Origin of the sequence: uncultured Microbacterium sp., from assembly GCF_964244775.1 — a bacterium.
Classification (GTDB): domain Bacteria; phylum Actinomycetota; class Actinomycetes; order Actinomycetales; family Microbacteriaceae; genus Microbacterium.
In genome coordinates this window covers 1-93,717 of sequence record NZ_CAXTJR010000012.1, presented here as the reverse complement: position 1 = coordinate 93,717, position 93,717 = coordinate 1, and the positions used below count along the sequence as shown (strand labels likewise).

81 protein-coding genes, 3 tRNA genes and 1 pseudogene are annotated in these 93,717 nt (G+C 67.2%); 49 read left to right on the top strand and 36 right to left on the bottom strand.

Features of this window, described 5'->3' with window-relative positions:
- The first annotated feature begins 211 nt into the window (after positions 1–211).
- The 4 genes from ACFE6Z_RS15190 (at position 212) to ACFE6Z_RS15175 (ending at position 6,664) form a co-directional block, all read left to right on the top strand.
- Positions 212–2,149 (top strand): N-6 DNA methylase, encoded by a 1,938-nt coding sequence (locus ACFE6Z_RS15190; RefSeq protein WP_375386541.1) that lies wholly within the window; start codon positions 212–214, stop codon positions 2,147–2,149.
- Between the two features lie 80 nt (positions 2,150–2,229).
- Positions 2,230–3,327, top strand: coding sequence for a hypothetical protein (locus ACFE6Z_RS15185; RefSeq protein WP_375386540.1), 1,098 nt, complete (start codon positions 2,230–2,232; stop codon positions 3,325–3,327).
- Positions 3,324–6,458 (top strand): type I restriction endonuclease subunit R, encoded by a 3,135-nt coding sequence (locus ACFE6Z_RS15180; RefSeq protein ID WP_375386539.1) that lies wholly within the window; start codon positions 3,324–3,326, stop codon positions 6,456–6,458. Before ACFE6Z_RS15185 ends, ACFE6Z_RS15180 begins: the two co-directional genes overlap by 4 nt.
- Positions 6,455–6,664: a helix-turn-helix domain-containing protein gene (locus ACFE6Z_RS15175; RefSeq protein WP_375386538.1), complete on the top strand. Its 210-nt coding sequence runs from the start codon at positions 6,455–6,457 to the stop codon at positions 6,662–6,664. Before ACFE6Z_RS15180 ends, ACFE6Z_RS15175 begins: the two co-directional genes overlap by 4 nt.
- 61 nt (positions 6,665–6,725) lie before the next feature.
- On the opposite strand, the gene ACFE6Z_RS15170 is transcribed toward ACFE6Z_RS15175, so the two are convergent.
- Genes ACFE6Z_RS15170 through ACFE6Z_RS15160 form a run of 3 tightly spaced genes read right to left on the bottom strand, consistent with a single transcriptional unit; the run spans position 6,726 to position 9,014 of the window.
- Complete coding sequence (locus ACFE6Z_RS15170; protein WP_375386537.1) at positions 6,726–8,189, bottom strand: ThiF family adenylyltransferase; 1,464 nt, start codon at positions 8,187–8,189, stop codon at positions 6,726–6,728.
- Between the two features lie 19 nt (positions 8,190–8,208).
- Positions 8,209–8,589: a hypothetical protein gene (locus ACFE6Z_RS15165; RefSeq protein ID WP_375386536.1), complete on the bottom strand. Its 381-nt coding sequence runs from the start codon at positions 8,587–8,589 to the stop codon at positions 8,209–8,211.
- Entirely contained in the window at positions 8,586–9,014 is a 429-nt protein-coding gene (locus ACFE6Z_RS15160) for a hypothetical protein (RefSeq protein WP_375386535.1), read from the bottom strand. The genes ACFE6Z_RS15165 and ACFE6Z_RS15160 overlap by 4 nt, the downstream gene beginning before the upstream one ends.
- A 487-nt stretch (positions 9,015–9,501) precedes the next feature.
- Here ACFE6Z_RS15160 and ACFE6Z_RS15155 point away from each other — a divergent pair, with 487 nt between their 5' ends.
- From ACFE6Z_RS15155 to ACFE6Z_RS15140, 4 genes are all read left to right on the top strand, one after another.
- Positions 9,502–10,605, top strand: a complete 1,104-nt coding sequence (locus ACFE6Z_RS15155; protein WP_375386534.1) for a HigA family addiction module antitoxin — start codon at positions 9,502–9,504, stop codon at positions 10,603–10,605.
- A 48-nt stretch (positions 10,606–10,653) separates the two neighbouring features.
- Positions 10,654–11,565, top strand: a complete 912-nt coding sequence (locus ACFE6Z_RS15150; RefSeq protein WP_375386533.1) for a hypothetical protein — start codon at positions 10,654–10,656, stop codon at positions 11,563–11,565.
- Positions 11,546–12,271, top strand: a complete 726-nt coding sequence (locus tag ACFE6Z_RS15145; RefSeq protein WP_375386532.1) for an HIRAN domain-containing protein — start codon at positions 11,546–11,548, stop codon at positions 12,269–12,271. The genes ACFE6Z_RS15150 and ACFE6Z_RS15145 overlap by 20 nt, the downstream gene beginning before the upstream one ends.
- A gap of 256 nt (positions 12,272–12,527) precedes the next feature.
- Positions 12,528–12,722, top strand: coding sequence for a PLDc N-terminal domain-containing protein (locus ACFE6Z_RS15140; protein WP_375386531.1), 195 nt, complete (start codon positions 12,528–12,530; stop codon positions 12,720–12,722).
- A 148-nt stretch (positions 12,723–12,870) separates the two neighbouring features.
- Here ACFE6Z_RS15140 and ACFE6Z_RS15135 read toward each other — a convergent pair whose 3' ends face one another.
- Positions 12,871–14,319, bottom strand: coding sequence for a GH1 family beta-glucosidase (locus ACFE6Z_RS15135; protein WP_375386530.1), 1,449 nt, complete (start codon positions 14,317–14,319; stop codon positions 12,871–12,873).
- Between the two features lie 29 nt (positions 14,320–14,348).
- A complete protein-coding gene (locus ACFE6Z_RS15130) occupies positions 14,349–15,374 on the bottom strand; it encodes a LacI family DNA-binding transcriptional regulator (RefSeq protein WP_375386529.1) in 1,026 nt (341 codons plus the stop codon).
- Between the two features lie 209 nt (positions 15,375–15,583).
- Here ACFE6Z_RS15130 and ACFE6Z_RS15125 point away from each other — a divergent pair, with 209 nt between their 5' ends.
- The 7 genes from ACFE6Z_RS15125 (at position 15,584) to ACFE6Z_RS15095 (ending at position 23,519) form a co-directional block, all read left to right on the top strand.
- The gene (locus ACFE6Z_RS15125) at positions 15,584–16,891 is read left to right on the top strand and encodes an ABC transporter substrate-binding protein (RefSeq protein ID WP_375386528.1); all 1,308 of its coding nucleotides are present in this window, start codon (positions 15,584–15,586) and stop codon (positions 16,889–16,891) included.
- A 69-nt stretch (positions 16,892–16,960) separates the two neighbouring features.
- Positions 16,961–18,094 carry a carbohydrate ABC transporter permease gene (locus tag ACFE6Z_RS15120; RefSeq protein WP_375386527.1) on the top strand — a complete coding sequence of 378 codons (1,134 nt, stop codon included), beginning with the start codon at positions 16,961–16,963 and terminating at the stop codon, positions 18,092–18,094.
- Entirely contained in the window at positions 18,091–19,065 is a 975-nt protein-coding gene (locus ACFE6Z_RS15115) for a carbohydrate ABC transporter permease (protein WP_375386526.1), read from the top strand. Before ACFE6Z_RS15120 ends, ACFE6Z_RS15115 begins: the two co-directional genes overlap by 4 nt.
- Positions 19,066–19,144: 79 nt before the next feature.
- Positions 19,145–21,475 carry a phosphoribosylformylglycinamidine synthase subunit PurL gene (gene purL / locus ACFE6Z_RS15110; protein WP_375386525.1) on the top strand — a complete coding sequence of 777 codons (2,331 nt, stop codon included), beginning with the start codon at positions 19,145–19,147 and terminating at the stop codon, positions 21,473–21,475.
- A gap of 9 nt (positions 21,476–21,484) precedes the next feature.
- A complete protein-coding gene (locus tag ACFE6Z_RS15105; protein ID WP_375386524.1) occupies positions 21,485–21,619 on the top strand; it encodes a hypothetical protein in 135 nt (44 codons plus the stop codon).
- Positions 21,620–21,679: 60 nt separating this feature from the next.
- The gene (locus tag ACFE6Z_RS15100; protein WP_375386523.1) at positions 21,680–22,486 is read left to right on the top strand and encodes a hypothetical protein; all 807 of its coding nucleotides are present in this window, start codon (positions 21,680–21,682) and stop codon (positions 22,484–22,486) included.
- Positions 22,487–22,547: 61 nt separating this feature from the next.
- A complete protein-coding gene (locus tag ACFE6Z_RS15095; RefSeq protein ID WP_375386522.1) occupies positions 22,548–23,519 on the top strand; it encodes a hypothetical protein in 972 nt (323 codons plus the stop codon).
- A gap of 10 nt (positions 23,520–23,529) precedes the next feature.
- Here the strand turns inward: ACFE6Z_RS15095 and ACFE6Z_RS15090 are convergent, their stop codons facing one another.
- A complete protein-coding gene (locus ACFE6Z_RS15090) occupies positions 23,530–24,567 on the bottom strand; it encodes an LLM class F420-dependent oxidoreductase (RefSeq protein ID WP_375386521.1) in 1,038 nt (345 codons plus the stop codon).
- Positions 24,568–24,681: 114 nt separating this feature from the next.
- Positions 24,682–26,160: a YdiU family protein gene (locus ACFE6Z_RS15085; protein WP_375386520.1), complete on the bottom strand. Its 1,479-nt coding sequence runs from the start codon at positions 26,158–26,160 to the stop codon at positions 24,682–24,684.
- Between the two features lie 125 nt (positions 26,161–26,285).
- Here ACFE6Z_RS15085 and ACFE6Z_RS15080 point away from each other — a divergent pair, with 125 nt between their 5' ends.
- From ACFE6Z_RS15080 to ACFE6Z_RS15070, 3 genes are read left to right on the top strand one after another with little or no spacing between them, the layout of a single operon-like run.
- On the top strand, positions 26,286–26,678 hold the full coding sequence (locus ACFE6Z_RS15080; RefSeq protein ID WP_375386519.1) for a GntR family transcriptional regulator: 393 nt from the start codon (positions 26,286–26,288) through the stop codon (positions 26,676–26,678).
- Positions 26,675–27,625: an ABC transporter ATP-binding protein gene (locus ACFE6Z_RS15075; protein WP_375386518.1), complete on the top strand. Its 951-nt coding sequence runs from the start codon at positions 26,675–26,677 to the stop codon at positions 27,623–27,625. Before ACFE6Z_RS15080 ends, ACFE6Z_RS15075 begins: the two co-directional genes overlap by 4 nt.
- Positions 27,622–28,308, top strand: coding sequence for a hypothetical protein (locus ACFE6Z_RS15070; RefSeq protein ID WP_375386517.1), 687 nt, complete (start codon positions 27,622–27,624; stop codon positions 28,306–28,308). The genes ACFE6Z_RS15075 and ACFE6Z_RS15070 overlap by 4 nt, the downstream gene beginning before the upstream one ends.
- Positions 28,309–28,420: 112 nt before the next feature.
- Here the strand turns inward: ACFE6Z_RS15070 and ACFE6Z_RS15065 are convergent, their stop codons facing one another.
- Positions 28,421–29,539 (bottom strand): ATP-binding protein, encoded by a 1,119-nt coding sequence (locus ACFE6Z_RS15065; RefSeq protein WP_375386516.1) that lies wholly within the window; start codon positions 29,537–29,539, stop codon positions 28,421–28,423.
- Positions 29,540–29,543: 4 nt separating this feature from the next.
- Positions 29,544–29,864, bottom strand: a complete 321-nt coding sequence (locus ACFE6Z_RS15060; RefSeq protein ID WP_375386515.1) for a chorismate mutase — start codon at positions 29,862–29,864, stop codon at positions 29,544–29,546.
- Between the two features lie 152 nt (positions 29,865–30,016).
- On the opposite strand from ACFE6Z_RS15060, the gene ACFE6Z_RS15055 reads away from it, so the two are divergent.
- Positions 30,017–31,216 (top strand): AI-2E family transporter, encoded by a 1,200-nt coding sequence (locus tag ACFE6Z_RS15055; protein WP_375386514.1) that lies wholly within the window; start codon positions 30,017–30,019, stop codon positions 31,214–31,216.
- Between the two features lie 102 nt (positions 31,217–31,318).
- Here ACFE6Z_RS15055 and ACFE6Z_RS15050 read toward each other — a convergent pair whose 3' ends face one another.
- Positions 31,319–32,575, bottom strand: a complete 1,257-nt coding sequence (locus ACFE6Z_RS15050) for a lactonase family protein (RefSeq protein WP_375386513.1) — start codon at positions 32,573–32,575, stop codon at positions 31,319–31,321.
- Positions 32,575–33,861 carry an adenylosuccinate synthase gene (locus ACFE6Z_RS15045; RefSeq protein WP_375386512.1) on the bottom strand — a complete coding sequence of 429 codons (1,287 nt, stop codon included), beginning with the start codon at positions 33,859–33,861 and terminating at the stop codon, positions 32,575–32,577. The genes ACFE6Z_RS15050 and ACFE6Z_RS15045 overlap by 1 nt, the downstream gene beginning before the upstream one ends.
- A gap of 107 nt (positions 33,862–33,968) precedes the next feature.
- Here ACFE6Z_RS15045 and ACFE6Z_RS15040 point away from each other — a divergent pair, with 107 nt between their 5' ends.
- On the top strand, positions 33,969–34,682 hold the full coding sequence (locus ACFE6Z_RS15040; protein ID WP_375386511.1) for a Pr6Pr family membrane protein: 714 nt from the start codon (positions 33,969–33,971) through the stop codon (positions 34,680–34,682).
- A gap of 138 nt (positions 34,683–34,820) precedes the next feature.
- Here ACFE6Z_RS15040 and ACFE6Z_RS15035 read toward each other — a convergent pair whose 3' ends face one another.
- Positions 34,821–41,849: a DUF5979 domain-containing protein gene (locus ACFE6Z_RS15035; protein WP_375386510.1), complete on the bottom strand. Its 7,029-nt coding sequence runs from the start codon at positions 41,847–41,849 to the stop codon at positions 34,821–34,823.
- A gap of 234 nt (positions 41,850–42,083) precedes the next feature.
- On the opposite strand from ACFE6Z_RS15035, the gene argG reads away from it, so the two are divergent.
- The 5 genes from argG (at position 42,084) to ACFE6Z_RS15010 (ending at position 48,438) form a co-directional block, all read left to right on the top strand.
- Positions 42,084–43,526 (top strand): argininosuccinate synthase, encoded by a 1,443-nt coding sequence (gene argG, locus ACFE6Z_RS15030; protein ID WP_375386509.1) that lies wholly within the window; start codon positions 42,084–42,086, stop codon positions 43,524–43,526.
- A 401-nt stretch (positions 43,527–43,927) separates the two neighbouring features.
- The gene (locus ACFE6Z_RS15025; RefSeq protein WP_375386508.1) at positions 43,928–44,557 is read left to right on the top strand and encodes a TetR/AcrR family transcriptional regulator; all 630 of its coding nucleotides are present in this window, start codon (positions 43,928–43,930) and stop codon (positions 44,555–44,557) included.
- On the top strand, positions 44,554–45,477 hold the full coding sequence (locus ACFE6Z_RS15020) for a hypothetical protein (protein ID WP_375386507.1): 924 nt from the start codon (positions 44,554–44,556) through the stop codon (positions 45,475–45,477). Before ACFE6Z_RS15025 ends, ACFE6Z_RS15020 begins: the two co-directional genes overlap by 4 nt.
- On the top strand, positions 45,474–47,369 hold the full coding sequence (locus ACFE6Z_RS15015) for a YhgE/Pip family protein (RefSeq protein WP_375386506.1): 1,896 nt from the start codon (positions 45,474–45,476) through the stop codon (positions 47,367–47,369). The genes ACFE6Z_RS15020 and ACFE6Z_RS15015 overlap by 4 nt, the downstream gene beginning before the upstream one ends.
- Positions 47,370–47,655: 286 nt before the next feature.
- Positions 47,656–48,438: a phospholipase gene (locus ACFE6Z_RS15010; protein ID WP_375386505.1), complete on the top strand. Its 783-nt coding sequence runs from the start codon at positions 47,656–47,658 to the stop codon at positions 48,436–48,438.
- Between the two features lie 78 nt (positions 48,439–48,516).
- On the opposite strand, the gene mnhG is transcribed toward ACFE6Z_RS15010, so the two are convergent.
- The 7 genes from mnhG to ACFE6Z_RS14975 all read right to left on the bottom strand — a co-directional run bounded on the left by mnhG (position 48,517) and on the right by ACFE6Z_RS14975 (position 55,970).
- Positions 48,517–48,873, bottom strand: a complete 357-nt coding sequence (gene mnhG, locus ACFE6Z_RS15005; protein ID WP_375386504.1) for a monovalent cation/H(+) antiporter subunit G — start codon at positions 48,871–48,873, stop codon at positions 48,517–48,519.
- Entirely contained in the window at positions 48,870–49,139 is a 270-nt protein-coding gene (locus ACFE6Z_RS15000; RefSeq protein ID WP_375386503.1) for a monovalent cation/H+ antiporter complex subunit F, read from the bottom strand. The genes mnhG and ACFE6Z_RS15000 overlap by 4 nt, the downstream gene beginning before the upstream one ends.
- The gene (locus ACFE6Z_RS14995; protein ID WP_375386502.1) at positions 49,136–49,717 is read right to left on the bottom strand and encodes a Na+/H+ antiporter subunit E; all 582 of its coding nucleotides are present in this window, start codon (positions 49,715–49,717) and stop codon (positions 49,136–49,138) included. The genes ACFE6Z_RS15000 and ACFE6Z_RS14995 overlap by 4 nt, the downstream gene beginning before the upstream one ends.
- Complete coding sequence (locus ACFE6Z_RS14990; protein WP_375386501.1) at positions 49,714–51,273, bottom strand: Na+/H+ antiporter subunit D; 1,560 nt, start codon at positions 51,271–51,273, stop codon at positions 49,714–49,716. Before ACFE6Z_RS14990 ends, ACFE6Z_RS14995 begins: the two co-directional genes overlap by 4 nt.
- Positions 51,270–51,836, bottom strand: a complete 567-nt coding sequence (locus ACFE6Z_RS14985; protein WP_375386500.1) for a Na(+)/H(+) antiporter subunit C — start codon at positions 51,834–51,836, stop codon at positions 51,270–51,272. Before ACFE6Z_RS14985 ends, ACFE6Z_RS14990 begins: the two co-directional genes overlap by 4 nt.
- Positions 51,836–54,781 (bottom strand): Na+/H+ antiporter subunit A, encoded by a 2,946-nt coding sequence (locus ACFE6Z_RS14980; protein ID WP_375386499.1) that lies wholly within the window; start codon positions 54,779–54,781, stop codon positions 51,836–51,838. Before ACFE6Z_RS14980 ends, ACFE6Z_RS14985 begins: the two co-directional genes overlap by 1 nt.
- Positions 54,782–54,890: 109 nt before the next feature.
- Positions 54,891–55,970, bottom strand: a complete 1,080-nt coding sequence (locus ACFE6Z_RS14975; protein ID WP_375386498.1) for a LacI family DNA-binding transcriptional regulator — start codon at positions 55,968–55,970, stop codon at positions 54,891–54,893.
- Positions 55,971–56,030: 60 nt separating this feature from the next.
- Here ACFE6Z_RS14975 and ACFE6Z_RS14970 point away from each other — a divergent pair, with 60 nt between their 5' ends.
- The 5 genes from ACFE6Z_RS14970 to ACFE6Z_RS14950 all read left to right on the top strand — a co-directional run bounded on the left by ACFE6Z_RS14970 (position 56,031) and on the right by ACFE6Z_RS14950 (position 62,285).
- A complete protein-coding gene (locus ACFE6Z_RS14970; protein ID WP_375386497.1) occupies positions 56,031–57,272 on the top strand; it encodes an MFS transporter in 1,242 nt (413 codons plus the stop codon).
- Between the two features lie 112 nt (positions 57,273–57,384).
- On the top strand, positions 57,385–58,080 hold the full coding sequence (nucS, locus tag ACFE6Z_RS14965) for an endonuclease NucS (RefSeq protein ID WP_375386496.1): 696 nt from the start codon (positions 57,385–57,387) through the stop codon (positions 58,078–58,080).
- A gap of 71 nt (positions 58,081–58,151) precedes the next feature.
- The gene (locus tag ACFE6Z_RS14960) at positions 58,152–58,835 is read left to right on the top strand and encodes an HAD hydrolase-like protein (protein WP_375386495.1); all 684 of its coding nucleotides are present in this window, start codon (positions 58,152–58,154) and stop codon (positions 58,833–58,835) included.
- Between the two features lie 5 nt (positions 58,836–58,840).
- A complete protein-coding gene (locus ACFE6Z_RS14955; RefSeq protein WP_375386494.1) occupies positions 58,841–60,106 on the top strand; it encodes a hypothetical protein in 1,266 nt (421 codons plus the stop codon).
- A 64-nt stretch (positions 60,107–60,170) separates the two neighbouring features.
- Complete coding sequence (locus ACFE6Z_RS14950) at positions 60,171–62,285, top strand: bifunctional lysylphosphatidylglycerol flippase/synthetase MprF (protein ID WP_375386493.1); 2,115 nt, start codon at positions 60,171–60,173, stop codon at positions 62,283–62,285.
- A gap of 99 nt (positions 62,286–62,384) precedes the next feature.
- On the opposite strand, the gene ACFE6Z_RS14945 is transcribed toward ACFE6Z_RS14950, so the two are convergent.
- Positions 62,385–62,591: a cold-shock protein gene (locus ACFE6Z_RS14945; RefSeq protein WP_375386492.1), complete on the bottom strand. Its 207-nt coding sequence runs from the start codon at positions 62,589–62,591 to the stop codon at positions 62,385–62,387.
- A gap of 329 nt (positions 62,592–62,920) precedes the next feature.
- Between ACFE6Z_RS14945 and ACFE6Z_RS14940 the strand changes: the two genes are divergently transcribed.
- Together ACFE6Z_RS14940 and ACFE6Z_RS14935 are read left to right on the top strand one after the other, a co-directional pair.
- On the top strand, positions 62,921–63,565 hold the full coding sequence (locus tag ACFE6Z_RS14940) for a GntR family transcriptional regulator (RefSeq protein WP_375386491.1): 645 nt from the start codon (positions 62,921–62,923) through the stop codon (positions 63,563–63,565).
- A gap of 119 nt (positions 63,566–63,684) precedes the next feature.
- Positions 63,685–64,170, top strand: a complete 486-nt coding sequence (locus ACFE6Z_RS14935) for a GNAT family N-acetyltransferase (RefSeq protein WP_375386490.1) — start codon at positions 63,685–63,687, stop codon at positions 64,168–64,170.
- 201 nt (positions 64,171–64,371) lie between these two features.
- Here the strand turns inward: ACFE6Z_RS14935 and ACFE6Z_RS14930 are convergent.
- A tRNA-Leu gene (locus ACFE6Z_RS14930) sits at positions 64,372–64,455 on the bottom strand.
- Positions 64,456–64,656: 201 nt separating this feature from the next.
- Here ACFE6Z_RS14930 and ACFE6Z_RS14925 point away from each other — a divergent pair.
- From ACFE6Z_RS14925 to pknB, 7 genes are all read left to right on the top strand, one after another.
- Complete coding sequence (locus ACFE6Z_RS14925) at positions 64,657–65,397, top strand: FhaA domain-containing protein (protein WP_375386489.1); 741 nt, start codon at positions 64,657–64,659, stop codon at positions 65,395–65,397.
- Positions 65,394–65,957, top strand: coding sequence for an FHA domain-containing protein (locus tag ACFE6Z_RS14920; RefSeq protein WP_375386488.1), 564 nt, complete (start codon positions 65,394–65,396; stop codon positions 65,955–65,957). The genes ACFE6Z_RS14925 and ACFE6Z_RS14920 overlap by 4 nt, the downstream gene beginning before the upstream one ends.
- A 16-nt stretch (positions 65,958–65,973) precedes the next feature.
- Positions 65,974–67,212, top strand: coding sequence for a PP2C family protein-serine/threonine phosphatase (locus ACFE6Z_RS14915; RefSeq protein ID WP_375386487.1), 1,239 nt, complete (start codon positions 65,974–65,976; stop codon positions 67,210–67,212).
- Positions 67,209–68,597: an FtsW/RodA/SpoVE family cell cycle protein gene (locus ACFE6Z_RS14910; RefSeq protein WP_375386486.1), complete on the top strand. Its 1,389-nt coding sequence runs from the start codon at positions 67,209–67,211 to the stop codon at positions 68,595–68,597. Before ACFE6Z_RS14915 ends, ACFE6Z_RS14910 begins: the two co-directional genes overlap by 4 nt.
- A gap of 1 nt (position 68,598) precedes the next feature.
- Positions 68,599–70,056: a peptidoglycan D,D-transpeptidase FtsI family protein gene (locus ACFE6Z_RS14905; protein ID WP_375386485.1), complete on the top strand. Its 1,458-nt coding sequence runs from the start codon at positions 68,599–68,601 to the stop codon at positions 70,054–70,056.
- Entirely contained in the window at positions 70,053–71,756 is a 1,704-nt protein-coding gene (locus ACFE6Z_RS14900) for a serine/threonine-protein kinase (RefSeq protein ID WP_375386484.1), read from the top strand. The genes ACFE6Z_RS14905 and ACFE6Z_RS14900 overlap by 4 nt, the downstream gene beginning before the upstream one ends.
- Before the next feature lie 69 nt (positions 71,757–71,825).
- Positions 71,826–73,526: a Stk1 family PASTA domain-containing Ser/Thr kinase gene (gene pknB / locus ACFE6Z_RS14895; protein ID WP_375386483.1), complete on the top strand. Its 1,701-nt coding sequence runs from the start codon at positions 71,826–71,828 to the stop codon at positions 73,524–73,526.
- 10 nt (positions 73,527–73,536) lie between these two features.
- On the opposite strand, the gene ACFE6Z_RS14890 is transcribed toward pknB, so the two are convergent.
- The 3 genes from ACFE6Z_RS14890 to ACFE6Z_RS14880 are packed head-to-tail and all read right to left on the bottom strand — an operon-like array spanning position 73,537 to position 75,103.
- Positions 73,537–74,169 (bottom strand): anthranilate synthase component II, encoded by a 633-nt coding sequence (locus tag ACFE6Z_RS14890; RefSeq protein ID WP_375386482.1) that lies wholly within the window; start codon positions 74,167–74,169, stop codon positions 73,537–73,539.
- Positions 74,166–74,321, bottom strand: a complete 156-nt coding sequence (locus ACFE6Z_RS14885) for a hypothetical protein (RefSeq protein WP_375386481.1) — start codon at positions 74,319–74,321, stop codon at positions 74,166–74,168. Before ACFE6Z_RS14885 ends, ACFE6Z_RS14890 begins: the two co-directional genes overlap by 4 nt.
- On the bottom strand, positions 74,321–75,103 hold the full coding sequence (locus ACFE6Z_RS14880) for a class E sortase (protein WP_375386480.1): 783 nt from the start codon (positions 75,101–75,103) through the stop codon (positions 74,321–74,323). The genes ACFE6Z_RS14885 and ACFE6Z_RS14880 overlap by 1 nt, the downstream gene beginning before the upstream one ends.
- A gap of 101 nt (positions 75,104–75,204) precedes the next feature.
- On the opposite strand from ACFE6Z_RS14880, the gene ACFE6Z_RS14875 reads away from it, so the two are divergent.
- A complete protein-coding gene (locus ACFE6Z_RS14875; protein WP_375386479.1) occupies positions 75,205–75,444 on the top strand; it encodes a cell division protein CrgA in 240 nt (79 codons plus the stop codon).
- Positions 75,445–75,569: 125 nt separating this feature from the next.
- Here ACFE6Z_RS14875 and ACFE6Z_RS14870 read toward each other — a convergent pair whose 3' ends face one another.
- Positions 75,570–76,466 (bottom strand): rhomboid family intramembrane serine protease, encoded by an 897-nt coding sequence (locus ACFE6Z_RS14870; RefSeq protein WP_375386478.1) that lies wholly within the window; start codon positions 76,464–76,466, stop codon positions 75,570–75,572.
- 18 nt (positions 76,467–76,484) lie between these two features.
- Positions 76,485–77,042 (bottom strand): peptidylprolyl isomerase, encoded by a 558-nt coding sequence (locus ACFE6Z_RS14865; protein ID WP_375386477.1) that lies wholly within the window; start codon positions 77,040–77,042, stop codon positions 76,485–76,487.
- 98 nt (positions 77,043–77,140) lie between these two features.
- Between ACFE6Z_RS14865 and ACFE6Z_RS14860 the strand changes: the two genes are divergently transcribed.
- Positions 77,141–77,719, top strand: a complete 579-nt coding sequence (locus ACFE6Z_RS14860) for a DNA helicase (RefSeq protein WP_375386476.1) — start codon at positions 77,141–77,143, stop codon at positions 77,717–77,719.
- 131 nt (positions 77,720–77,850) lie between these two features.
- Positions 77,851–78,324, top strand: coding sequence for an aminoacyl-tRNA deacylase (locus ACFE6Z_RS14855; RefSeq protein ID WP_375386475.1), 474 nt, complete (start codon positions 77,851–77,853; stop codon positions 78,322–78,324).
- A 9-nt stretch (positions 78,325–78,333) separates the two neighbouring features.
- Here the strand turns inward: ACFE6Z_RS14855 and ACFE6Z_RS14850 are convergent, their stop codons facing one another.
- From ACFE6Z_RS14850 to dnaA, 10 genes are all read right to left on the bottom strand, one after another.
- On the bottom strand, positions 78,334–78,759 hold the full coding sequence (locus tag ACFE6Z_RS14850; RefSeq protein WP_375386474.1) for an NUDIX hydrolase: 426 nt from the start codon (positions 78,757–78,759) through the stop codon (positions 78,334–78,336).
- A 347-nt stretch (positions 78,760–79,106) separates the two neighbouring features.
- Positions 79,107–79,179, bottom strand: a tRNA-Ala gene (locus tag ACFE6Z_RS14845).
- 10 nt (positions 79,180–79,189) lie between these two features.
- Positions 79,190–79,263, bottom strand: a tRNA-Ile gene (locus ACFE6Z_RS14840).
- Positions 79,264–79,360: 97 nt separating this feature from the next.
- Complete coding sequence (locus tag ACFE6Z_RS14835; RefSeq protein WP_375386473.1) at positions 79,361–79,765, bottom strand: DUF3566 domain-containing protein; 405 nt, start codon at positions 79,763–79,765, stop codon at positions 79,361–79,363.
- Positions 79,762–82,353 (bottom strand): DNA gyrase subunit A, encoded by a 2,592-nt coding sequence (gene gyrA / locus ACFE6Z_RS14830; protein ID WP_375386472.1) that lies wholly within the window; start codon positions 82,351–82,353, stop codon positions 79,762–79,764. Before gyrA ends, ACFE6Z_RS14835 begins: the two co-directional genes overlap by 4 nt.
- A 33-nt stretch (positions 82,354–82,386) precedes the next feature.
- Positions 82,387–84,429, bottom strand: coding sequence for a DNA topoisomerase (ATP-hydrolyzing) subunit B (gene gyrB, locus ACFE6Z_RS14825; RefSeq protein WP_375386471.1), 2,043 nt, complete (start codon positions 84,427–84,429; stop codon positions 82,387–82,389).
- Between the two features lie 123 nt (positions 84,430–84,552).
- On the bottom strand, positions 84,553–85,071 hold the full coding sequence (locus tag ACFE6Z_RS14820; RefSeq protein WP_375386470.1) for a DUF721 domain-containing protein: 519 nt from the start codon (positions 85,069–85,071) through the stop codon (positions 84,553–84,555).
- Positions 85,064–86,221, bottom strand: a complete 1,158-nt coding sequence (gene recF, locus ACFE6Z_RS14815) for a DNA replication/repair protein RecF (RefSeq protein WP_375386469.1) — start codon at positions 86,219–86,221, stop codon at positions 85,064–85,066. Before recF ends, ACFE6Z_RS14820 begins: the two co-directional genes overlap by 8 nt.
- 143 nt (positions 86,222–86,364) lie before the next feature.
- Positions 86,365–87,516, bottom strand: coding sequence for a DNA polymerase III subunit beta (dnaN, locus tag ACFE6Z_RS14810; RefSeq protein ID WP_375386468.1), 1,152 nt, complete (start codon positions 87,514–87,516; stop codon positions 86,365–86,367).
- 475 nt (positions 87,517–87,991) lie between these two features.
- Positions 87,992–89,284 carry a chromosomal replication initiator protein DnaA gene (gene dnaA / locus ACFE6Z_RS14805; RefSeq protein WP_375386542.1) on the bottom strand — a complete coding sequence of 431 codons (1,293 nt, stop codon included), beginning with the start codon at positions 89,282–89,284 and terminating at the stop codon, positions 87,992–87,994.
- A gap of 441 nt (positions 89,285–89,725) precedes the next feature.
- Here dnaA and rpmH point away from each other — a divergent pair, with 441 nt between their 5' ends.
- The 7 genes and pseudogenes from rpmH to ACFE6Z_RS14770 all read left to right on the top strand — a co-directional run bounded on the left by rpmH (position 89,726) and on the right by ACFE6Z_RS14770 (position 93,639).
- Positions 89,726–89,863: a 50S ribosomal protein L34 gene (gene rpmH, locus ACFE6Z_RS14800; protein WP_375386467.1), complete on the top strand. Its 138-nt coding sequence runs from the start codon at positions 89,726–89,728 to the stop codon at positions 89,861–89,863.
- A gap of 9 nt (positions 89,864–89,872) precedes the next feature.
- Entirely contained in the window at positions 89,873–90,208 is a 336-nt protein-coding gene (rnpA, locus tag ACFE6Z_RS14795; RefSeq protein WP_375386466.1) for a ribonuclease P protein component, read from the top strand.
- The gene (yidD, locus tag ACFE6Z_RS14790) at positions 90,205–90,561 is read left to right on the top strand and encodes a membrane protein insertion efficiency factor YidD (protein ID WP_375386465.1); all 357 of its coding nucleotides are present in this window, start codon (positions 90,205–90,207) and stop codon (positions 90,559–90,561) included. Before rnpA ends, yidD begins: the two co-directional genes overlap by 4 nt.
- A gap of 3 nt (positions 90,562–90,564) precedes the next feature.
- Positions 90,565–91,584, top strand: a pseudogene (gene yidC, locus ACFE6Z_RS14785) (membrane protein insertase YidC); the annotation flags it as partial.
- A 265-nt stretch (positions 91,585–91,849) separates the two neighbouring features.
- On the top strand, positions 91,850–92,368 hold the full coding sequence (locus tag ACFE6Z_RS14780; RefSeq protein ID WP_375386464.1) for a protein jag: 519 nt from the start codon (positions 91,850–91,852) through the stop codon (positions 92,366–92,368).
- A 19-nt stretch (positions 92,369–92,387) separates the two neighbouring features.
- The gene (gene rsmG / locus ACFE6Z_RS14775; protein WP_375386463.1) at positions 92,388–93,011 is read left to right on the top strand and encodes a 16S rRNA (guanine(527)-N(7))-methyltransferase RsmG; all 624 of its coding nucleotides are present in this window, start codon (positions 92,388–92,390) and stop codon (positions 93,009–93,011) included.
- A gap of 319 nt (positions 93,012–93,330) precedes the next feature.
- Positions 93,331–93,639 (top strand): GIY-YIG nuclease family protein, encoded by a 309-nt coding sequence (locus ACFE6Z_RS14770; protein ID WP_375386462.1) that lies wholly within the window; start codon positions 93,331–93,333, stop codon positions 93,637–93,639.
- The last annotated feature ends 78 nt before the right edge of the window (positions 93,640–93,717 follow it).

Below are 93,717 nucleotides of genomic sequence, written 5' to 3'. Positions count from 1 at the left end.
CCGCAATCGGAGCCGAACCCGTCAGCAGACTCAACAACCTGCCTGGACATCACAGTTAGCCGGCTCTGGGCGCAGCCGATGGCGGTCGCTTTTGGACACGGTTCCTGACTGCCTGTGTGGCCCGCGCCGCGCGCCCCGATCGATGTCACGTTTGTGATACATCAAGGCATGTAAAGTCCTTGATACACGACACAACTCGAGACGGGTGGGCATGGCAGAGACATCCAGGAGCACAACGGCACGCATCGTCTGGGAGACAGCGGACAAGTACCTGCGCAACATCGTCGACGAGGAGGACTACGGCGACTACATCCTGCCGTTCACGGTGCTCCGCCGTCTTGAGTGCATGCTGGCCGAAAGCAAGGACGACGTCATCAAGTACGTCGAGACTCTCACCGGCATGCCCCAGCACCTCATCGACATCGCCGTCAAGGCCCGCTTTGGCCTGGGCTTCTATAACGTCTCTTCGCTCAACCTCGCGACCATCGCCTCGGTCGACGACAACGTGGATAAGTCCCTGAAGAGCTACATCGACGGATTCTCGAACAACATCGCCGACATCTGGGTCTCGTTCGACTTCAACCGACGCGCGAAGGTCCTCTCCGACGCCAACCGCCTTCACGCCGTCGTCAAGCACTTCGCGACCCTGCCGCTCGGCCCGGAGGAGCTCAGCGACACTGGCATGGGCGACGTTTTCGAGGACGTCATGTACCGGGCCTTCAACAAGAAGGGAAAGGCGGCGGGCAACTTCTACACCCCGCGAGACGCGATCCGACTCATGGTCGACGTGCTGATCAGCAACGACGACGACACCATCGCGTCCGACCACGCCGCGCGCTCGGTGTACGATCCGACTGCTGGCTCCGGCGGCATGCTGCTCGTGGCGCAGGAAGCCCTGAAGCGGACCAACGAGAAAGTCGACGTCACGCTCTACGGCCAGGAGCTCATGCCATCGGCGTTCGCGCTCGGCAAGGCGGATCTGCTGATCCAGGGCGGTCGACCCGACGCGATCAAACAGGGCAACACGCTCGTCGAGGATCTCTACGACGGCCAGACCTTCGACTATGTGCTCTCAAATCCTCCGTTCGGCATCGACTGGGAGGTCGAGGAAGCGTCGGTGCGCGAGCAGGCCAAGTCCGATGGCTCACGCTTCAGCCATGGCCTGCCAGGCACGTCTGACGGCCAGATGCTTTTCTTGGCTCACTGCGCCTCAAAGCTAAGTCCTGCCGGCAAGAATGGCCAGGGCGGCCGCGCCGCGGTGGTCTCGAACCAGTCGCCGCTGTTCAACAGCGACAATGGGCCGAACTCAATCCGCCAGTGGCTCCTCGAAGATGACCTCATCGACGCGATTATCGCTCTGCCGACGAGCATGTTCTACGGCACCGGCATCGCGACGTATATATGGATCCTGGACGCGAACAAGGACTCGGAGCGCAAGGGCAAGATCCAGCTCATCGACGGGTCCGGACAGTGGGACTCGCTGCGCAAGCCCATGGGCGACAAGCGCCGCGAGGTGAGCAAGGACTACCGCGCGAAGCTGTTGGAGGCCTACAAGGCGTTCGAGTATGCGGACCCGACGATCTCGCGCGTGATGACGCGCGAGGACTTCATGTTCCGCGACGTGCCGGTATTCAAGCAGGCACGGTACGCGACGCGCTTCAGCGAGGAATCGGTGGAGGCGGTCCGCGGTCGCCGCGACTTCGCCGAAGGGCACGAAGAGGTCATGCGCGCTCTCGACGGCTCTGCGTGGAACGACCTGCCGAGGTCGTTTCCGCTCGCCGCGAAAGCCGCTGGGCTGAAGGCTCCGTTGGGGCTGGTCGATGCGGTCATGAAGGCGATGGCCTCACCTGATGACACCGCGCCGCTTGCCGTCGACCGGAAGGGCAAGCCCGTGATCGTGTCGGGCTGGAAGCTCACGGAGCGCGTTCCTTTGAGCGAGAACCTGGCCGAACATATGGAACGCGAGGTGCTGCCGTATGCGCCCGATGCGCAGTGGGACGAGAGCAAGGCCAAGCACGGCATCGACATCCCGTTCACCCGGATCTTCTACGTTCCCGAAGAGCCGCGCCCGCTGACTGAGATCGACTCCGAGGTCCAGCAATTGATGGGCGAGCTCGCAGACATGTTCAGGGCGGTGACGACAGATTGACAACGGCACCGTTCTGGTCGAACGCATCACTCGTCTCTGCCACTGAGGAGCCGGGTAGGTTCCAGGTTTCCTTGGAGGACATGGTCTCCGAGACAGGTCAGCTCGTTGAGGGCGACCTTTCGGCATACGGCGCAAAGGGCACCCCGTTCGAGCCGGGCGACATTCTCTTCGGCAAGCTGCGCCCATACCTCGCCAAGTACTGGCTTGCAGATCGGGCTGGCACCGCCGGTGGAGATATCCACGTCTACAGGCCTGATGATGGAACCGACCCGAAGTACCTGAAGTACGTCGTGGGGAGCCGTAACTTCGTTCGTTTTGCCGAGGCGGCGTCCAAGGGCACGAAGATGCCTCGCGCAGAATGGATGAGCCTGCGCGAGTATCCGGTGGTTCAATTCACGCAATCCACACAGCGGAAAATCGCGCGCTACCTTGACCTCGCGACCAGCGAAATCGACGCAGTGCTCGCCAGGATGGAGCGGCTGGGCGGGGCGCTGCGAGCTCGCGTCGGGAGCGTCCAGACCAGGGCCGTCTTCGGTCTCGCAGCAGGACAGCGCTACATCGCTGCCGATGCACACTCGCCGCTGTCCGGCATCCCCGAGCACTGGGATCGCACTAAGTTCGGGTACGACTTCACGGAGAGCACCGAGCGGAACGGGGATGACCCACCCGGTCCGCTGCTCTCGATCTCCGAGTACCGGGGCGTGGAGCTGAACACCCGCACGGAGGGCCAGCAGGCGTCCCTCGATGTCTCGAAGTACCGGGTGGTGCGGCCAGGCCAGCTCGCGGCGAACATGATGTGGCTCAACCACGGCGGCCTGGGCGTCTCGTCCCTCACCGGGTACATCAGCCCGGACTACAAGGCGTTTTGGATCTCGGACCACTTCGAGCCCCGCTACGTCCACCATCTCTTCCGGAGCTCGCGGTACATCGACTACTTCGCCGCGATCGCGACCGGGGTGCGCCCAAACGCCCAGCGCGTGACGAAGACGGTGCTGGACGCGACTTCGGTCCCGCTGCCGCCCCTCGACGAGCAGATCAGGATCGCCGACGAGCTCGACGGGGCGACCATGCGCGTCGATGCGATGCTGGCGAAGGTCGCCGATCTCAAGTCGCTGCTGCTCGAGCGCCGCGCCGCGCTCATCACCGACGTCGTCACGGGCAAGAAGGAAGTCGCATGAGCCACGCGCAGCTGATGGAGCTCGAGTTCGAGAACAACCTCTGCTCCGAGTTGGCGGAGCGGGGCTGGCTGTACGACGACGGCGGGAAGCCGACGGCGTGGGACATCGGCCTGGCGATGGTGCCGGACGACGCACTGCACTGGCTGGCGACGCAGTACCCGGACGAATACGAGAAGGCCGTCCCCAGCGACCTCGTCGGCGAGCAACGTACCGACGCGGAACGCAAGCTGCTCGACCACGTCACCAAGGAGCTGGCCAAGACGACGCGGATGGACCCGACAACCGGGCATCCAGTCGGGGGACTCCTGGGCGTGCTGCGCAAGGGCTTTTCCTACGCGCAGATTGGCCGTCCCACGGCGAAGTTCGGGCCGATGATGGCGTTTCCTCCGGCCAATCCGGAACTGACCGAGGTCGTCGAGGCGGCCGCGGCTGTGCGGCTACGGGTACTGCGCCAGGTCCGCTTCGACACGAAGACGAACGAGAGCATCGACGTCGTGCTCCTGGCCAACGGCCTGCCGATCATTACGCTCGAGCTAAAGACCGACAATACGCAGACGGTCAACCACGCGATCCGCCAGTATAAGGAGGACCGTAAGCCCGGGAAGAGCCGACCGTTGCTTGCCCCTGGGCGCGCGCTAGTGCACTTCGCCGTCTCGAACGATCTTGTCTACATGACGACCAAGCTGCAGGGAGCAGAGACGATATTCCTGCCCTTCAATCAGGGTGACAACGGACACGAGGGCAATCCGCCGTCGAGCACGGGATCGTCAACCAACTACCTGTGGCGCGAGATCCTCGCTCGACCGACGTTCATGCGCATAGTAAAAGACTTCGCGCTGTTCGAGCCGAGCAAAGCCGGGAGCAAGGATGGCCGACTCGTCTTTCCTCGGTTCCACCAGCTCCGCGCGGTGGAGCGGGTGGTATCTGACATCGAAGCGAACGGCACCGGCAAGCGCTACCTCATCTGGCACTCCGCCGGTTCGGGCAAGACGAAGACAATCGCGTGGCTGAGCCACCGCCTCATCCGGCACATGAACGCCGAATTGCAATCGACGTTCGACTCGGTCATCGTCGTGACTGACCGGACGGTGCTCGACGAGAACATCCGCGAGGACATGAACCTCGTCCAGTCGAGCAAGGGGCTCGTCGTCACGGTCGGCGAGAAGTCCGGCGCGAAGTCGCCGCAGCTCAAGAAGGCGCTTCTCGAGGGTGACCACATCATCACCTGCACCCTTCAGACCTTCCCAGAGGTGATGAAGCTCATCGAGGACACGAAGGAGCTGCGCGGAAGGCGCTGGGCAGTTGTGGCTGACGAGGCCCACTCATCCCAGTCGGGCTCCGCGGCCCGTCGGCTCAAGGAACTCCTCGCTGACGTCGGGCCCGAGTTTGACGAGGACGACATCGACACGGAGCTGAGCGCCGACGACCTGCTGCGGGCGAAGGACTCCGCAATCGCTTCGTCGAGCAACATCACCTTCATCGCGCTCACGGCAACACCGAAGGCAAAGACGCTGCGCCTATTCGGCACCGACCGCGAGGGTCGCTGGGAAGCCTTCGACACCTACACGATGGCGCAGGCGATCGAGGAAGGATTCATCCTCGACGTCCTTCAGAACTACTCCACGTACGACATGTTTCTTCGCGTAAAGAACACGCTCGATTCTCAGCATCCAGAGAGCGAGTATCGCGTGAATACGAGCGAAGCAGTGTCCAACATCGTCCGGTACGCGCGGTTGCATCCGACGGCCATCGCACAGAAGGTGCGCGTCGTGGTGGAGCATTTCCGACGCAACGTGATGCACATGCTCAGCGGCGAGGCGAAGGCCATGGTCGTCACAGGCAGCAGGATGGAAGCTTACGGCTGGTCCAAGAAGATGGACGAGTACATTGCCGCTCAGGGCTACGACGACTTGCACACTCTGGTGGCGTTCTCGGGCTCACTCTCGGACGGCGCCGGTGACACCGTCACCGAGGTCTCGCTCAACAACCGCAGCGATGTGGCGAGGGCCTTCCGCGAAGAGGGTATCTATAAGGTTCTCATCGTTGCGAACAAGTTCCAGACTGGATTCGACGAGCCCAGGTTGATGGCGATGTACGTCGACAAATCCCTCTCAAGCATCGCAACGGTGCAAACTCTCTCGCGACTGAACCGCATCTACCCCGGCAAGACGTCGCCGATGGTGGTCGACTTCCGCAACTCTCCCGCGAGCATCGAGGCGGACTTCAAGCTGTACTACTCAGACGCTCACGTAGACGGTGACATAGATCCCAACTCGATCTACACAATCGGCGAACGGCTCGACACTGCTGGCCTTTACGACTACGACGAACTTGACGCCGTCGCGGACGCATACCTGACCGAAGCTGGTGGAGAAGCGATCGCGAAGGTTCTCTCTCCAATCAAGAACCAGTGGAACGGACAGTGGCTGCAAGCGAAGCTCGCGAAGGACAAGGCGAAGCTAGATCAACTCGATAGATTCCGGTCTGACGTCCTCAGCTACCGCAACGCCTGGCAGTTCCTCAGCCAGATCGTCGACTACCAGGATCCGCTCCTACACCGGCGGGCAATACTCGCAACGTTGCTCGGCCGCAATCTCCACACAGATGGAGGCGACTGCGACGACAGCTACCTAGAGGGCGTGCAGCTCTCGGGTGTAAAGCTCGTTCCGTCTGCCATCAACCAGGACTACTCACTGAGTGAGGGGGCTACCGGCGCGATCCCGATGCCTGTCTTCGAAGGAGAGCCACGGGGTGGTCCAGCGGCCCCAGTCCGTGGGCCACTGGATGAGGCAATCGATCGCGTCAACGAATTGTTTCAGGCCAAGGGGGTGGAGGTCAGTCCTGAGAGCGTGTCCGGGTTCATCACGACCTTCTGGGGTTTCCTAGACGCGAACGAGGAAGCCGTAGCGATGGCGAAGCACAACACGATCGCACAGCTCAAAGCGTCCGAGGGCTTCAGTGGCGCCGTGGGCCTCGCCGTCCTCAAGACGGTCAGCGAGTCGCAAGAGATCCAGTCCTACATGACCGACCCCGCGTTCCTGGGGCAGATCACCGAGATCGCCGCGGACGCTCTGCACGCTGAGCACCGGCCAAGTCAAGGCGACGAGCCAGCGACGGCGGCAGAAGCATGAACGATGCGGACCGCGCCGGCTTCGGTGAGGTCATCCGCGATGCGCGCAAGAGGCGTGGCTGGTCCCAGTCGGAACTCGGCGAGAAAGCAGGCGTGTCCCGCCCAACAGTCGCGCGAGTCGAGGCGAATAACGACGTCACGACCGCGACAATCGCCAAGCTTTCGCGAGCCCTGGGATTGACGCTAGAACTTAAAGATCGCGGCTGACCCCGCCCTGCCGCCGTCGCTCGGCAAGGCCGACTCTCAGCGCACGATCTGCCGGCATCCCCTACCCGACCAAGCGATCGATAGCGTGCTGTGCCAGATTCTCGACCCAAGCGGCGGCGCGGAGACGCAGCGAGTGCTTCGTCGCGGCACGAGCGGCGACGGTGGTCCGCCAGTCATCGCGACGCTCCGCGATGGGCGTACGCCGATCACCCACCGTCATGGCGTTCTCGTAGGGACAGTATGGGCCGGAAGCTGCGGTGCTGTGTTCGAGGGTGTGGCTGGACAAGATGTAGCGAAGCGGCGCGGGAACGCCTCGGCGACCCGGGTGGGCGATCAGGCTGACGAACTGCGCCAGGAGTGCACTACTGACGCTCGCCGATAGCGCCGCAACATTCTGACGCGACGGAACCTCACGGTTCGCGCCCTGGATGTACGCGGGGTCATCGAGGTGTCCGAGTTTGTCAAGGGCCACGTCACCGGCAACGAGTTGCCCGATGCACCCCATACAGGGTCGGCCGGGGACGAGGGTATGGGCCCGCCAGATCCCGTTGCGCATGCGACCGTCCCTGAACGTGTCGAGCGCGATCCCTCCATCGATGACGGGGATGAGGTCAGCGTAGGCGATACCGTTCAGTACAGCCCGCGGCCACGGACGATCGACGCACGAGAAGATCACGTCGTAGTCCAGGGCGATCCTCACCCCCTCAGGGTCGGTGATGCTGACCTCGTGGCGACGGATATCGATCGCGCGAGCCGTCGCGGCAGCCTTCATCAGCCGTGATGCGACATCAACCTTGGACCGCCCGAGAGCCGCGTCGAGCCGGGTAGCGCCGATCATGCGATCGAGGTTGCGCGGCTCGACCCCGTCGTAGTCCATTACACCGATCGTGACCAGACCGGTCGCCGCCAGACGTTGAACGACGTCCAGACCCACGCTGCCGCTTCCGACGACGAGGACGCGGAGCCGCGCCATCGAGCCTTGGGCGCGTTCGCCCCAGGAGGAGACGGTGCGCTCCTGGGACGACGTGACGCGCGGTACAGCACGGAGGTCATCGTTCCAAGTGACGTGGAGAGTGGAAGCGACTGAACGGACCGACTCGGCCCAGGTCGGTGCTTCGCGGCTGAACCAGAAGCGTGCCGACCAAGCGGTGTCGTGGCCGCCAAGGGTCATGCCGAGCAGGGGCTTCTTGGTCGCTGTCCGGGCGACGCGCTCGTACTCGGACTCGGTCTCCCAGTCCATCCTGGAGAGCTGCTGCCAGCCTTTGGCGCCTGGGTGGGAGTGCAGGAGCACGAGTCCGTGGCCGGCCGCGCGTGCTTCACTCGCCGCGCGGAGCACGTAGCCGCTCGTGAACGAGGCGTTGCCGTGCACATGACGCTCCCCTTCTAGGGGAACGATGACGGACCGGATGAGGGCGGTGGTCCGCTCTAGACCTGTGGAGAGAACGTACGTGGCGATGAGCACGTCCTCCTGCCCGTCATCACGAATGAGGTGATCCCGCATCGCTGCTTCGGCCTCACCTGTCATGGCGACCGAGTACCGCATATCAGGCGTCCCCAGCGACGGCGATGGAGACGAAGCCGCGGACGTGGCTCAGCCACGCGCGAGCGGGCGAGATCGAGGCGTCCGTGTAGCTGTAGTCGCGGGAGTGACGCACGAACCCGGCTGCGCAGTCGGTGCTGTCGATATTGGTCTGCTCGAAGTGCACGTTCTCGGGCAGGTGGATCCAGTGCGGCGGCACCGCCGGCCAGCTCTGTACCTCGATGAGACTGACGCCGGTGGCAACAGTCTTGCCAGCAAAGACGCCGTTCACAGGCGTGACGTCGTAGAGGATCCTGGGACCGTCAACCCTGGCTGGGGCGCCCGCGGCAGCCATGTCATCGATGAACCGCCGGGCCGCCTCGGGCAAGTCCTGCGTATCGTTCACGCGACACCGCCGACGTGCTTGGCGGTGACGAACTCGTCACCGTCGATGATGATCACGATCTCGTCGTCCGGGAACGATGCCGGAGCGCCGACGCGGGCGAGGTCGTAGCCGGCCGGGTCGACACCTGCGAGGCGCAGCAAGTCGGCCGCAGTCTGGTCCTCGTCGTACGTGCGCAACGGCTCGCCGTCGATGGTGAAGCGGACGTGCTGGCGCGAGCGGAACCGCTCTCCATCCTTGAGATTGATGATCTGGCCGTCCTTGACCTTCTCTTCGACGCCGTTCTTCTTGACGAAGAACAGATCGAAGAGCTTTGGGTCGCGGCTCGCCAAGCGCAACAGCGCCGCAGCGGTCTGGTCCTCGTCGAAGGTGTCGTAAGCCTTGTCGTCGATTGCGATCGTGAGCTTGACGGGGGCATTGGGGGTCATGATGACCCTCCTTCCTCTGGTGAGCGAATAGTGTGTTGCTCCCGGTCTCCGGTTGAGAGCGGATAGCATGTACCTGTCGGGTAAATCCCACACTACATGATATCCATTTACCAAAGAGGTAAAGCTTGCTGCTCGCATGGTCTGATCCTCAGCTGGAGAGCTGCTGCACATCCACCGCGCGCCTACGCGTCGCAACGCGCGGCCAGGTCGAGGCAGCCGAGGACCTCCTCAGCCTCGTAGCGCAAGCACCACGTCTCGGCGATCTCGCCCAATTCCGGAGTGTCCAAATGGAGATCCGAGCAGGAAAGCTAGCTCTCTCGATTCAGGAGGTAGACATGCACGCGCGGCCACTGAACCAAGCCGGAGTTCCACGCATCATCGCTGGTGGAGCGTCGGCGCTCGACTACTCCGCGGCAGAAGCGCTCCTCGTTCAGAACTTGCATGTTCGCGGACGATCAGTTCTGCGACGCGCGAGTTGACCGGGATTATGACTACCTATAAGGCAAGCGACGCCCGGTTCGACTTTGCGCCGCGACCCGGTCGCATACTGCAGCGCGAGCTCGACGAGCACGCGATCAGCCAGGCGCAACTCGCCGCGCGCACGGGGTTGAGCACCAAACACATCAACCTCGTCATCAAGGGGACCGCCCCCCTGTCTCCGGATGTTGCAGTAACTCTGGAGCAGGTACTTGGAACCCCCGCCGAGACGTGGCTGCGCCTAGAGACCGCATACCAAACCCATCGGGCGCGAGCCGAGAGACGAGACGCGCTTGCTGGCTTCGTGAAATGGGCCTCCGCCTTCCCGCGGCAGATTCTGATCGAGCGGAACCTGGTCGATGCCGCAGACGAGGGCGCGCAGGTCGCGGGAAAGCTGCTCCAATTCTTCGGCGTCGCGTCCCCAGATGCATACGACAAGACTTGGCTAGAGCCGCAAGCCTCTTACAAGCGCAGCCAACTTCACACGATCGATGCGAACCTCACTGCCCTGTGGATCCGTCTGTCCGAACTGCACTCATCCGCGATGGTCGACAACGCACCTGCTTTCGATAGCGAGAAGCTCCGCTCCGCTGCGCGGGTCATCCCGAAGCTCACAGTGAAGGAAATCGGCACGGCCTTCCGAGAAGCTCAGGCGCTGTTGCTCAACGCAGGGGTAGTCCTGGTGTTCGTCCCGGAGATACCGAACACCCGGATCAGTGGTGTTTCTCGGTGGATAAACGGAACCCCGATGATCGCCGTCACGAGTCGGTACAAGTCGCTGGACGGTCTCTGGTTTACGATCCTTCATGAGATCGCCCACGTCCTGCTCCATCCCAAGAGAAGCACGTTCGTGGATGACGGATTCAAGGCCGACGACAACGCCGATGCGCAAGAGGCCGCTGCCAACAGGTTTGCCGAGGCGCACCTAATACCGCCCCCGTATAGGGACCTACTGCAGGCTGCGACGACCCCCGCGCAGATCTTGTCACTGGCCGAGGCGCTTGGCGTTGCGCCGAGTGTCGTTGCTGGCCAATGGGCGTTCCTCACAGGTACGTGGGGCGGACCGATCGCGAAACTACGTGACAAGGTCGACCTCGCAGAGTCGTTGAGTTAAGCGCGATTCGGCGCTGCGGCCGTCGGGCGTCGCCGATAGGGTCATCCCGTGCCGACCGCCTGGGAGTCCCTTCACTTCGTCCGCGGTGCGGCCGAAGCCGACGAACCAATGGGGTCGAAGGAGAAGTGGTGGGTCGAGTTGCCGATGTTCGGCGACCGGCAGTGGCTGCTCAAACTGGCGCGGCTCGACGAGCTCGATGGGACGGTCAGCGGAGAGGATTGGGCCGAGTGGACCGTCCACCAGTTGGCGGATCAGCTCGGCGTTCCCAGCGCGACTATCCGCCCAGCGCTGTTGGAAGGTCGGCGGGCGATCGTGTCCAGGTCGGTGCTTCGGGACAGTCTCGAGTATCTCGATCATGGCAACAGCGTGCTGTCAGCACGGTTCGCCGACTACGACCAGTCAGTCCAGGGCGAGAACCAGGGCTACACGGTCGCGGCGGTCCAGCATGCGCTCGAGGAGGTTGGGCCACCGGCCGACATCGAGTGGCCAGGTAGCTTCACAGCCTTCGACGTGTGGGCTGGCTATCTCCTTATGGATGCCTGGGTCGCCGGACGCGACCGTCATCACGAAAACTGGGCGGTCATCCTCCGTGGGGATGAGCGCCGGCTGGCGCCTTCATTCGACCATAGAAATGCGCTCGGCTTCCAGGAGCGGGACGAGCGACGTGTTCGGATGCTGGACGACGAGCCCCACCTGATGCGCTGGGTGGAACGCGGGACCAGCCACCACTTCGCTGGAAAGCCCAAGCTCACGGAACTCGCATGGAGCGCGCTTGGCCTCGCCTCGCCGACTGCTCGCCGCTTCTGGATCGAGCGACTCGACGCGATCTCCGGAGATGCAGTTGGTTCCGTCGTCTCACAGGTCCCTCGCGCGATAATGTCTGAGGTCACCCATACATTCGTAGTTCGGCTGTTGGCGACGAATCGAAGGAGGTTGCTCGATGGCTACTCAGGCACTTGACCGAGACCAACTCGACCTCACGGCGAGCCGCAAGACCCTCATCCTCGTCTGGCAGAACCCGGTGTCCAGGCTCTTCGTCAAGGTGGGTCAACTCGACGCACTCCCCGCTGGACGATTCGCTTTCCAGTACCTCCCGGGCGCGTGGGACGACCCTGCGTTCGTCCCACTGCTCGAGTACCCCGATCGCGACACTGCCTACGTCTCGGACGAGGTTCCGGCGTTCTTCGCGAATCGCATTCTCTCCGTCGACCGACCACACTACGATCGCTACCTGAGTTGGCTCGGCATTGAGGATCTCAGTTCGGACGACGTCCCGTTCGAAGTCTTGGCTCGCACTGGCGGCGGCAGGGCAACTGACACCTTCCACGTCGTCGAGCACCCTCTCACCAAAGCTGATCGGCTCACGAGCCGGTTCTTCGTTTCAGGCGTTCGACACTTCTTTGAATCGGATGCCGCCATCGCGACCCTCCAGAACGGTGCGACGCTCCGCCTCGAGCTCGAGGAATGCAATGAGGTGAACCCGAAGGCGGTTCTCGTCAATACCTTCGACGGCCAGAGGTTCGGCTACGTTCCAGACTGGCTTTGCGCAGACGTTCACGCTCGGATCAAGGATGGTTGGTCGATGACTGCGGTCGCCGAGCGAGTCAACCCGGACGCACCCGCACACGTTCGTGTACTTTGCCGACTGGACGCCTACCGCGGATAGCCACCTCCGTGGACCGGTGCCCGTCGGCGCAGTCTAAGTGAGTGAGACCAGACGGTCTGACCGCACTCAAACGCGGGGCGCTCGGATCGGAAAGTGTCACGACAAAGTCGCCACTGCCGTGCCCTGGAGCCCGCGTCAACGTGACATCTAGTGTCATCCGACCGCGTTCCCGACACCAGTAGACATAGGCTGACGAAGGCGCGAAGGAGAACCCATCGACCCCCTAACTCCGTCCGTCCTGGATGTTCTTCTCGCTGTGCTGAGCGTGGCCGCTTTCGGCTACGGCATCGTCGCCGCCGGATCTGTGCTCCGCTCCTGGCCACGCGACGATCCAGGCCCTCGGAATCATGGTCTTTGGTTTCTGGTCGTCATCTTCGTCCCGATCATTGGGCCCACACTTTGGTTCACGCGTTCTGGCGCGCGTGTCGATCGACCTGAGACGTCGGACTAGACGCCGGCGAACGGCTTCGCGCACCTGCCCGTCGCAGATCTTCACGACCAGCGCGTCGATGAACACTCCCCCAACATGGGCAATCCGTTCAGTGGAGGCGCACTCAACTCCAGCACCGCGAGTCACCCCACTCACTGAAGCTGGCGGGCTACGCCGGTCGGCGGATGGTCTTGGACGAGGCGAGGTCTGCGAACCACCGGGCGCTTGCTTTCGGAGTGCGCTCGAGAGTGTCGTAGTCCACGTGCACGATGCCGAACCGCTTCGAGTACCCGTATGACCACTCGAAGTTGTCGAGCAGAGACCAGACGAAATAGCCCCGGATGTCGACGCCCTGCTGCAGCGCGCGGTGAATCGCCACGACGTGACGGTGGATGTAGTCGATGCGCGCATCATCGTGGATCTGTCCGTCGACCACGGTGTCTTCGAAAGCAGCACCGTTTTCAGTGACCATCACGGTCTGACCGGGAAACTCATCCCGAAGCGAAAGGAGCAGTTCCTCCAGTCCGGCGGGTTCGATGTTCCAGCCCATCTCGGTGTAGGGGCCGGCCTGCGGCAGAAATTCGATGCGGGATGCTCCGGGCCAGGTGGAGCCGCCGGCGTTCATGTGTCCGTCAGCGGTCTGCTGCGCGCCGGTACCGTCCCACACGCGAACGAGCATCGTCGAGTAGTAGTTGACGCCCAGCACATCGATGGGTTGATGGATCACTCGCAGGTCGCCGTCTTGCACGAATGACCAGTCGGTGATGTCCTTCGTATCTTCGATGAGGTCCGCGGGGTATTCGCCGCGCAGCAGCGGCCCGGTGAACGCCCGGTTCGCGAGTGCGTCGATCTGGCGAACCGCCTCGGCTCCGCTCGGCCCTTCCCCGCGTATGACGTGCAGATTCAGGGTGATGGAGATTTCCGGGTCGTTTGTCACCACTTCGCGCAGCACCCGGGTGGCAAGTCCGTGCGCGAGGTTCAGGTTGTGCACGGCCCTCAGCGCCGCTTCGGGGTCAGTGATTCCGGGAGCGTGCGCCCCGGAGCCATAGCCCAGGTAGGCCGAACACCACGGCTCATTGAGGGTCCCCCACGTCGAGACGCGGTCACCGAACGCTTCGCCGACGATGCGCGCATAGTCGGCGAAGGCCTCGGCGGTCGACCGCACGCGCCATCCGCCTTCATCTTCGAGGGCTTGCGGGAGATCCCAGTGATAGAGCGTGGCCACCGGCTTGATCCGTCGTGCGATGAGGCCATCGATCAGTCGGCCGTAGAAGTCCAGCCCGGCGGGGTTGACCGCACCGCGGCCGCTGGGAAGGATGCGAGACCACGACAGCGAAAATCGGTAGGCGTCGAGGTTCAGCGACGCCATGAGATCGAGATCGGCCTCGAGCCGGTGGTAGTGATCGTCGGCGACGTCTCCCGTATCTCCTCCCATCACCTTGCCGGGCGTGTGGCTGTAGGTGTCCCAGATAGAGGGTCCGCGACCGTCCTCATCCACAGCTCCCTCGATCTGGTAGGAGGCGGTTGCCGACCCGAAGACGAATCCCTGGGGGAAAGATAGGTCGACGGTGCGGTAGTCATCGCTGGCAACGGGGCGGGGGGCGGTCGTGCTGCTCACGGAGTTTGCCTTTCGCGTGGTGAGTGTGTCTACGGTGAGACCGTGCGTGCCGGAGGAGCGGTGCTGCCGCGGAGGATGAGTCGAGTCGGCCAGGTCTCTCTGGTGCTGACGTCGTCCGGGGTGTCTTCGATCCGCTGGGCGAGGATGTTGGCGGCGTGTATGCCTTGTTCGTGGGGGCGCTGCTCGAAGGTTGTGAGCCCGAAGGTTGAGGAGTACTCGTGACCGTCGATGCCGATCACGGACAGCTCGTCGGGCACCCCGATGCCCAATTCCCTCGCGGCGAGGATGACACCGAACGCGATCTCGTCCGTCGCGGCGAAGATGGCCGTGGGGCGGCCCTCGTTCGCGCTGAGGAACTGACGCCCAGACTCATATCCGCTCGGCAGCGAGTGTTCGGTGGACAGCATCTGGACCCTGGTCCACAGACCCGCCTCGTCGATGGCGCGCAGATATCCCGACAGCCGCCGCCCGCTCCAGGCTTCGGGTCGTTCGTCCGCGCCGGCGCTGGTCAGATGCGCGATGCGGCGGTGACCCAGCTCAATGAGGTGTTCCGTGGCGCGCCGACCGAGCTCGACGTCGTCGATGTCCATGGTGTGCGCGTTGGCTAGATTGCCGCCGACCGCGACGATCGGCCAGCCCAGGGCCGACAGGCGCGCTTGCTCGTTCGGCTTTGCCTGGATGTCGATGGCGATCATGCCGTCGAGCCGTTTGCGAGCGAGGAAGTAGTCGAAGAGGCGGTCGCGGTCGGGGAGGTCGGGGTGCAGATTATACAGCGTGAGGTCGTAGCCGCGGTCGAGGAGCGCGGCCTCGATCCCCTCTAGGATCTCGCCGAAATACCACCGGCTGGCGAACCGCGACACGATTGCGATCGACTTGGTGCGCTTGGTGACCAGACTCGCCGCGAGGGGCGATGGAACGTAGCCGAGTTCGGCGGCGGCGCGAAGAACTCGGCCCCGGGTTTCTTCCGACACATAGCCGTTGCCGGACAGCGCTCGCGACGCCGTTGCCTTCGAAACGCCGGCCATCACGGCGACGTCAGCGATAGCTCCAGGCATCGGTGCCTCCTTCATTGTCGCCACATCTTAGCAATCGCGCGCGAAGATGGAACCGGTTAGCCATAGCGAAAACCAGTGCTTGCGCGGCACAGATCGAGTCTGTACCCTCCATCTGGAACCGGTTACTTACTTTTGGTTCCCAGCACCAAGATCAGTTCCGGCCCGCAGTGGGGCCGGAGCGACTGCAGCACTCGATGAGGAGGAAACAGATGAAAAAGGCCAATATCCGGAAGGCACTTGCCGCCGGAGCGACCCTCGCAATCGCCGCGGCAGCGCTGAGCGCATGCTCCAGCGGCGGAGGCTCCAACGGCGGTTCCGACGACAAGACCGTCACGATCTACGGCACCATTTCCGATACGGAAGCGGAGCTGCTCGAGCAGAGCTGGGCGGACTTCGAAAAAGAGAGCGGCATCACGATCAAGTACGAGGCCTCGAAGGAATTCGAGTCTCAGATCGGCATCCGCGCACAGGGGGGAAACCCACCCGATCTGGCGATCTTCCCGCAGCCCGGACTACTCGGCGATCTCGCGAAGCGCGACTACCTCGTAGAGGCGCCAGAGGGCGTGAAGAGCAACGTGGAAAAGTACTGGTCGAAGGACTGGGCGGCCTACGGCACCGTGAACGACAAGTTGTACGGTGCACCGCTGCTCGCCAGCGTCAAGGGTTTCGTCTGGTACCAGCCGAAGAAGTTCGCCGAATGGGGAGTGGAAGTTCCCAAGACGTGGGACGAGCTTCTCGCGCTGACGAAGACCATCCAGGAGAAGACCGGCACCGCGCCCTGGTGTGCAGGATTCGGCTCCGGTGACGCCTCGGGCTGGCCTGGCACCGACTGGATCGAAGACCTCGTTCTGCGCCAGTCGGGTCCCGACACCTACGACCAGTGGGTCACGAACGACGTGAAGTTCACCGATCCGAAGATCGCTGCTGCGTTCGACTCCGTGGGCGAGATCCTCAAGAACCCGAAGTACGTCAACGCGGGCTTCGGCGACGTCGCCTCGATCAACTCGACGCAGTTCGATGACCCGGTGCCGTCGATCGTCGATGGAACGTGCGCGTTGCATCACCAGGCCTCGTTCTACTCGGGGTTCCTCGAGGACGGTGGCGCAAAGGTCGCCGAGGACGGCGATGTGTGGGCGTTCGTTCTTCCTGGACTCACCGAGGGCGACCACCCCGTGACGGGTGGCGGCGAGATCGTCGGAGCGTTCAACTCCAACCCTGACACCGTCGCCGTTCAGGAGTACCTCTCCAGCGCGGAGTGGGCGAACAGCCGAGTGAAGCTGGGTGGAGTCATCTCCGCCAACAACGGGCTCGACCCGGCCAACGCTTCGACGGCCATCCTGTCGCAGGCGATCGAGATCCTTCAGAATCCCGACACCACGTTCCGGTTCGACGCGTCGGACCTGATGCCCGGCTCCGTCGGCTCAGGAACGTTCTGGAAGGGAATGGTCAACTGGGTCAACGGTGAAGACACTCAGACGGTGCTCACCGAGATCGAAGCCGGCTGGCCCTCGGAATAGCGGTTCAGCAGGGGCGCCGGAGACGGTGGGTGTTTCCGGCGCCCCGCACCGAGTCTTGAAAGGCTTTGCATGTCTACGTTCTTCAATTGGCTGGGCGGACTCACGCCCCTACTTCAGATCTTCATCCTGCTCGCCGGGTTCGCCGTTGTCGTCGCACTCCTGCTCGTATTCATCGATGTGGCGACGAAGCCCGGCAGGCGATACACCCTCATCCGTCTCGGATTCTGCGTGGTCGTTCCCGCCCTGATCGCGTTCGTGTTCGGATCGTTCCTCTGGGCGGTTGCGGCGGCAGCTGCCCTTGGCGCGGTGCTGTTCCTGGTGGACTACCGGTCGCGACGTGGCGCCGGCTACCTGGTTCAACTCGTGGGCTTCCTCGCACCGGCGGTCATCTTCCTGCTCATCGGTCTGATCCTGCCGGCGATCAACACCACCGGGGCGGCGTTCCTTTCGGCGTCGGGCAAGAACTTCGTCGGTCTCGACAACTTCATCTGGTTGTTCACGCAGCCGGCCGCGGTTCGCACCGTGGTCAACACGATCGTGTGGGTGCTGCTCGTTCCGACGTTGTCGACCGCCATCGGGCTCGCCTACGCGGTCTTCATCGACAAGTCGCGCGGCGAGAAGTACTTCAAGATCCTGGTGTTCATGCCGATGGCGATCTCGTTCGTCGGGGCATCGATCATCTGGCGCTTCGTGTACGCCTACCGCGAGGGCAGCGAGCCGCAGATCGGTCTGTTCAACCAGATCGTCGTGTGGTTCGGCGGGACACCCGTGCAGTGGCTGCAGAACGAACCGTGGAACACCCTGTTCCTCATCATCGTGCTCATCTGGGTGCAGACCGGTTTTGCGATGGTCGTGCTCTCGGCAGCGATCAAGGGGGTGCCCACCGAGAGGTTGGAAGCGGCCCAGCTGGATGGCGCAAACCCCTGGCAGCGATTCCGCAACGTGATCGTGCCCGGCATCCGCTCGTCACTGATCGTCGTGCTCACCACCATCTCCATCGCCTCATTGAAGGTGTTCGACATCGTCCGCACGATGACCGCGGGCAACAACGACACCTCTGTGATCGCCAACGAGATGTACACACAGTTCAAGAACTTCGAGAGCGGACGATCTGCGGCATTCGCCGTCGTGCTGTTCTTGCTCGTCCTGCCGATCGTCATCTACAACGCACGGCAGATCAAGAAGCAGAGGGAGATCCGATGAGCGCCGTCACGCCGATCGAATTGCCGATCGATACCACTACCAAGCGTCAGCTCAGCCGCGGCGAGAGCCGCATCGAAGCGTCGAGCCGTCGCACCAAGACCCGTCTGACGAGCCGCGGGGCGACCGTCGGCGCGCTCATCATCGCGGTGCTGTGGACGATTCCGACCTTCGGACTGTTCGTCTCGTCGTTCAGACCCGAGCAGCAGATCAAGACGTCGGGATGGTGGACGTTCTTCTCGAACCCCGTTGTCACCCTCGAGAACTACACCACAGTTCTTCAGTCCGGAAACTCGACGCTGAACCTCGCGGGTTCATGGGTGAACTCGATAGCGATCGCCATCCCGGCGACCGTGTTCCCCCTCGTGATCGCGAGCCTCGCCGCTTACGCCTTCGCATGGATCGATTTCCGGGGCAAGAACCTGCTGTTCATCCTGGTCTTCGCCCTGCAGGTGGTGCCGATCCAGATGGCGTTGGTGCCGTTGCTGTCGACCTTCTCACGCGGGTTCAACCTCTTCGGATTGCAGATCGGCGAAGGGCTGAATGCGAGCGGAACATATGCGCAGGTGTGGATCGCCCACACGATGTTCGCACTGCCGCTGGCGATCTTCCTGCTGCACAACTTCGTCGCAGAAATCCCGAGCGAGGTCGTCGAAGCGGCGCGAGTGGACGGTGCAGGGCACGGGCAGATCTTCTTCCGGATCATCTTGCCGCTGACGATGCCGGCCATCGCGTCATTCGCGATCTTCCAGTTCCTCTGGGTATGGAACGACCTGCTGGTGGCGCTGATCTTCGCCGACGGCCAGGTCGCTCCGATCACGAAACTGCTGGCCGAGATCACCGGCACACGCGGTGGGGAGTGGCAGCTGCTCACCGCAGGTGCCTTCATCTCGATCCTGGTGCCGCTGATCGTGTTCTTCTCGTTGCAGCGCTACTTCGTTCGTGGGCTGCTCGCGGGCTCGACGAAGGGCTAGGCCGGCACGCCGCAACTAGACTGGCTGGCGTCCGGCATCCCCGCGATCTTGGAGCCCCGCCGCCTTGGAGTACAGCCGCGTGACGTCTTCCCCCACAGCCCTGTCCATCGACACCGTCGACAACGCCGCGGCCACACCCGAGAAGGAGCAGCCCTACGCCGCCCTCGGGCTAAAGCCCGACGAGTACGCACGCATCCGCGAGATCCTCGGGCGTCGCCCCACCAGCGGCGAGTTGGCCATGTACTCGGTCATGTGGTCGGAGCACTGCTCCTATAAGTCGAGCAAGATCTACCTGCGCCAGTTCGGCTCGAAGGTGTCGGACGAGATGAAGACCCGCCTCATGGTCGGGATGGGTCAGAATGCCGGCGTCGTCGATGTCGGCGAGGGCTGGGCGGTCACGTTCAAGGTCGAGTCCCACAATCACCCGAGCTACATCGAGCCGTTCCAGGGCGCCGCGACCGGGGTGGGCGGCATCGTCCGCGACATCATCTCGATGGGCGCGCGGCCGGTCGCGATCATGGATCAGCTGCGCTTCGGTGCGATCGACAACCCCGACACGGCCCGTGTCGTGCACGGCGTGACGAGCGGCATCTCGTTCTACGGCAACTGCCTGGGCCTGCCCAACATCGGCGGCGAGACCGTGTTCGATGCGGTCTATCAGGGCAATCCGCTCGTCAACGCCCTCGCGGTCGGCGTCATGCGCCACGAAGACATCAAGCTCGCCAATGCCACCGGCGCCGGCAACAAGGTCGTGCTCTTCGGAGCCCGTACCGGCGGCGACGGCATCGGCGGAGCATCCATCCTCGCCTCCGATTCTTTCGACGCCGCCGGCCCCACCAAGCGCCCCGCGGTGCAGGTGGGCGACCCGTTCGCCGAGAAGGTACTCATCGAGTGCTGCCTCGAGCTCTACCGCGACGACCTCGTCGAGGCGATCCAGGATCTCGGTGCCGCGGGCATCTCGTGCGCCACGAGCGAGCTGGCCGCCAACGGCAACAGCGGCATGAAGGTCGAGCTCGACAGGGTGCTGCTGCGTGACCCGTCGCTGAGCGCCGAAGAGATCCTCATGTCGGAATCGCAGGAGCGGATGATGGCGATCGTCGCCCCCGAGAAGCTCGACGCTTTCCTCGCCGTGGTGGGCAAATGGGAGGTCGAGACCAGCGTGCTGGGCGAAGTGACCGGCGACGGACGCCTCGTGATCGACTGGCACGGCCACGAGATCGTCAACGTCGATCCCTCCACCGTCGCCGTCGACGGACCGGTGTACGAGCGGCCCGTCGCCTACCCGACGTGGATCGACGCGCTGCGCGACGACTCGGCGAGCGCCCTGCCCCGCCCGACCGATCCTGAGACGCTGCGCAGCCAGTTCACGCAGCTTGTCGCGAGCCCCAACCTCAGCGACACCTCGTGGGTCACCAACCAGTACGACTATTACGTGATGGGCAACACCGCCCTCGCGTTCCCCGACGACGCGGGCATGATCCGCGTCGACGAGGAGTCGGGCCTGGGCTTCGCGATCGCGACCGATTGCAACGGGCGGTTCTGCCAGCTCGACCCGTACGAGGGCGCGAAGCTCGCTCTCGCCGAGGCGTACCGCAACGTCGCCGTCACCGGTGCCGTGCCCACCGCGGTGACCGACTGCCTGAACTTCGGCAGCCCCGAGAACCCTGAGGTCATGTGGCAGTTCTCGCGGGCGGTGGAGGGTCTGTCGGACGGGTGCCTGGAACTCGGCATCCCCGTCACCGGCGGCAACGTCTCGTTCTACAACCAGACCGGTGATGTGCCGATCTTCCCCACGCCTGTGGTGGGCGTACTCGGCATCATCGACGACGTTGCACGTCGCATCCCGAGCGGATGGCAGGACGCGGGCGAGAACATCTACCTGCTCGGCGTCACGGCAGGCGAGCTCAGCGGCTCGGCGTGGGCCGACACGATCCACGGTCACCTCGGCGGACGCCCGCCGGCCGTCGATCTCGCCAACGAGAAGCGTCTGGCCGAACTGCTGCACGCCGGCGCGACGCAGTCGCTCATCTCGAGCGCGCACGACCTCTCCAACGGCGGCCTCGCCCAGGCCCTCGCCGAAGGCGCGATGCGCTTCGGCGTCGGCGCGCGCGTCTGGCTGCGCGAGATCATGGAGCGCGATGGGGTGGATGCTGCATCCGCCCTCTTCTCCGAATCCACCGGTCGCGTCCTCGTGACGGTGCCGCGCGAAGACGATGTGAAGTTCCGGGGGCTCTGCGACGGGCGCGGTTACCCCGTGCTGCGCATCGGCGTGACGGATGTCGCCGACGACGGCGCCGCGGCGCTCGAAGTGCAGGACGTCTTCACGGTGCCGCTGAACGAACTGCTCGAGCTGTCGACCTCCACGCTGCCGGGGGTCTTCGGCGCAACGGTGTCCGAACCCGTCGTCTAAGCTGACCCCATGGCGAACGACGACGAGTACAGCACGTACACCGAAACGCGGCAGAAGCGCATCAAGGTCGTCGCATGGGTCGTCATCGTCTCGCTCATCCTCGTCGGCGGCGGCGCCACGGTTCTCGCGCTCCTGTTCGGCTGAGCCCCGCATCGGGATCCGATTCCCAGGCTGGTGCCCTTCGGTCGCGGTTAGCATGACAACGTGGATCCGCTGTGGGCGTTCGTCGCCGGAGTGTGGTGGGTCGCGCCGATGATCGTGGGCGCGGGCGCACTCGGCTGGTTCGGCCTGCGCGGACAGCGGACCTCGGGAGCGCGTCACCTCGAGATCGACGCGGCGGCGCACGACGTGCGGGCCGCGCGCACGGCACTGACCCAGCGACGAGCCGACGTGGCCGTCGCGCACGCCGAGCTCATGCGCGTGCAGGCCGAACGCGCGACCCGGAGCGCCTCCGACCGCGACCTCTCGTCGGCGCGGCGCGCACTCCAGACCGCGCGCCAGAACGTCAAGTCGGCGTCCGCCGCGCTGCTGGCCAGACGCGCGAGCCTCCGCGCCGCGCGCGCCAGCATGCCGCATGCGGGCGCCGACCCCGCCGAGTACCCGCTCGCGAAGGTGATCGACGCGCACAACCGCGTGCTCGCCAGGTGGATGGAGTACGAGACCGATCCCGCGAAGCTCATCGCGTTCCCCGCGATGAGCGACGGCCGGTCGCCCGTCCTGGCCGACTTCCTGCGCGAGCAGTCGCAGGCGCAGTGGCTGCGCCCCGCGTCCGCCACCGTGCGCATGACGCCCGCCGACTTCGCGGCGTACCGTGATGCCGTGCGCCGTACGGAGCGCGCGTTCGACGCGGCCGAGCGCGAAGCCCGCGGCGAGCCCGAGCGCCCCGGCATCCCGCTCGGCACGGGCGCCTGGATCGACACCGCGGCCGATCTGCTCGCGAACGCCCAGCGCGCCGTCGCCTGGTCGGCCGAGGCGATGGCCCGCGTACGGAAGCCGGGTCCGCCCGCCTGACCGACCTGCGAGAGCGCTGACCGGCAGGTCACGCGGCGCGCACGGCGGTTACCATGACAGAGTGCAGGAGTTCTTCCAGTTCGTCGGAGGCTACTGGTGGCTCGTCTTTCCCCTTCTGGGGGTCTTGGGCGGTGCCGGCAGGGCCTGGGAGCGCGGCGCGCGCAGACGGCACCAGCGACGACTCGAAGTGCTGCACGCGAAGGCCGAGCTGAAGGCGGCTGCCGCAGCGGGCAGGGCACTTCCGGTCACGGCGCCGGTCGCGGCGGCCTCGGGTGGAGCAGCGGGTGAGGCGACAGCATCCACTCCCGCTGCCACGCAGCTCGAGCGGCTGGTCGCCTCGCACGATGCGGTCACCGCCCGCTGGCTCGAGTACGAGCTCGACGTGGCGAAGATCATCGCATTCCCGGCGATGAGCGACGGGCGGCAGCCGCTGACGGCGGCCTTCCTCCGTGCCAAGAAGATGGCAGACGGCCTGCGGCCGGCATCCCCGAAGACACGACTTTCGCGCGAGCAGCTCGCCGAGTACCGCAACGCCGTGACCGACTACGAGGTCGCCTTCGACGTCGCCGAGCGCGACGCACGGCGCATCAAAGACTCGTCGTTCACCGTCGTCGAACGCAAGCGCCTCGACACCGCGAAGCAGCTGCTGAGCGTCGCGATCGATCAGGCCGCCACTCCGGCCGAGCGTCAGCTCGCCTATCGCCGGGTGCGCGAAGAGCTCGACGGGCTCATCTCGCTGTCGGACGAGGCGATCGAGGTGCTCGAGCACAAGGTCACGCTGGAGCTCACGACGGGTGCGCAGCAGAAGGTTCCGGATGCTGCGGCCCCGACGACCGCGCCAGCACCCCCGGTCGCCGGCGGATCGGCCTCACCTGCCCCGTCGCCCTCACCCGCCCCGTCGCCCGAGCCCGCACCGTCGCCCGAGCCCGTGGCGCTCCCTCTGCACGAGCCCAAGACCGGACCGTGGCCGGTGCCCGCGCGGAGCACGCAGACAGCGCCCGGCCGCGTGACCCGTCCGAAGCAGCAGCCGTAGGCTCGCGGGCTCAGAGCCCGAGCAGTGCGACCACGTCATCGAGGCGCTGCTCGGCAGTGTCGGCGATGGGGGCGAGCAGGAGCTCGGTGACCCCTGCGGCCTCGAAGGCGGCGATCCTCGTGCGGAGCCGATCGGGGTTGCCCAGCAGGGTCACTCCGTGAACGAGCTCGTCAGGGACGGCGGCCACCGCTTCGGCACGGCGCCCCGCCAGATAGAGGTCTTGGATGTCGGCCGCCTCGGCCTCGAAGCCGTACCTCGAGACGATGTCGGTGTAGAAGTTCTTGCCTTTGGCCCCCATGCCGCCGATGTAGAGCGCGAGGAAGGACCGGATGCGCATCAGAGCCCCTGGCGAAGGGTCGCCGAACGCGAAGAACACCTGAACCTGAATGTCGAGCGACCCGAGCTCGGCACTGCGTTTGGCGGTGCCCGCCTCGAGCGACTCGCCCCATACCTTCGACGCGCGCTCCGGATCGAAGAAGATGGGCTGCCAGCCATCGGCGATCTCGGCGGCCTGGGCGACGCTCTGGCGACCGAGCGCGGCGATCGAGATCGGGATGTCGGAGCGCTCCATGTGGTTGATGAGCTTGAGCGGCTTGCCCAGGCCCGACCCGCCGCGCTCGAGGGTGAGCGGAACGGAGTAGTGCCTGCCGTCGTGCACGACGGGCTCGCGTCTCCACGTCTGCCGGCAGATCTCGACGATCTCGCGGGTGCGCCCGAGGGGCGCGTCGTACGCCACCCCGTGGAAGCCTTCGATCACCTGCGGTCCGGACGCGCCGAGCCCCAGGGTGAAACCGCCCGGTGCCAGCGAGTCGAGGCTGGCCGCGGTCATCGCGGTGAGCGTGGGGGTTCGCGTGTAGAGCTGGAAGATGTTCGACATCAGGCCGATGGTGCGCGTCTTGCCGGCCAGGTAGCCCAGCCGGCTGACCGCGTCGAACGAGTACGCCTCGGCGACGGCGATCGTGTTCAGGCCCGCGGCCTCGTAGGTGTCGACAGCATCCGCGATCTCAGCGATGTCCGACGAATAATTCTGGATCAGCCCGAACCGCATCGTCCGCCCGCCTCTCGTTCACCATGATCTGGCCCACGCCGGACCCCGCGCCGAACATTACTCGGACTGAGCGTCCATCGACCCTCGCGTCGTGCGCGTCTGATGAGCGTCGGGTCAGGTGCCGCAGAACGTGCGGTGGCGGGGCGCGCCCTCCGGGGCCGGCCAGGTGAAGCGCCGGTACTCGCTTCCGCGCTCGGTGAAAGGGTCGCGGAGCAGGTCGAGGAGCTCCTCGAACGGCCCGAGATCGCCCTCGACCGCCGAGGCGAGCACCTCTTCGACGATGTGGTTGCGGGCGATGTACACGGGGTTCACCGCACGGATGAGCGCAGCATCCGGTGACTGCGTCCGCCACCAGATCAGCCACGCGTCGAGCCCTGCTACCGGCCCCAGGAACCGGTCACGAATCGGCCGCTCGTCGCCGTCGGCGGCCGTGGCGAGGTCTCGCCAGAACCCGGTGAAGTCGACCTCGTGCTCGGCGAGCAGGTCGAGCGCTGTCTGGGCGAGCTCGGCGGCGATCGCGAGGTCTGCCCGGTCATCGAGGCCGAGCTTCTCGCGGAAAGCCACGGCCCAGTGCCACCGGTACCGGTAATCGAAAGCGTCGACCACCTCGACGGCGACTCGCTCGCCGATGGACGGGTCGTCGGCCAGGAGCGGGGCGAGCGCGTGCCCGAGCCGCTCGAGGTTCCAGCGCATGATCGGCGGCTGCCGGTCGTAGGCGTAGCGGCCGAGCTGATCGATCGAACTGAAGTACGCGCCCGGTTCGTACGCATCGAGGAATGCGCAGGGGCCGTAGTCGATGGTCTCGGCCGACACCAGGACGTTGTCGGTGCTGAGCACGCCGTGCACGAAGCCGGTGCGCATCCAGTCGGCGGTGAGGGATGCTGTCGCCTCCACGATCTCGACCAGCAGCGCCCGATAGGGGCTCTCCGCGACGGCAGCGCCGGGATAGTGGCGGGCGATCACGTGATCTGCGAGGCGGCGCAGCAGCGCGGGATCGCCCTGGGCACGGACGAATTCGAACGACCCGACTCTCACGTGGCTCGACGCGGTGCGGGCGAGCACCGCCCCGGGCTGCACGACCCCATCGAGGTCGCGTGCCGAGCCGGTCGCGACGACCGCGAGCGCCCGCGTGGTGGGAACCCCGAGCGCATGCATCGCTTCGCCCATCAGGAACTCACGGAGCATCGGCCCGACGGTCGCGAAACCGTCGACGCGCGACATCGAGGTCGGGCCGATCCCCTTCAGGTGCAGATCGTGGAGGCGCCCATCGCGGTCGCGTCGTTCGCCGAGGAGTGCCGCGCGACCATCGCCGAGGATGGGCTTGAACACGCCCCACTGGTGACCCGCGTACACCTGCGCGACGGGGGTCGACCCCGGCCAGGCCGATTCGCCGGTGAGGAGGCGGATGCCCTCGCCCCCGGCGAGGTACTCGGGGTCGAGGCCGAAATCGTGTGCGACCTCGTCGTTGATCGCCAGCAGCCGAGGCCGCGGGGTCGGCGCCGGTGAAACGGGGCGCGACAGCTCGGGGAAGTCGCTCGCCCACACGCGCTCGAGCGCGAGCGGCGCCGCTCCGATCTGCACGACGTCAGTCATGGATGCAGTCAACCGGACCGCCGTCGGCCCCGCCGGATTGTGACGCCGCGGGACGGACTCGCGGTTGACAGAACTCTGGTTGGCTGGTTAGTTGGTTAGGTAACTAACCAACGACCGGGGTAGATGTGATCGAAGAAGGACGCGCGCTCTTCCTGCAGATCGCCGAGAGCGTCGAGGATTCGATCGTCGACGGCAGCCTGCCCGAAGAGGGCCGGGCACCGTCGACGAACGAGCTGGCCGCGTTCTACCGCATCAACCCCGCCACTGCTGCGAAGGGGGTCGCCGTGCTCGTCGACAAGGGTGTGATCTACAAACGGCGCGGCATCGGGATGTTCGTCGCCGAGGGGGCGCGCGAACGCCTCCTGGCCGAGCGCCGCACCGCGTTCGGCGACCGGTTCGTCGAACCTCTGCTCGCCGAGGCACGCAAGCTCGGGCTGGCACCCGAAGACATCAGCCGCCTCATCGTCGAACGCTTCGCGCGGTCGGATGCGGCATCCACCGAAGGGACTGCGCGATGACCGAATCCGTGATCGAGGTGCGAAACCTCGTGAAGACCTATCGCGACGTGCGCGCCGTGGACGACGTGTCGTTCTCGATCGAGAAGGACACCATCTATGGCCTGCTGGGTCGAAACGGCGCCGGCAAGACGAGCATCATGTCGATCCTGACGGCGCAGAACTTCGCGACATCGGGCGACGTGCGCATCTTCGGCGAGCAGCCCTACGAGAACGCGCGGGTGCTCGGCCGGATGTGCTTCGTCCGCGAGGGCCAGAAGTATCCCGACGACGCGAAGCCGCTGCACGCCTTCCGCGCCGCGCGGCTGTTCTTCCCGAACTGGGACGAACCGCTGGCACAGCGCCTGGTCACCGAGTTCCAGCTGCCCCTCAGACGGCGGATCAAGAAGCTGTCGCGCGGCCAGCTCTCGGCCGTCGGCGTCATCATCGGGCTGGCATCGCGCGCCGAGATCACGTTCTTCGACGAGCCCTACCTCGGCCTCGACGCGGTGGCGCGGCAGATCTTCTACGACAGGCTGCTGGAGGACTACACCGAGCATCCCCGCACCGTGATCCTCTCCAGCCACCTGATCGACGAGGTCGCCAACCTCATCGAACGCGTCATCGTGGTCGACCGCGGCCGCATCCTGCTCGACGAGCCGACCGACGACGTGCGGGATCGCGCCTCGGCGATCGTCGGCGACTCGGCGGCGATCGCCGCGTTCGTCGCAGGGCGCGAGGTCATCCACCGCGAGTCGCTCGGACGCGTCTCGTCGGTCACCGTGCTGGGCGCTCTCACCACCGACGACCGGGCCCGGCTCACCGCCGCCGGCCTCGAGATCGCACCCGTCTCGCTGCAGCAGCTGATCGTCCGGCTCACGCAGCATGCCGGCGCAGCATCCCGCGACACGGCATCATCCGCCGACACGGCACCGTCCGCAGACTCCGCCGCCAAGGAGGCCACCCGATGAGTCGCACACTGAACGTCGTCCGCCTGCAGCTGGTCAATCGGCAGACCTACATCTGGATCCCGCTGCTCATCCTCGGCGGGGCATGGGTGCTGTCGCTCATCGTCTTCGCGATGATCCCCGTGAGCAGCCCGAAGTACGGTGGCGGGGCGCAAGCGCCGCTCTGGTACTTCATGGCCGTCGGCATCCAGGCCCTCACCCTCACCTTCCCGTTCTCGCAGGCACTCAGCGTCACCCGGCGCGAGTTCTACCTGGGCACGTTGATCACCGCGGCACTGACCTCCGGCATCCTCGCCTCGATATTCGTCATCGGCGGGGTCGTCGAGCAGCTCACCAACGGCTACGGCCTCAACGGGTACTTCTTCTACCTCGGCTGGATCTGGGAGGCCGGATGGTGGGCGGCGTGGCTGGCGTATTTCGCCATCGCCATGCTGCTGTTCTCCATCGGATTCTGGGGCGCCACGATCTACAAGCGCGGTGGGCCGCTGCTGCTCACGATCGTGCTGGTGGGCCTCGGTGCCATCCTGGTCGCGCTCATGTGGCTCGTCGGGCTCGCCGACGCGTGGGTTCGGGTCTTCCAGTGGATCGGCGCGCAGGGGTCGCTCGGCCTCACCCTCTGGGGCCTGCTCGTGATTGCCGTGCTCGCCGCGACGTCATACCTCACGCTGCGTCGCACGATCCCTTGAGCCGTGCGGGATGCTGGTAGCCAACCCAGCGAGGCGGCCGTGACTAACGCAGCGAAGCGGCCGTGGCTAACCCAGCGAAGCGGCCGTGACTAACCCAGCGAAGCGGCCGTGACTAACGCAGCGGAACGCTCACGTCGATACCGCCCTCGTGCGTGAGCCGGGCGCCCATCTGCACGATGACCGGGGTGTTGACGAAGCCCCCGGCGAACAGCGCCTGCCCCTGGGCGAACCCCGGCGAGCGCTCGAGCAGCGACGGCGGCGCATAGCCGAACACCGAACCGAGCTCGTCGAGGTCGCGAGACGAGCTCATGCGCATGAGCGCGAGGTTGTCGCACTGCGACAGGGCGTTCGGGTGCACCTTCGAGGGCCGCTGCGTCGACAGCAGCAGCCACAGGCCGTACTTGCGTCCCTCGGCGGCGATCTGCACGATCCGCTCGGTGAGCAGCCGGTGGAGCGGGGTTTCGGGTTCGGGGCTGCACAGGTTGTGCGCTTCGTCGATCACGATGAGGCGGGGGATGCGGTCTTCGCGGTGCAACCACAGGTGGTCGAGCACCGCCAGTGCGGCAGAACGCATCTCGGGCTGCGTGCCGAAGCTGCCGAGGTCGACGACGGTCGCATCGGGCTTCTCGTCGATCACGTCTGCGACGCTGTCGCGCCCCCATGACCACAGGTCCCAATCGGCGATTCCGAGGTTCTCGAGCCGCGTGGCCAGGCGGTGTCGTGCCGGATCTTCGGACCCGCGCAAGAACTTCACCAGTGCACCGTCTTCGGTGACCGTCGCCATCCCGCCGGTCCGCAGCATGCTCTGCATCTCGTCCTCGATGTGCAGCATCACATTGAAGTCCTCGGCGTCGTAGACCGGGTCGATCTGCAGCACCGCGGCGCGCGAGCGAAGCGGCAGGTCGAGGAAGCGTGCGTGCAGCGGCAGCCCCTCGCGGTCGCCGTGGCGGAGCACCCGGATGTCGCGGGTGGCCAACTCGTCTCTGACCTCCGCCGATGCACCCTCGCGGATGTCGCCCAGCCGCACGAAGTCGGAGTTGGGATCGAGGATCACCAGCGGAAGACGCGTGTGGAGCAGGAGCTGCTCGAGCACGACTCCGAGGGCGTACGTCTTGCCCGATCCGCTCTGCCCGCACCAGAACGTATGCCGGTTGAACTTCGCCGGGTTCAGCTTCGCCGGCGCGGCGTCTTCCGACTCGAGCAGCGTGCCGATCGACAGTTCTGCGGGCATGGGATCAGCGACTTTCTGCGGCGCGTTCGTGATGATGGATGACCTCGGCCACGACGAACGTGAACCACTTCTGGGCGAACTCGGGGTCGAGATCGGCCTCGGTCGCAAGCCGGCGCAGCCGCTCGACCTGGCGCTGCTCACGAGCAGGATCGGATGCCGGCATCCCATGCTCTGCCTTCAGCTCACCCACCTGCTGCGTGCAGCGGAACCGCTCGGCCAGCATGTAGACGAGTGCGGCGTCGATGTTGTCGATGCTGCTGCGCAGGCGGAGAAGGGTCGATGCCGGATCGCTGTCGGGCGGGTCGCTCTCGCGGTTCTGGTCCATCGATCCTCCTCGGTCCGGCTGGGCTTCCGACGATACCGCGCGGTGCCGCGCGGTGCCGCGCGGTCGAGCTCTCGCGCGTCCTGTCACCCTTCCGGGGCGATATCGAACGACAGCCATCGTTACGCCGCGCCCCCGAGCCCTAGAGTGTGTCCATGACCGACGGCACCCCTCCTCCCGAGCCGCTCGCGGCCGATCCTGCGGCAGGCACCGATGCGGCTACGCCCTCGGCGCAGGCGAAGGTCGAGGCCCTCGACGTCATCGCGGCCGATGCGACCCGCGCGCCTGATCGAGGGGGCAAGCCCTTCTGGGCACACCTGGACAGTCCGTTCACCGTGGGGCTGCTCTTGACCCTGGGCGGCCTCGTCGCCATCCTGCTCGGCATCGCGGTCACCAACATCGCCACCGTGATCATCTACATCGCTCTGGCGATGTTCGCGGCGCTCGGCCTCGACCCGGTCATCAAGATGCTCGGCCGCCACAACGTCTCGCGCACCTGGTCGATCGTCATCATCTTCCTCATCCTGTTCGTGGTCGGCGGCGGCCTGCTCGTCCTGGTCATTCCGACCCTCGTCACGCAGGTGGGCCAGTTCATCACCAGCATCCCCTCCACGGTCACCAGCTTCCAGACGACGGACTTCTATCACTGGCTGGAGGGGATCTTCGGAACGGGGCTCACCGACCTCATCACCGAAGTACAGAAGTTCCTCACCACCCCGTCGAACATCGCTGCGATCTCGGGCGGCATCCTGAAAGTCGGCGCCGGCATCGCCACCGCGGTATCGGGCGGGTTGATCATCATCGTGCTGACGCTGTACTTCGTCGCGTCCTTGCCCGGCATCAAGGAGTCGCTGACGCAATTCGCCCCGGCTCGCAACCGCGCCAAAGTACGCGACATGACCAACCAGATCACCGACTCGGTCGGCGGCTATCTCATGGGCATGGTGATCCTGGCGTTCTTCAACTCGATCGTGGCGTTCCTGCTGCACCTGTTCCTCGGGCTGCCCTATCCGCTGCTGATGGGCGTCCTCGCGTTCTGCATCACGATCATCCCGCTGGTAGGCCCGGTGCTGTACTGGGTCGCCGCGTCGATCCTGGCCCTGTTCACGAGCCCCCTCTCGGCCCTCATCTTCGCGATCGCGTACCTCATCTACATCCAGATCGAGGCCTATGTCATCACCCCGAGGGTGATGAGCAAGGCGATCTCGATCCCCGGTTCGCTCGTGGTCATCGGCGCGCTCATCGGCGGCACGCTGCTGGGCCTCCTCGGCGCGCTGATCGCGGTGCCGGTGGCGGCATCCATCCTGCTGATCATCAAGCAGGTCTTCATACCCAGGCAGGACGCGAAGCTTTGAGCCGGGACGGATCAATGCGAGCGAAGCCCGCGTTGATGCGTCATCGGCTCAAGGTCGAGTAGGCGAGGAACGAGCCGTATCGAGACCCGTCCGCGCGAGCGGCTACGCCCGGGCCGGCAGCAGACAGGTCGGCGACGGCGCCTCACCGCGATGGCGGACCGCACCGGGGACGCCGTTTCGAGCATCCAGTGTGAGGGAGACGACATCGTCCGAGCGCTGGCCCGCCACGAGCAGCGTGTCGCGCACGACGAGATGGTGACGGGGCCAGTCGACTCCCGAATCGGCCAGCCCGACGGGCTCGACCCGCTCCCCCGAACCGCGCACCCGGAATGTGGCGATCGTGTTGGTGCCACGAAGACCCGCGTAGAGGTATTCGCCGTCGCGTGATCTGGCCAGCTCGGCCGCCGTGTCGTCGGCGGCTGCAAACGGGCTGGCAGCGACCCCGCCGAGCAGGCTCCAGCGCCCGTCACGCCCTGCGGCCAACGTGAACACTTCGCACGAGTACTCGGTCACGACGTGCAGGTGACCGCTGGGGTGCAGCACCATGTGGCGAGGGCCGGTGCCGAGGGGCAGCACGACCTCGTGGTCGAGGCGCAGGCCGGCCGGCGTCGGTCGCCAGATCCGCACCAGATCGAACCCGAGATCGGTCGTCGCGATCCGCCCGTCGCCGAGGAAGACAGCCGAATGCGCGCGCGAGACGCGCTCGGCGATCGCCTCGACCTCGCCCCCCAAGACGCCGCCGCCGCCGCCGCCGAAGAGCACAGCGGCCTCGGCCTGCGCGTCGGCAACCTCGTCGTACCCGGGCACGAGGTGGGCGAATTCGTCGCCGGCCGCGGCGCGCAGCGACCGGGCAGCAGCCGCGAGCTCGCTCTCCATGGCACTGTCCCGGTCGAGTGCGGGGTCACCCGCGACGCTCGCGAACGGATCGACCGGCCCGGCGAACGGGTCGATCGCCGCCGCACCCAGTGCGGGCGATGAGGGCCGGCCCGCAGCATCCAGAGCCATCCGCACGACGCGCCCGTCGCCCCAGCAGCTCGCGACGAGCGAGCGGCCGTCGGGGGCCACGGCGATGTGGCAGACGGCGGCGCCCGCTTCGATCGGCGCACCGAGCGGCACGAAGGTGCTCTCGCCGGTCCGCACGAACGCGGCGACTGTCTGCGCGGCCTCCAGCGTCGCGTAGACCACGTCGAGGGAGGGATGCTGCGCCAGCCACGACGGCGAGTCCGCAGTCGCGGCAGTTCCGGTGAACGACAGGGCGCCGGCCGCAGATCCGGCGTCGGGCAGACCCGCGAGCATCGCGCCGATGCCGCTCGCACGGCCGTCGCTGTCGGCCGTGTAGCCGCCCAGCCAGAGGCGCATCAGTCGACGAGGTCGTGACGCACGATCACGGCGTCGCGCGCCGCGCCGACGCCGATCACCGAGATGCGGGTGCCGCTCATCTCTTCGAGCGCGAGTACATAGTCCTGCGCTTCGAGGGGGAGGTCGTCGAAGGTGCGCGCCCCCGAAATATCATGCTTCCAGCCGGGGAGGTACTCCAGGATCGGTGTCGCGTGGTGGAAGTCCGACTGGTTGACCGGCACTTCGTCGAACCGCTCGCCGTCGACGTCGTAGGCGACGCAGACCGGGATCTCATCGAGCCCGGTGAGGATGTCGAGTTTGGTGAGGACGAGGTCGGTGATGCCGTTGACGCGGGTCGCGTAGCGCGTGATCGGCGCGTCGTACCAGCCGACGCGGCGGGGCCGGCCGGTCGTGGTACCGAACTCGAAGCCGCGCGAGCGCAGCCATTCGCCCTGCTCGTCGAACAGCTCGGTGGGGAAGGGGCCGGAGCCGACGCGGGTCGTGTACGCCTTGACGATGCCCACGATGCGGTCGAGCCGATTCGGCCCGACACCTGACCCGGTGGCTGCTCCACCCGCGGTCGCCGACGACGACGTGACGAACGGATACGTGCCGTGATCGATGTCGAGCATGGTGGCCTGGCCGCCCTCGAAGACGACCACGTCGCCGCGGTCGAGCGCGTTGTTCAGCAGGAGCGACGTGTCGCACACGATCGAGCTCAGCCGCGGAGCGTAGGCCAGCAGGTCTTCGACGACCTCATCGACCGTGATCGCGCGGCGGTTGAAGACCTTGATGAGCAGGTGATTCTTCTGATCGAGGGCTCCCTCGACCTTCTGGCGCAGGATGTTCTCGTCGAACAGATCCTGCATGCGGATGCCGACGCGGTTGATCTTGTCGGCATACGCCGGACCGATGCCGCGACCCGTCGTCCCGATCATCCGCTTGCCGAGGAACCGCTCCGTCACCTTGTCGAGAGTGCGGTGGTACTGCGTGATGATGTGGGCGTTCGCGCTGATCTTCAGTCGCGACGTGTCGATGCCGCGGGCGTTGAGCGCCTCGAGCTCGCCAAAGAGCACTTCGAGGTCGACGACGACGCCGTTGCCGATGACCGGAATGACGCCGGGCGACAGGATCCCGGACGGCAGCAGATGCAGCGCGTACTTCTCATCGCCGATCACGACCGTGTGACCGGCGTTGTTGCCGCCGTTGAACTTGACGACCCAGTCGGTGCGTTCGCCGAGCAGGTCGGTTGCCTTGCCCTTGCCCTCGTCACCCCACTGGACGCCGACGATCACGATGCCTGGCATGGGTCCACTCCCCCGCTGTCGGGCACTCCTCACGGAGAGCACGGTTACACCCCATCCTATCGGCCGGGCTCGCTCCCTCCCGGGGATGCCCCCGCTAGGGTGATCGCATGCTGCGTACCCCTGCATGGGCAACGACCTGGACCATCCTCCGACTCGTGATGGCTGCGGCGATCGCCGCCGCCATCATCGCTCAGCTGATCGCCTCGGTGACGCGCTCGGCCGAGAACGGTCAGAACATCGCGACCGTGGTCGCGAACTTCTTCAGCTTCTTCACGATTCTGTCGAACGCAATCACCGTCGTCGTCCTGCTGCTCCTGGTCGGCTGGCACCTGACCGCTGGTCGCCGCGAGGCGGTCGAGCCGCGCGGTCTCGCGGTCGCCCTGGCATCGGTGTCGACGTACATGATCATCACCGGGATCGTCTACAACCTGCTGCTGCGAGGGGTCCAGCTCTACCCCGGCACAGAGCCGATCCCGTGGTCGAACGAAGTGCTGCACCTCGTGGGGCCGCTGTTCCTGCTGCTGGATGTCTTCCTCGCACCCCGGCGCCGGGCACTCGCGTGGAACACGGTGTGGATCATCGCGGCCTTCCCGATCGTCTGGGTCATCTACACGATCATCCGCGGTCCGCTCGTCACCAACCCCGCGACGGGCGAGCAGTGGTGGTACCCCTACCCGTTCCTGAACCCCCACAACTTCGACAACGGCTTCGGCGGAGTAGCGATCTACATCGTCGTCATCGCGGTCGCGATCATCGCGGTCGGGTCGTTCGTGGTGTGGTGGGGCCGGCGCGCCGGCCGCCGCGCCACGGCGGCGAGCTAGGCACCCGAGGAGGAAGACCCGGGCCACGACGCCCGGCCGTTCGGCGGCCCGATCCGCCTCCCGCAATGCACCCTCAGCTCCCGCAATGCACCCTCGGCGAGGGTGCATTGCGACGACCGAGGGTGCATTGCGGGACGCTCAGCTCCGGCGCCGCCGGCGCACCACGATCATCACGATCACTCCGGCGAGGATCAGGATGCCGGCGACTCCGCCCGCGATCAGGAGCGCCCGGCCGTCGACGCCGGTAGCAGGCAGCGGTGCGGTGACCGTCGGTGGCGGATCGAACCGGTTGTCGATCCCGATCGAGGCCGGCGCTCCCTGCCCGACCACCACGAGCGCTCTGGTCGGGTCGGCGGGGTCGGCGGGCGTGTAGGTGACGGATGCTGCGCCCCCCGCATCCGTCTCCTTCACCGTGCATTCGGCTCCGACGGGCAGGTCGCCGATCGTGACCGACCCGCCGACGGCGACGGTGCGGGCGGCCCCGCCCGGAACGTCGACGGGCTCGCCGCGCCATGCGCACGCCACAGCGATCGGGAACACATCATCGGAGTGCTCGGATGCCGCGTCACCTGACACCGTCTTGGCGATCGTGACCGACCCGACCTCGAACGTGTTGACGATGCCGACCTCGGTCGTGTCGGCAGTGATGGTCACTGGTGGGAGGGGGCGGCCCTCGACGTCGAGGATCTGCACCGTGGTGGCGCCGCCGGTGTCGGTCTCGTCGACGGTGCACGTGAGCCCCACCAGCAGCGGGTCGTAGGTCGCGGTGTATTCGTTGGCGTCATCGAGGACGCGCGTGGCGCCGCCGGGGATCTCGACCGGCCGCTCGAAGCGATCGAGGCACGTGAGGGTGACCTCGAACGGTCCGGTGCCGTAACGCTCGGCGCCCGGCCCGTCGATCGTCTTGCGCACCGTCAGCGCTCCGGCGTCGTAGTAGTTCGTCACGGTGACACCGACGGTCTCGCCGTCGGCCACCACGACTTCGTCAGGTTCGATGGTCACCGTCGTACCTGCCGGACCTGGCTCGGTGACCGAGCATGTCGCCCCGGCGGCGATGCCGTCGATCGTCGCCGACAGGGGCCGGTCACCGCCTAGCGACACCGAGCCCAGCCACACCGACGCCGGACCGCTGCCGGTGTCGAGCACGCAGTTGACGGCGAGCACGAACGGTCCTCTACCGAAATCGGCCGCACCGGGCCCGGCGATGACCTTCTCGAGTGCGAGCGACCCCGCGCCGAAAGTGTTGGTCGCGATCACGCCGACAGGCTCGCCTTCGGCCACTGTGACGTCGAACGAGTCACCATCGACCGGTGGTTGGTCGTCGCCTCCCTGGGTCACCACGAACGAGGTGCCGCTCGCACCGAGCGGGTCGTCTTCGACGATGGTGCATTCCGCACCGACCGGTAGCCCCGCCAGCGCCCAGGTCTCGTCGGTTCCGATCGATTGCCGCATCGGCTGATCGGGGCCGTAGCCGTCGGCGAAGACAGGCAGCCCCAGGAACGTGCAGGACACGCTGAACGAGAACGGGCCGTAAGAGATCGGGTTTCCGCGCGCATCCGAGCCCGCGGCATCCACTACCTTGCGGATCGTGAAGTCGGCGACGTCGTAGACGTTCTCGACCGACACGCGCCCGAGGGGATCGTCGGGGCCACCCACCGTGGCCCTCCCGGGGAGTGTGCGGGTCTGGCCGTACTGCCCCTCGACCGCGGTGCACTCTGCCCCGAGCGGAAGCCCGCGCACGGTCTGCGGCGGATCGTCGCGCACGAGCACGAGGGACGGCGTGCCCGAGATCGGAACGCCGCCGAGCGCGCATTCGAGCTGCACCGGGAACCGCGCGGGCGCTAGCTCCCGGGCGTCACCCGACACGATCTTCTCGATCGAGATCGGACCCGTCGGGTAGGCGACGCCGACCCGGCGACCCTCGGTCGCCGGCACGGCGACTCGCCGGGAGCTCAGCGCCGAACCGCCGGTCGAGACGGTGTTGTACGCGATCGGGTAGTCGGTCGCGGTGAGTTCGTCGGGAGTCGTGCTCGTCTGGAACTGTATATCGATCGACTCACCGGGCTGCAGGTTATCGGTCGGGAAACCGATCACGAACTTGACACTGCGGACGATCGCCGGATCCACGCCATCGCCCAGAGGCAGCCAGGCCTCGGGCGCGCACTGCGTGCCCAACGGGTTCAGGTCGGCGGTGCAGGGCACCGATGAGGTCGAGTAGAACGTCGTCAGCACGGGCGTGCTCGGCGACGTCGAGTCGGTCAGCAGTCGGACGTTCCCGACGAACGTGGGCTGCCATATGCTTCCGCGGGGGAGCACTGCGATGAGGCCCCGATCGCCTGGGGTGGGCAGGTTGTCGATCGCCACGACCTGATCGAGCGGAAGCGTGCCCGCGTTGGTCACCGTAAAGCGCCAGGTCTCGGTGCCGCCGGGGCGAGAGACCGGCACGCACGGCGCGCGATAGAAGCCGCCGGGGGTCGCCGTTCCCTCGCATGAGTAGTCGTTCGCGACGCTCAGCACCTCGGGCACGCCCGGTTCATTGACCGGTGCGTCTGCTTTGACGTACTTGATGGTCCGCACTGCAGGAACCGACAGCGGCCGGACGATGGCGTCGTCGCGGCACAGTCCGGTTGCGGCGTCGTACGTCGGAACGCACCCGTCGAAAGGTTCGTTCGCTTCGACGGAGGCCCAGTTGCGTGCCGAGTCGGCCGGTGTGAGGCCGGGGCGCAGCATCAGCTGGATGGTGATCGTGTAGGTCTGGCCCGGTTCGAGCACCGAGCCGGGCGGCATCCGGAAGACGATCCTCGTCGTCGTCTCGTCGATCTGGATCTGCGACTCATCGACGGGCAGAGTTCCGCCGTTCGGCGGATTGGGCGTGGGGCCGGCGAGCGCGAAGGTGTACGGCGAGACGCTGGGATCGCGGTCGGGGTCGAAGATCAGCTGCGCACCCTTGGTATCCGTCGGAAGCTCGTCTGAGAACACCGGATCGGTGAGTGGGCTCTCGCCGCTGTTGGTGAACGAGAGGGTGAAGGGGATGGCGACGCCCGGCTGCACGTCGCCGTTCGGCGATTTCGTCACCGAGATGGTCGCCTGCAGGTGCAGGTTGCGGTACTGCGCCTCGGCCGAGCTGTTCGCCGTGAGGAACTCTCCAGGCGACAGATCGATCGAGCGGGAATCGGCGGTGATGGTGTCGGTGAAGACGCCGGCCTGGCTCTCCCCAGGGGCGGGCACCTGATCGGATCGCGTCGTCGGCACGGGCCCGCCCGAGCGCAGGTCGACGCGGCGCATGACCTGGAACGGGACGGTGACGACGGGGTTCGTCGGGAAGGTCCAGCCCAACTGATTGGCCTGAGCGAACCGGAACGACACGCCGTGCAGATCGCGCGGTGCGGCGGTGAGGAAGGCCTTCGCCGTCGCGAGCGGAACGAGCCCGCTGCAGGTCTGGGTACCGCCGACGGTGTCGTCGGCGACGGCCTGCGGCGTGAAGACGCCACCCGTCGTGTAGCACGCCTCGACGAGCCCGAGCGGCGCCGGAAGTCGCCACCCCGGGCTCATGCCGACGAAATCGACGGCATTCCAGAAGCTCGGGTCGTTGTCGGCGAGCGTCATCGTCACGGTGCGGGCCGAACCCGTCGGCTGACCGGTGAGCGTGACGGTCACGGGAGCGAAGTCGTTCTCCTTCTGCTGCGCGGGAGCGATCGACTTCGACGAGATGACCCCGAAGGTGGGGGATTCCAGGACTATGTTCGCGGTGGCGTCGTCGCACGCGTATCGCACCTCGCCGGCCGGCGGGCACGGGCCAATCGGATCGACGTCGGCCACGATGCCTTGGGCCGTGTTGCTGATCGGGCTCTCGGCCGGCGACACGCGGTCGCCGCTCCCGCGGAAATAATCACGCAGCCGCACAGTGGTGGCGACCGAGCCGGCCGCTCCGGCGCCGATGCGGCCGGCGAAGGTGACCTGATATCCGGTGATGTCGCACGGCACCGTCTGCGCAGTCAGCGCCAGGGCGGCGTTGCGCGAGTAGTCGGCGAACGTGCCGTCGGGGCAGAACAGCCGCACCGTCGTGGTCGAGGTTCCTGTGGGCACTGAGATCGAAGAGAAGCTCACGAAACTGAAAGCCCCGAAGGCATCGGTCTGGCGACCCAGCACCGACCCTGGCCCGGGGTCTGTGATCTGCAGCTGGTCGACGCGTGCGGGTGTGGTGTTGCGGGTCGTCACGGTGAACCGACTCACCGGAAACTGCGTCGCGCCGATGGTCGGGTCGGGTGGAACGGCCATCGGGCCGCCCTCCCACGTCTTGTCGGTCGTGGTCGTGATCGGCACGTCGATGATCACGACGTCGTCCTGGTCGTTCGACGACAGCGGGGCCGAGGCGTCGGAGGGGAAGCCGGTGGCGTTCACGGTGTTGCGCACGACGCCGTCGTCCGGCTGGTTGTACAGCTCGTCGCCCAGCACCGGCGTGCCATCGGAGCGTCGCGCGTCGCGCACCTGCCAGGTGAGGGTGACGGGGCGCGAATTGCCGAACGAGCGGGCGACGCCCGAGCCGACCGGTGGTGCGTCGATGTGGCCGACGGATGCCGCGGCCCGGTCAGGACTCTCGACCACGACGAGTCGCACTCCCGTCGTGGACGCAGTTTCGCCCCCCGTCAGGGTCACGCCCGGGAACTGACCGATGCACGCCTCGGGGCACGGATCGTTCACCGCATCCACCCACTCCCTACCGTTGTAGAGGAGCACCTGCTGCACCTGGTCGTAGACGATGAAAGGATCGGTCGCCGGGGCGATCGGTTCGACACGCCGCAGATCGAACGCGTTGAACACGCTCTGCGCAAGCGGGGTACCCGCCGGGTCGGCGGTGTCGGTCAGCTGCACGCTACCGAGGTTCGAGAAGCCACCCGTCGACCAGCCGAGCACCGACGGGATGGTATCGCCGGATCGGGCGATCACCGACTTGACACCGCCCGAGCTCGAAGTGCCGAAGGTCTTGTCGATGAGGTCGGCCGTGCCTGGATCGACCGGGTCTATCTCGACGGACGGGCATTCGGCGATCGGCATGACGGACGATGCCGGCGCGACACCGGGCGTCGCGCTCGTCGCGCCAGACTGTGCGCAGTTCGGGACGAAGGTGGATACCTCGCCGGTGAACGGCGGTCCTGGCGTGTACCGCCCGTCGGAGCGGAGCGAGCTCGTGAAGTTGGGTGCGAGATCCGTTCCGGGGGCGAAGCCGCGACCGGCGCCGGTGTGGTCGTAGACGAAGCGCACCCCGCCGGCGACGCTGGAGATGTTCGCGGGCACTGCGGCGGAGAAGATGGTCGGCCCGGCAACCGGACCGGCGAGCGCCTTCCAGACGCCGTCGGTGGTGTCTAGGTACTCGATCGTGAGGGTGGAAGCGGCCGGCACCGGGGTCTGGGTGACCGCGGTCAGGTCGAAGGCGTTCCACCACGGGTCGGATGCGGGCGGGTCTTGCGGGTCCTGAATGACGATCTGCTGCGCGTAACCGGTCGTGCCGGTGGATCGCGTCGGCGGGTCGGGTCGCTCGGTCGTTCCACCCGTGAGCGAGATCGTCACCGGCTCGCCCGGCGCGGCGACGATCTTGCTCGGGCGGATCGACTTGCCGATGTCGGTCTCGATGACCTCGTCGTAGACATAGAGATCGTCCGACGCGCTCGCGCTGCCCGTCGCACCCTGATGGGTGCCGGTGACCCCGACCTCGTTCGTCACGGTCGATGGCAACGAGGTCAGCTCGGGATCGGTCGCCACCCGGAACGACACGGAGGTCGTGGCTCCCGGCTCGATCGCCGTGCCCGTGAAGACGACCTCGAACGAGGTGACCGCGTCGATCGGGTGCGTAGCCGGATCGATCGGCGTCGCCCCGTTCCCGAACGGTACCTCCTCGGTGCCATCCGCGAAGTGGTAGATCACGCGCGCGCCGGTCACGCCCGCCGGATACGTCACGCCTGTCGTGAATCCGTCGAAGGCGTAGGCCGCCGGAAACGAGCCCGACGAAGGTTCGGTGATCGTCAGCGAGTCGATCGGGATGGTCGAGCTGTTCGTCGCTCCGAGGGTCGCGATGCTGGTCTGGCCGGCGATCACGAGCGCGGGCGCGAACGACTTGCTCGCCGTGACGGCCACGGCGTTCTGACGCAGCGTGAAGTCGGCTTCGGCGTCGGCCGATGTGGTCTGGTCTCCCAACCCGACCACGGACCGCACCGTGTTTGCGACGACCGCGCCGTCGGGTCGGGATGCTGCGAGCGGGGTGACCTGCAGGTCGAGCGCGAACCCGCCCGTCGCCGCTGCCGGGATCGCCCCGCTGAAGATCACCCGGGCACCGCGGACGTCTTCCGGCGAGACTCCCGATGGCAAGGTGCCATCGGGAGCGGGAACCCACGCGGTGCCGACGTACACCTGGTAGTCGGTGCTCGTTGCACCCGTCGGGGCCGTAACGGCACCGAAGCCGGTGAACCCGAGGTCGCCGAAGGGGTTGGCCGCAGCATCCGGATCAGCCGGGTCTTGCACGGTGAGTGTGTCGACCGTCGCATTCGAGCCGTTGGATCCGCCCAGCTGCGCCGTCACGGGGGTTGCCGGCGTGGCGACCGCCGTGGTCGGCGAGAAGGTCTTGGTCGCTGTCGTCGCCAGATCCAGAGTGATGACGGGGGTCACCCCCACTTGATCCTGGACGTCGGTGAAGTTGGTGCCCTCGAGCGCCGCGGCGTTGAGCACTTCGACCCCGCTGAGGTCATACGACGTGCCCATCGGAAGCCGCGCGGTGATCTCGACCACGCCGGTCGTAGCATCCACGATGCCCACCGTGCCGTCGCCCAGTGGCGTAGTCCAGTTGACGGTCACCGCGTTGCCGTTCACGATCGGCGCAGAGGCGGTGTTCGCCCCGCCGCCGACGACCGCACTCACGACCTCGAACGGCGCCGGCACCACGTCCGAGAGAACAGCGTCCCTGCACCCGGTGTCGGTGATCGACGAGCAGCCCATCGTGAGGGTGTAGGTGAACGTCTCGCCCGGTGAGACCCGGGTCGCCGAGGCCGTCTTCGTCAGGGTCGCGACCGCGGTGACCGCAGTGGGCGCCGGGTCGACGAGCGCGTTGGCCGCGGTCGGCGCGGAGAGCGTCAAAGCCGTCGCGATCACTGCCACCGTCGCGACTACTCGCCTCATCAGGCCACTGCGCACGGTTGTCCCCCCGGATCGGTCTGGCCACTACAAAGAGCGCGACGCTCCGCGTGTCCGTGCCAGCCTAACCAGGCTGTCGCCCGGCGCACCAGTGTTACGGATGTACACGAAAGTGAATCGTGAATGTCCGGCCGAGAATTCTCGCGTCCGCGTGCGAAGCACTCTTTCCGCCCGCCGCACCGAGGGAAGTGCCCGAACAGCGCTCACTAGACTCGAGGCATGTCGAAGGTTCTCCAGTCCCTGCCCATCGGCGAGCGCGTCGGCATCGCTTTCTCCGGGGGCCTCGACACCTCGGTGGCCGTCGCCTGGATGCGTGACAAGGGCGCCATCCCCTGCACCTACACCGGTGACCTCGGGCAGCCCGACGAAGACGACATCGACGCGATCCCCGTCCGTGCGCTCGAGTACGGCGCCGAGATCGCTCGCATCGTCGACGCCAAGACCGCGCTGGTCGAGGAGGGTTTCGTCGCCCTGGCATGCGGCGCGTTCCACATCCGCTCGGGCGGGCGCACCTACTTCAACACGACGCCGCTCGGGCGCGCCGTCACCGGCACCCTGCTCGTGCGCGCCATGAAAGAAGACGGCGTCGACATCTGGGGCGACGGCTCGACCTACAAGGGCAACGACATCGAGCGATTCTACCGCTACGGGCTGCTCGCCAACCCGGCCCTCCGCATCTACAAGCCATGGCTCGACGCCGAGTTCGTCACCGAGTTGGGCGGACGCCAGGAGATGAGCGAGTGGCTCGTCGCCCACGGCTTCCCCTACCGCGACTCGGCCGAGAAGGCGTACTCGACCGACGCGAACATCTGGGGCGCGACGCACGAGGCGAAGACCCTCGAGCACCTCGACGTCTCGCTCGAGACGGTCGAGCCCATCATGGGCGTTCGATTCTGGGATGGTGCGGTGCAGATCGACCCCGAAGACGTCACCGTCACCTTCGACCGGGGTCGCCCCGTCGCGCTCAACGGCATCGAGTACACCGACCCGGTCGCGCTCGTGCTCGAGGCCAACCGCATCGGCGGCCGCCATGGCCTGGGCATGAGCGATCAGATCGAGAATCGCATCATCGAGGCCAAGAGCCGTGGAATCTACGAGGCGCCGGGCATGGCGCTGCTGTTCATCGCGTACGAGCGCCTGGTCAACGGCATCCTGAACGAAGACACCCTCGCGACCTATCACGAGCAGGGTCGCCGCCTCGGCCGCCTGATGTACGAGGGCCGTTGGCTCGAGCCGCAGTCGCTCATGCTGCGCGAGTCGATCCAGAAGTGGGTCGGCTCGACCGTGAGCGGCTCGGTCACGGTGCGCCTGCGCCGCGGCGAGGACTACACGATCCTCGACACGACCGGCCCCACCCTGTCGTACGCGCCCGAGAAGCTCTCGATGGAGCGCGTGGGCGATGCCGCCTTCGGCCCCGTCGACCGGATCGGCCAGCTCACGATGCGCAACCTCGACATCGCCGACTCGCGCGCGCGCCTCGAGCAGTACGCCGCGCTGGGCCTCATCGGCGGAGCGACCGCCGAGCTCGTGGGCAGCGTCACCGCGGGCGAAGCCGACGAGATCACCGAGCACGCGGTGCCGTTCGACGCGGATCGCGAAGCGCTCGCGGATGCTGTGGACGTGGCGTCCGAGGGTTCCGCATTCGACTTCGGCACCGACTGAGCTCCCGCGCTCCGCGGGGTGTCCCGTCGGCGCGACAGTCCCCCGCGGCGGCCTTCGGTCGGCGCTCCCGCCAGACCCGATGCCTGTCGCACCGACGCGACACCCCGCTGCGCGCTGTGTGCTGCGGTGATCGAGTAGCGAGCGCCAGCGAGCGTATCGAGATCGCCCTCCCCTACGCGGTGATCGAGTAGCGAGCGCCAGCGAGCGTATCGAGATCCCTCGGACGTGCGTAGTACGTCGAGCGGTCTCGATACGGCGCTGCGCGCCTACTCGACCTCCGCGTGGGGGCGGCGCTGCGCGCCTACTCGACCTCCGCGTGGGGGGCGCGGCTGGCGCGCCTACTCGACCTCCGCATGAGGAATAAGTTGCACATCAGTGTGCACGTTAGCTACAGTCGAAGCGTGACGACAGAAGCCATTCCCGAGCGCCCGCAACGGCGCGACGCGCTGCAGAACCGGCAGACGATCCTCGCCGCCGCCCGTCGTGCGCTCGCGCACGACCCGGCCGCGTCCCTCGGGGCCATCGCGGTGGACGCGGGCCTTTCGCGCCGCGCGCTGTACGGCCACTTCGAAGACCGCGACGCGCTGATCCGCGAGCTCGTGAACTCGGGCGCGCAGCGCTTCAACGACATCGCCCGGGGCATCACCGACGACGATCCCCGACTCGCGCTCGCCCGGCTGGCTTCGCTGCTCTGGCAGGACGCGGCTCACGTGCAGGTGGCGGCGGCGATCGCACTCGACGATGCCCACATCGACGACACGGCCGCCGCGCTCGCGCCCCTCCGGCGTCGGCTCGTCGAGATCGTGCGCGACGGGCAGAGCCGCGACGCCCTCCGCACCGACATCGCGGCGCCTACGCTCGCCCGCCTCATCGAAGAAGCCGCGCGCGGCGTGATCAGCCGTGTCGACGGCACGTCGCCCGCGGCGCGGGCCCTCGCCGTCAAAGCCGTGATGAGCATCGCAGGGTTGTCGTGGCGCGAGTCGGTCGCCCTGATCGCACAGCATCCCGATCTGCTCGGAGCACGCTCGTGAGGGTCGAGCTCGACTCCGTATCGAAAGGACGCGACGAGCGCGTGCTCCCCGAGACGTCGCTAATCTACGAAACCGGCCGTGCCGTACTGGTCTGCGCCGAGACCGAGCAGCGTCCGACCGTACTGGGCCTCATCGCCGCCGGCCGCATGCGCCCCGACAGCGGCAGCGTCCGGATCGACGGGCGAGCGGATGCCGGAGCCCTCCGCCGCGCGGTCGCCCTGGTCGATGCACTCGACGTATCTGAGCCCGAGCCGAACGTCTCGGTCGCGGGCGTCGTGGCCGAAGAACTCATGTTCGCCGGGCTCGCCTCGCACCCCATCGCCGCGCGCCGGTGGCTCGACGGGCACGGCCTCGGCTCGATCGCATCGACGCCGATCGGCAATGTCGCGCCGGCGGAACGCATCCGCATCCTGTGCGAGCTCGCCGCCCAGCGCCCCGGGGTCGCCGGGCTCGTGCTCACCTCGCCCGACCGGCACGGCGGCGAGCCCACCGTGTGGTGGGAGATCTGCGAGGAGTTCGCCGGCCGCGGCCTCGCCGTGCTCGTCATCGCGGGGCGCGCGTCCGAGTCGGTCTTGGCGGCGAGCGCGCCGGCCGAGCCCGACGTCGAGATGCGGACGATCGGTCGAGAGGAGGATGCGGCGACCACGAGCATCCTCCTCACGACCGATCCTCCTCAGCTCCGGGATGAGCCCGAGGGGGAAGCCCCGGAGACGGAGCCCGCCGCTGAGCCCGAGCCGACAGCATCCGAAAGTCGGAGAATCGCGCCTCCGTCGGAGGATTCCGGCGAGATCCTCCGACGTTCCGACGATCCTCCGACGAACGAACCCGACGAGCCCCCCGCACAAGAGCGGGAAGACCCGGAATACCCGGCAGACCCAGAAGACCCAGCAGCCGCAGAACAAGAAGGACAGCCCTCGTGAAGGTGCCACAGATGATCGCGGCCGAATTCCGGCGGCTGACGTCGACGCGGATGGCGGTCATCGCCCTCATCGCGCTGATCGCGGTGCCCGTGCTGTACGGCGGGCTCTACCTCTGGGCGAACCAAGACCCGTATGCGAAGCTCGTCGACATCCCGGTCGCCCTTGTGATCGACGACGAGGGCGCCACGATCAACGGCACCGACCGCAACGTGGGCGACGAAGTCGCCGACGAACTCGTCGCGGGCGCGAACTTCCAGTGGCATGTCGTCGACGATGCCACTGCAACCGCGGGGATCGACTCGGGCGAGTTCGATTTCGCCGTCGAGGTCCCGGCCGACTTCTCGGCCTCGATCGCCTCGATCACCTCCAACGATCCGCGCACGGCGCGGATCGTCCTGCGCACCAACGACGCGAACAACTACCTCGCCTCCACGATCGGCACCCAGGCGGTGGAGAAGATCCGCACCACGGTCGCGCAGAAGATCGTGCGCGAGGGCGGATTGACACTGCTGGATGCTCTCGCCACCGTGCGCGTCCATCTGGCGGAGGCCGCCGACGGCGCGCAGCAACTGGTCGACGGCCTGAGCACAGCGCATGACGGCAGCGCGCAGCTGGCCTCGGGGTCGGCGCAGCTCGCCGACGGCACCGCCGCGCTCCAGAGCGGGGCAGCCCAGCTCGCCGACGGCACGTCGCAGATCGCCGACAACCTGGTGACTCTCAGCGACGGAGCCGCCCAGGTGTCGGCCGGCACGGCACAGCTGGCGGGTGTCGCCGACCGGGTGGGCGCCGCATCCACCGAGGCCATAGCGCTGGTCCCCCAGGCGCGCGCCGACATCCAGACGCGCCTCGAGGCCGCGGGACTCACACCCGAGCAGATCGCCGACGTGCTCGCTGCGCTCGATCCGATCAGCTCGAAACTCGTCGACGTCGATCAGCGGGTGCAGGCCGCCGTCTCCGACATCGACCGGCTCGACAACGGGGCCGGCCAGGTCGCATCCGGAAGCGCACAACTCGCCACGGGCGCCCGCACCGCCGCAGACGGCGCAGCCGCACTGTCGACGGGGGCTGTGACCGCCGCGCAGGGTGCGGCACAGCTGAGCACCGGCGCTGCCGCGCTCGACAGCGGGCTGGCCACGCTGCAGACCGGCGCCCAGACGCTGCAGACCGGCCTCGCGGACGGCGTGCAGCAACTCCCCGACACCGACGAAGCCACGCGGCAGCTCCAGGCTGCGACGCTCTCGGCGCCGGTAGACGTCGAATCGAGCGCCGAGACGAAAGCGTCGAACTACGGCGCCGGCCTCGCACCGTTCTTCGCCGCACTGGCGGGCTGGATCGGCATCTACGCACTCTTCCTCATCGTCAAGCCGATCTCGCGCCGCGCCGTCACGGCGCTGCACTCGCCGCTGCGCGTGACCCTCGCCGGCTGGCTCACCCCTGCCGTGCTCGGGGCGGTGCAGATGGCTGCCCTCTTCGGCGTCCTGGCCGTAGCCCTCGGATTCGGCTTCGCGAACCCGCTCGGAACGCTCGGGATCATGGTGCTCGCGTCGTTCACGTACGCCGCGATCATCCTCGCGCTCAACGTCTGGTTCGGGTCGGTGGGGCAGTTCCTCGGCCTCGTGCTCATGGTGTTGCAGCTCGTGACCGCCGGTGGCACGTTCCCGTGGCAGACGCTGCCGGCACCCCTGGCGGCCCTCCACCATGTCCTGCCGATGGGCTACGTGGTCGACGCCATGCGGCAGCTCATGTACGGCGGCGATGTCGCGCGCGTCAGCGGCGACATCCTGGTTCTCCTGTGCTGGCTCGGCGGCGCGCTCGCCCTCGCGGCGATCGGCGTGACCCGCATGACCCACCGCCGGACCCTCCGCGACCTGCAGCCCAGCCTGATCGGCTGAGTCGGGCGTTCCACGGCCCCGACTGATTCACGTGCATGAAACAGCTAGGGGTCTTGGAGGAGTCGTCCAGAAACGCCGTCTACCGTGTACGAGTTCGCCGCGGCATCCACCCGAAGGATGCGGTGACGGATGCTTCGCCCCACGTCCCGGTTGATAGATGCCCCCCCGGATCATCCGACGGGACCGTGCGAGTGAACCGTTCAGCCTGCCGTTGGTCGCGCCTCACCCCTTGCGTCCGCCCACCCCATGACGGGGTATCGCAGGGAAGCACGACCATTGGAGCCCTGTGCGCTTTCGCACTTTCGCCCGTATCCGCACCGTCCACCGAGCGCGCCGCACGATCCTTCCTGCCAGCCTCGCCGTCGCCGTCCTCGCGGTCGCGGGCATGGCCGTCGGCGCCACGAGTGCGATGGCGGCCACGGCGCCGCCCCAGGCGCGCACCACCGTGGTGGCCCCGGTTGCCGCGACCGAGCGTCCGGTCGACCACGACGCCGCGTTCTACGTGAGCGTCGCCCGCGCGGTGCAGAAGTCCGCGGCCGGCAAGGTCGACACCGCCCCCCTCACCCAGCAGATCGAGGCCCTCGATGACTCGTCGACGCTCCCCGAGCGGTCGGTGCGGGTGTTGACGCGCCTCGTTCAGGAGTCGTCGACGAAGATCACGGCCGCCGTCGCCGACTACGACGCTCAGGCCGCCGCAAAGGCGGCCGCTGACGCCGCCGCAGCCGCGCAGGCCGCGGCCGACGCCCTCGCGCAGGCGAACACCCCCGACGGTGCCCGCGCGACCGCGCGCGCCATGGCAGCGAGCCAGTACGGCTGGGGCGACGGCGAGTTCTCGTGCCTCGACTCGCTGTGGCAGAAGGAGTCGGGCTGGAACTATCAGGCGTACAACGGCGATGGTGGGGCCACCGGCATCCCGCAGGCCCTCCCCGGTTCGAAGATGGCCTCGTTCGGCTCGGACTGGGAGACCAACGCGACGACCCAGGTGGCGTGGGGGCTCGACTACATCTCACGCGGCTACGGTTCGCCGTGCTCCGCGTGGGGCCACTCGCAGTCGGTCAACTGGTACTGATCCGCCGGTCGCCTGCTGCGGTGATCGAGTAGGCGCGCCAGCGCCGTATCGAGATCGAAGCCGCCGTGCACCGGGTGGTCACCCGCCCGCGGCGGGCGGCGTATCGGTCGACTCGGCGAGCTCGTCCACCACGAGCCCGTTCTCGTCGATCGTGCCGTTGCGATACGCCTGGCGCGAGACCATGTAGGCCGCAAGCGGCGCGGTCGCCAGCTGGATGAGCACGACCGGGATCAGGAACGCGACTACGGGCCACGATCGCAGCGAGAGCGCGATCGCGAGGCAGATCAGGATGAAGCCCAGCACTTGAGGCTTGGTCGCGGCGTGCAGCCGGCTCGGCACATCGCGGAACCGCAGCAGTCCGATCGCCGCGGTCAGGCACAGCAGGGCGCCGATCAGGATGAGGATCAGCGACGCGGCATCCAGGAACTCGTTCATTTGTCGATGTTGTCCCTTCTCGCCACGAACCGGGCGATCGAGATCGAGCCGAACACCCCGACCGCCGCGATCACGAGGAGCACCGGGAGCGTGCGCGTGTGGTGATTGATCGCCATCTCCGCCCCCAGCACGCACATCACCAGCGTGAGCAGAACATCGGATGCCACGGCCCGGTCGAGGATCGACGGTCCGCGCACGATGCGCACCAGCGTCAGCAGGGCCGCGATCGAGAAGACGACGTAGGTCACGATCAGCAGCGGGTTCATGACTCACCTCCGGCGACAGCATCCGCTCGCACCTTCTCGAGCTGGGCGGGCGAGCCCACGGCCATCACGATGCGGCGCTCCCAGAGCCGCACACTGCGGCGCTGACGCTCGAGATCGGCGACGGATCGCACCCCGATGACGTGCAGGTAGAGGATGCGGCGGTCACGGTCGGCCTCGACGAGCAGCGACCCGGGAATGAGGGAGGCCGTCACCGCCGTGTGCGTCATGATCAGGTCGTCATCGGTCGACAGCTGCACCGCGATGATCGCCGCGCCCGGCTGGCGGCGGAAATCCAGCACCTGCCAGGCGACCGTCAGCGATCCGGCGACGAGTGAGCCGATGAACTCGACCACGAAGACCAGTCCCCACCAGAGGTTGACCCGGCCGGAGAGCTCGACCGGTGGCAGGCGGAAGACGCGTGTGACGAAGACCGCGGCGATCAGGCCGGTGACGAAGGCCAGCACGGTGAACTGGCCCCAGAGCAGCATCCACAGGGCGACCAGCCAGACGAAGAACGGGAGCTGACGCCACAGCTGCGGAAAAGGCGACGGCTGGCGGCGTGCCGGCTGCGCGCTCATCGGTCGGCCTCATCCTGGAGCTGGACGAGGCTCACCGGCTCGAGGAGCGAGGCCCCGATCCTCGTGCACACCTCGTAGAGCGGACCGGCGAAGACGGTGAGCGCGACGGTGATCACGACCATCCCCGCTGTCGTCGCAGTCATGATCTTCGGGATCACGCGGCGCTCGGTGTCGACCCCGGTCGGCGAGGCGCCGAGGTACGAGATGCGCGCCTCGGTCTCGGCCGAGTCGTCCTCCTCGCGCCAGAACGAGAGGTTCCACGCGCGCATCAGCGCGTAGAGGGTCAGCAGCGACGTCACGATTCCGCCCACGATCATCACCATCATGATCGGCGTGCCGATCTGCGCGGCGGCGTCGAACAGGGCGAACTTGCCGATGAAGCCCGAGAACGGCGGCAGGCCGCCGAGGTTGATGGCCGGGATGAAGTAGAGCACGGCGATCACCGGCGCCGCGCGCATCAGCCCCTTCACCTTGAGGATCGATGTGCTGCCCGCACGTCGCTCGACCAGTCCCACGGCCAGGAACAGAGTGGTCTGCACCACGATGTGATGGACCATGTAGTAGATGGTCGCGCCGATCGCCGCAGGCGTGGCTATCGCGAGTCCGAACACCATGTAGCCGATGTGGCTGACGAGCGTGAACGACAGGATGCGCTTGAGCTCGGCCTGCGCGACCGCGCCGAGGACGCCCACGATCATCGTCGCGAGCGCGACCACGAGCAGCAGCGTGTTCACGTCGCTGTCGCGGAACAGCTCGGTCTCGGTGCGGATCATCGCGTACACGCCGACCTTGGTCAGCAGGCCCGCGAAGACGGCCGTGACCGGCGCGGGCGCGGTCGGGTACGAGTCGGGCAGCCAGAACGACAGCGGGAACACGGCGGCCTTGATCGCGAAGGCCAGCAGCAGCATGAGGTGCAGCACGAGCTGGGTCTGCTGCGGAAGATCGACCATTCGCTCGGCGATCTGCACCATGTTGACCGTGCCGAGCGCGCCGTAGATCATCGCGATCGCCGCGAGGAACAGGATCGACGAGACGAGCGAGACGACGATGTAGACGACGCCGGTGCGGATGCGCGATTCGGTGCTGCCCAGCGTGATGAGCACGTAGGAGGCGACCAGGAGGATCTCGAAGCCGACGTAGAGGTTGAACAGGTCGCCCGCGATGAACGCGTTGAAGATGCCCGCGGCGAGGATCAGGTACGACGGGTGGAAGATCGAGACGGGCGTGTCGTCGTCGCCGTCCGCGGCTCCTTGACCGACGGAGAAGAGCAGCACCGCCAGCAGCACGACGCTCGAGACCACGACGAGTAGGGCCGCGAGTCTGTCGACGTACAGCACGATCCCGAACGGGATCGGCCAGCCGCCGACCGACACGGCGAGCGGCTGATCGCCCACATCGACGACGACGAGCAGGATCGCGGCGATCACCAGCACCAGGGTGAGGGTGATGGTCGACACGACCACCTGGGTCTTGCGGTGGCGTCCGGCGATCAGGGCGATCGCCGCCCCGACGAGCGGGAGGGCGACGAGCAGCGGGACGAGCGACGCGGCGTTCACGATCCGCCTCCCCCGTCTGAGCCGGCGCGCGGTCCGTCGCCGCCAGAGGTGGGCCTGGTGGGCTTGTCCGTCGGCGCGTCGTCACGGAGCGCGGTGAAGTCGCGGCCGCCGAGGATCGTGATGGGCGATGTCTCGACCCCGACGAAGTCGGTGGCCGCGTCATCCGACTCGTCCTCGAGCTCGTCGTCCATCGTGTCTTCGTCTTCGGTACCGCGCTCGCGGACCGCCACATCGTCGGCGTCGTCCTCGACGGTGTCGGCCTGGCCCAGCTGCCAGGAGCGGTAGATCAGTGCGAGGAGGAACGCCGAGACGGCGAACGTGATCACGATGGCCGTGAGGGTGAGCGCCTGCGGCAGCGGGTCCGACATCTCTTCCGGCGATGCCGAGCCGAAGAACGGCGCGATGCCGGGCTGTCCCATCACGATCAGCAGCAGCAGGTTGGTCGCGTTGCCCAGCAGAAGGAATCCGATGAGCACGCGCGTGAGGCTGCGCTCGAGCATCGCGTAGACGCCGCACGCGAACAGCACCGCCATCACGATGATGAGGATCAGCGAGACATCCATCAGGCGCTCACCCCGCCCGGCCGGGCCGCAGCATCCCGCAGCTCCTGCGCCTGCCGATCGACCTCAGCGCCGAGGCTGCGCAGCACATCGAGCACCAACCCGATGACGACGAGATAGACGCCGATGTCGAAGATCGTCGAGGTGACGAATTCGATGTGGCCGAGGATCGGCGCCTCCCACTCGAAGACCATGCTCGTCAGCGGCGCGGCGCCGAACAACAGCGGCACCACGGCGCAGGCGACGGCGAGTGTCATCCCGACGCCGAGGAGGCGCCCCGCACCGGTGGGCGCCGCCGCGCCGAGCTCGTAGCGACCGCCCGCGACGTAACGCATGACGAGCGCCATGCCCGCGACCAGTCCGCCGGCGAAGCCGCCGCCGGGCAGGTTGTGGCCCGCGAACAGCAGGTACAGCGACACGATGATGATCGAGTGGAACAGGATGCGCACGACCACCTCGAGGATGATCGCGCGGTTCTCGGGCCGCACGCGCTGACCGCCGACCAGCCATGCCTGACGCTGGTTGCGGGCGCCCGCGGTGCGCGGACGCACGCCGTCGTCGGTCTCGACGAGCACGCGCCGATCACGGGCGCCCGCCTGCGGGATCGGGGCGGTGAGGTTCGAGAGCGTATCGGCGCGGTGCGTGACGAAGACGAGGGATGCCACCCCCGTCGCCGCGAGGACGAGCACCGACAGCTCGCCCATCGTGTCCCACCCGCGGAGGTCGACGAGCGCGACGTTGACGACGTTCTTGCCGTGTCCGAGCTCGTAGGCCAGCTGCGGGAACGTCTCCGAGATCGGCGTGGCGGTTCGTGCGGCCGTCGCCACGATGGCGATCGCCCCCATGGTCGCTCCGACCGCCACGGCGAGCACCGCACGGGCGACCGGCCAGACCGAGGCATTGTGGTCGCCCAACCGCGACGGGATGCGCCGGAGCACCAGGGCGAACGCGACGAGCGTGACGGTCTCGACCAGGATCTGGGTGAGGGCGAGGTCGGGGGCGCCGCTCGTCGCGAAGAGCAGCACCATGCCGAGGCCTGTGACCGAGACCAGCACGACACCGGTGTAGCGCTTGCGCGCGCGAACGGCGACCAGCCCGGCGATGATCATGATCGGGGCGACGACCAGCTGCATCGGGGTCTGGGAGAGTTCGAGTTGGGCGCGCCAGTCCGAGCCGGCCAGCAGCGCGGTGCCCTCCGCCGCCACGAACACGACGAAGATCGTGCCGACGTAGACGGGCAGCGATCCGCTCTGGGTGAAGCTCGTGGTCAGCACCGAGAGCCTCGCGATCCCGCGCAGCGCCCCGTTGTAGGCGTCATTGGCAGTGAAGGGCAGAAGGCGCGTACGCACCGCGCCGGTCCGGGTGAGCAGGAACACGACCGCGCCGAGGGCGATCGATCCGATCGAGATCCAGAGCGCGGGCTCGACCCCGTGCCACAGCTGCAGGTGCGCGGGATACTCCGGCGCCGGCACGCCGGGGGTGGATGCGGGGGCCGTGGCGGCATACGGCTGGAGGACCGCATCCAGGAGCGAAGCGCCGATGCCCGCGGCCAGCGTGAGCGCGGCAAGCACGGCAGGTGCGCCGAGGAACCCGAACGGAGGGTCGGGCCACTCGGTACGGGGTGCCGCCTCGCCGGTGGGTGTCTTCTTGGTCCAGAACGCACCCCAGAGGAATCGGATGCCGTAGGCCGCCGTCAGCACTGAGCCCAGTGACACCCCGATCAGCGCGACGACCCCCCACACCGAGCCGCCGATCGCCTCGTCGATGAGCGCGGTGAGGGCTGACTCCTTCGCGACGAAGCCGATCGTCGGGATGATGCCCATCATCGAGCCGACCGCGATGAACGAGATCACCGCCATCACCGGAGCCTGCCGGCCCACCCCGCTCAGCTCAGAGATGTCGCGCGTGGAGAGCTGCCGGTCGATCACGCCCACGACGAGGAACAGCGCCGACTTGAACAGCGCGTGGCCGAGCAGCAGTGCGAGCCCGGCAAGGGCCGCCGCCTGCGTGCCGAACCCGAGCACGACGGTGAGGAAGCCGAGCTGGCTCACGGTTCCGAACGCGAGGATGCGTTTGAGGTCGGATTCCCGCAGCGCCTGGAAGCCGCCGAGGAGCATCGTGAACACGCCGAGACAGATCACGATCGGCCGCCAGGGCGCGGCGATCGCGAATACCGGAGCAAGACGGGCGATCAGATAGATACCCGCCTTAACCATGGCCGCGGCATGCAGGTATGCGCTGACCGGGGTCGGGGCGGCCATCGCCCCGGGGAGCCAGAAGTGGAACGGGAAGATCGCCGACTTGCTGAGCGCGCCCACGAGCAGGAGCACGAGCGCGGTGTCGACCGTCGCGCCGGTCGGGGCCATGGCGAGGATGCCCGAGAGGCTCGACGTGCCGGTGTCGACGACGAGCAGCACGACGCCGATCAGCATGACGAGCCCGCCGAGGGTGGTGACCAGGAGCGCCTGCAGCGCAGCGCGGCGGCTCGTGCCACGACGGTGGTAGAAACCGATGAGGAGGTAGGAGAGCACGCTCGTGATCTCCCAGAACATCACCAGCACGACGATGTCGTCGCTGAGGACGAGCCCGTACATCGCGCCGGCGAAGGCCAGCAGCACCGCAGAGAACTGTCCGACGCCCTCGGTCTTGTCGCGGAAGTACCAGCGGCAGTAGATCATCACGAGCGCGCCGACCCCGGTGACGATGAGCGTCATCACCCACGCGAGGGTGTCCATCCGCATGGAGAGCTGGATGCCGAGGCTCGGGATCCAGTCGAACACCTCGAACGGGGTGTTCCCGCGCTGGACCGCCGAGGTCATCATGGCGGCCTGCACGAAAGCCGCGATGGGCAGGAGCGCCGCGATGAAGAAGGCCCGCGCGCCGATGCGTCCGACGAGCCACGGAAGGATGAGCGGGACGAGCGCGAACGCGCCGAGGATGGCCAGCAAAAGAGGGCCTCCTCAGGGTCGTCCGCCGCAGCTGCGAGGCTGCGGCGCGGGCGATCGGGGTCCGGTTCAGTCTATCCGGCGCAGCGCGGTCGACCCTCGGGCGGACTGGTCAGGCCGGGACGGGGCCCGCCGTGTTGCCCTCGCGGAACACGCACGTGAAACGGAGGGATGCAGCATCCCGCCCCTCCAGCATGGCGGCGACCGCCTGCCCGGCGGCGCGCCCCTTCTCGGTGGCGGGCTGCACGAGTGTCGTGAGTTCGTACGGCGAGAGGCCGTCGACGACGATGCCGTCGAAGCCGGTGACGCTCACGTCATCGGGCACGCGGAGTCCCGCCTCTTCGGCGGCGCGGATCACTCCGGCAGCCAGCAGGTCGCTCTGCGCGATCACCGCCGTCGGCCGGTTCTCGCGGGCGAACAACAGCCGCCCGGCGGCGTGCCCCTCATCGATGAAACTCCCCGCCGAGACGTATGCCGGTGCGTCGGGGAACACGTCGCGGGCACCGCGCAGGCGGTGGCGCGTGACGTCTATCGTGATCGCCGCCTCGCGCTCGGGTGTCATCCAGCCGCGCTCGCGGGCGTTGTCCAGAGGCAGGGTCACGATCGCGACATCGGTGTGGCCGAGTGAACGCAAGTGGCTGGCGGCCTGGCGCTGGGCCTCGCGGTTGTCGAGCCGGATCTGGGGCACGCCCTCGCCGGCATCGCCCTCGATCACGACGACCGGGATGCCGCGGGCCTTGACCACGTCGAGTGACTCGCGGAGGGTGCCGCTGCACCCGATGAGCACCGCGGCATCCAGCGGCGCGGTCGTGAGCGTGGGCTCGGTACCGAGCGGGCCACCCGCCGAATGGAGCCCGTCGGAACCTATGTAGTCGCGCAGGAGCAGGAGCCCTGCACCGAGCGACGCGACGCCGTCGGCGAGGCCGTCCATCATGAGCGTTTTCACCGGGTCGAGGAATGCCGCCCCGAGATGCCCCTCGAACACGACGCCGACGATGCCGGAGCGTCCGCGGCGCAGCGACGCCGCGCGCGGATCAGGACCGGTGTAGCCGAGCTCGGCCGCAGCGTCCAGAACTCGCCGGCGGGTGGCATCCGACACCGGGGTCTTGCCGCTGAAGACGACCGAGGCGGTCGACGGAGAGACCCCCGCCGCACGTGCGACGTCGGTGATCGTGGCGCGATGCGTGCTCATATGACTCGATCGTACCCGGGCGTGTTTCCCTGTGTCGAATCGATTCGGTAGGGTGTCGGCATGGATGCAGTGCTCACCCGCTCCCAGCTCGTGCGATGGCGGGCGGCGGTCTTCGCGATCTTTCTAGCGAGCGGCTTGAGCATCTCGACCTGGGCCGCCCGGGTGCCCGACATCAAGGGCGCCGTCGGAGTGGATCGCGCCCAGCTCGGCCTCATGCTCTTCGTCGGCGGCATCGCCTCGATCCTGGGCGTCACTCTCGCGTCGGTCATCCTCGCCCGATTCGGTGCGCGCAACGGGATGCTCGGCGCGATGATCCTGTTCGCCTTCGGCATCGCCGTCATCGGCGTCGGCGCCGACGTGTTCGGCTCATACGGCGTGGTGCTCGTCGGCCTGGCGCTGTGGGGCTTCGGCAACGGCATGTGCGACGTGATCATGAACGTCGAAGGTGCGTCGATCGAGAAGCACGGGAACAAGACGATCCTTCCCCTGTTCCACGCCTTCTTCAGTTTCGGCACGGTGATCGGCGCCGGCCTGGGCGTGTTCGCCATCTGGGCGGGTGCGAACATCATCACGCACTTGTGCGTGATCGCCGGGCTCATCGTGGTGGTCGGCGTCGTCAGCATCGCGAACGTGCCCGCCCGCGATGCGAACCTCGACGTGGCCGGCCCCGCCGAGAAGGCCGGCTGGCGCGAGCGTCTGTCGGTCTCGCTCTCTGCCTGGAAGGAGCCGCGCACCTACGCCCTGGGCGTGATCATCCTGGGCATGGCCTTCGCCGAGGGCGGGGCCAACGACTGGCTCGCGCTCGGTGTGGTCGAAGGTCACGGAGCGGATGCTGCGCTCGGCGCCGCGGGACTGGCGGTGTTCTCCGGGTCGATGACGCTCGTGCGCGTCTTCGGCGGGCCGCTCGTCGACCGCTTCGGCCGCGTCGCGACGCTCCGCGTGCTCGCCGTGACCGCGACCGCAGGACTCCTCGTGTTCATCCTGGCCCCGAGCATCCCACTCATCTTCGTGGGCGCCGCGCTGTGGGGCGCCGGTGTCTCGCTCGGCTTCCCGCTCGGGATGTCGGCGTCCGCCGACGACCCCGCCAAGGCCGCGGCCCGCGTGAGCGCCGCGGCGACGATCGGGTACATCGCCTTCCTCGCCGGCCCGCCGGTGCTCGGCATCATCAGCGAGCACCTCGGCCTGCTGAACACGCTCTACATCCTCGTCGCGCTGATCGTGGCATCCGGTCTCGCTTCCGGCGCAGCCAAGCCGATCGCGGGCTCCGAGGTCGGCGCCGGGCAGAAGTCTTCGCACCGCTGACCCCGCAATGCACCCTCGACCGTCGCAATGCACCCTCGACCGTCGCAATGCACCCTCGCCGAGGGTGCATTGCGGGGGCAGAACGGCCGTGCGCCGACGTTAGGCTCGTCGGATGCGTCTCGTCATCGCCCGCTGCTCCGTTGACTACGCGGGACGACTCAACGCGCACCTGCCTCTGGCCACGAGGCTTTTGATGCTGAAAGCCGACGGCAGCATCCTCGTCCATTCCGACTCGCTCAGCTACAAGCCGCTGAACTGGATGAGCCCGCCGTGCACCCTCACGGTCGAGGCTCCGGATGCCGACATCATCGCCGATGGAGTCATCGAGCAGTGGCGGGTCACCCACGCCAAGTCGGGCGATTCTCTGCTCGTGCACATCCACGAGGTCCTGCACGACTCCTCTCATGAGCTCGGCGTGGATCCGGGCCTCGTGAAGGACGGGGTGGAAGCCGACCTCCAGCGGCTGCTCGCCGCCCAGGTCGACGTGATCGGCGATGGGCTCACGCTCGTGCGCCGCGAATTCCCGACCGCGATCGGCCCGGTCGACCTGCTGCTGCGCAACCCCGCGGGCGGCACGATCGCGGTCGAGGTCAAGCGCCGCGGCGACATCGACGGGGTCGAGCAACTCACGCGCTACCTCGAGCTGCTCGGGCGCGACCCGCACCTCGCGCCGGTGACCGGCGTGTTCGCCGCCCAGGAAATCAAGCCCCAAGCCCGGGTGCTGGCGACGGATCGCGGCATCCGCTGCGTCACCCTCGACTACGACGAGATGAAGGGCGTCGACTCGAGCGCCGGTCGCCTCTTCTGACCAGGCCATCTCGACGCGGGATCCGGACCCGCGAGCGGAGCATGACCCGACCGGCCCGGTAGCGTAGTGGCATGCCTCACCGATCCCCGTGGACCTGCATCCTGTGGGATGTCGATGGCACGATCGTCGATGCCTCCGACGGCATCCTGCACCGCCTGCAGATCGCCAGCCGTCACTTCGGTCGTCCGGAGGTGACGCGCGAAGAGCTCATCCACTGGATCGGCCCGCCGATGTTCGAGACGTTCCAGAAGCAGTTCGGCATGACGCCCGACCAGGCGACTGAAGCGGTCATCTACTACCGCGAGCTCGGCAAGCGCGACGGCTACACGACGGGCGCGAAGCTGTACGACGGCGTCGGCGCACTCATCGCCGAGCTACACGCGGCCGGCGTGCCGCAGGCCACCGCGAGCTCAAAGCCCGAGGTGCAGGTGCGCGCACTCATGGAGCACTTCGGCCTCACCGACGACTTCGCGGCGATCGTCGGTGCGAGCCCCGACGAGCAGACCCTCGGGGCCAAGGCCGACATCGTCGCAGAGGCGCTGCGCCGGCTTTCGGCGGCGGGCATCGACATCAGCCGGCCCGTGCTGATCGGCGATCGTCACCATGACGTCGACGGCGCCGCGGCCAACGGCATCCCATCGATCTTCGTGCGCTGGGGCTTCAGCTGGCCGCACGAGTCGGAGGGGGCGCAGGGCGTGGTCGACGATGTCGCGCAGCTGCGCGACCTGATCCTGCTGCCCGAGACGGAAGCCTGAGGCCGGTGCCTGAGACCGTCGCGGCGATCCTGGGTTGGGTGATCCCGGCTCTGGTCGTCTTCGGCGTCACGGCGATCGCGCTCGCGGTGATCGCCTGGGCGATCCGGCGATCACGGCGCTCACCGAGGGCCCGCGCAGCGGCCGAGGCGGTGCGCGCCGACGCCGGCGCCTCGCTCGTGCGGTTGGACGATGCCGTCGACGAGCTCGAACTCGAAGTCGGCCTGTCGGGCGCCCTGTACGGCGGCGGCGCGCCCACGTCGCTGCGCCGAGCGCGCATGACGGCGCAGCACGTCCGTGACGACGCCTTCGTCGAGTACCGCGGGATCAGCGGATCCGACATGCTGCCGAGCGACATCCGCCGGGTCGCATCGCGGATCACCACGAAGACGGATGCTGCATTCGCGGCCATCTCGCGCGCTCGCGCCGAGCACGCCGACTGGGTGGCCCAGAACGTCTCCGCCGCCGACCAGATCGCCTCGGCCCGCACGCGACTGGCGGCCCTGCGCGAGAGCATGGGCGATCCCTCCGCGCTCGTCGCCGACCTCTCATCCAGGTTCGACGAGGAGGAATGGCGCGAGGCCGCGCGGGCTGCGCGCGACGCGACGGCGGAGGCTGATGCGGCCGACGAGCTGCTCGCCGCGGCGACGGCGGCGGCGGCCGATCCGTCGCGCAGCGCGCTCGCCGACCTCGCGGGTGCCGAGCGTTCCCTGCGTCAGGCGCAGGCCAATGCGCGCGCACTCGAAGAGACGCACCGGCTCGTGACGCAGGCAGCCCAGGCGCTTGCGTCCGAGTTCGACTCGGCGCGCTCGGCGCTCCGCCACGCGATCCTCACCCGCGAGCAGCTCGAGCCCGAAGGCGCCGACCGACTCGGCGACGAGGTGCGCAGCATCCAGGACGCACTCTCGGCTCTCGAGACGGATGCTGCGCGCCGCCCCACTCGTACCGTCGACGCCATCGCGCGGCTCCGCGACAGGCTCGACCTGGCTCTCGGCGACGCGCGCACCGCCCAGCAGCGCCTGCGCGGCGCGCGGACGGCGCTGCCCGGAACGCTCGCGGCCGCCCGCGGAGCGGTCGCACGCGCCGAGGGAGCGGCGGCCCATGGCCGGTCGGGCGCGGACGCGCGCGTGCGGCTCGCCGCCGCCCAGGACGAATTGGCGGCTGCGCGTCGCGCCCAGGATCCGGTGGAGGCTCTGGATGCTGCGCGCCGGGCGATGCGCCATGCCGAGGATGCCCAGGCTCTCGCCGACTACGACCGGCTCGGCGCCGAGTGAGCGTCTGAACGGTGACGACCTGGGTCGCTGTCACCGCGGGCGTGTGCGCCGGTAACCTGACCCCATGACCGATGCCGCCGCTTCCCACGCCGCGACCACCGAAGCAGCCCAGACGCCGGTCGAGCGACCGCTCATCGTGCGGGTGCTCGTGCGCATGCCCGCGACCTTGGTCGTGGTCGCCGCGATCTTGATCGCGGGGGTCGCCTGGGGCGGCCTGTGGTCGAACTTTGAAGACAACCCCCTCTTCGACTCCGTGGCGTACGGTCTCCCGGCCTTCCAGGCGGGACAGTGGTGGACTCCCCTGACCGGCACGTTCTTCGTCAATCTGCCGTGGGTCTACATCCTCACGATCGCCGGCTTCGCCGGCATGGGTTATCTGGAATTCCGCCGCGGCACCCGGACGGCTCTCCTGTATTTCGGCGGCGGCCAGTTGTTCGCCGTGCTGGGCGCCGCCTTGTTCTTCTGGCTCGCCGCCATGCTGCCGTGGCCATGGGCGCAGTACGAGGCGCTGCTCACGGATGTAGGCCCATCGGGCGGCACGATGGCGTGCATCGCGGCAGCCATCGGCCTGCTGGTGGCGCCGTGGCGCACGCGTGCCTGGCTGGTCCTGCTCGCGTTCCTGTTCGTCGCGGTGCTCTTCTGGGGTGCGCTGGCCGATGTCGAGCACGCCGTGGCCGTGCTGGGCGTCCTGGCCGTCGATCGTTCGCTACGCGTGCAGCGCACGACGGTCCGCGAACAGCGCCTCGTCGGGTCGATCGCGATCCTCACGCTCGGGGCGGTGCAGATCCTCACGCTGCTCACCCCGACGTCCGGTCCGTTCGGCGACTCCGCCGCCGGTTCGGGGTCGTGGTGGGACGTGGCGATCGACACGGTCGTGATCCTCCTCGTCGCGACAGGATTGAACCGCGGACGCCGCTGGGCGTGGGTCGTCACGATCCTGCTCTCGGTCCTGAACATGATGGTCGGCGCTCTTCTGGTCGTCGCCATGCTGCTGCTGGACCACCAGGACGTCGAGCTCACGATCGACGGCGACCCGACCGTGCCGTTGGCGACCGCCGTGCTGTGGACGCTCGTGTTCATCTACCTGATCCTGGTGCGCCGCGCCTTCCAAGCCCGTCGCAGGTCGAGGATCGGCACCACCGCCGGGCCGGGACTGGACGAGGTGAAAGAGGACATCCGCCAGTACGGCGGCGGCACCCTCTCGTGGATGAGCACGTGGGGCGGCAACAACTTCGCCCGCACGACCAACGGTGTCGTCGTATACCAGCGCCGCGCCGGCGTCGCGCTCGCTCTGGCCGATCCGCTCGGACCGGAGGAGCATCGCGCAGAGTCGGTGCGGGAATTCATCGACATGGCCGAGCGCGCGGGCCTGATCCCGTGCTTCTTCAGCGCATCGGAGGCCACGCAGGCCGCTGTGCCCGACTCGTGGCGCAGCCTCGTCGTGGCCGACGACACGATCGTCGACCTGCCGGGGTTGGCATTCACCGGTAAGCAGTGGAACTCGGTGCGCACCGCCATGAACAAGGCCGGGCGCGAAGAGATGACGTTCCGGATGACGCAGCTCAAGAAGGAGTCGTGGGGCGTCCAGCAGCAGATCCGGGCGATCTCGGAGATGTGGGTGGGCGACAAGGGCCTTCCCGAGATGGGATTCACGCTCGGCTCACTCGATGAGGCCACAGACCCCGAGGTCCGCCTCGCGATCGCCGTGTCGCCGGAGGGCGACATCGACGGCTTCCTCTCGTGGCTGCCGGTCTACGGCGGCGACGGCGAGGTCAGGGGCTGGACCCTCGATCTGATGCGGCGCCGCGACGGCGGATTCGGTCCGGTGATGGAGTTCCTCATCGGCTCGTCCGCGCGCCTCTTCTCCGAGGAGGGCGCCCAGATCATGTCGCTCTCGGGTGCGCCGCTCGCTCACGACTACCCGCCGGATGCGGGGATGATCGCCGACCTCAGCGACAAGCTCGCCGATTCGCTGGAGCCGCTCTACGGATTCCAGTCGCTGCACAGGTTCAAGATGAAGTTCAACCCGCGCTTCGAGACGATGTACCTGCTCTTCCACGACGAGGGCGACCTCACCCGTATCGCGGCCGCGCTCACGCGCGCTTTCCTGCCCGACGCGACACTGCGACAGTTCGCCGGTGCGGGGATCGAGCTCGTGCGCGGTAGCGGCAAGGACTGACCCAGACGGTCCCTGAGCCCCCAGACGGTCCCTGAGCTTGTCGAAGGGTCGCGATCGACGCTCCGACAAGCTCAGCGACCGCTGTGCGTCACGTGCCCGTCAGATCGGACGGATGTTCTCGGCCTGGAGCCCCTTGGGGCCCTGCGCGACCTCGAACTCGACGCGCTGGTTCTCTTCGAGGGAGCGGTAGCCGCTCGCTGCGATCGCGGAGTAGTGCGCGAACACATCGGCGCCGCCGTCATCGGGAGCGATGAAGCCGAAGCCCTTCTCCGAGTTGAACCACTTGACAGTGCCCTGGGTACTCATTTCGTGCCGTTCTTCTGGAAGGAGCCGCGCCACGTGCGCGGTTGGCCCCACGCTAACGAACGCGGTCGGCGAACTCATCCCCGGGCCGGGATGGTGACACAAACGTTGCAACGGCGGCCCCCGCATCCGGTGTTGCGCCCCCCACCATTCGACGCCCGGGCCCGAGCGAGACTCGAAGGCCCGGGCGTCGACGGATCCCCCCGGATAGGCCACGCGAAGCGTGACTGGCGACAACTCTACTGATATATCGGTTCGGCGGCGAGGGTTTCACCCCGCCCCGGAACGGCGGACTTCTGCGGATCTGGGCTCGACGTACACTTGTCGCACCCATGAGCAGCGAGACGGCTTTCGCCCCCCTCGACCCCCGCGGCACGATCCTCGGCGACGAGGTGTTCACCGTCCTCGGCAACGCCATCCTCGATGGCAGTCTCCAGCCGGGCGAGCGTCTGCGAGATGTCGACATCGCCGCGCGGATGGGGGTATCGCGCACTCCCGTTCGCGAGGCCATCCAGCGCCTCGAGCGGATCGGCCTGGTCGAGGTCGCCGCGAACCGATACACGCGTGTGTCGGTCGCCGACGACCAGAAGCGGGCCGACACCCACGAGTTCGTCGTGCACCTGATGGGCGGCGCCCTCCGGATGGCACTGCCGCGCTGCACCGACGAGGAACTCGCCGCGGCCGTCGAACTCGCCGATGTCACCGTCACCGCTTCGCTCGCCGACGATCTGGCGGGAGTCATCGAGTCGAGTGCGGCGTTCCTGCAGGCGATCGGGCTTGCCACGGGCAACACGATGCTGCGGATCGTGATGGAGCAGGCCGAGATGGTCATCCGTCGCGATCTCGCCGGCTGGCAGCCGTACATCAAGGATCGAGACGAGCGCAGCGCGGCCTACGTCAGGTTGCGGGATGCTGTCGCCGCCCGCGACGGCATCCTCGCCGAGACGATGCTCCTCACCCTGCACGGGTTCTCCTGACCGCCTCACGAAAACAGGAGATCGCGCGAGCGCAGGAGGATGCTGCGGTGAGTCGCCCTGGTTTGGTGCGAAGTCCTGCGCTGGTGCGGGGCGGCCGCAACTCGTTTAGCGTGGTCCGGGTGGGCAACATCGCACTGCGCGACCTCGACGACGACGACTTCGACGCGATCTTCGAGATGATGCGCGACCCCGAGGCGGTCGCGATGGCGGCATTCACCGCATCCGACCCCGACGACCGCGCCGCGTTCGACGCATGGCTCGAGCGCCAGCGCACGACCGTCGGCGTGCGGATGTTCGTGGTGACCGAGAACGGCGGCTTCGCGGGGACCGCCGGGCTCTTCACCGTCGACGGCGACCGCGAGGTCACCTACTGGATCGCGCGGCACGCCTGGGGCCGAGGCGTCGCGACCGCTGCGCTCGAGCTGCTCGTCTCGCACGAGCCGGAGCGACCCCTCTACGCGCGCGCCGCGGCCGACAACGTCCGGTCGGTTGCGGTGCTGTCGAAGGCGGGCTTCACCGAGGTGCGGCGCGAGGTGAGCTTCGCGCCGGGTCTCGGCCGCGAGGTCGACGAGATCGTCTTCGCGCTCGTCCCCACCCTGGAATGAGAAAGACCCCCCGAAAAGCATGGGGGGTCTTTCTCATTCCGTGCGCGAGGCGGGAGTTGTCCCTACCGCCTCTCCGCTCGCCGCTTCGCGGCGGGCGGAGCCTCGGGCGGCAGGGGCCCGCCCGAGGCGGGTTCGCCGCGACACCTCGTCCAGGGAATGAGAAAGACCCCCCGAAAAGCATGGGGGGTCTTTCTCATCCGGTGCGCGAGGCGGGAGTTGAACCCGCACGCCCTTTCGGGCACTGGCACCTGAAGCCAGCGCGTCTGCCTATTCCGCCACTCGCGCGAACCGCGGCGTCCGAAGATCCACGACTCAACCTCCCGAGGATATCACGCGCCCCGCCGCACTCCTGAACTCCGGTGGGCACAACCCCCGCTGATTTCAACGAGATCGGAGCCCACTCGAGCGTGTTCTCGCGCCTCTCACGGTCACCACAGCGGAGCCAACTAGCATGTACGCGACCGGTTGGCCTGCCCGAGGAGCCCTGTGGGACTACTAGACAGCTTCGAGAAGGGTCTCGAGCGCGCGGTCAACAGCGCGTTCGCGAAGACCTTCCGCAGCGGCATCCAGCCTGTCGAGATCGCCTCCGCACTGCGCAGCGAGCTCGACAAGAAGGCCGCGGTCGTCACCCGCGATCGCATCCTCGCGCCCAACACGTTCACGGTGCGGCTCGCGCCGGCCGACAACGACCGGATGCTGACGATCGGCCCCGCTCTCGGCGACGAGCTCGACACACTCGTGCAGAAGCACGCGAAGGCGCAGGGCTACTCGTTCGCCGGCCCCGTCTCGATCGCCCTCGTCCGCGACGAGCAGCTGTCCACCGGGACGCTCCGGGTGGAATCGTCCACTGCGCAGGGCACGGTCGCATGGCGCGGTGTCATCGACATCGACGGGCGGCGGCATCCACTGGTGAAGTCGCGCACCGTGATCGGTCGCGGCAGCGACGCCGACATCACGATCGCCGACCCGGGCACCAGCCGCAGGCACGTCGAGATCCTCTGGGACGGCGAGCGCGCGATGGTCCGCGACATGAACTCGACGAACGGCACGCTCCTGGACGGACGCAAGGTCACCGAGGCGGCGCTGGCGCCCGATTCGACCGTGACGATCGGGCGCACCAAGATCGTGTTCCGCGTGGTTGCGCAGGCCGCCCCGCCGCGACCGTCGGCACAGGCATCCGATGTGACCCGCGTGTTCGACACCCGCCAAGGAGGACCGCTTCCGTGAGCGAGCTCACCCTCCTGCTGCTGCGCATCGGCTTCCTCCTGCTGCTGTGGTTCTTCGTGTTCGCGGTCGTCTATTCGCTGCGCGCCGACCTGTTCGGCGTGAAGGTGCGACGGATGCCGGAATCCGCCGCCCCCGCGGCAGCCGCCCCGGCGGCAGCCGCCCCGGCGGCAGCCGCCCCCGCCCCGGCTCAAGCCGGCGCCGCGACCGCCACGGTCGTACCGATCGGCGCCCCCAAGGCCGGGGTCAAAGGCGGACCGGCCACGACGTCGGCGGTCTCGCGCATCGTGATCACGAGCGGCCCGAAGACCGGACTCGAGCTGCCCCTCGGCACCGAGCCGCTGACGATCGGCCGGTCGAGCGAGTCGGGCCTGGTGATCCGCGACGATTACACCTCGAGCCACCACGCGCGTCTCGTGCTCTGGGGCGAGCAGTGGATGATCCAGGACCTCGATTCCACCAACGGCACGTGGCACGACGCCGCGCGCGTGACGGCGCCCGTGCCGATCACGGTCGGCGCCCCCATCAAGGTCGGCGCGACGACCTTCGAGCTGCGGAAGTAGCAGCGGACCCCTACCCATGGTCTTCCAAGGCTCGAGCACCGCGATCTCGCATACCGGCAAGGTGCGCTCCAACAACCAGGACTCCGGCTACGGGGGCTCGAACCTCTTCGCCGTCGCCGACGGCATGGGCGGTCACGCGGGCGGCGACGTCGCCTCGAGCCTGGCGATCATGCGCCTGCAGTCGGTGGATCAGCCGTTCGCCTCGACGTCCGAGGCCGAGCGGGCACTGCGCGATGCGATCTCGGATGCTGCGGCCGAGCTGATCGACACGGTCGCCGTGCGTCCGGAGCTGGCGGGGATGGGCACGACCGTCAGTGCGCTCGTGATGGTCGACGACTACGCAGTCATCGCGCACATCGGCGACTCGCGGATCTACCTGTACCGCGACGGCGCCCTCACTCAGATCACGACCGACCACACCTTCGTGCAGCGACTCGTCGATTCGGGGCGGATCACGCCGGAGGAGGCGCGATTCCACCCGCGCCGATCGGTGCTCATGCGGGTGCTCGGCGACATGGATGCCGACCCCGAGGTCGACACGTTCATCATGCCGACCCAGCAGGGCGACAGATGGCTCCTCTGCTCCGACGGCCTCTCGGGCGTCGTCGACGACGCCCACACCGCCAAGGCGCTCGGAGCGGGCCTCGCCCCGGGTCGCACCGCCGACGCGCTGCTCAAGCAGGCGCTCGACGGCGGCGCGCCCGACAACGTCACCCTCGTCCTGGTCGACGTCGGAGGACAGCATCCGATCTTCTCCGGCACGCCCACGATCGTGGGGTCGGCCTCCAACCCCATCGGCATCGAGGTGCCCGCGGCCCGATCGGGCCGCGGCGGATGGCTGCACCCGAATCGTCAGGCCGCCAACGAGCCGACGCATTTCGAGCCAGAGGCGCAGTTCCTCGAGGAGCTCATCGAAGAGGATCGGCGGCGGGCCCGGCGGCGGCGCGCGGGCTGGATCATCGGACTCGTCGTCGTGCTCGCCCTCATCGCGGGGGGGCTCTTCCTGGCCTATCAATGGACCCAGACCCGCTACTTCGTCGGCACCGACCAGGACACCGTGGTGATCTACCGCGGAATACAGCAGGACATCGGCCCGATCTCACTCTCGTCCGTGTACCTCGACACCGCGATCCCCATCGCCGATCTGCCCGAGTTCGAGCGATCCGCGGTCGAGGCGACGGTGTCTGCGCAGTCGCTCCAGGATGCCCAGCAGATCACCGACCGCCTCCGTGACACCGTGGCGGTGAGTCGATGACCGTCGCCCCCGAGCAGGTCTCTGCCGATACCGCGGTACTCCGGGCCCTGCGCCGCATCCGCGTTCCGCAGACGCACCGCAACCGCGAGCTCGCGCTCCTCATCTTCGCGATCGCGATCAACGCGTCCGCCGTCGCACTCGTGCAGCTCGGCGCCGCCGGGGTGATCGATCCGAAGTTCCTGATCTACTGCGGCGGACTCACCTCGCTCGCCATCGCGCTGCACATCGTCCTGAGGCTCGTCGCCAGAGATGCCGACCCGTTCGTCGTGCCGATCGCCACCCTCCTCACCGGCATCGGCATCGCGATGATCTACCGCATCGACATCGCCGATGGCCTGCACGGCTGGGGGGCATTCTCCACTCGGCAGCTCGCGTGGGCCGGCATCGCACTGGTCGGTGCGATCCTCATTGTGGTGCTGCTGCGCAACTACCGCGTGCTCTTCCGGTACACGTACGTGTCGGGGTTCATCGGCATCCTCCTGCTCGTGCTGCCGTTCATCCCCGGCATCGGCACCGATGCCAACGCGAATGTATGGGTGTCGTTCGGCATCTTCTCCTTCCAGCCCGGCGAGCTCGCCAAGATCGCCCTCGCCATCTTCTTCGCCGGCTACCTCGTCCGCACCCGCGAGAGCCTGACGTCGGTGGGAACGCGGTTCCTCGGCATGACGTGGCCGCGTGCCCGCGAACTCGGACCACTCCTGGTGATCTGGCTGGTCTCGCTCGGCATCATCGTGTTGCAGCGCGACCTCGGCACGGGTCTGCTGATCTTCGGAATGTTCGTGGCGATGCTGTACGTGGCGACCGGCAAGACGAGCTGGGTCATCATCGGCGTCATCCTGGCCGCGGGCGGCGCGTTCCTGGCCTCGCGCGTGCTCCCGTACGTCGGCGGCCGGTTCGCGAACTGGCTGGATGCCTTCAGCCCCGAGGTGATCGACCGCAACGGCGGCAGCTACCAGCTCGTGCAGGGCATCTTCGGTCTCGCGCAGGGCGGTCTCATCGGCACGGGTCTCGGACAGGGCAGGCCCTACATCACCCCGCTCGCGCAGAGCGACTACATCCTGCCCAGCCTAGGCGAAGAGCTCGGGCTCGTCGGGGTCTTCGCCATCCTGTGCCTCTACATGGTCTTCACGAGCCGCGGCATCCGCATCGGGCTCGCCGGTCAGGACGACTTCGGCAAGCTCCTCGCGACTGGCCTGTCGTTCATCATCGCCCTCCAGGTGTTCATCATGGTCGGCGGCGTCACACGTCTGATCCCCTTGACCGGCCTCACCACACCGTTTCTCGCCGCCGGCGGATCGTCGCTGGTCGCGAACTGGCTGATCGTCGCGTTGCTGCTGCGCATTTCGGATGCTGTCCGCAGCCGTCCTCGGGTGGTGATCGGCTGACATGACTAAAGAACTTAGAAGACTCAGCATCCTGATGCTCATCATGTTCCTCGCGCTGTTCGGCTCGACGAGCTGGATCCAGGTCGTGCAGGCCGAATCGCTGTCGCAGAACGAGCGCAATACGCGCGCCCTGTACGACTCCTATCAGGTGCAGCGCGGCTCGATCATCGCGTCGGGTTCCGCGATCGCCTCATCGGTGCCCTCCGACGACGTGTACAGCTGGCAGCGCATCTACACCGATGCCGACCTGTGGGCGCCGGTGACGGGCTTCATCAATCCCGCGCTCGGCTCGGCCACGGGCATCGAGCAGGCGATGAACCAGGAGCTCAGCGGCAAGGCCGGCTCGCAGTTCCTGGATCGGGTCGAGCGGATCATCACGGGTCAGACGCCCCGCGGCTCCAACGTCGTCCTCTCGCTCGACGCGAACGTGCAGCGGGTCGCGTACGAAGCGTTGAGCGGGCTCCAGGGCGCGGTCATCGCGATCGAGCCGTCGAGCGGCCGCGTCCTCGCGATGGCGACGAGCCCCAGCTACGACACGAACCTGCTCGCCACGCACGACAGCGACGGGGCGAACGCCGCGTACGACATCCTCGACACCGACCCCGCGCATCCCCTCTTCAACCGTGCGATCGGGGGAGACCTCAATCCGCCGGGATCGACGTTCAAGCTCGTCGTGGCCTCGGCCGCGCTGGCATCCGGCACTTACACCCCCGCCTCGACGCTGCCGAACCTCGCGTCGTACACGCTCCCCGGAACGACGACGGCGATCAGCAACGCGGGCGGCGGCACGTGCGGTGGCGGCGACACCGTCACGATCGCCGACGCGTTGCGGTTGAGCTGCAACATCCCGATGGCGCAGCTCGCCGTGCTGGTGGGTGACGACGCGATCCGCGAAGAGGCGGAGAAGTACGGGTTCAACTCGTCGTTCACGATGCCGCTGACCTCGACCGCCTCGACCTACCCGCGCGGGCTGTCCGACGACCGCACCGCTCTCACGGGCTTCGGGCAGGGTGACGTGCGGGCCACCCCGCTGCAGATGGCGATGGTCTCGGCGGGCATCGCCAACGGCGGAGTCGTGATGAACCCGCGCATGGTGGATCGAGTCGTCGCACCGGATCTGTCGGTGCAGAAGACGTTCGACGACACCCAGTTCGGGCGCGCGCTCGACCCGGGTCTGGCACAGGAGATGGTGACGATGATGGTGGCCAATGTCAGTGATGGCGCAGCCTCGGGTGCAAGAATAGACGGGGTCGACGTGGCCGGTAAGACGGGCACCGCGGAGAATGGGTCGGACCAGCCCTACACGCTGTGGTTCACCGGGTTCGCCCCGGCGACGAACCCTCAGGTCGCCGTAGCCGTTGTCGTTGAAGACGGCGGCGGGCAGGGTCAAACGGGCAGCGGCAACACCATCGCGGCGCCCATCGCGAAAAAGGTCATGGAGGCGGTGCTGGGGAAATGAGACCGACGCAGGGAGTGACCTTCGGCGGCCGCTACGAGCTCGACTCGCGGATCGCCATCGGCGGCATGGGCGAGGTGTGGGAGGCGACCGACCACGTGATCGGCCGCACCGTGGCGATCAAGATCCTCAAAGACGAGTACATGGGCGACCCGGGGTTCCTCGAGCGTTTCCGCGCCGAAGCCCGTCACGCCGCGCTCGTCAACCACGAAGGCATCGCGAGCGTCTTCGATTACGGCGAGGAGGCCGGAAGCGCCTTCCTGGTGATGGAACTCGTCCCCGGCGAGGCACTGTCGACCATCCTCGAGCGCGACGGATCGTTGTCGACCGACAAGACCCTCGACATCGTGGCCCAGACCTCCGCGGCGCTGCAAGCCGCCCACTCCGCCGGTCTGGTGCACCGTGACATCAAGCCCGGCAACCTGCTGATCACCCCCGACGGCCGCGTCAAGATCACCGACTTCGGGATCGCACGCATCGCCGACCAGGTGCCGCTGACGGCGACCGGTCAGGTGATGGGCACCGTGCAGTACCTGTCGCCCGAGCAGGCGTCCGGTCACCCCGCGTCACCGGCGACCGACACGTACTCGCTCGGCATCGTCGCCTACGAGAGCCTCGCGGGCAAGCGTCCGTTCACTGGCGAATCGCAGGTCGCGATCGCGATGGCGCAGATCAACGAGCAGCCGCCGCCGCTTCCGCCGACGGTCGCTGTACCCGTGCAGAACCTCGTCATGGCGATGATCGCGAAGAAGCCGGAGGATCGCCCCGCCTCGGCTGCGGCGGTCGCGCGCGCGGCCACGGCTCTGCGCCGTGGCGATCTCGCCACGGCTGCCGCGGCCGTGCCGGCGATCGCGACCGGCGCCACCGCCAGTGACGATGCGACGCAGCTGCTGACCTCGACCGACGGCGCCGACGCGACGCGCCTCCTGCCCGCTGCAGAACCGGCGGCCGAAGGCTCCGAGCGCAAGCGCAGCCCGTGGACCTGGCCGCTCATCGCCCTGATCGTGCTGCTCGTGCTCGTAATCGCCGGCACGGTCTGGGCGCTGGTCGCCAATCAGACCCCTGCGCCAGGCCCCACCGACTCGCCGAGCGTATCGGTCGGCCCATCGCGCACACCGACTCCGACCCCGACCCCGACCGCCACCAGGATCAACATCGATGCCCTGAACCTGGTGGGCATGGACTGCTCCGCTGCGAGCGACGCGGCCAAGGCCGCCGGCGTCGAAGCGGTCAACTGCGTAGGTGGCGACCCGGCTCCGACCGCGACCGACGTGAACAAGGTCTACCGAGTGTCTCCGACCGGACGCATCGAGCCCTCGCAGCTGCTCACGCTCACGTTCTACAGCGACCAGACGCCGATGGCGACACCGACCGCGCCCACGCTGCCCGCACAAGTGAACGCGGGCGGAACCGCGAAAGTCGGTTGGACGGGCTACACGTGCCCCGCAGGCACGTCGGTCACCGCCTACAACCTGGTCGCGACCAACGGCATCTTCGCGGTCAACGGCGCATCGTCGGCCTCATTCGGGCCAAACGATCGCGAGGGCGACATCAACGTCGCAAACGCCGCCGGCACGTTGACGGTCAAGTACACCGTCACCTGCAGCGGTAGCGCTGGCCAGCGCGCCTCGGGTGACTCGCCCGAGGCCAATGCGCAGATCGTGACGACGACGCCGCCCGCCACGTCTACGCCGACCCCCTGATCGACCCTCCCAGCCTGGCCCGGTCATCGGACTGGGTTAGGCTGGGATCTTTCCACCCAGGGAGCGACCGTGACAGCTGAGCCACGCGTGCTTTCGGGGCGCTACCGCGTCGACGAGATCATCGGGCGCGGTGGCATGGCCTCCGTCTATCGCGGTTACGACCTCACGCTCGGTCGTCAGATCGCGATCAAGATCCTGAAGCACGACCTCGCGTCCGACAACGCATTCCGCACCCGCTTCCGCCTCGAGGCGCAGGCCGCGTCGCGGATGGCGCATCCCACGATCGTGCGGGTGTACGACGCGGGCGAAGACACCGAGATCGGGCCGGACGGCACGTCGCACCCCATCCCCTACATCGTGATGGAACTCGTACACGGCGAACTCCTGAAAGACATCATCTCCGAGGGCCCCGTGCCGGTGGCCGACGCGGTGCGCTACGTCGACGGCATCCTCGAGGCTCTGGAGTACTCCCACCGTGCCGGCGTCGTGCACCGCGACATCAAGCCAGGCAACGTGATGGTGACCGAGGCCGGTCAGGTCAAGGTCATGGACTTCGGCATCGCACGCGCGGTGTCGGATTCGTCGTCCACGGTCGCCGAGACGACCGCCATCCTCGGCACGGCCGCGTACTTTTCGCCGGAGCAGGCCAAGGGTGAGCCGGTCGACGCGCGTGCCGACCTGTACTCGGCCGGGGTGGTGCTCTACGAGATGCTTGCCGGACGCCCGCCGTTCCGGGGCGAATCGCCGGTGGCGGTCGCCTACCAGCACGTGAGCGAGACGCCGCTGGCTCCCTCCGAGGTCAACGAGACCGTGCCGCGGGCGCTGGATGCCGTCACCCTGCGCGCGCTCGCGAAGGATCCGTTCCAGCGGTATCAGGATGCTGCGAGCTTCCGTGAGGCGCTCGACGCGACGATCGACGGCGCATCGCCGTCCAAACGTCAGCTCGGCGCGCTCACCAGCGAACTGTACGGCCCGAGCCCGCGCCAGGCGGCCGAGACGGCGCGGTCGCTCCGGCAGCTGAGCACCGACACCACGATGAAGCGCACGCAGGCCGGGCCCCCGGCCGCATGGATCTGGGCGGGCGTCGCCGTACTGGCGGTCCTGCTGATCTCGGTGCTCATCTGGGTGATGACGATTCCGCGCGGCAATGAGATCCCCGCCAACTCGCGCATCGTTCCGGATGTCGTCGACGTGGGCTACGACAAGGCGAACTCGATGCTCGCCGAGGAGGATCTGGTCGCCTTCCGCATCGACGAGGCCGACTCGGACATCGCCGAGGGCAACGTGACCCGCACCGATCCGGCCGCAGGCGCTTCGGTCAATCCCGGGCAGCGCATCACGGTGTACGTCTCGAAGGGGCAGCAGACCGCCACGGTTCCGGTGCTCGTCGGGCTCTCGCAGGAGGCGGCGAACGCCGCGCTGACCCAGGTGGGCCTCGCACTCGGCGCGGTGGTATCTCGCAACGACCCCGGCCTGGCCGCCGGTGTCGTGATCTCGGCCGCCGAACCCGATGGCGCGGTCGTGCCGGTCGGCACGACCGTCGATCTCGTGGTCGCGACCGGACGCGTCGTGATCAACGACCTCACCGGCTACACGGTCGAGGCGGCGACCCGCGAACTCGAGGATCCTGCTTCGCAGCTCACCGTGGCCACCCAAGAGGATCCGAGCTGCAAGGCGTCGACCCCGACGATCGTCAAGACCCAGTCCCTCCCGCCGGGCGAGGCGCCGGTCCACTCCACGGTCACCCTGACCTACTGCACCGGCCCCTGACGCGTCGCGGTCAGCGACGTGGGCTCAGCGCGGCGCCTCTGACCGCGGCATCCGCTACGCCCACACTCTCGAGCCAGTTGCCGAGCAGCCGATGGCCGCCCTCGGTCAGCACGCTCTCCGGGTGGAACTGCACGCCCCAGAGCGGCAGTTCGCGATGCGCGACGCCCATGATCGTGCCGCTGTCGGTGCGAGCGGTCACGACGAGCTCGGCCGGGACGGTGTGGGGGACGATCGCGAGAGAGTGGTACCTCGTGGCGGTGAACGGGTCGGGCAGGCCGGCGTAGAGCGGGCTGCTGTCGTGATGCACCCGCGAGGTCATGCCGTGCATCAGCTCGGGCGCGTGATCGACGCGCGCGCCGAACGCTTCGCCGATCGCCTGGTGCCCGAGGCAGACCCCCAGGAGCGGGATGCTGCGCTCGGCCGCCGCACGGATCACGGCGATCGACGCACCGGCCTGCGCGGGCGCGCCAGGACCGGGGGAGACGAGCACTCCGCGGTAGGCGGCGATGGCGGATGCTGCGGCATCCGGATCGATCGCATCGGCCTCGATCAGGGTCGTCGTCGCGCCCAGCTCGTGCAGGTAGCCCACGAGGGTGTGCACGAAGCTGTCATGGTTGTCGACGACGAGCACGTCCGCGCTCACTGGACAGTGACGTCCTGGGGGTTCACGAACTGGCTCACCCAGGGGAACACCCAGAAGAACAGGCCGTACAGCACCGCCGCTGCCAGGACGAGGAGAATGAGCACCCGCACCCACCAGGGTCCTGGCAGGATGTGCCACAGTCCGGCGTACATCAGGTGGTCAGCCCTTCGGTCAGCGACCGCGGGGGACCCGACGATCGGGGCGTGAACGATTCGAACACGCTGTACCCGACGATCCGCTCGCTCATCGCGTACATCGGACTGCAGCTCGTCATCGTCATGAACCGCTCTCCGGCGGGCGCGGTCGTGGCCTGGGGAACGGGCAAGAGTACTTCGACCGCGTCGGGGGTGACGTATTCGAGCGTGCGGAAGCGGTAGGTGTACCACCCGTCGGGCGTCTCGATCACGATCGCATCGCCGACGTGCAGGTCGGCGATGCGGTTGAACGGCTTGCCCCAGGTGGTGCGGTGGGCGGCGAGCGCGAAGTTGCCGACCTCGCCGGGCATCTTCGTGCCCGGGTAGTGTCCGATGCCGATCGGGTCGAGCGTTCCCTCGCGGGTGACGCCGCCGGCGATACTGACGTTGTAGTCAGCTCCGAAACGCGGGATCAGCATCGTGCCGAACACCTGCGCGTCCTCGGGCTGCGGCAGGACGACCGGATCCGCGGTGGCCGGCGTGGCGGCGGGAACGGTGGCCGACTTCGGGTGGGCGCGGTAGTCGTCCTCCCACTGCTGCGAGAGCTGCTGCCCCGCCGCGTTGCGCTCCGCGCCGTAGATCACGTCGCCGATCCAGAGTTGCCACGAGACGTAGAGGAGTGTGACGACGCCGATGGTGATGAGGATCTCGCCGAGGACTCCGAAGAACGAAGCCCGGCGACGCCGAGGGCGGAGGGTCGGCGCGGCCGGCCCATTCGCCTTTTTCGTCGCAGCGCTCACAGTGGGGATTCTACTGAGCGGGCGCTGTGATCAGGCTGGCAGAAGGGCATGCCTGTCGACGATGCCTTGGCGGGGCGGGTTGGCCGGGTAGAATGGTCGCCATGGCACGGTCAGCAAAGAACGACGATCCGCTCGTCGAGCGCAGTGAGGGTGAGGCCGCGCCCAACCCGGTGTGGTTCAAGCCGATCATGCTCGGGCTCATGCTCGTCGGGCTCGTGTGGGTGCTGGTCTTCTACCTGAGCGGCATGCAGTATCCGATTCCCGGCATCGACGCCTGGAATCTCGTCATCGGCTTCGGGATCGCGTTCATCGGGTTCCTGATGACGACCCGCTGGCGATAGCGCTCCTCGCTTCGAATTACACCCGTGTGATTCATCCCCAGGTGTGGATGAATCTGTGGATAACTTCCACACGCACCAGTGCGGCGGTGATCGAGTAGCGAGCTCGCGAGCGTATCGAGATCTCGCTACCCGTACACCGCGACGGGGATCAGCAGGATCAGCGCGAGGGTCAGCGCGCTCAACAGCACGACCTGCAGTCGCCGCCGTCTGACCGATCTCGTCCGGGCGAAGATGAACCCGGCCACAGCTCCCGCGATCAGGCCCCCGAGGTGCGCCTGCCACGAGATCTGCACCGCGGCCATCGAGCCTGCCATCAAACCTTGCACGAACGGGAACGCGAAGTTGATCCCGATCAGGATCGCGATGCCCGTGACGTTCGCGCCGATGTGCCGGCCGATCACGAGGAGCGCGCCGAACAGACCGAAGATCGCACCGGAGGCACCCACCACCGGCACGCCGAACCCGAGGAGCGCGACCCCGACCGATCCGCCCAGCCCGCTGATCAGATACAGCGCGAGAAACCGCCCGCGCCCGAGCAGCGGTTCGAGGCTGCGCCCGATCATCCAGAGCGCGAGCATGTTGAGCCCGACATGCCAGAAGCCCTGGTGCACCAGCAGCACGGTGAACAGCCGCCACGGCTGGAACACGCCCGACAGCTCCGGGTACAGCAGCGGCGCGTAGAACGCGAACCACTGCTGCACCGGTGAGCCGGGAATCAACTGCGTCAGGTAGGCGATCGCCGTGACCAGGATGATCCCGTACGTCACCAGCGGTCGAGAATCGGATGCGGTGACCACCCGAGCGCGAGATCGACCCCAGCGCCGCTGCGCCTTCACCTGGGCCGGGGTCTGGGTCTTTTGCTGGTCACGGAGGCACTCCGGGCAGATCACGCCGACGGCTGCCTGCGTCTGGCATTCGGGGCAGATCGTGCGCAGACACCGCTGACACAGCACGAAGCTCTGCCGATCGGGATGCCGATAGCAGAAGTTGTCGCTGTTGCGGCGGAATTCGGTGGTGGTCACAACTGTGGCGGGTGATGCCTAGACCGTGACGATGTCGATCGACTGCAGGACGACGGGCTCGATCGGGCGATCGCCCGCGCCGGTCGGCACTGCACCGAGCGAGTCGACGACCGCACGGGAGGCGGCATCCGCCACCTCACCGAAGATCGTGTGCTTTCCCTGCAGCCACGGCGTCGGGTCGGTCGTGATGAAGAACTGCGAGCCGTTGGTGCCTTCGGCCTTGCCGGTGATCGCGTTGCGACGCAGGCCGGCGTTGGCCATCGCGAGCTTGTACGGGTCGTTGAAGTTCAGCTCGCCGTTGATCTCGTCGTCGAAGTTGTAGCCCGGGCCGCCGGTGCCCTGACCGAGCGGGTCGCCGCCCTGGATCATGAAGTTCGGGATGATGCGGTGGAAGACGACGTCCTTGTAGAGCGGGCCCTCGCCGGGCTTGCCGGTCTTGGGATCGGTCCACTGGCCGGTGCCGTCGGCGAGACCGACGAAGTTCTTGACGGTACGGGGAGCGTGGTCGCCGTAGAGGTTGACGACGATGTCGCCGTGGTTGGTGTGCAGAGTGGCAACCGCTGTGTGCTGAGGCATGCGTACATTCTCTCAGAGTTCTGTGCAAGGCCTCCCGCTCTGGGCCACGTCTGGCAAGATGGGACGACCATCACCTCAGCCTTTAGGGAGGGCCCCTCGTGAGCCTCAGCCGCAAGCGCAAGAAGGAACTCCAGAAGCTCCAGTCCCAGGCGAACGACCTGTGGGCGTCGCAGCAGATCCTCGTCAGCGAGGCAGCCGATGTGGCGCGCCAAGCGGGTCGTCAGCTCGGTCACTTCCACCGTGAACAGGTCGTCCCCACCGTGAAGGACGGCTACGGGCGCTACGCCGCCCCGTATGTCGACAAGAGCGTCAAGTTCTCCAGGCAGGTACTCTCGGATCGGGTCGTTCCCGCCGCGGGCGCGGTCGTCGGTTCGGCCCTGTCCGTGTGGGACGCCGCGAACGACACCCGCGCGCGCATCGCGAGCGGCAGCGGATTCCCGGATGCCCGCTCCTACGCCAAGAGCCTCGACAAGTACGGCGATGCCGCGAGCAAGAAGATCGCCGCATCGCTCGCCTTCGCCCAGCCGCAGAAGAAGGGCATCGGTGCTGGCGGCGTGATCGCCATCATCCTCGGCGTCGCCGCCGCGGCCGGAGTGCTCTACGCCGCGTGGCAGACGCTGCGCGCCGACGACGAGCTGTGGGTGGCTGACGACCCGCTGCGCGCGCCCGACGCCTGAGCCATCCTGCGGAGGTCGAGTAGCGAGCGCCAGCTCCACGGCCCGCGCACGTCGAGTAGCGGGCGCCAGCTCCACGGCCTGCGGAGGTCGAGTAGCGAGCGCCAGCGAGCGTATCGAGACCGGACAAACCAGTGACCGACCCTCTCACCCGCGTGCGCGACGCGGCATCCGCTCGCGGTCTCGACATCGAGATCCGCGAGCGCCCCGCCGCGAACAGTCTCGCCGAGGCGGCCGGGCTCCTCGGGATTCCTGCGTCCGGGATCGTGAAGACCCTGGTCGTCAAGCGCAGCGACGACACCTATCTGTTCGCCCTCATCCCCGGCGATCGGTCCATCTCGTGGTCGAAGCTGCGTGCCGTCGTGGGTGTGAACAAGCTGCAGCTTCCGGATGCCGGCCGCGCCCTCGAGGCAACCGGGTATGAACGCGGCACGATCGTGCCGATCGGCAGCACCACCGAATGGCCGATATTCGCCGACGAGCTCATCGTCGGCGCCCGCATCGCGATGGGGGCCGGAGCACACGGCTACAGCCTGTTCGTCGAGGCCGATGATTTGATCGCGGCATACGGAGCGACTGTCGCCGACATCTCGCAGCCGGCGGAGTGACGGCATCCCTCAGATGAGGTTCGCCATCTGCAGCGCGATGTCCACCAGCTTCACGCGTTGCAGCGTCCTCACCTCGGCCAGCGTGAACCAGCCGGCGCGGTCGGTGGAGCCGTCAGCCTCATTCCGCAGCTGGCCGCCGGTGATTCGCGCGCGGTAGACGATCCGCAGCGTGTGCAGCGGACTGTCAGCGCCTCCGGCGATGCGGCGCGCGGCGGGGATCACGCGGGAATGGATTCCGAGCAGCTCGCCGACGGCGGCACGATAGCCCGTCTCCTCGCGCACTTCGCGGCGAGCGGCGTGCTCAGGGTCTTCGCCGGCTTCCAGTCCGCCGCCGGGCATCGTCCATGCCGAGCGGCGACCTTCGTTCCAGTGTGCGAGCAGCAGCCGACCGTCGTCATCGGTGATGACGCAGTACGCCGCGACGCGCATATCCATGCGCCTCACCCTACCCAAGCCGCTGCCGCGGGTCGGCGGTCGCGCCAGATGCGGTGTCTGGGTTCACGACACGTGTCACACGTGATGTGTCGCTCATGTCTCGGGTCATAGGTCACAGTTCGGGACCACGAACCCTGCGGCAACCGAATCTGAGCATCCGCGGTTCATGGGCCGCTTGTGGTCGCATTCCGACCGCCGATGCGGCAGCACCTGGCTCACGAACCCGAGCGGCTCCCGCTCGCGAGCACGTTGTGGTCGAATTACGACCGCCGATGCGGCAGCACCTGGCTCATGAATCGAGCATCGGCACCGGCGCCACCCGGCCGATGGCCCACAGATGACAGATGTGGAGCCTAGGAGATTCGAACTCCTGACATCCTGCTTGCAAAGCAGGCGCTCTACCAACTGAGCTAAGGCCCCGAGGGGTTAGTGGGGCTACCAGGACTTGAACCTGGGACCTCTTCATTATCAGTGAAGCGCTCTAACCGCCTGAGCTATAGCCCCGAAACCGTTGCGACGCGAGCGCCGTCAACCTCCAAGACTTTACCCGACGACCGCCGATTTCTCGAATCCGCCGGCCCCCGCATCCGCGAACGGAATGTCAGTTCGAGGTGAAGCCGACGAGCAGTCCGCCGGTGACCTTCACCGCGAGGTTGTAGATGCCGGCGAGGACCGCACCGAGCACCGTGATGACGATCAGGTTGAGGATCGCGACGATCGCGGAGAACGCCATCACCTGCGGAAGGCCGATGAACGTCTGGATCGAAACCCCGCCGTCTGAGAAGCTCTGGAAGAACTCGTCGACCTTGTCGATCAGGCCCGTGGTCTGGATCACGGTGTAGACCAGGAAGAACGTGACGACCGTGACGATCGCCACGGCAACGGCGGCGAGGAACGAGAGCTTCACGGCAGACCAGAAGTCGATGTAGACCAGACGCAGTCGCACCTGCTTGGCGCTGGTCTTGTGGGTCGACTTCTTGGCCAGCTTGTCGGCTACCGTGCTCATGCGTCAGTACTCTCTTCGGGGGTCTCGGGGGAGGGCTGCTCCTCGTCGGCGGCGGCCTCCGATTCCTCGGTCAGGCCACGCTCTCCGTTGCGTGCGATCGCGATGATCCTGTCATCGTCGCCGGCGCGGGCGAATACGACACCCATGGTGTCGCGACCCTTGGCAGGCACCTCGGCCACGGCAGAGCGTACCACTTTGCCGCTGGCAAGAACCACCAAGACCTCGTCGTCGTCACTCACGATCAGACCGCCCGCGAGAACCCCTCGATCGTCGTTCAGCTTGGCCACTTTGATACCCAGACCGCCGCGTCCCTGGACGCGGTACTGGTCGACCGAGGTGCGCTTCGCGTAGCCGGCTTCGGTCACCACGAACACGTATCCCTCACCCTGAGCGACGGATGCCGAGAGCAGGCTGTCGCCCTCGCGGAACGACATTCCCTTGACGCCCGACGTCGAGCGGCCCATCGGTCGGAGTGCCTCGTCGGTCGCCGAGAAGCGCAGCGACATGCCGTGCCTGCTGATGAGGAGGATGTCGTCGCCCTCGTCGACCAGGAGAGCGCTCACCAGTTCGTCCGAGACGTCGGCGACCGAATCGTCTTCGACATCGCCGGCATCCGCGCGCAGCTTGATCGCGATCACGCCGCCTTGACGGTTGGTGTCGTACTCAGTCAGTCGCGTCTTCTTCACGAGCCCGCTCTTGGTGGCGAGCACGAGATACGTCGCAACACTGTAATCGCGGATGTCGAGGATCTGCGCGATCTCCTCATCGGGCTGCAGCGCGAGCAGGTTGGCGACGTGCTGACCCTTCGCGTCACGGCCGGCCTCGGGAACCTCGTACGCCTTGGCCCGGTAGACGCGACCCTTGGTCGAGAAGAACAGCAGCCAGTGGTGCGTGGTCGTGACGAAGAAGTGCTCCACCACGTCATCGGCCCGTAGCTGCGCGCCCTTGACGCCCTTGCCGCCGCGGTGCTGTTGGCGGTAGTTGTCGCTGCGGGTGCGCTTGATGTAGCCGTCACGGGTGACGGTGACGACCATCTCCTCCTGGGGGATGAGGTCTTCGATCGACATGTCGCCGTCGAAACCGTGCAGGATCTCGGTGCGGCGGTCGTCGCCGAACCTCTCCACGATCGCCGTAAGCTCGTCGCGGATGATCTCGCGCTGGAGGGCTGGGTCGGCGAGGATCGCCTGGAAACCGGCGATCTGCGTCTCCAGGTCGACGGCCTCGTCGATGATCTTCTGGCGCTCGAGGGCGGCGAGGCGACGCAGCTGCATCGTGAGGATCGCGTCGGCTTGGATGTCGTCGATGTCCAGCAGCGATTTCAAGCCTTCGCGGGCCTCGTCGACCGTCGGCGACCGACGGATGAGGGCGATGACCTCGTCGAGCGCATCCAGTGCCTTCAGGAGCGCACGCAGGATGTGCATCCGCTCTTCGGCCTTGCGAAGACGGTACTGCGTGCGCCGGACGATGACGTCGATCTGGTGGTCGATCCAGTGGCTGATGAAACCGTCGAGGGGAAGGGTGCGCGGCACGCCGTCGACGATCGCGAGCATGTTCGCGCCGAAGTTCTCCTGCAGCTGGGTGTGCTTGTACAGATTGTTCAGCACGACCTTGGCAACAGCATCCCTCTTCAGCACGATGACCAGGCGCTGGCCGGTGCGGCCGGAGGTCTCGTCGCGGATGTCGGCGATGCCGGTGATCTTGCCCTCGCGGGCCAGATCGCTGATCTTCACCGCGACGTTGTCCGGGTTCACCTGATAGGGCAGCTCGGTGATCACCAGGCACGTGCGCCCCTGGATCTCTTCGACGTTGATCACCGCACGCATGGTGATCGAGCCACGACCCGTGCGGTAGGCGTCCTTGATTCCGCGCGTACCGAGGATCTGCGCGGCGGTGGGGAAGTCGGGGCCGGGGATGCGCTCCATGAGCGCTTCGAGCAGCTCCTCGCGCGCGACATCCGGGTTTTCCAGCGCCCAGAGGGCGCCGGATGCGACTTCGCGCAGGTTGTGCGGCGGGATGTTGGTGGCCATGCCGACCGCGATGCCCACCGAGCCGTTGACCAGCAGGTTGGGGAATCGTGCGGGCAGGACGACAGGCTCTTGCGTCTGGCCGTCGTAGTTGGGCTCGAAATCGACGGTGTCTTCTTCGATGTCGCGCACCATCTCGAGCGCGAGGGGCGACATCTTCGTCTCGGTGTAGCGGGGAGCTGCAGCGCCCTGATTGCCCGGGGAGCCGAAGTTGCCCTGCCCGAGGGCGAGCGGATACCGCAGCGCCCAGGGCTGGACGAGCCGGACGAGCGCATCGTAGATGGGAGCGTCGCCGTGCGGGTGGTACTGACCCATGACCTCGCCGACGACGCGGGCGCACTTGGAGAACGACTTGTCGGGGCGGAACCCGCCGTCGTACATGCCGTAGATCACGCGGCGGTGCACGGGCTTGAGGCCGTCTTCGACGCGCGGCAACGCTCGGCCGACGATCACGCTCATCGCGTAGTCGAGGTAGCTGCGCTGCATCTCGAACTGCAGGTCGACCTGATCGATATGGCCGTGGTTGTGCTCGGGCGTGGCGTCCGGGCGTACTTCGTCAGTCATGTTCTCAGTTCCTGGCTAAGGCTCGAGCGGGGCTCAGATGTCGAGGAAGCGGACGTCTTTGGCGTTGCGCTGGATGAAGGTGCGACGCGATTCGACGTCCTCGCCCATGAGGGTCGAGAAAATCTCGTCCGCCGAGGCGGCATCGTCGATCGTCACCTGCAGCAGAGTGCGGGTCTCGGGATCCATCGTGGTCTCCCACAGTTCCTTGTCGTTCATCTCGCCGAGACCCTTGTAGCGCTGGATGCCGTTCTCTTTCGGGATCCGCTTTCCGCTCGCGACGCCTTCGGCCAGGAGCGCATCGCGCTCACGGTCGCTGTAGACGTACTCGTGCGCCGAGTTCGACCACTTGAGCCGGTACAGCGGCGGCTGCGCGAGGTAGACGTACCCGGCCTCGATGAGACCCCGCATGTAGCGGAACAGCAGGGTGAGCAGCAGCGTCGTGATGTGCTGGCCGTCGACGTCGGCATCGGCCATCAGCACGATCTTGTGGTACCGCGCCTTGGTGATGTCGAAATCCTCGCCGATGCCCGTGCCGAAGGCCTGGATCATGGCCTGGACCTCTTTGTTGCCGAGCGCGCGGTCGAGGCGCGCGCGTTCGACATTGAGGATCTTCCCGCGCAGGGCCAGGATCGCCTGGGTCCGCGGATCGCGACCCTGCACGGCCGAGCCGCCGGCCGAGTCGCCCTCCACCAGGAAGATCTCGCTGATCGAGGGATCCTTGCTCGTGCAGTCCTTGAGCTTGTCGGGCATCGCGGCGCTCTCGAACACGCTCTTGCGACGCGCGGTCTCACGCGCCTTGCGCGCCGCGAGGCGCGCGGTCGCCGCATCGATCGACTTGCGGATGATGTTCTTGGCCTGGGCGGGGTTGCGGTCGAACCAGTCGCCGAGCCGATCGCCCACGACCTTCTGCACGAAGGCCTTCGCCTCGGTGTTGCCGAGCTTGGTCTTGGTCTGACCCTCGAACTGCGGTTCCGACAGCTTCACCGAGATGACGGCGGTGAGGCCCTCGCGCACATCGTCGCCCGAGAGGTTCTCGTCCTTCTCTTTGAGCAGACCGTTCGCGCGCGCGTACTTGTTCACGAGCGTCGTGAGCGCTGCCCGGAATCCCTCTTCGTGAGTGCCGCCCTCGTGCGTGTTGATCGTGTTGGCGTACGTGAAGACGTTCTCGGTATAACTGGTCGTCCACTGCATCGCGACTTCCAGGGCGATCTTGCGCTCGGTGTCTTCCGACTCGAAGTCGATGATCTCCTCGTTGACGTGCTCGGCCTTGCGCACCTTGTTCAGGTACTCGACGTAGTCGACGAGTCCGCGCTCGTAGAGGAACACGTCTTCGCGCTGCGTCGGGGTGACGACCCCGTCGACCTCTTCGTCGATCGTCCCTTGAGGGCGCTCATCGTGCAGCTCGATCCGCAGACCCTTGTTGAGGAACGCCATCTGCTGGAAGCGCGTGCGCAGAGTGTCGTAATCGAACTCCACGGTCTCGGTGAAAATCGTCGGGTCGGGCCAGAACGTGATCATCGTGCCGGTCTCATCGGTCTCTTCGCCCATTTCCAGCTGCTGCTGCGGCTGACCGCCGTTGGCGAAACTGTGCCGCCAGACGTGACCCTGCCTCTTGATCTCGACCTCGAACCGGGTCGACAGCGCATTGACGACGGAAGAACCCACACCGTGGAGGCCACCCGAGACCGCATAGCCGCCGCCGCCGAATTTGCCGCCCGCGTGCAGGATCGTCAGCACCACCTCGACGGTGGACTTGGTCGGGTCGGAGGAGTGCGGATCGACGGGGATGCCGCGGCCGAAGTCGATGACCCGGATGCCGCCATCGGCGAGGATCGTGACGATGATCGCATCGTTCGCACCGGCCAGAGCCTCATCGACCGAGTTGTCGACGATCTCCTGGACGAGGTGATGAAGGCCCCGAGGACCGGTGGAGCCGATGTACATCCCCGGACGCTTCCGGACCGCCTCCAGACCCTCGAGAACTTGGATCTCGTCGGCTCCGTACTCATGCGGAGTCACCGCGGCGGGAGTCGAGACGGGTTCTTCGGGAACGCTTTCGGGGGTAAGAGACGTCATAGGTGTTCGAGCGCTCCACATCGGTTGGGCAGTATATGTCGAGTCTACCAAGAGACGGCCGTTCGCGACGCTTATATGCCCCTGTGGGGCGATGAATCGAACGAGGTGTCACCAAACCTAGGCTCAGCCGTAGGTATCGCGCGGGCCGCGCCCTGGAATGGCTCTGGGGCCCCATTTCCAGGAGGGAACGTCCGGTCCGATGAAGCGGATGCTGTCGACCCCCGCCTCCGGGAACCGGCGGACGATCTCCGACAGGATGTGGGCGCGCATGAGCTGGAGCTGTTTGGCCCAGGCCGTCGAATCCGCCTGCACGGTCAGCAGACCGTCGGTGAGCGCGACCGGGCGGGTGTGGCCGGCGGTGTCGGCCCCGGCGACATCGGCCCACTGCAGCACGAGATCCTCACGCGCGAGCTGAGAGTCCCATCCCGCGCTGCGGGTGAGATCTGAGAGCACATCTCCGACGCCGCGTGGGTCACGACCCGGCGTGAACGGGGCATTCTCGTCGTCCGTGCCGGTCCGGCGCTTGCGCCTGGCCGCGCGGGCGGAGGGCTTGAGCCCTCGCAGACGCAGGTAGGTCGCCAGCGTCTCGGGCAGTTCGGGTTCGAGCGCCCCGGGTCCGCCGGGGACACCGGGGTCAGGCATCCGTCTGCTCCACGATCCGCCCCGCCTCGACGCGTACGACCCGTGCCCGGAGTCCTGGCGGCACATCCTGCTCGACTGCGGCCGTCACGATGACCTGCTCGTAGCCTCCGGCGAGCTCGGCGAGCCTCGCGCGCCGATCGGTATCGAGTTCGGCGAACACGTCGTCCAGAATCAGCACGGGGTCGCCGAGCTGCGACTCGGCGCGCAACAGCTCGGCGGAGGCCAATCGCAGACTCAGCGCCATCGACCATGACTCGCCATGCGAGGCGTAGCCCTTCACCGGCAGTCCGCGCACGCGCAGGATCAGGTCGTCGCGGTGGGGCCCAACGAGAGTGAGGCCGCGATCGAGTTCGGCGCCGCGCTTGGCGGCGAGCGCCGCACGGAACAGGTCGGCCGTCGAAGCCGGCGCCGCATCGGACGCGGGGGCGGCGGCATCCTCTTCGGGATCCTCACCCCGCACCGACAGCGCCCAGTCCAGGCGCGGCTCATGGTCGGCGCCGGCGATCGCGGTGTAGGCCGCTGCGAGCGGGGACGCGAGATCGGCCGCGAGGCCGAGCCGCGCCTCGATCACCTCGGTGCCGAGCGAGACGAGCTTCTCGTCCCACACGTCGAGGGTCACGAGCGCATCGCCTCGGACGCCGCGCGCCTTCGCGGACTTCAGGAGCGTGGTGCGCTGACGGAGAACCCGGTCGTAGTCGGCGAGTACCCCGGCAAGGCGCGGTGCTCGCTGGACGAGGAGCTGGTCCGCGAAGCGGCGACGCGACGACGGGTCGCCGCGGACGATCTGCAGGTCTTCCGGCGCGAACAGCACGACCTGCGCGTAGCGCGGAAGCTCGGCGGTCTTGACGGCCGAGCCGTTGACCCGGGCGCGGTTGGATCCCTGCCTGTTCAGCTGGAGCTCGAGCTGCACCCGCCGCTCTCCGTGGGCGAGGCGAGCACGGACGATCGCGGCGTCGGCGCCGTCGCGCACCATCGGCGCATCGCTGGAGACCCGGTGGGATCCGAGCGTGGCGAAATAGGCGATCGCCTCGGCGAGATTGGTCTTGCCCTGCCCGTTGCGCCCGACGAAGACGTTGGGCCCGGGCACCAGCGCGACCTCCGCCACCGCATAGTTGCGGAAGTCGACGAGACTGAGGTGCTCCACGATCACTGGTTCAGGGTAGCCGGGGATGCCGACGCCAGCGGCCCCCGCGGAGATCGAGTAGGCGCGCCAGCGCCGTACCCCCGCGGATTACGTCGGTCCGGCGGATCTCGATACGCTCGCACGCTCGCTACTCGATCACCGCAACTGGGCTACCGCAGGAGCAGGTTGGGCTGCAGCAAGTACTTGAACGAGTCTGCCCCGGCCTTGTCGACCGACGTCTGCGCGGTGACGAGCACAGGACTCAGCTTGTTCGCGTTCTCGCTCGAGGTGAACGTGATCCGGGCGAACTCGCTGCGGACGGCGGCCAGCGACTCCAGCAGATACTGCGGGTTGAGCCCGAGGGTCACGTCTTCGCCCACGAGGTGGGCATCGACGGACTCGGACGCGCGCGCCTGCTCGGTGCCCGAGGCATCCATCGACACGCTGTCGGACGTGAAGGTGAATCGCAGCGGAGCCGATCGATCCAGCACGAGAGACACGCGACGCACCGCTTCGGTGAGCTCGGCGGTGTTGACCACCGCGTGATGGTCGGTCGCTTCGGGGAACAACCGGCGCACGGGCGGGAAGTTGCCCTTGATGAGAAGCGAGGTGACGGTCTTGTTGCCGGCGGTGAATGCGATGATCTCGCGGTCACCCGCGCCCGAGAACGCGATCGAGATGTCGCCGCCGTGGGCGAACGTCTTGCCGACCTCCTGCAGGGTGCGAGCGGGCACGAGCGCCGTGGTCGTCTCGTCGGATGCGGTACCACCGCCGTCCCAGGGAATCTCGCGGAGCGCGACGCGGTAGCGGTCGGTCGCGACCAGGCTGAGCTGAGTACCGCTCACCTCGAGCTGGACGCCGGTGAGGACGGGAGTCACATCGTCGCGGGATGCGGCGAACGCGACCTGTGCGATCGCCGTCGCGAAATCCTCGCCGGGGACGAGCCCCGAGTCGCCGGTGACCTCGGGAATGGCGGGGTACTCCTGCACCGGCATGGACGAGAGCGTGAAGCGGGCCGAACCACAGGTCAGGACGATGCCGCCGTCGTCATCGACCTCGATCTGGATCGGGGCATTGGGCAGCCGGCTCGCGATCTCGGAGAGCAGACGCCCGTGCACCAGGATCGTGCCGGGCTCATCGACTGTCGCTTCGATCGTGGTGCGCGCGGAGGCCTCGTAGTCGAAGGCGGCGAGCGAGAGTCCCTCGTCCGACGCCTCGATCAGCACACCGGCGAGGATCGGCTGCGGATTGCGCTGCGGCAGAAGCTTGACGACGAACGACACTGCTTCGCTGAACACATCGCGATTGACGTGGAACCTCACTGGCGCTCCCTCGAGCTTCGGGTCTTGGGTTCCCATGCTAGTGCCCGGCTCGATGTGCGCCAGGTTCAGGCTCCGCCACCGTCAAGGTGATCGATCGGAGTTCAATTGAATAGTTCTCTGTCATCTTCTTAACGGCTGTGGGAACTGTGGACAACTCGGCCGATGCGAGTAGAGAGCGGGGAACTACACCCGTGTGAGTTGTGGAGCGCCTGCGGAACCAGCATCCGATGATCTGCTGTTCAGATGTGTGTGCACCGGATCCATCCACAGGCCGGCTGTCCGGAACGACCACGTTTCCGCAGCCACACGAAGTTATCCACAGGTTTTCCACACTGTGCAGAACCGAGATGATGCCCCCGATCGTGGCTCGATGTCAAGGACTTATTGCGGCATATTGCACCGGCGGGCGACGACCGGAGCACACCGGCGAAGCATGCGACGCCGACGGGTCTGCGACGGCGAGGCGAGCGGGCGATCAGCGGCCGACGCGGCCCAGCTGGGTGGTGATCTCGGTGACCTGATTGTAGATGGAGCGACGCTCTTTCATCAGGTCGCTGATCTTCTTATACGCGTACATGACTGTGGTGTGATCGCGGTTGCCGAACAGATGCCCGATCTTCGGGAGCGACAGGCTCGTGCGCTCGCGACACAGATACATCGCGATCTGACGTGCAGTGGCGACGGACTGCGACCGGCTCGATCCGTACAGGTCGTCGACCGAGAGCTTGAAGTACTGCGCGGTGGCGGTGATGATGTCGGTCGGCGAGATGACGTTCGCATCGTCTTGGTCGATGATGTCGCGAAGGACCGTCTGGGCCAGCGACATATCGAGCGTCGACCGGTTGAGGCTCGCGAATGCAGAGACCCGGATGAGGGCGCCCTCGAGTTCGCGGATGTTCGACGACACCTTCGTGGCGATGTACTCCAGCACATCGTCGGGGATCTGCAGCCGCTCGCTCTGCGCTTTCTTGCGGAGGATGGCGATGCGGGTCTCGAGGTCGGGCGCCTGGACGTCGGTGATCAGACCCCACTCGAACCGGCTCCGCATGCGATCTTCGAAGCCCGTCAGGTGCTTGGGGGGCACGTCGCTCGTGATCACGACCTGCTTGTCGTGATCGTGCAGCGTATTAAAGGTGTGGAAGAACGCCTCCTGCGTCTCGGCACGCCCCTGCAGGAACTGGATGTCGTCGATCAGCAGGATGTCGACATCGCGGTAGCGCGCCTGGAATGCCGAGCCGCGATTGTTCGCGATCGAGTTGATGAAGTCGTTTGTGAACTCTTCGCTCGAGACATAGCGCACGCGGATGCCGGAGTACAGGCTCATCGCGTAGTCGCCGATGGCGTGCAGGAGGTGGGTCTTGCCGAGACCGGAGTCACCGTAGATGAACAGCGGGTTGTAGGCCTTGGCCGGCGCCTCGGCGACAGCCACTGCGGCCGCGTGCGCGAAGCGGTTGGACTGACCGATCACGAAGTTGTCGAACGTGTACTTCGGGTTCAGGCGCGTGTCACTGCGGGAGACGGATGCTGCAGCATCCGACACCTCTTCCGTCTGCGGCCTGATCGTCGCTGCCGGAGCAACAGCCTGCGCCGGTGCGGGATGGGAGAAGGTGTTCTCGGTCAGCTCGGGATTGACGACGACACGGAAGGTCGCAGCCTCGGGTTCGGCGTCCACGCGCGACAGAGCTTCCATGATGGGCGCGCGCATGCGCTTGTTGATCTGCGCGGCGGTCAGATCGTTGGGGACGTCGAGGTACAGGGTTCCGCTCATCACGCCCTGCGGGACGGCGAGGTTGAGGAAACCCTGGAGCTGCGGGGTGATCCTGTCATCGCCGGCGAGTTCGACGAGCACCGCCGACCAGATGGGAACATCTGGAATCTCTTGCGGTGACATGTCCCCCCCGGGTTATTGTGTTGCGCCCGCGGCTCCGACGGAGGAACGCACGTCGGCCTGTGGATAACTTGCCGGAGCCACGCTAGTCAGAGGGCGTCGCTTGAGCAAACTCCACTGTAGGTGCGGGCCGCGTGTCTGTGCCAGGCCGATGGGCGAGAATGGGGATAATGCAGCCGCAGCCGGTCCGGTTTGAGTATTTCCACGATCCGACGTAGCCTAAATCGGTTGACTTATGCCCTCGCGGCAGTCCCTGCATCCCTTCGTCCCGGTCGAGCGTCGCAACGATACCGGTGACACCCTGATCCGGAAGTGATCTTCATGACCAAGCGCACGTACCAGCCCAACAACCGCCGCCGCGCCAAGAAGCACGGGTTCCGTGCCCGCATGCACACCCGCGCCGGCCGCGCCATCCTCTCGGCTCGCCGCGCCAAGGGGCGCACCGAGCTCTCGGCCTGACCCGCAGCGGTGCTCTCACGGCCGAACCGACTCACCCGAGGGGCGGAGTACAAGGCCGTCGTCCGACGGGGTCAGCGGTGTGCCGGCACGCACACGGTCACCTACGTCGTGACATCTGATGAGGCGAGAACCTCGCGATTCGGCTTCATCGTCAGCAAGCAGGTCGGCACCGCGGTCGTGCGCAACACGATCCGCCGTCGCCTGAAGGCGGTATGCCTCGAGGCGCTCCCATCCGTCCGCCCCGGCAGCGAGATCGTGATCCGCGCCTTGCCGAGTGCGGCTACCGCCGGCTACGGCGATCTGCGAGACGAAGTGACGCGATGCCTCGCCCGGAGGGCGGCATGAGCTCGTCGACACTTCCCACCTCAGCCACCGGTGAAGGCCACTTCGCGGCATCCTCGCTCTGGCTCTCACTTCCACTTCTGCCACGCAATGCCGCGTTGAGCCTCCTCCATGGTTACCGTGCGACCATTTCCCATACGTATGGCGATGTCTGCAAGTACTACCCCTCGTGTTCCGCGTATGCCGTGGGCGCCGTGCAGCAGCACGGTGCGCTGAAGGGCTCGGTCATGGCTGCCGCTCGGATCGCGCGTTGCCACCCGTGGGCTGCGGGCGGGATCGATGACGTGCCACCGCACAAGAACTTCTCGTACGAATTGACCCCCCGGGGTTTTGTCGTACCCCTTGGAAAGGACTGATCCGTGCCGGATCTGATTGGAATCATCCTCTGGCCGCTCAAATGGGTGGTCGAGCTCGTGCTGGTGGCATGGCACGCGGTCTTCACCTTCATCGGGCTTCCGGCTGCGGCGGGAATCACGTGGGTGCTGGCGATCATCGGCCTGGTCGTCGTCGTGCGCGCTGCGCTGATCCCGCTCTTCGTGAAGCAGATCAAGAGCCAGCGCAAGATGATGGAAATCGCTCCTGAACTGCGGAAAGTCCAGGCCAAGTACAAGGGCAAGAAAGACCAGTTGTCTCGCGAGGCCATGAGCCGCGAGACGATGGCCCTCTACAAGAAGAACGGCACGTCGCCGGTATCGGGATGTCTTCCCCTGCTCGTGCAGATGCCCGTGTTCTTCTCGCTCTACAGCACCCTGAGCTCGATCAAGGCGAATGCCGAGGCCGCCGTCGGTGGCGTCGGACCCCTGACACCCGAACTGACGCTGGAGTTCTACAACGCCAAGCTCTTCGGTGTCGCATCCCTTCACGACACGCTCGTGGGTGCATGGCAGACCCAGCCTGAGGGCTGGCAGGTCACCGTCACCATCCTCGTCGTGCTGGTCGTCCTGATGATCGCGTCGCAGTTCCTCACCCAACTGCAGATCATCTCGAAGAACCTGTCGCCCGAGGCCAAGACCGGCCAGGCCTACCAGATGCAGCGCATCATGCTCTACATCCTGCCGTTCGCCTTCGTCTTCTCGGGCGTGTTCTTCCCCCTCGGTGTGGTCATCTACTGGTTCACGTCCAACGTGTGGACGATGGTGCAACAGTTCCTCGTCATCCGTAACCTCCCCACCCCCGGCTCGGAGGCGGCGAAGCTGCGTGAGGAGAGACTGGCCCGAAAGGGCAAAGCCATCGACTCCAGCGGCAAGATCATCTCGATGGAGAAGTACCAGGCCGAGCAGCAGCGGCTCTTGGAAGAGGCTGAGCGCGCCAAGGCATCCGCGCCGAAGCGCCAGCAGCCCGTCGGCAAGCAGCGGGCGAAGAAGCAGGTCTCCCCGTCCACGCCACAGGATTCATCGAAGCCGACGGGGCAGGCCGGCCCGAAGCCGGCTGGACAGTCGGGCACGAAGCCGGCTGGACAGTCGGGCGCGAAGCCGGCTGGACAGCCGGCTGCCAAGTCATCGAATCAGCCGGTCGCCAAGGCCGCGAACCAGCCGCCTGCGAAGGTGACGAACCAGGCGCAGGCGCGCACCGATTCTTCTCGATCCGGTGACGCCACGAGCAAACCCGCGACATCCTGAGCACTCCATTCCACCGAGGACAGCCATGACCAGTACGTCTGAAAACCCGTCGAGCGACACCCTGCCCGAGCGAACGTCCGCGACCGTGGAGCAGCTCGAGCAGGAGGGTGATGTCGCCGCCGACTACATCGAGGAACTGCTCGATATCGCCGACATCGACGGCGACCTGGCGATCGATGTGCGCGGTGGACGCGCCTATCTGTCCGTAGAGGGAGAGGATGCAGCATCCCTCGCTCTTCTCGCCGATCCAGACACCGTGCAGGCGCTGCAGGAACTCACGCGCATCGCCGTGCAGAGCAAGACCGGTCGCTTCTCTCGCCTCATTCTCGACGTAGCAGGGTCGCGTGATACCCGTCAGCGTGAGCTGGAAGCGCTGGTTTCGCGGGCTATCGAGCGTCTCGACGAGGGTGCATCGCAGGCGTCGCTGCCCGCGATGTCGAGCTACGAGCGCAAGCTGATCCACGACATCGTGGCCGATCGCGGTCTGGTGTCGGAGTCGTACGGCGAAGGCGCCGATCGCCACACGGTCATTCGCCGCGGGTGATGTTTCACGTGAAACGGCGATGAGCTCATTCGAGGCAGAGCCCGCCGCCGCGGCTGCGATTTTCGGGGACCGGATCGAACTGGCGCGGCGTTTCACCGCGGCCCTGGCCGAACACGGCGAGGAGCGAGGGCTGATCGGTCCTCTCGAGCCGCCGCGACTGTGGAGCCGTCACGTTCTGAACAGCGCTGTGGCGGGGTCACTGTTCTCCGGACGGGTGGGCGATGTCGGGTCGGGCGCCGGTTTGCCCGGCCTTGTTCTGGCGATCGTGCGACCCGATGTTCAGTGGGTGCTGATCGAGCCGATGGAGCGCCGGATCGCCTGGTTGAACGAGCAGGCCGCGGAGTTGGGGCTCGATAACGTCGAGGTCGTTCGCGCGCGTGCGGAGGATTGGAAGCCCGCGCCCCCGCTGGATGCTGTCACCGCGCGCGCGGTCAGCGCCCTGCGCACACTGATTCCGCTGACGGCTCCCCTGGTTCGGGACGGTGGCGAGCTGATCCTCATGAAGGGTGCGAGCGTCGAGGGCGAAGTCGCCGCCGCGAGCAAACAGATCCGGGCGTTCAAGCTCACGGATGTCCGCGTCGAGATCGTCGGCGAGGGCTTGGTCGACGAGCCGACGAGGGTGTTTCGGGCGACGGTTCGCTAACCCCGCGCCTATTGGCGCCGGTCGCGACACCGGCGTCGATCGAGTGGCGAGCTCGCGACGCCGACGGTGATCGAGTAGCGAGCTTGCGAGCGTATCGAGATCACCATGTTTCACGTGAAACATCGGGTTCCGTCTCGCGCCGGGTCTCGTTACGGCGCTGCGCGCCTACTCGACCTCCGCAGGTGGCGGCGGTGATCGAGTAGCGAGCCCGCGAGCGTATCGAGATCACCCGTCCTCCCCAGCCGCGCTTCAGCACGCATTGTCAACCGACCGCTCGCACGACGCTCGGTGGGCTATGAAGTCCCGAGAGGGTTGTGGCATGCCCTTCATATACATACTCACGTGCGCCGACGGCTCGTTTTACGTCGGCAGTACTTGGGACCTCGACCGACGCCTCTCTGAGCACAACGCCGGTGAGGGTGCCGAGTACACGAGACACCGACTCCCGGTCACGCTCAGTTACTGGGAGTGGTCATTCTCAGTCGAGGCGTGCTTCATCCGGGAGAAGCAGGTGCAGAACTGGGGTCGGGCGAAGCGGCTGGCGTTGATCACTGGGCATCTTGATTCGTTGCCTGCGTTGAGTAAGAAGCAGTTTCGACGCACGAAGTGGAATCGCCATGGTGAGTGATGTTCCACGTGAAACGTGGGGGTGGACGGTCCTATAGTCCGTCAAGGGCTGAGTAGGTCGGTACGCAGGGCGTTGTAG

What these genes read in the sequence shown, in the direction of transcription:
- ACFE6Z_RS15190 (WP_375386541.1), top strand. Translation starts at nt 212, where the DNA reads ATGGCAGAGACATCCAGGAGCACAACGGCACGCATCGTCTGGGAGACA.
- ACFE6Z_RS15185 (WP_375386540.1), top strand. Translation starts at nt 2,230, where the DNA reads ATGGTCTCCGAGACAGGTCAGCTCGTTGAGGGCGACCTTTCGGCATAC.
- ACFE6Z_RS15180 (WP_375386539.1), top strand. Translation starts at nt 3,324, where the DNA reads ATGAGCCACGCGCAGCTGATGGAGCTCGAGTTCGAGAACAACCTCTGC.
- ACFE6Z_RS15175 (WP_375386538.1), top strand. Translation starts at nt 6,455, where the DNA reads ATGAACGATGCGGACCGCGCCGGCTTCGGTGAGGTCATCCGCGATGCG.
- ACFE6Z_RS15170 (WP_375386537.1), bottom strand. Translation starts at nt 8,189, where the DNA reads ATGACAGGTGAGGCCGAAGCAGCGATGCGGGATCACCTCATTCGTGAT.
- ACFE6Z_RS15160 (WP_375386535.1), bottom strand. Translation starts at nt 9,014, where the DNA reads ATGACCCCCAATGCCCCCGTCAAGCTCACGATCGCAATCGACGACAAG.
- ACFE6Z_RS15155 (WP_375386534.1), top strand. Translation starts at nt 9,502, where the DNA reads ATGACTACCTATAAGGCAAGCGACGCCCGGTTCGACTTTGCGCCGCGA.
- ACFE6Z_RS15145 (WP_375386532.1), top strand. Translation starts at nt 11,546, where the DNA reads ATGGCTACTCAGGCACTTGACCGAGACCAACTCGACCTCACGGCGAGC.
- ACFE6Z_RS15130 (WP_375386529.1), bottom strand. Translation starts at nt 15,374, where the DNA reads ATGCCTGGAGCTATCGCTGACGTCGCCGTGATGGCCGGCGTTTCGAAG.
- ACFE6Z_RS15125 (WP_375386528.1), top strand. Translation starts at nt 15,584, where the DNA reads ATGAAAAAGGCCAATATCCGGAAGGCACTTGCCGCCGGAGCGACCCTC.
- ACFE6Z_RS15120 (WP_375386527.1), top strand. Translation starts at nt 16,961, where the DNA reads ATGTCTACGTTCTTCAATTGGCTGGGCGGACTCACGCCCCTACTTCAG.
- ACFE6Z_RS15115 (WP_375386526.1), top strand. Translation starts at nt 18,091, where the DNA reads ATGAGCGCCGTCACGCCGATCGAATTGCCGATCGATACCACTACCAAG.
- ACFE6Z_RS15105 (WP_375386524.1), top strand. Translation starts at nt 21,485, where the DNA reads ATGGCGAACGACGACGAGTACAGCACGTACACCGAAACGCGGCAGAAG.
- ACFE6Z_RS15090 (WP_375386521.1), bottom strand. Translation starts at nt 24,567, where the DNA reads ATGCGGTTCGGGCTGATCCAGAATTATTCGTCGGACATCGCTGAGATC.
- ACFE6Z_RS15085 (WP_375386520.1), bottom strand. Translation starts at nt 26,160, where the DNA reads ATGACTGACGTCGTGCAGATCGGAGCGGCGCCGCTCGCGCTCGAGCGC.
- ACFE6Z_RS15075 (WP_375386518.1), top strand. Translation starts at nt 26,675, where the DNA reads ATGACCGAATCCGTGATCGAGGTGCGAAACCTCGTGAAGACCTATCGC.
- ACFE6Z_RS15070 (WP_375386517.1), top strand. Translation starts at nt 27,622, where the DNA reads ATGAGTCGCACACTGAACGTCGTCCGCCTGCAGCTGGTCAATCGGCAG.
- ACFE6Z_RS15065 (WP_375386516.1), bottom strand. Translation starts at nt 29,539, where the DNA reads ATGCCCGCAGAACTGTCGATCGGCACGCTGCTCGAGTCGGAAGACGCC.
- ACFE6Z_RS15060 (WP_375386515.1), bottom strand. Translation starts at nt 29,864, where the DNA reads ATGGACCAGAACCGCGAGAGCGACCCGCCCGACAGCGATCCGGCATCG.
- ACFE6Z_RS15055 (WP_375386514.1), top strand. Translation starts at nt 30,017, where the DNA reads ATGACCGACGGCACCCCTCCTCCCGAGCCGCTCGCGGCCGATCCTGCG.
- ACFE6Z_RS15050 (WP_375386513.1), bottom strand. Translation starts at nt 32,575, where the DNA reads ATGCGCCTCTGGCTGGGCGGCTACACGGCCGACAGCGACGGCCGTGCG.
- ACFE6Z_RS15045 (WP_375386512.1), bottom strand. Translation starts at nt 33,861, where the DNA reads ATGCCAGGCATCGTGATCGTCGGCGTCCAGTGGGGTGACGAGGGCAAG.
- ACFE6Z_RS15040 (WP_375386511.1), top strand. Translation starts at nt 33,969, where the DNA reads ATGCTGCGTACCCCTGCATGGGCAACGACCTGGACCATCCTCCGACTC.
- ACFE6Z_RS15035 (WP_375386510.1), bottom strand. Translation starts at nt 41,849, where the DNA reads ATGAGGCGAGTAGTCGCGACGGTGGCAGTGATCGCGACGGCTTTGACG.
- argG (WP_375386509.1), top strand. Translation starts at nt 42,084, where the DNA reads ATGTCGAAGGTTCTCCAGTCCCTGCCCATCGGCGAGCGCGTCGGCATC.
- mnhG (WP_375386504.1), bottom strand. Translation starts at nt 48,873, where the DNA reads ATGAACGAGTTCCTGGATGCCGCGTCGCTGATCCTCATCCTGATCGGC.
- ACFE6Z_RS15000 (WP_375386503.1), bottom strand. Translation starts at nt 49,139, where the DNA reads ATGAACCCGCTGCTGATCGTGACCTACGTCGTCTTCTCGATCGCGGCC.
- ACFE6Z_RS14995 (WP_375386502.1), bottom strand. Translation starts at nt 49,717, where the DNA reads ATGAGCGCGCAGCCGGCACGCCGCCAGCCGTCGCCTTTTCCGCAGCTG.
- ACFE6Z_RS14985 (WP_375386500.1), bottom strand. Translation starts at nt 51,836, where the DNA reads ATGGATGTCTCGCTGATCCTCATCATCGTGATGGCGGTGCTGTTCGCG.
- ACFE6Z_RS14975 (WP_375386498.1), bottom strand. Translation starts at nt 55,970, where the DNA reads ATGAGCACGCATCGCGCCACGATCACCGACGTCGCACGTGCGGCGGGG.
- ACFE6Z_RS14970 (WP_375386497.1), top strand. Translation starts at nt 56,031, where the DNA reads ATGGATGCAGTGCTCACCCGCTCCCAGCTCGTGCGATGGCGGGCGGCG.
- nucS (WP_375386496.1), top strand. Translation starts at nt 57,385, where the DNA reads ATGCGTCTCGTCATCGCCCGCTGCTCCGTTGACTACGCGGGACGACTC.
- ACFE6Z_RS14960 (WP_375386495.1), top strand. Translation starts at nt 58,152, where the DNA reads ATGCCTCACCGATCCCCGTGGACCTGCATCCTGTGGGATGTCGATGGC.
- ACFE6Z_RS14950 (WP_375386493.1), top strand. Translation starts at nt 60,171, where the DNA reads ATGACCGATGCCGCCGCTTCCCACGCCGCGACCACCGAAGCAGCCCAG.
- ACFE6Z_RS14945 (WP_375386492.1), bottom strand. Translation starts at nt 62,591, where the DNA reads ATGAGTACCCAGGGCACTGTCAAGTGGTTCAACTCGGAGAAGGGCTTC.
- ACFE6Z_RS14940 (WP_375386491.1), top strand. Translation starts at nt 62,921, where the DNA reads ATGAGCAGCGAGACGGCTTTCGCCCCCCTCGACCCCCGCGGCACGATC.
- ACFE6Z_RS14915 (WP_375386487.1), top strand. Translation starts at nt 65,974, where the DNA reads ATGGTCTTCCAAGGCTCGAGCACCGCGATCTCGCATACCGGCAAGGTG.
- ACFE6Z_RS14910 (WP_375386486.1), top strand. Translation starts at nt 67,209, where the DNA reads ATGACCGTCGCCCCCGAGCAGGTCTCTGCCGATACCGCGGTACTCCGG.
- ACFE6Z_RS14905 (WP_375386485.1), top strand. Translation starts at nt 68,599, where the DNA reads ATGACTAAAGAACTTAGAAGACTCAGCATCCTGATGCTCATCATGTTC.
- ACFE6Z_RS14900 (WP_375386484.1), top strand. Translation starts at nt 70,053, where the DNA reads ATGAGACCGACGCAGGGAGTGACCTTCGGCGGCCGCTACGAGCTCGAC.
- ACFE6Z_RS14885 (WP_375386481.1), bottom strand. Translation starts at nt 74,321, where the DNA reads ATGTACGCCGGACTGTGGCACATCCTGCCAGGACCCTGGTGGGTGCGG.
- ACFE6Z_RS14875 (WP_375386479.1), top strand. Translation starts at nt 75,205, where the DNA reads ATGGCACGGTCAGCAAAGAACGACGATCCGCTCGTCGAGCGCAGTGAG.
- ACFE6Z_RS14865 (WP_375386477.1), bottom strand. Translation starts at nt 77,042, where the DNA reads ATGCCTCAGCACACAGCGGTTGCCACTCTGCACACCAACCACGGCGAC.
- ACFE6Z_RS14850 (WP_375386474.1), bottom strand. Translation starts at nt 78,759, where the DNA reads ATGGATATGCGCGTCGCGGCGTACTGCGTCATCACCGATGACGACGGT.
- ACFE6Z_RS14835 (WP_375386473.1), bottom strand. Translation starts at nt 79,765, where the DNA reads ATGAGCACGGTAGCCGACAAGCTGGCCAAGAAGTCGACCCACAAGACC.
- gyrA (WP_375386472.1), bottom strand. Translation starts at nt 82,353, where the DNA reads ATGACTGACGAAGTACGCCCGGACGCCACGCCCGAGCACAACCACGGC.
- gyrB (WP_375386471.1), bottom strand. Translation starts at nt 84,429, where the DNA reads ATGACGTCTCTTACCCCCGAAAGCGTTCCCGAAGAACCCGTCTCGACT.
- ACFE6Z_RS14820 (WP_375386470.1), bottom strand. Translation starts at nt 85,071, where the DNA reads ATGCCTGACCCCGGTGTCCCCGGCGGACCCGGGGCGCTCGAACCCGAA.
- dnaA (WP_375386542.1), bottom strand. Translation starts at nt 89,284, where the DNA reads ATGAGCGGAACCCTGTACCTCGACGTCCCCAACGATCTGACCGCCGCG.
- rpmH (WP_375386467.1), top strand. Translation starts at nt 89,726, where the DNA reads ATGACCAAGCGCACGTACCAGCCCAACAACCGCCGCCGCGCCAAGAAG.
- yidD (WP_375386465.1), top strand. Translation starts at nt 90,205, where the DNA reads ATGAGCTCGTCGACACTTCCCACCTCAGCCACCGGTGAAGGCCACTTC.
- ACFE6Z_RS14780 (WP_375386464.1), top strand. Translation starts at nt 91,850, where the DNA reads ATGACCAGTACGTCTGAAAACCCGTCGAGCGACACCCTGCCCGAGCGA.
- rsmG (WP_375386463.1), top strand. Translation starts at nt 92,388, where the DNA reads ATGAGCTCATTCGAGGCAGAGCCCGCCGCCGCGGCTGCGATTTTCGGG.
- ACFE6Z_RS14770 (WP_375386462.1), top strand. Translation starts at nt 93,331, where the DNA reads ATGCCCTTCATATACATACTCACGTGCGCCGACGGCTCGTTTTACGTC.